This window comes from Bradyrhizobium sp. HKCCYLRH3059 (genome assembly GCF_051168035.1).
In the GTDB taxonomy this organism is placed as follows: domain Bacteria; phylum Pseudomonadota; class Alphaproteobacteria; order Rhizobiales; family Xanthobacteraceae; genus Bradyrhizobium.
In genome coordinates this window covers 1-113,537 of record NZ_JBNPUF010000002.1, presented here as the reverse complement: position 1 = coordinate 113,537, position 113,537 = coordinate 1, and the positions used below count along the sequence as shown (strand labels likewise).

The following is a 113,537-nucleotide window of genomic DNA, read 5'->3' as shown; positions in this document are numbered from 1 at the left end:
TCCTCGAGCCCGATCGGCGCGGTCAGCACGAGATGCGCGACGCGGTCGGGATAGGCGCGGGCGATGCGCACGGCCAGCATGCCGCCCATCGAATGCGCGACGATATCCGCCTTGGCGATGCCGAGGTGATCGAGCAGCGTCATGGTGTTGCGCGCCAGCGTGTCGAAATGCAGCTCGCCTGCAGGCTTGGATGATTTGCCGAAGCCGACCTGGTCGGGCACCACGACGCGGAAGCCGGCGTCGGTCAGTGTCTTGATCACGGGCGCCCAATAGCTCGAGGGGAAGTTGCGGCCGTGCAGCAGCAGGGCAACGCGGCCGTTCGGCTGCGCCGGCGCCACATCCATATAGGCCATGCGCAGCTGCTCGCCGTCATTGACCAGGGGCAGCAGGCTGACCGGATACGGATAGGGGAAACCTTCGAGATTGATGCCATAGGGCTCGCGCGGTGCCTCCGCCGCCGGGGCGACAGTCGGGGCGAGGGCGAGCAGGGCGGCACAGAAGGCGACAGCGAAACGCGACATGAACACTCCACGACGGACGTGACGAGATGGTCGTCAACCGTCACGCCGTGCCCCGCGTTCGCCTTGGCCGCAAGGCACGAGGGCCGCGCTGCGATAAAGAGCGCGTGATCGTCAGTCTTCGGCCGGACCGAACAGCGCCGCGAAATGCTTTTCGCCGGCGCGGCTGAAATTGACCACGCGACTGCCTGGGGTGGCATCGCGCGCCGCCCATTTCAGCTCGGTGAAGCGCTTCATCAACGCTGCGCCGAGCGTGCCGGCGAGATGATGCCGCCGCGCGCTCCAGTCGAGGCAGGCCTTGCACACGGGCCGGCGCGGATGCGCCAGCATTTCCGGCGAGATCCGCAAATGCTGCGACAGGAAATGTTTGCCGTCCTCGGTCAGCACGATCTCCTGCTTGCGCCGGCGGACCAGCTTCTGCCTCGTCATGCTGTCGAGCATCTGCACGCCGAGATCGCCGGCGAGATGGTCGTAGCAGATGCGTGCTCGCCGCAGCTCCGGCTCCTTCGGCCCGGTGCGCACCCGCATGTGGCCGGCGCGCGCGGCAAGGCCGGCGAGCTTCTCCAGCACGTCGGCGACATCGGGATCGGCGAGCCGGTAGTAGCGGTGGCGGCCCTGCTTCTCCGGCTCGACCAGGCCGCCGCCTTCGAGCTTGGCAAGATGCGAGCTCGCCGTCTGCGGCGTCACGCCCGCTTCCTGGGCGAGCTCGGTCGCGGTCAGCGCACGGCCCGAGAGCAGCGCAGTCAGCATGTTGGCGCGGGCGGGATCGCCGACCAGCGCCGCCACCATCGCAATGTCCGGACCTGATTTCATACTTCGATGCTAGCCGAAGCATTCTCGCCCGGCAAGCGGATAGTGTCGACGATACAGAACTCACCGGAGGTTGTCATGACCATCACCGTCTTCATCCGCTATCGCATCGATCCGTTCAAGCGCGACGTGTTCGAGGCCTATGCCAGGCGCTGGCTGTCGATCATCCCCCGTTGCGGCGGCGACCTGATCGGCTATTTCATGCCTCATGAAGGCACCAACGACATCGCCTACGGCCTGATTTCATTCGACAGTCTCGCAGCTTACGAGCGCTATCGTACAGCCTTGCGCGGCGATGCCGAGGGCCGGGCGAACTTTGCGCTGGCCGAGGAGCACAAGCTCATTCTGGGCGAAGAGCGAACATTCTTGCGCAACGTCGTGGCGGCGCAATGATCGCGGCTCTATGCTGCCGCAACGCGAGGATGCATGGGAGGATGACATGACGTTGATCAACACGGCGGACAAGCGTGCGGCCTTTCGCAAGCTGCACGAGGCCGGCTGCTTCGTGCTGCCGAACCCGTTCGATGCCGGCACGGCCAAAATGCTGCAACATCTCGGCTTCAACGCGGTCGCCTCGACCAGCGCCGGCTTCGCGTGGTCGATCGGCAAGGCCGACACCGGCACGACGCTCGACGAGATGCTCGCGCATCTGGCGGCGCTGTCCGCGGCGGTCGACATTCCCGTCAACGCCGATTTCGAGGGCGGCTTCGCCGATGCCCCCGAGGGCGTGGCCGCCAACGTCACGCGCGCGGTCGCCACCGGCGTCGCCGGTCTGTCGATCGAGGACTCCACGGGTGACAAGGATGATCCGCTCTACGCGCGCGAACTGGCGGTTACGCGCATCCGCGCCGCACGTCAGGCGATCGATGCAAGCGGTGGGGACGTGCTGCTGACCGGCCGCTGCGAGGCGTTTCTCTGGGGCAAGCCCGACCTCAAGCTCGTGACCGACCGCCTCGCGGCCTATGCCGAGGCCGGCGCGGATTGTCTGTACGCTCCGGGGATCAAGACGGTCGAGGAGATCACGGCTGTCGTCAAAGCGGTGGCGCCCAAGCCTGTGAACCTGCTGATCGGCGCGTCGGGTCTGTCATTGAGCCAGGCCGCCGAGCTCGGCGTGCGCCGCATCAGCGTCGGCGGTTCGCTGGCGCGGGTGGCCTGGGCCGGCTTCGTCCGGGCGGCCAAGGAGATGGCCGAGCAGGGCACCTTCACCGAACTGGCCAATGGCTATCCCGGGGGCGAGCTGAACAAGCTCTTCGGTTGAGATCAGGCTGCGCGCCCGTCCTCCCGCAGATTCTGATCTCATCCGCCTGTAGAAAAGCCGCGGACTCTGCCGCGGCTTTTCAGTCTGATTTGCTGAAATCGCTTAGTAGCGATCCGTTCCGATGCCGACGCTGACGCCCGGGGCGCGGAAGCCGATGCCGCCGCGGTCTTCGTAGCCGCGCCGTTCGATGTAGCGCTCACGCGGAGCGTACGCGTAGGAATCGCGATCTTCGCCTTGAATGATGACGCGGCGTTCACTGCGCTCGCGCCAACAGCGGCCTTCCTCGTTACAGACCATCCGGACGTTCTGGATGTCTCGTTGCGGGACCGCCGAGGCTACGGGAGAGATCGGTGCCGCCGAAGCGGCAGTCACGGCCAGCGTGCTTGCCGCGGCTGCGATAGCTATGGAGAGAGCTTTCATTACGTATCTCCTGGGTGAGAGTGTCAATGAGCCAACCGGTTCGCGCTGCTATGGTTCCATGGCGGCCCTCGCACGCGTCGCGTAATTTGTTGGAGGACTCGCCAAAAAACGGCGGCGGGCGATTGCTCACCCGCCGCCCAGGAGTGGGACCGCTGATTGCCGTCCGCGAGATTATTTGACGGCGTTGGGCTTGTCGCTCGGGGCCGCCGGCGGCGGTGTGGTGCGATCTCCCGCGGCGCCGGTCGTCACGCCGGGCGAGGTGTTATCTTTGGTGGTCGAGGCGGATTGCGCGGCCGGCGTGGTGCTCGCCTGATCGTTGCGCATCGACATGTTGTTCAGCCCGTAGAACACGGCGCCGAGCAGGATCGCGATGCCCAGGGCGTACGCTGCGATCCGGCCGGTCGAGGCGGAGCCTTCCCTCAACTCGGGATCGGGCTGCAGCTGGCTGTCCGTCCGCGCCGCGCGCTCGTAGTCGGCGCCGGTCATGTCGGCACCGGGCATGCCGGGCCGCGTCGTCATGTCCGGCCGGTTCATGCCGTCGGGATAGCGTTCGTTCGGGAGCCGTTCGTTGGCCATGATGTCCTCCTTGCGATTGTCACCCGACAACCAGTCGGGCCCCGGCTCTGTTCCGCGAAACCTTACGAAATCCCCAGTCGATCCGTTGCACCGCGCGCTAAGGTGCCTCGCGTGCACTGCGATTCTCCGTCCTTTTGTTGGAGCCTTCGATGTGGAACCTGCCGCCCGGTGACAGCGTGTTGCATCTGTTGACCTGGGTGGCGCTGGCGGCGCAGGCGATGACGGCCGCGCTGGCGGCGGGACGCCGCAGCATGGACTGGATGGGCGTCTGCTTGTTGGGGGCGATCACCGCGCTCGGCGGCGGCACCTTGCGCGACGTGCTGCTCGGCCACTATCCGCTTGCCTGGGTCGAGCAGCCGTCCTTGCTGCTGCTGACCGTGCTGGCGCCGTTCGTGACGATCGCCATGGCGCGCCTGGTTCACAGGCTGACCATGGCGTTCCTCGTTCTCGATGCGGTCGGCCTCGTCGTGTTCACGATGACGGGCTGCGACATCGCCTGGCAGATGAACGTGCCGATCGGCATCGTCATCGTCGCCGGGATGATCACGGGCTGCGCCGGCGGCGTGCTGCGCGACATCCTGTGCAATGACGTGCCATTGCTGTTTCGCGCCGAGCTCTACGCCAGCGTGTCCCTCGTCACGGGCCTGGTCTATGCGACCGGCTTGTCGCTCGGCATCGCCAGCGGATGGTGGACGGCGCTGACCTTCGCGCTCGGACTGTCGTTCCGGCTGCTCGCGATCCGCTACAAATGGAACATGCCGCGCTTCGTATTTGCGGGCGACGATCGGGGCTGAACGAAGGCGATCTTATCGCATCGCACAATTCGTTCGGGCCGGAATCGCGCCGGCCACAACGGTTCAGTCACCATCCGCCGAGCCGCCAAAGCCATGGTGCGCATCATCCCATTTCGCGGCAGTGGCCGTTTTCGACACAAACCGCAAAAGCCGCAGCCGGCTCCCGCCACGAAATTGCGATTTCGGCTGGCTGCCCTGCGCACACGAGATTTGTGATGCGCATTCTTCAAAAGCAGACATAAATGATTGGCAGAACGCGCGCTTCCGCCGGCCGGCGGCAGTCGCGCCCCCCGGTAAAGCACGGCAAGAGGGCGGAATGGGACTCAACGAGAGCGAGATCAATCTCGACCAGAAATACACCGCAAGCTCCGGCCATATCTTCCTGACCGGCATCCAGGCGCTGGTGCGGCTGCCGATGGCCCAGATCCGGCGCGACCGCGCCGCCGGGCTGAATACCGCCGGCTTCATTTCCGGCTATCGCGGCTCGCCGCTCGGCGGCTACGACCAGCAGCTGTTCTCCGCCCGCAAGCATCTCGAGCAGTACAACATCAAGTTCCAGCCCGGCGTGAACGAGGACCTCGCAGCGACCGCGATCTGGGGCTCGCAGCAACTCGCACTGTCGCCCGGCGGCAGGTATGACGGCGTCGTCGGCATCTGGTACGGCAAGGGCCCCGGCGTCGACCGCTGCGGCGACGTGTTTCGCCACGGCAATGCGGCCGGCTCCGCCAAGAACGGCGGCGTGCTCTGTCTCGCCGGCGACGACCACGGCGCCAAATCCTCGACCGTGCCGCATCAGTCCGACCATGCCTTCATCTCGGCGCTGATGCCCTATCTCTATCCGTCCTCGATCCACGAGATGATCGAGATGGGCCTGCTCGGCATCGCGATGTCGCGCTATTCCGGCTGCTGGGTCGGAATGAAGGTGATCACCGAGACGGTGGAGACGACCGCCGAGATCAACCTCAACGACGAGATGACGCCGTTCGTCATCCCCGCCGATTTCGAGATGCCGCCGGGCGGCCTCAATCTGCGCTGGCCGGATGACCGCTTCGAGCAGGACCGGCGGCTGCAGGACTACAAGGGCTTTGCCGCGATCGCCTTTGCCCGCGCCAACAAGGTCAACCGCATCACGATGGACTCACCGAACGCCCGCTACGGCATCATGGCGTCGGGCAAGAGCTATGAGGACATCCGCCAGGCGCTACGCGAACTCGGGATCACCGAGGAGGTCGCCGCCAGGATCGGGCTTCGCCTCTACAAGATCGGCATGCCCTGGCCACTGGAACCGGAAGGCGTGCGGCAGTTCGCGGTCGGCCTCGAGGAGATCTTCATCATCGAGGAGCGTCGCGAGATCGTCGAGAACCAGGTCAAGCAGGAGCTGTTCAACTGGCGCGACGACGTCCGCCCGCGCATCGTCGGCAAGATGGACGACCACGACAAGCGCTTCCTGCCGTTTGCCACCGAGCTCTCCGTCGCCTCGCTCGCGACATCGCTCACCGAGCGTCTTCTCCGCCTCGACCTCAACCCCGAGATCAAGGCGATGCTGCGCGCCAAGGCCGACTGGTTCAACGGCCGCGACGCCTCGCAGATGCAACTGGTCTCGCCGGTGGCGCGCACGCCGTATTTCTGCTCGGGCTGCCCGCACAACACCTCGACCAAGGTGCCCGAGGGCAGCCGCGCACTGGCCGGCATCGGCTGCCACTTCATGTCGTTGTGGATGAACCGCAACACCGAGACCTTCACCCATATGGGCGGCGAGGGCGTGCCGTGGGTCGGCATCGCGCCGTTCACCGACGAGAAGCACATCTTCGCCAATCTCGGCGACGGCACCTATTTCCATTCCGGCAGCCTCGCGATCCGCCAGTCGATCGCCTCCAAGGCCAACATCACCTACAAGATCCTCTACAACGACGCGGTCGCGATGACCGGCGGCCAGCGCCATGACGGCGATTTGTCGCCGCAGCAGATCACCTTCCAGCTCCATGCCGAGGGCATCCGCGAGATCTACCTGGTCTCGGAGAATCCAGACGCCTATCCGGCCGAAACGATCGCGCCCGGCGTCAAGCTCGCGCACCGCGACGAGCTCGAAAACGTCATGAAGACGCTGCGCGAGACCAAGGGCGCCTCGGCCATCGTGTTCGTGCAGACCTGCGCCGCCGAGAAGCGCCGCCGCCGCAAGCGCGGCACGATGGAGGATCCACAGCGCCGCGTCTTCATCAATCCGGCCGTCTGCGAAGGCTGCGGTGACTGCTCGGTGCAGTCGAACTGCATCTCGGTCGAGCCGCTGGAGACCGAGCTCGGCCGCAAGCGCGTCATCAACCAGTCGTCCTGCAACAAGGACTATTCCTGCGTGAAGGGCTTCTGCCCGTCCTTCGTCACCATCGATGGCGGCAAGCCGCGCAGCCGCGCGCCAGCTGAGCTCGGCGACATCGGCGAGATGCCGGAACCGCTGACCAAGCCGTCACTGGAGCGGCCCTACAACGTCGCCGTCGGCGGCGTCGGCGGCACCGGCGTGCTGACGATCGGCGCGCTGCTCGGCATGGCCGCGCACATCGAGGGCAAGGCCTCGATGATCCTCGACATGTCGGGCCTCGCGCAGAAAGGCGGCGCGGTGCTCAGCCATGTGCGCCTCTCCGAGAATACGGCTGACGTGACCTGCTCGCGCATCGTCACGGGGACCGCCGACCTCGTCATCGCCGCCGACGAGGTGGTGGCGGGTGCCAAGGAGACGATCACGCTGTGCGATGCCGAGCGCACCCATGGCGTCATCAACAGCCATCTGATTCCGACCGCCGATTTCGTGCTCAACCGCGACTTCAATTTCCAGAACCGCAAGGTGACGAGCCTGCTGGAAACGGCGCTGCACAAGGACTCGACCTTCCTCGATTTCACCAAGCCGGCCGAGGCGCTGCTTGGCGACAGCATCGCCACCAACATGATGATGATGGGCTACGCCTACCAGAAGGGCCTGCTGCCGCTGTCGGCCGAGGCGATCGAGAAGGCGATCGCGATCAACGGCGTCGCGGTCAAGATGAACACCGAGGCGTTCCGGCTCGGCCGCCTCGCGGTGGTCAACCCGGAGCGGCTCGCCGACATGATGACCGGCAAGGACGAGGCGGTGCCGCCGAAATCGCTTGAGGCGATGACGCTCGACGAGATCATCGCCCACCGCATGGCGTACCTTACCGGCTATCAGAATGCGCGGCTCGCCAAGCGCTACCGCAAGCTGGTCGATCAGGTGCGCGAAGCCGCCGACAAGGGCGGCTACGGCGAGGCGCTGCCGCGCGCAGTGGCGATCAACTATGCCAAGCTGCTCGCCTACAAGGATGAGTACGAGGTGGCGCGGTTGTTCTCCGACGGCAGCTTCGAGAAGCAGCTCCATGACGCGTTCGAGGGCGACTACAAGATCAGCTTCAACCTCGCACCGCCCATCCTCAATTCCGGCCTCGATCCGCAAGGGAGGCCGAAGAAGCGCAGCTTCGGGCCGGGCATGATGAAGATGTTCCGCCTGCTGGCAAAACTGAAGGGCCTGCGCGGCACACCACTGGACGTCTTCGGCTACGCGGCCGAACGCAAGATGGAGCGCGACCTGATCGCCGGCTATGAGAAAGACGTCGCCACCGTGCTGAACCTGCTGTCGCCTGCCAACGTCGACATCGCCGTCGAATTCCTGTCGCTGCCGGACAAGATCCGCGGCTACGGCCCGGTCAAGGAGAAGGCGGTGCAGGACGCCAAGGCGCGCTACGCCCAGCTCGCCGCCGACCTCGCCAATCCACCGCCCGCGCCAAGGCAGATGGCGGCGGAGTAAGGCTTGGCCTCTCCGTCATTGCGAGGAGCGGAGCGACGAAGCAATCCAGAGTCCGCGTGATGCCTTGGATTGCTTCGCTTCGCTCGCAATGCCGGCGCTCACGGACAGCTCGCAGGATGGAATCGTCTGGACGAACGTAAGAGGCACAACCGATGCACACTGCGCTCGATGCTGATCCGGAGAAGCTTGACGAGCATGAGCGGAAGTTCGTCGCCAATATTCGTGAGCACGGCTGGTTCGCGGTTCGTGTCGGAGCCGACGCTGAAGGGCCTGGCTTCGCCTACACAACCGGCTTCTGGTTGAAGTTTGGCCATCCCGAGTTGATTGTCTTCTCGCTGCGGGGACAAATCGCTCAGGATGTCTTCTGGCATCTGTATCATGAACTCGAAGCGGGACGGCGTATCCCCATCGGCAGTGAGTCCGGCGATGTGTTCAAGAACATCCCCGCCGTGTTGCTACCCGTCGCGCAACAGCACTATCGCAATCATCTCGGCTGGAGCCGCTGGTTCTACGGCGGTAACGGTTTCGAATGTCTGCAATTGGTCTATCCCGATCGCGACGGACACTTTCCATGGTCGTCGGACGCGCCGGTCGACATCCGGGCAGCCCAGCCCGATCTCACGGAAGGCAATTGGTCCGGCCTCTGCGCACGCTAGTCCGGCGGCCATCGTAAAGGCACGCAATCGCCGTGCCCACCATCATGCGATCGGTGCCAGCTTCCGCCTCCGCCGTGTCAATTCGCCATCCGCTCCCGGCTCATGCGCAGCGTCACGACCAGGCCTTCGGCGGACCAGTCGAAGGCGATGGTGCCGCCGAGCTGGGCGTTCATGCTGCGATGGATCAGTTTGCTGCCGAAGCCTTCGGTGGTGTCGGCCGACTTCGGCGGCCCGCCGCGCTCGGTCCACATGATCACCACTTCGTCATCATGCGCGCTGCACGACACGTCCAGCGTGCCGCTCGAAACCGACAGCGAGCCGTATTTCGCCGAGTTGGTCGCGAGCTCGTGGATGACCAGTGCCAATGTCGTGCTCGAGCGTTCTCCGACATTCATCTTGGGCACCGACACACGGATGCGGACGCTGGCGCCTTTCTCGTCATAGGGGGCAAGCAGCACCGAGACGAGATCGCCGAGCAGGGCTGCTTGGTTCGTCCCGCCCGGCCGCGGACGTATCAGATCCTGGGCACGGCCCAGCGCGATCAACCGGCTGGCGAGCTCGTGGGCCATGTCCTCCTTTGTCGCCGCTGTGCGCGACGTCATCTGCGTCAGCGCGGTGGCGATCGTCAGCAGGTTCTTGACCCGATGGCTCATCTCGCCCGCCAGCAGCTCGTTGGCTTCTTCGGCCTGCTTGCGCTGGGTCACGTCGAGGAAGATGCCGAACATCAGCCGCTCGGCGATGTCGGCATCGTCACCTTGGCCGCGGGCGGAGATCCAGCGGATTTCGCCATCCGCGAGAATGCGAAAATCGATCTCATAAGCGCCGACGATCGCCCGTGTCGCCGAAAACGCCGATCTCACCCGTTCGAGATCGGCGGGGTGAATGTTCTGGGAGAGCACCTCGAACGTGATCCTGCTCTTGGTCTTGGGCACCTCCCACAGCTCATAGGCGCGCTCGTCCATCGTGATCGCGTCGGTGTCGACGTTCCACGACCACAGGGCCACGCCGGCAGCTTTGGTGGCAGCGCGCAGATGCTTTTCGTGCCAGATCGGCATGCACGCGTCCTCGGCCGCCATGAGTTCGATCCCCGCTTTCTTCGCCGCTCTGCAGGCTACGGATCCCGCAATCCGGCAGCCGCAGCCATGTTCGCCCTCCGACTACGCCGCCGCTGCGACTTCGTCGATCGAGGACATGACGGCCTCGGTCGCCGTCTGATGCACCATGTGGCCGGCGCCGCGCACGCGGCGAAAGGTGCTCTGGCTGACGTCGTGATGAAGCCGTCTGGACTGCGCGTCGATGTCGATCAGGCGATCCTGATCACCGGCAACGATCACGACCGGCATCTTCAGCTCACCGTACGCTCTCCTGAAGCGGAAAGCATCGGGAATCATCAGCGCGGCCTCCGCGGCGGAGGCGCGGATCTGCGACGGGCGAACCGCCATTTCCTTGGGGAAGCCGGCAAACTTCGCCGGAACCGATCGCGGGCCGAACAGCTTGGCCATCAGCAGCGGCCACATCATCCGGCTGATCAGAGGGGAGATGGTGTAGCGCAGGATATCGCCCAGCAAGGGAATGGCCGGAGCCGATCCGGCCACCACGTCGGACCGGAAGGTCGGGTAGTAATAGCCGGAGGCGAGCACCATGCCCTTGACCATGGTCGGATGTTCGAGGGCGAGCGCGACGGCGACGGATGCGCCCCAGGAATGACCCAGGACGAAGGCCTCCGAGACGCCCAGGCGATCGAGCGCGCTCTTGATTAGCCCGGCCTGCGCCGTCGGCGTCCACACGACGTTGCGCGGCCGGTCGCTGTGGCCGAAGCCCGGCCGGTCGAACGCAATGACACGGTAGTTCTGCGCCGCCAGATCGATCAGGCCGCTGGAGGCGAAGTCCTGGATCATGCTGCCGTTGCCGTGCAGCAGCACCAGCGGCACGCCGGTGCCGCGCTCGACATAGTGCAGCCGGACGCCGTCGACGTCCATGAACTGGCCGGCGGGAGGATTGGCCCGCTCGGCAGACTTGGCGAGGCGGCGATTGATCAGTGCTGTGACGGCCAGAACGGTCGTGGCCGCCGCTGCCGCCAGAAGAAATGGATGAGTCTTCGCCAGCGACCGGCTGCGATGCGCCAGCGGCTGGAGGGATGGTGTCGAGTTGGTCAGGCGGCTGGGCGTCGACGCCGCGAGCGCGCGCGCTGTGGTCCGGGCTGCGGTCATCATCTGCCCTCATGGAAAGGCGTGCACGACATCCGGAGGATCCGAGAAATGATGCAGCGCAGGGGCAACGGCCGGTCACGCGGTTCGTTCCGTTGTGCCGTCCTGGCGCGCATGGTCGGGGTGTAGGTCGACCTCCGAGCGTTCCGGCCGAGCTCGACCAGCGCAATCGGTCCGGCTTCTGCACCCGGCGGATCGAGGCAGGACTCCCCACAGATGTGCCTTGCGCAAACGGCCCGTCGGGCAGAATCTACTTTACGAAATTCAGAAATTGTGCTTTGATGCGCGCATCCCGCCTCGGCCGGAGGGGCGTTGCGCGCGATCGTCACGACACGCGAGGCGGGGAGCGATGGCCGCACTTGTGCCGCAGCGTGTCTTCGGACGCGCCGACGAACGGCATGGTGCGGACGTGAAGTCGCAGCGTGCTGACACCCCGATGCTGGTGTCCCGCGCAATGCGCAAGCATTGTCGCGAATGGTGGCCAACAAGCCCGGCGCACCAGGCAGACTGCGTATAAGCGTTAAGACCGTCGCGCAGGGAAGGCCGGGCGTTCTCGGCTGCACCTGTGGTACCTGCCGCCTGCATTTTTTTCGCAGGCGGGCCGCAGGCGTCAGCCGACGCCTGGCCTTCCCTGCGCCCTCCGACTTGATGAGGGTGAACGACATCAGCACAGCTCGGGCAGCATCTGCCGCGGGAGCGCTCGCTCATGGGCTATGACGAACCGATCGCGTCAGCTTTCGAGCAGCCACTCCGTCGCGCTGCGCCACAGCGTGTCGCGATGCGCCGCGCGGAAGAAGCCCATATGGCCGATCGCGGACGCCCCGACGTCCTGCGGCGCGATGTCGAGCAGCTCCGGCGTCGTGCCCGTATAACCAGCGCACAGCAGCTCAACCGCGGGCCGCGTGGCCCAGGGATCGTCGGCGAGGCACAGCGCCCGGACGGGACTCTTGAAGTTGGCGTAGTTGGCAAGCGGCAGCGATGCGTCATCGAACAGATAGCGCGGGCTCATGATCCAGCGCACCCATTGCAGGAAGACACCCTTCGGCAGGTCCTCGCCGACGCCACTCCAGCCCGGCGTGTAACCCAGCGCATGAGTCAGCGGGACGCCAACGCCGTTGAGCATCGTCGCCACGCGCCAGCGTTCGCCCGGGGCCATCAGCTTCCAATAGCCGGCCTGCGAGGCGATGAAGAGGGCGCGCGACACCTCGGTGTTGTTGGCGAGCAGGCCGAGCGTCTGGCCGCCGAAGGAGTGGCCGACATAGCGCAGCGGCAGCGCACCGTAGCGCGCACGCATCCAACCGACCGCGCCGGTGATGTCGAGTGCGGCCCAGTCGGTCATCGAGGCCGCAAAGCCCTTCAGGGAGCGGGGACGGCTGCCGCCGATCCCGCGATAGTCGTAGGTCAGAACCGCGCAACCCTGCTGGGCAAGATGAGCAGCGAAGCCGCGATAGATCCGGCGCGGGATCGCCGCCCCGGAATTGATCAGCACGGCATGCGCCGGCGTGCCGCGCGGCATGAACAGGGTGCCCGCGAGCGCAAAGCCATCGACGGCCGGAAGGGTCAGATCCTCGCTCGAAACGCCGTCGGATCCCGTCTCAGCCACGCCTCGTCCTCCCATCACTTGCCCTTCCGCAGCAAAGTCAAATTCGGGTGGCGGTGCAAGCCCTTGTGTCCGCGCCCTAAATTCCAAGTGGCGGCACGGGAGCAGGCTGTGTATAAGGCGCGCGCCGCCGCGCGGGGAATTTGGCGTGCAGTTGCCGAGAGGGAGTAGAGAGCCATGACCGAGCGCTGGAGCCCGGAGAGCTGGCGGTCCAAGCCGGTGCAGCAGGTGCCTGACTATCCCGACCAGAAGGCGCTCGCCGAGGTCGAGGCGCAGCTTGCGACCTTCCCGCCGCTGGTGTTCGCCGGCGAGGCGCGCAACCTGAAGAAGGCGCTGGCGCGGGTGGCGGCGGGCGAGGCATTCCTGTTGCAGGGCGGCGACTGCGCCGAGAGCTTCGCCGAGCACGGCGCCAACAACATCCGCGACTTCTTCCGCGTGCTGCTGCAGATGGCCGTGGTCATGACCTATGCCGGCGCGGTGCCGGTGGTGAAGGTCGGCCGCATCGCCGGCCAGTTCGCCAAGCCACGCTCGTCGCCGACGGAGAAGATCAATGGCGTCGAGCTGCCGAGCTATCGCGGCGACATCGTCAACGACACCGCCTTCACGCCCGAGGCGCGCATCCCCAATCCGCAGCGCCAGCTCGACGCCTACCGGCAGTCGGCGGCGACCTTGAACCTGCTGCGCGCGTTCGCCACCGGCGGCTTCGCCAATCTCGGCAGCGTGCATCAGTGGATGCTCGGCTTCGTCAAGGATTCCCCGCAGTCGCGGCGCTACAAGGAGCTGGCCGACCGCATCTCGGACGCGCTCAACTTCATGCGCGCCTGCGGCCTCGACCTCGAGAGCCATCCGGAGCTGCGCGCCACCGACTTCTACACCAGCCACGAGGCGCTGCTGCTCGGCTATGAGCAGGCCTTCACCCGGGTCGATTCCACCACCGGCGACTGGTACGCGACCTCGGGCCATTTCATCTGGATCGGCGACCGCACCCGCCAGCTCGACCACGGCCATGTCGAATATTTCCGCGGCATCAAGAACCCGATCGGCCTGAAATGCGGCCCGTCGCTGAAGCCGGACGAGCTGCTGAAGCTGATCGACATCCTCAATCCCGACAACGAGCCGGGCCGGCTGACCCTGATCAACCGCTTCGGCGCCGACAAGGTCGGCGATCATCTGCCGGGACTGATCCGCGCGGTGCAGCGGGAAGGGCGCAAGGTGGTGTGGTCGTGCGATCCGATGCACGGCAACACCATCACCTCGACCTCGGGCTACAAGACACGGCCGTTCGATCGCATCGTATCCGAGGTGCGGGCGTTCTTCGCGGTGCATGCCGCGGAGGGCACCCATGCCGGCGGCATCCATCTCGAGATGACCGGCAAGGACGTCACCGAATGCATCGGCGGCGCGCGCGCGATCACCGACGAGGATCTCAACGACCGCTATCACACGGTGTGCGATCCCCGGCTGAACGCCGAGCAGTCGATCGACATGGCGTTCCTGATCGCCGAGCTGCTGAAGCAGCAGCGCGGCGGCAAGACCGCACCGATGCCGGCCGTCGCGGGCTTCTGATGCTGCGTTTGTGGCGCGCGACGGTCAACTCGCGCAACGGCCTGGCCTTCGCGCTCCGCTCCGAGCAGGCGGTGCGCGAGGAGGTGGTCGCGTTCCTGCTGGCGCTGCCGCTGGCCTATGTCGTCGGCGCGACGCCGATGCGCAGCGTCGAGCTGGTCTGCGCGGTGGTGCTGGTGCTGGTCGTCGAGCTGCTCAACACCGCGATCGAGAAGCTCGCCGACCGCCTCACCACCGAGCACGATCTGCAGATCGGCCGGGTCAAGGATCTCGGCTCGGCTGCCGTCGGCGTCGCGCTGCTGATGTCGGGCTGCTTCTGGCTGTTCGCGATCGCCGAGCGGCTCGGGCTGCTTTGAATGAGTTGAGCGATGGCCGCCGACATCTTCAGGATCACGCTGGCCCAGCTCAACCCGACGGTCGGCGACATCGCGGGAAATGCCGCGAAGGCGCGCGAGGCGCGGGCGAGGGCGGCGGCCGACGGCGCCGATCTCGTGGTGCTGCCGGAGCTGTTCCTGGCGGGGCATCCATGCCAGGACCTGGTGCTGAAGCCGGCATTTCAGGCCGCGTGCCGGGCCGCGATCGAGGCTCTCGCGCGCGAGACCGCCGATGGCGGGCCGGCGGTGCTGATCGGCACGCCCTGGATCGACGACGGCAAGCTCTACAATGCCTGCGTGCTGCTCGACACCGGCCGCATCGCCGCGACGCGCTTCAAGGCCAACCTGGCCGATGGTGATCAGAAGCGCGTGTTCATGTGCGGCCCGGCGGCCGGCCCGCTCAGCGTACGGGGCGTCCGCATCGGCGTCGCGATCGGCGAAGACATCTCGCCCGAAGAATCCTCGAACGACGAAAACGTCATCGAGACGCTGGCGGAAACCGGGGCCGAACTCATCGTCGTGCCGAGCCGCTCATGCTACCTGCGCAGCGGCGGCGACCGGCGCCTGTCGGCCGCCGTGGCGCGCGTCACCGAAAGCGATCTGCCGCTCGTCTGGCTCAACCAGGTCGGCGGTCAGGACGGCAAGGTGTTCGACGGCGCATCGTTCGCGCTGAACGCCGATCTCTCGGTGGCCGCGCAGCTTCCGGGCTTCGCCGCTGAGGTCACGACCTTGGCATGGAGCAGGGGAGACGACGGCTGGCAGTGTCGGGGACCGGTCACCACGCCGAGCGAGGGCGACGAGGCGGACTACGCGGCCCGCGTGCTCGGCCTGCGCGACCACGTCGAGAAGCATGGCTTCACCGGGATCGTGCTGGCTCTGACCGGAGGCATCGAATCCGCGCTGTCATTGGCGATGGCCGTCGATGCGCTCGGAGCTGCGAGGGTGCGCGGTGTGGTGCTGTCCGGGCCGGACATGCCGCAGGAATCGCCGGCTATTGCAGTCGCGGCGCGGTTCGGCGTCACCGCCGAGACGTTGCCGATCGCACCGGCAGTGGCAGGCTTCGAAACGGTTCTCCCCGGGCCGCTGGCGGGCGACGCCCGTCACGCTCTCCTGGCGCGCGTGCGCGGCTCGCTGCTGCTGGCCTTGGCGAGCCTCTCGGGTGCGCTCGCGGTCGTGCCTCGCAAGACGTCGGACCTGCATGGCTGCGAGATCGGTGACGCGACTGGCGGTGCCACTCTCGTCGACGGCGTGTCCCCGGCCGAGATCGTTCGTCTCGCAGCGCTGCGCAATCGTTGGAAGCCTGCGAACGCGCTAGGGCCGTCGGTCGAAGTCATGTCGCCCGATCTCGCTGGCCGCGCGTCCTCAGATGCGTTCGAAGGATGACCCGGCGATCTCGCTCAACGCGCGGGAATGAAGGTCGGTCCGACCGTGCGGATCTGCTTGTCGCCACCGGCGCCCGTCGTGGCGTCCGCGGTCGCGGGCGCTGCCGCATCGGCCGGTGCGGCGCCTTTGCGGGCGGCGTTCGCCGGCGGCTTGCCGGTCTGGCGCTGCTGCATCCGCTTGGCGCTCTCCTCGGTAACGATGATGTCGCCCTGCTCGGCGGCTGTGGCCCGGTCGTCGATCGATTTCAGCGCGTCGGCCCAGGTCTGGCCGGGCGCCTTGCAGGAACAGCTCGGGTTGAACTCGGTGCGATACTTGAAGGCGTTCGGCAGCGCGGTGTAGGGCTGGCCGTTGACCGAGACCGCCTGGTTCATGTCCTCGCCGGGATTGCGATAGGTGAACAGCGTCGCGTCGGCGGCGGGGCATTGCGCCTTGCAGGCGCGCTCGTCGTCGGCGAAGCGGCCGGGAACGGTGGCAAACGAGATCGGGAAATAGGCGCCGTCGCAGCTACGCACGCACACGGTCCGGTAGGTGCCCTGCGGCGCCGCGAGCTCGGCGCTCGGCGGCGGCAGCGATGCGGCGGGATTGCTGTCGGCACCGCCGCCGAACAGGCTGGTCAGGAAGTTGCCGCCGCCGCCGCGATTGGCGTTAGCGTACTGCTGATATTGCGGGCCGCAATTGTTCTGGCCGAGGGCTGCCAGCACCGAGCGGCGCTGGTTGTCGCGCTCGCCGCCGAACCCGCCGCCACGGAGCCGCTCCAGGCTGCTCATGATCTGGTCCAGGTTGGACCGCATCTGCTGGATCTGGTTGTTCACCGGGGCGCATTCGGCCGAGCGGCCGTTGAAGATCGAGAAGAAGCCCGGGCTGTCGCAGCCCATGCGCTTGGCCTGCATGCTGACGCGGTCGAGCTCGCCTTGCTGCTTGGCGGCAGCATCCTGATAGCGCCGGATCTGGTCCTCACGCGCGGGATCGCCGCCACCGCGATCGATCGAGGCGAGCTGCGCCTCCAGGCGCGGACAGATCGGATTGACGCCGGCCTGCGGTCCGGGCGGGCCCGGCGGCATCTGCGCATAGGAATCGGAGCTGGATTGCGCCAGGGCGTGCGAGCCGGTCAGGGTCAGTCCGAGCAGCGCAGACACGGCCAGCAGGCGCGGAGACAGGGATGCGATCAAGATGCGGTATTCCGGTCCATGGGTGCAGCCGCGGGACTAGCACAGAATTCGGAAAAATCGCGGCAGCGGCGGGCATCCCATAGCCGCTTTGTCGGGCATCGTCACGTCGTTTCCAGGGCGCCGGGGTGGCGGGAACCGCCGTTCCCGGCCGTCTCAGCGCTGGCAGGTGATCGCGACGAAGTCGCTGCAGCCGCCACGGGCGCAGTTTGCGCCGGCTTTCGGCACCGATCCGGTGATTTCATCGGGGTCGACGCGGCGATAGGAGGAGGCCTGTGCAAAATCCCGTGATTGGCAGTACGACCGCGCGGCCGAGGCGCCGCATCGGTCGCCCTTGGCGAGGCACTGGTCGACGCCGTAGCCGTCGGCTTCGTTGGCGATGATGAAGATGCGGCTCTCCGCCGTGGCGGTGGTCGCGGCGGCGAGGAGAACACAGCAGGCGAGCAGCGCCGGGGAGATTCGCATGGTGCACCGGTGGGTGTAGGAGACAACTCATGGTTAGGCCCAAAAGCTTAAAAATGATTAACCATGAGGCGGGGCGCGAGCATTTGGGCAGTGAAAACGGCCGTTTTGCGGCTCTTGACGGAGACAGTCTGCTGCAGCATGGTGAGTTTCATGAACGGTTTCCTCGCCATCTGCTGCATTTGCCGCGAGATTACGCGCTAGCGATTCGCTGGCTGAGGCCGTCTTTTCTCAACAGAGATGATCAGGACGCCCGGCCGGCAGGTCGGAAGTGTGATTCGTGCCGTGGCGGCCCGCTCGCGGGCGGTCGTGCGGCGTAGGACACCCGTTTCGCTTCGTCATGGACTGTCGGTCCGCCGGGGCGGTGAGCACAGGGCATTCGGGGACGGACCATGGACTTGCGTTTGTACGACACCGCGTCGCGGGAGAAGCGCCCCTTCGTGCCGCTCGATCCCAACAATGTCCGCATGTATGTCTGCGGACCGACGGTCTACGACTTCGCCCATATCGGCAATGCGCGGCCCGTGATCGTCTTCGACGTGCTGTTCCGGCTGCTGCGGCATCTCTATGGCAAGGATCACGTCACTTATGTCCGCAACATCACGGACGTCGACGACAAGATCAACGCCCGCGCCGCGCGCGACTTTCCCGGGCTGCCGCTGAACGAGGCGATCCGGAAGGTGACGGAGCTGACGGCCAATCAGTTCCGCAGCGACGCGGCTGCGCTCGGCAGCCTGCCGCCGACCTTCGAGCCACGCGCCACCGAGTTCGTGCTGCCGCGCCCTGATGGCAAGGCGGATATGGTGAGCCTGATCAAGCAACTGATCGCGCGTGGCCACGCCTATGAGGCGGGCGGCGAGGTGTTGTTCGACACCCGGTCGATGCCGGACTACGGCGCGCTGTCGGGCCGCAGGCTCGACGAGCAACTCGCCGGCGCGCGCGTGGCCGTCGATGCGCACAAGAAGAATCCTGCCGACTTCGTGCTGTGGAAGCAGTCGTCGGAGGACGAGCCGGGCTGGGACAGCCCGTGGGGCCGCGGCCGGCCGGGCTGGCACATCGAGTGCTCGGCGATGAGCGCAGCCTATCTCGGCGAGGTCTTCGACATCCATGGCGGCGGACTCGATCTGATCTTCCCGCATCATGAGAACGAGATCGCGCAGTCGCGCTGCGCGCACGGCACGTCGGTGATGGCGAACTACTGGCTGCACAATGAGTTCGTCCAGGTCGAGGGCGCGAAGATGTCGAAGAGCCTCGGCAATTTCGTCACCATCCGCGACCTGCTGGCGGACTGGCCTGGCGAGGTGCTGCGCCTCAACATGCTCAAGATGCATTATCGCTCGCCGGCCGATTGGACCGTCAAGGGCCTGGAGGAGAGCGCGAAGACGCTCGACGACTGGTATCGCGTCGTGGCCGATGCGCCGGGTGAGCAGCCGGGGCCCGAGATCATCGCCGCCCTCGTCGACGACCTCAACACGCCGCTGATGATCGCAGAGCTGCACGCGTTGCGGAGCCGTGCGGCGTCCGGCGGCGAGACGGACCGCGCGGCCTTTGCCGGCTCGCTCCGCTTTGCGGGCTTCCTGTCGGACACCGTCGCGCGATGGGAAGCGCGAAAGCAGCAGGCCAAAGGCGTCGACGCCGCCAAGGTCGAAACCCTGATCGCCGAGCGTACCGCGGCCCGGGCGCGCAAGGACTTCAAGGAGTCCGATCGCCTCCGCGACGCACTCGCCGCGATGGGTATCGTATTGAAGGACGGCAAGGGCGCCGACGGCAAGCCGGTCACGACCTGGGAGATTGCGCGATGAGCAAGCCCGACACCCCGTTTCCGCGGCACTGGCTGTACTACATCCTGCTCAAGCTGGTGCTGATCGCGGGCGCAGTGGCGCTGGTCACGAAACTCTATGGCATGTGGTGACGCATGGGACAGGCTCTCCCGAGGCCCGCGCTGCGGCCGTTTCTTCCCGCTGATGCGCCGGTGCTGGCCGCGATCTTCGTCGCCAGCATCCAGCAATTGACCGGTGATGACTACAGCGAGGAGCAGCAGGAGGCCTGGGCGTCCGCTGCTGAGGATGAGACGGGTTTTGGCAAGAGGCTGGCATCCGAGCTCACCTTGATTGCGACCCTGCAGGGCTCGCCGGTCGGCTTCGCCGCGCTGAAGGGCAACGATCACATCGACATGCTCTATGTCCATCCGAATGCGGCCGGGCAGGGCGTCGGGGCCCTGCTATGCGACGCGCTGGAAAAGCTGGCGGGCGCGCGCGGCACGACCGGTCTGTCGGTCGACGCTAGCGACACGGCGGTCGAATTCTTTCGCAAGCGCGGCTACGTCGCGCAGCAGCGCAATAGCGTCTCCATCAATGGCGAGTGGCTCGCCAACACGACGATGAAGAAGACGCTCGGCTCCGGGAGAGCGCAGGCATGAGCAGGGCAGGCACAAGCAGGGAACGGCTTTATCTGTTCGACACCACCCTGCGTGATGGCGCGCAGACCAACGGTGTCGATTTCACGCTGGCCGACAAGCAGGCCATCGCGCGCATGCTCGACGATCTCGGCATCGACTATGTCGAGGGCGGTTATCCCGGCGCCAACCCGCTCGACACCGAGTTCTTCGCCGCCAAGCCGAAGCTCGGCCACGCCCGCTTCACCGCCTTCGGGATGACGCGCCGGGCGGGACGCTCGGTGTCCAACGATCCGGGCGTGGCGGCGCTGCTGGAGGCCAAGGCGGACGCGATCTGCTTCGTCGCGAAGTCATCCGCCTACCAGGTGCGCGTCGCGCTGGAGACCACCAACGAGGAGAATCTCGCCTCGATCCGCGACAGCGTGACGGCCGCGAAGGCTGCGGGGCGCGAGGTGATGCTCGACTGCGAGCATTTCTTCGACGGCTACAAGGAGAATGCGGAGTTCGCGCTGGCCTGCACCCGCGCGGCCTATGAGGCCGGCGCGCGCTGGGTCGTGCTGTGCGACACCAATGGCGGCACCATGCCGCACGAGATCGAGCTGATCGTCGGCGAGGTCGTGAAGCACGTGCCGGGCGATCACCTCGGCATCCACGCCCATAACGACACCGAGCAGGCGGTGGCGAACTCGCTTGCCGCGGTCCGCGCTGGCGTGCGGCAGATCCAGGGCACCTTGAACGGACTCGGTGAGCGCTGCGGCAATGCCAATCTGTGCTCACTGATCCCGACCTTGAAGCTGAAGACGGAGTTCTCGGATCGGTTCGAGATCGCCGTATCGGACCGGCAGCTCGCCGGCCTGATGAAGGTCTCGCGCACGCTCGACGACATGCTGAACCGTGCGCCGAACCGGCACGCGCCTTATGTCGGCGAGAGCGCCTTCGTCACCAAGACCGGTATTCATGCGTCGGCCGTGCTGAAGGATCCGCAGACCTATGAGCACGTCCTGCCCGAGCGCGTCGGCAATCATCGCAAGGTGCTGGTCTCCGACCAGGCCGGACGATCCAACGTCATCGCGGCGCTGGAGCGCGGCGGCATTCCCTTCAGCAAGAGCGATCCGAAGTTGACGCGCCTCGTCGAGGAGCTGAAGGAGCGCGAGGCCGCGGGCTACGCCTACGAGTCCGCCGACGCCTCGTTCGAGCTGCTGGCGCGGCGTACGCTGGGCTCGGTGCCGGAGTATTTCCGGGTCGAGCAGTTCGACGTCAATGTCGAGCAGCGCTACAACGCGCTCGGTGAACGCGTCACGGTGGCGCTGGCCGTGGTCAAGGTGGACGTCGCTGGCGAGCGGCTGATCTCGGCGGCGGAAGGCAACGGCCCGGTCAATGCGCTCGACGTCGCCTTGCGCAAGGATCTCGGCAAGTACCAGGGCTTCATCGACGGCCTCAAGCTGATCGACTACCGCGTCCGTATCCTCAATGGCGGCACCGAGGCGGTCACGCGCGTGCTGATCGAGAGCGAGGACGAAAAGGGAGAGCGCTGGACCACGGTCGGCGTCTCGCCGAACATCATCGACGCCTCGTTCCAGGCGCTGATGGATTCGGTATTCTACAAGCTGGTGAAGTCCGGCGCGAAGGGATGAGATGATGCATCCGTCGTTGCGAGCGAAGCGAAGCAATCCAGGCCTGAATGCGCGATTCTGGATTGCTTCGTCGCTTCGCTCTTCGCAATGACCTGGAGAGGCCAGGAGCAAACGCATGATCGACCACGTCTCCGTCGGTGTCAGCGATCTCGTCCGCAGCGCGCGGTTCTATGAGCGTGCGCTGGCGCCGCTCGGGCTGACGCGGCTGATCGAGCGTCCCACGACCATCGGCTTCGGGAAGGCCTATCCGGAATTCTGGATCAATCTACGCCCCGCCATGGCGCGCGTGCCGGCCGACACCGGCTCTCATGTGTGCCTGCGAGCCAGGAGCACGGCGGAGGTCGATGCGCTTCACGCGGCGGCGTTGGAGGCGGGCGGAGTTTCCGACGGTGCGCCAGGACTGCGGCCGCATGATCGCGTGCGCTATTATGCGGCCTTTGTGCTTGATCCCGATGGCAACCGGATCGAGGCGGTCACATTCCCGAGCGAGTAGGCGCTCAGAGCCGTTTGGCGATCTCAGGCGCCATCTCGGTCTCTTCCTTGGCGACGCGGGCGGCGGCCTCGCGCAGGCGCGGCAGGATGTCCTCGACGCGTTCGGCCCTGAGCAGCTCGATCTGGAAGCCGGGGCGGATGAACTCGGTCTCGCGCATGTGCGCGAGCAGCCCGAACAGCGGTTCCCAGAAGCCGTCGATATTGGCCATCAGCACCGGCTTGGCGTGGCGTCCGAGCTGCTTCCAGGTCAGCTGCTCGACGAGCTCCTCGAGCGTGCCGATGCCGCCGGGCAGCGCCACGAACGCGTCGGAGTGCTCGAACATCAGCCGTTTGCGCTCGTGCATGTCGGGCGTGATGATGAGATCCTTGAGCGGCATCATGACTTCCTTCTTCACCAGGAAGTCCGGAATGATGCCGGTGACGTCGCCGCCATGGTCGAGCACGGCCTTGGCAACCGCGCCCATCATGCCGATGGAGCCGCCGCCATAGACGAGCCTGACGCCGTTCTCGGCAAGCGCCTTGCCGAGTGCTTTCGCCGATTCGATGAAGCTGGGATTCGTCCCCGGGCCGGAGCCGCAATAGACGCAAACGGTGCGGATTTCAGTCATTGGAGCGGTGTGACACTGCAGTTGAAAGGCGTCAAGACGAGGGCGGAGGACGTGGATTCGCGGGCTTTCACGGATTGATGCAGGCTGAATGGGTCCATTTGTCCGAAAACAAGTATGCAAATACTGCGCCGCGGCAACGGATTCCGTCGACGTACCGGTGCATCCGGCGCCCGGACACTCTATATGACGCAGGCAACGCCCGGCATCACAACATGCCAAAACACTCGCTGCTCCAGAACGTTTGATGCCGCCCGATTCCTCCTCCGAACCAGCCGCCAACCAGCCTTCGTCCCTCGAGCAGGGAACGCTGGCCGGCACGCTGCGCCACTTGTGGCCCTTCATCTGGCCGAGCGATCGCGCCGACCTGAAGATGCGCGTGCTATGGTCGGTGGTGCTGCTGATCGCGGCCAAGGTCGCGACGCTGGTCCTGCCCTTCACCTTCAAATGGGCGATCGACGCGTTGACCGGCGCCAATACCGCGCCGATCGCGCCCGATAACTGGGCGTTCTGGCTGGTGGCCTCGCCGATCGTCATGACGGCAAGCTACGGCGGGATTCGGGTGCTGATGGCGGTGCTGACGCAGTGGCGCGACGGTATTTTTGCCCGCGTCGCCATGCATGCCGTGCGCAAGCTCGCGACCATCACCTTCGTCCACATGCATGAATTATCGCTGCGCTTTCACCTCGAGCGCAAGACCGGCGGCCTGACCCGCGTGCTCGAGCGCGGCCGCAACGCGATCGAGACCATCGTGCGCATGGTGATCCTGCAGCTGATCCCGACCATCGTCGAGGTCTCGCTGCTGACGGCGGTGCTGCTGTGGCAGTTCGACTGGCGCTACGTTCTGGTCACGCTCACCATGGTCGCGGCCTATCTCTACTACACCTACATTGCGACCGAGTGGCGCATCGAGATCCGGCGCCGCATGAACGACTCGGATACGGATGCCAATACCAAGGCCATCGACTCGCTGCTCAACTACGAGACAGTGAAGTATTTCGGCGCCGAGGCGCGCGAGGCCGAGCGTTATGACCGTTCCATGGAGCGCTACGAGCGGGCCAGCGTGAAGACCTATACCTCGCTCGCGGTGCTCAACGCCGGGCAGGCCGTGATCTTCACGATCGGGCTGACGGTGGCCATGCTGATGTGCGCCCAGGGCGTGCGTCAGGGACGCAACACGGTCGGCGACTTCGTCATGATCAACAGCATGATGATCCAGCTCTACCAGCCGCTGAACTTCATGGGCATGGTCTATCGCGAGATCAAGCAGGCGATCATCGACATCGAGAAGATGTTCGGCGTGCTCACGCGCGATGCCGAGGTTAAGGACGCGGCCGGAGCGACGCCTTTGGTGGTCACCTCTGGCAATGTCCGCTTCGACGACGTCCGCTTCGCCTATGAGCCGGAGCGGCCGATCCTGCAGGGGCTGAGCTTCGAGGTGCCGGCGGGCAAGACGGTCGCGATCGTGGGGCCGTCCGGTGCTGGCAAGTCGACCATCTCGCGGCTGCTGTTTCGGCTCTACGACGTCTCCGGCGGACGCATCTTGATCGACGGCCAGGACATCCGCGACGTTACCCAGGTGTCGCTGCGCGCCCAGATCGGGATGGTCCCGCAGGATACCGTGCTGTTCAATGACACCATCCGCTACAACATCCGCTACGGACGCTGGGATGCGGACGACGCCGCCGTCGAGGAGGCAGCGAGGCTGGCCCAGATCGACGGTCTGATCCGGATGGCGCCGAAGGGCTACGAGACCCAGGTGGGCGAGCGCGGCCTCAAGCTCTCCGGTGGCGAGAAGCAGCGCGTTGCGATTGCCCGCACCATCCTGAAGGGGCCGCCCATCCTCGTGCTGGACGAGGCGACCTCGGCGCTGGACAGCCATACCGAACACGAGATCCAGGAGGCGCTCGATGGCGTGTCGCGCAATCGTACCTCGCTCGTGATCGCGCACCGGCTTTCGACCATCGTGGCGGCCGACGAGATCATCGTGCTCGACCGGGGGCGAATTGCCGAGCGCGGCACTCATGCCGAGCTGCTGGCCAAAGGCGGGCTGTATGCCGGCATGTGGAACCGACAGCGCGAGGCCGAGGAGGCGCGCGAAAAACTGGCGCAGATCGGCGACGATGCGGGGGCGCCGAACCGCAATCCGCCGGATCGGAGCGAGCCGGACGCGGCCGGGCCCGATCGGACCGGACAGGTGGCGAGTGCCGCCGAATGATGCCGCGAACCGCCCTGATCTGAACTCAAGAATGCATTAAGGATTCATTTTGACCTTCGCCGGCCATCGACCTAGTCAAGGCGGCGGTCCGCTCTGAGGTCAGAGCGACAACACTCAACGAAGCAGGCCATGTCGATCAGCAATTCCATCCGCGCTCAGATCCCGCCGATCCACCCGGAAGGTTATCCTTTCATCGGGGGATTTGCCCTCGTCAGCCTGATCCTGTTCTGGATATTCACCCCGCTCGGCTGGATCGGCACGCTGCTCACCGTCTGGTGCGCGCTGTTCTTCCGCGACCCGATCCGGGTCACGCCGCAGCGGGAAGGGCTGGTGGTGGCGCCGGCCGACGGGCGCATCTCCATGATCACGCGCGCCCTGCCGCCGGCCGAGCTTGGCCTCGGCGACCGGCCGCTGCTGCGGGTCTCGATCTTCATGAGCGTGTTCAACGTGCATGTGAACCGCAGCCCGGTGGCCGGCCGGATCGAGAAGATCGCCTACCGTCCGGGCGCCTTCATCAATGCCGAGCTCGACAAGGCGAGCGAGGACAACGAGCGCAACTCGCTCGCGATCTCGACGCCGCATGGCCGCATCGGCGTGGTCCAGATCGCAGGCCTCGTGGCGCGCCGGATCGTGTCGTTCGTGCGCGAGGGGCAGACCATTGGGGCTGGCGAGCGCTTCGGCCTGATCCGCTTCGGCTCGCGGCTCGACGTCTATCTCCCCGACGGCACGGAGGTTCTGGTCTCGGAGGGGCAGACGGCCATTGCCGGCGAGACGATCCTGGCCGATTTCGACGTCCCCGTGCCCGGCCTGACGTTCCGGAGCCAGTGAACCGTCGCTGCCCGCTGGTGACCCATTAAGGGGACCTTGAGCTGTGTTCAGGCACAAGGTTCCGGCCAAACCACACGTGGTGTGATCATGAGCTTCGACGTGAACTCTCCCGAACTGCGCCGCCGCCGTTTCCGCCCGATCCCGGTGCGGCTGCTGGTGCCGAACATGATCACCCTGCTGGCGATCTGCGCCGGCCTGACCGCGATCCGGCTGTCGACCGAGGGACGGATGGAGCTCGCGGTCGGCGCCATCGTCTTTGCCGCCTTCCTGGACGGCATCGATGGCCGCATCGCCCGCATGATCAAGGGCCAGTCGAAGTTCGGCGCCGAGCTCGACAGCCTGGCCGATTTCGTCAATTTCGGCGTGGCGCCGGGCCTGATCCTGTATTTCTGGCAGCTCCATGAGCTGCGCGACGGCGGCTGGATCGCCGCCATGATGTACGCCATCAGCGGCGGCCTGCGGCTGGCGCGCTTCAATGCCAGCATCGACGATCCCAACAAGCCGCCCTTCGCCGCCAATTTCTTCACCGGCGTGCCGGCACCGCTCGGCGCCATCACCGTGCTGCTGCCCGTCTATCTGGCGTTCCTGGACCTGCCGAGGCCGCCGGCGCTGGTGACGGCGTTCTACACCCTGCTGATCGCCTTCCTGATGGTGTCGCGGCTGCCGGTGTTCTCCGGCAAGACCACGCGGATGCGTGTCTCGCCCGAACTCGTGCTGCCGGTGTTCGCCTCGGTGGTGTTCTTCGTGGCGCTGCTGGTGGTCTATCCCTGGCACATCCTGTCGGCCGGATCGATCCTCTACATCCTGAGCCTTCCGTTCGGCTGGCGGCTGTATCGGCACCAGGCGGCGCGGCACGCCGCGGTCCTTGGTGCCGCGGCTGCGGCGTCGCACGCCTCGTCTTCATCCACGACGGCTTTTGCGCCGACCGGCGCGCCAGCGGTGGAGCAGGGGCAGCGGCCGCCGGAACGGCTGCACTGAGCGCAGGGCCCAAGACCCGGCGCGCGCTTTGCCGGCTTGGGCGCCTCAGTTATACCGGATGGCCAAGGACGGCCGCGAATGCCGTCCGCATCATCCGGAGAAAACGCCCGTGACAAGCACTGCCGCCGCGCCCCTCGCTGCTTTCGTCCTCGAGGCGCTCGCGCGCTACGATACGCCGACCATCTGCAACGCGATGGAGATCGTGGCGCCCGAGCGGCGCCTGATCGGCTACACGACCAAGCCGCTGGTGTGTCCGTTCCCCGATCTGCCGCCCATGGTCGGCTACGCGCGGACGGCGACGATCCGGTCCGTCGTCAAATCGGGATTGCCGGCGGAGGAGCAGGCGAGGCGACGCACCGACTACTACGAATATGTCGGCACCGGTCATGGTCCCCGCATCGTCGTGATCCAGGATATCGATGGCCCCGACATCGGTTACGGCGCATTCTGGGGCGAGGTACAGAGCAACGTCCACAAGGCGCTCGGCTGCCTCGGCGTGATCACCGATGGATCGATCCGCGACATCCCGCAATGGGCTGCCGGCTTCCAGGCACTGGCGGGCTCGATCGGTCCGTCGCATGCGTGGGTGCATGCCGAGAGCTTCGGCGGCGAGGTCCGCGTCGCCGGGATGACCGTGCGCTCGGACGACCTGATCCACTCCGATCGCCATGGTGCGATCGTCATCCCCGCCGACATCGCGGCGAAGCTTCCCGAGGCGGCCGAGTTGTGCGCGCGCCGTGAAACGCCGATCCTGGAGATCGCGCGGTCTGCGGATTTCTCGCTCGAGAAGCTCAAGGCCGCTTTGAAGCGGTCGGCGGAGATTCATTGAGCGTCGCTTCACTCCGGTCCCAATGGGCGAGCCGTACCGCGCGGCGGTGCGGCCCGCCGGCCTTGCGCTGGGCGCTCGCCGAACTGCGACGCTGCAACCGCATCCGGATGACTACGGGGTGGCGGCTGACCCTCCGCCGAAAATATCGCGCACGGTGACGAATTACCCGCAAACAGGCCGGAATTCGCCGAAGGTTAAGCGGCCGTCGCTCGTTGAGAAGATTTTATCCATCAAGCTTTACCTGATGGCTAGCCTGTCCCGATAGGCATGTCGCCCGAGGGCGAAGGACATGCGCAGGCTGATATCGAAATCCGGGCCGTTGTTCGGGCGGCTCGACCGGACCGTCGACAAGATGGTTCGGCTGATCGGACATTTCGGCAGCGCCGCGATCGGCCTCTCGGCGATCGCCCTGGTGTGGGCCGGCATCTTCTACACCATCTCTGAAGAGTATACGCGCACCGAGCAGTCGGCGCTTAAGAACGGCGCCAATCTGGCCCGCGCGTTCGAGGAGCAGATCATCCGCTCGATCCGCGCGGCAGATCAGACCTTGCTCTACGTCCGCGACTCCTATGCCAGGGACCCGCACAACTTCGACATGTCGCTATGGTCGAAGAACAGCCAGTTCCTGTCCGACTTCTCGTTTCAGGTCGTCGTGATCGGCAAGGACGGCATCATGCTGTCCAGCAACATCGATCCGAAGATGCGGGGCCTCGACCTGCGCGACCGCGAGCACTTCCGCGTTCATGCCGACGGCAAGGATGATTTTCTCTTCATCAGCAAGCCGATCTTCGGCCGTGTCTCCAACAAATGGTCGATCCAGTTGACCCGCCGCATCATCATGCCGGACGGTTCGTTCGGCGGCGTCGTGGTGGTCTCGCTCGACCCTGAATATCTGTCGAGCTTCTACAATTCGGTCGATCTCGGCAAGAAGGGCAATGTCACACTGCTCGGTCTCGACGGCATCGTGCGCGCACGGGCCTCGGCCGGTCCGGGGGGCGTCGGATCCTCGCTCGCCGGCAGCCCGGTGATGAGCGCCATTCAGCACGGAAGCAGCGGCTTCTACACCTTCAAAAGTCTGATCGACGGCGTCACGCGCATCTACTCGTTCCAGCGCATCAAGGATCTGCCGCTGGTGGTCATCGTCGGTCAGGCCTCCGAGGAGATCTTCAGCGCCTTCAAGCTCAACCGCGATCGTGATCTGCTGGTCGGAGCGTTGCTGACGGTGGTCATCGGCATCATCACGATCCTGATTGCGCGCTATCAGGCGGGGCTTGCCGCCTCGCGTGATGCCGCCGAGGCAGGTACGCGGGCGCGCTCCGAATTCCTGGCGATGATGAGCCATGAGATACGCACGCCGATGAACGGCGTCATCGGCCTTGCCGATCTCTTGCTGTCGGCGGACCTCGCGCCGGAGCAGCGCAAGATCGCGACCACCTTGCGCGAGTCGGCCGACTATCTGTTGCAGCTGCTCAACGACGTCCTCGATTTCTCCAAGCTCGATGCCGATCGTCTGGAGATCGAGCACATCGAGTTCGACCTGCACCGGTCGGTGACGGCGACCGCCGAGCTGCTGGTGTCCCGCGCCAAGGAAAAGGGTCTGCAGCTGACGACCTCGATTGCGCCGGAAGTGCCGAACTACGTGGTCGGCGATCCCGCGCGATTGCGCCAGGTGCTGTTCAACCTGGTCGGCAATGCGCTCAAATTCACCGAATCGGGCGGCGTCCATATCGATGTCCGTGCCGAGAACCTTGCCGGGCCGCACCTGACGCTGGTGTTCTCGATCGCCGATACCGGCGTCGGCATTCCCGCAGACGCCGTCAGCCGGCTGTTCAAGCAGTTCTCGCAGGTCGACAATTCCATCTCGCGCCGCTTTGGCGGCACCGGTCTGGGGCTCGCAATCTGCAAGCGCCTCGTCACCTGCATGGGCGGCGACATCACGGTGCAGAGCAAGGTGGGGGAGGGCAGCACCTTCACCTTCTCGATCCAGGTCCAGACGCAGCCGGACGTCGAGCAGGTGAGCGCGCCCGAGGCGACCATCGTGCCGGTCGGTGAGACGATCGCCGAGGAACGTCCGGGCAGCCTCGAGCCGCTGAAGATCCTCGTTGCCGAGGACAATCTGACCAATCAGTTCGTCATCAAGAAGCTCCTGGACAAGCTCGGTCACCGCTACGACATCGTCGAGAACGGAACCCAGGCGATCGCGGCCGTGCAGAGGCAGGCCTACGATCTCGTGCTGATGGACATGATGATGCCCGAGATGGACGGGCTGACGGCGACGCGGATGATCCGCTCGCTGCCGCCGCCCGCCCAGGACATCTACATTGTTGCCCTGACGGCCAACGCCACCAGCCAGGATCATCTGGCTTGCACGGACGCCGGCATGAACGACTTCGTGACCAAGCCGGTCACGCGCGATCGACTGAATGCCGCTCTGCTTCGCGCGGCCGCTGCTACACACAAGGAAAGGCTTGTCGCATGACCGACTGGGTGCAATTCGACGAATCCGTCTATCAGATCCTGGTCTCCGAGCTCGGCGAAGAGGATGCGCTGGAGGTCCTGCGCACGTTCCTCGACGATACGTCCGGAAAGTTCGGCACGCTTGCGGCCAAGTTCGAGGATCGCCTCGAACTGAGGCGTGAGGCGCATTCGATCAAGAGCTCGTCGGCGACGTTCGGTTTCTCGGCGCTGTCGCGCCTGTCGCGTGAACTCGAGGTGGGATCGGCGACGATGGAGCCGGCGCAGATGCTGGAGATGGTCCACAAGATGCAGCGATCATTCGATCAGTCGGCCGTCTTCGCCGCGGCGAACCTGCTGAAGTCCGGATCCTCAGCCGCTTGAGCGAGTCGGCGTGGTCTGCGGCGCTGCTGTTTACCTTTCATTATGCCTACCGAATTCAGTAACTCGTCCTTAATGGCGGACATCTAGTCTCGTGACATGCGGTCCAGAAGCACCGCGTCGGTCCGGCAGGGTCGTGGTTTGCGTACGCGGGTGGAGTTGACTCATGGATATTATGACGAGTGCGGGGCTCGTGGCTGGCGTGATCGTCATCGCGACGATGATGCTGCTGGGCGGCGATCTCGAGATGTTCGTCAGCGAGCACGCCGCAATCATCATCTTCGGCGGTTCGATCGCAGCCACCATGATTCGCTTCCCGCTGGGCGTCATGCTGCACGGCGTTCCGCTTGGAATGAAGTACGCTTTCACCATGAGCCGCCTGTCGGCCCGCGAACTCGTCGACGAGCTCGCCCGCATTGCCGAGATCGCGCGCAAGCAGGGCCCGGTCGGCCTGGAAAAGGTCGAGACCGACGAGCCGTTCCTCGCCAAGGGAATCCGCTACGTGGCCGACGGCTACGACCTCGAATTCATCCGCGACAATCTCGAGCGTGACCGCGACAATTTCCTGATGCACCTGGACGAAGGCAGCAAGATCTATCGCGCCATCGGCGACTGCGCCCCGGCGTTCGGCATGGTCGGCACGCTGATCGGCATGGTGCAGATGTTCGCCAACATGACCGATCCCTCGAAGCTCGGCCCGTTCATGGCGACCGCGCTGCTCGCGACCCTGTACGGCGCGTTGGTGTCGAACCTGATCTGTCTGCCGATCGCCGACAAGCTGCATGGCAAGCTGCTGGACGAGGAAACCAACCGGACGCTGATCATCGACGGAATTCTGATGATCCGCGACTCCAAGAGCCCCGCCCTGGTCCGCGAAATGCTCCTGGCCTATCTGCCCGAGAAGCATCGCCATGCCGAAGGCGAGCCCGTGCCGGCCTGATCGGCTGCGGCGGGGCGATCCGGGGTGGGGTAGGCAATGGCCAAGAAGAAGAGGGGCGATGCGCATGGCGGCGGTCACGGCTGGTTCGTGACCTTTGCCGACCTGATGGGACTTCTGGTCAGCTTCTTCGTGATGCTGGTCGCGTTCTCGACCATGGACAACAACAAGCTGAAAGTCGTCGCAGGCTCGATGCGCGACGCCTTCGGCGTGCAGTCCGAGTCGCGCTATTCGGGCATCGTGGAATCCGACGGCCTGCCGACCCGGCCGAAGCTCAAGAACGCCGCCCACATCTCGCCGGAGGAGACCGCGCGCGAGCCCAGCCCCGAGCAGGAGGAGCGCCAGCATACCAATGGCGCCAAGCTGAAGATCGATCGCCAGTTCGCGCTGGCGTCCGCCTCGCTGCGTCAGGCGCTGCAGGACATGCCGGAGATGACCGAGATCTCCAAGCACATCATGTTCGAAGAGACCAAGCAGGGGCTCAACCTGGAGATCGTCGACCAGGACGGGCGGTCGATGTTCGCGGATGGCTCGAAGGTGCCCTTCGACCGCACGCGACGCCTGATCGAGAAGCTGGCCGCACCGCTCAAGGCGACACCGCTTCGGGTCCAGATCACCGGGCACACGGCCGCCGGCTTCGTTCCCGCCCGGAGCGATTATGATGGTTTCGACCTGTCGGCGGACCGCGCCAACGCAGTACGCCAGATCCTGGAGCGGGAAGGGTTGCCGGCGAGCCACATCTACGCGGTCTCCGGCAAGGCGGATAGCCAGCCACTGTTCCCGGACGATCCCTCGCTGGCCGCCAACCGCCGCGTGACGATCACCTTGATGCGGGAAGACCCGCCATTGCCGCCCGATCTGAAGCCGTAGCCGGGACGCTTCGCTTCCCGCATCATATTGCCGCACGGGCGACTGCGAACGGCAACGAGGAGCATCAGCAGGCACTTGATTCGCCTGAGGCAGATCCGACATCTGCCTCAGGGTGCTTGGGCTAAAGGCACTTGCCGCGATGCGGCATGCGACATCTGTGTCAGCCGTGCTGTTTGGTTGCGGGCTGGGAACATAGGTCTGCTTACGGTAGAGACTTGACCTGCGAACGGTCTACGTTCACACGCGCCGGGCCAAACAGGGAAGATGCGTTCCGAGCACATGACGGCCAGCGCGACATCGACCGAAGGACAGGACACCGCGAGCACGTCGGGGTTTTGGGGGCTGACGCTAGGCAGCATCGGCGTGGTGTTCGGAGACATCGGCACCTCGCCCCTCTACGCCTTTCGCGAGGCCGCGCACGGCGCTGCTCAGGGGCACCCGGTGTCGCGGATCATCGTGCTCGGCGTGCTCTCGCTGATCCTCTGGTCGCTGTTCATCGTGGTGACAGCCAAATACGTCCTGCTGCTGCTCCGCGCCGACAATAACGGCGAGGGCGGAACGCTGTCGCTGATGGCGCTCGGACAGCGGGCTTTGGGTCGGCGCAGCCTGTTCCTGATGTCGCTGGGCGTGATCGGCGCTTCGATGTTCATCGGAGACTCGATGATCACGCCGGCGATCTCGGTGTTGTCGGCGGTCGAAGGCCTCAAGCTCGCCGCGCCTGCGCTCGAGCATTATGTCGTGCCGCTGACCGTGTTCATCCTGGTCGTGCTGTTCGCGGTCCAGAGCAAGGGGACGGCGCGCGTCGCCTCCGCCTTCGGCCCGGTCATGGTCACGTGGTTCACCGCCCTCGCCGTGATGGGACTGGTCCACATCCGCGACGACCCCTCGGTGCTCGCGGCCATCAATCCCTATTATGCGGTGCAGTTCCTGCTCTCGCACGGCACGATCGGCCTGGTCACCCTGGGCGCGGTGTTCCTCGCGGTCACCGGCGGCGAGGCGCTCTACGCAGATCTCGGTCATTTCGGCCGCAAGCCGATCCAGTCGGCCTGGCTGTTCTTCGTGCTTCCGGCGCTGCTGATCAACTATTTCGGGCAGGGCGCCCTGGTGCTGTCCGATCCCGCCGCGATCGAGAATTCGTTCTACCGGATGGTGCCTGAACTGTTGCTGCTGCCGCTGGTGGTGCTGGCCACCGCCGCGACTGTCATCGCGAGCCAGGCCGTGATCACGGGCGCCTATTCGCTGGTCAGCCAGGCGGTCCAGCTCGGCCTGCTGCCGCGTTTCGAGGTGCGCTATACGTCGGAGAGCCATGCCGGCCAGATCTATCTGCCGCGGGTCAACCGGCTGTTGCTGATCGGCGTGCTGCTGCTGGTCCTGCTGTTCCGGACCTCGAGCAATCTCGCCTCCGCCTACGGCATCGCAGTGTCCACCACCATGGTCGCCGACGGCATCATGGGCTTCGTGGTGATCTGGAAGCTGTGGAACTTGCGTGCGGCCGTGGCGGCTGCCGTGATCGCTCCCTTCGTCATCGTCGATATGACCTTCTTCAGCGCCAACCTGCTGAAGCTCCTCGAAGGAGCCTGGGTTCCGCTGCTGTTCGGTGCCGCGATGGTCGTGACGATCTGGACCTGGCGTCGTGGTTCGGCGATCTTGGTGCTCAAGACGCGCAAGATCGAGGTTCCGCTGGATGACCTGATCACCAGCCTGGAGAAGAGGCCTCCTCACATCGTCAAGGGCACGGCGGTGTTTCTCACGAGCGATCCGACCTCGGTGCCGACCGCATTGCTGCACAATCTCAAGCACAACAAGGTGCTGCACGAGCACAACGTGATCCTGACCATCGAGACCGCGCAGACGCCGCGGGTCGATGTCTCGGAGCGCGTGCGCATGGAGAAGATCAGCGAGAAGTTTTCCAAGGTGCGGCTGCGCTTCGGATTCATGGAATCCCCGAACGTGCCGCGCGCGCTCGCGGTGGCGCGCAAGCTCGGCTGGCAGTTCGACATCATGTCCACGTCGTTCTTCGTCTCGCGCCGCTCGTTGAAGCCATCGTCCCAGTCGGGCATGCCGGCCTGGCAGGACCATCTCTTCATTGGTCTGAGCCGGTCGGCCAACGACGCCACGGATTATTTCCAGATTCCCACGGGCCGGGTCGTCGAGGTGGGTACCCAGGTAACGATTTGATCGGTTGGTCTTCCCTGATGTCTCGTGTATGCCTAAATGCATGGCTGAGGCGCATTCCCGACAGGTCCGTCGCAACGCGCTGCCGCTATAAGCCGCGCGCTCTGCCGCGTTGTGCAGTGAAGCATTAACGAGTCCTCGAGGGGGCTACCCCATGACAGTCGACGTCGCAGCTACGCCCGCGGAAGCGCCGGCGACCAACGGGCATGGCAACGCCCATTCCACGGCGAGCTTCGCGGCGCTGACACTGGGAAGCATCGGTGTCGTCTATGGCGACATCGGCACCAGCCCGCTGTACGCGTTGCGTGAAGCGGTCATGGCTGCGAGCAGCAGCGGCGAAGCTGCGCCTCACGCCGTGATGGGGGTGATCTCGCTCATCCTGTGGGCTCTCATCGTCGTCGTGACCCTCAAATACGTCGTGATCCTGCTGCGCGCCGACAACCACGGCGAGGGCGGCACCCTGGCGCTGATGGCGCTCGCCCAGCGTGCGGTCACGCGCGGCGCCAGCGTCATCGTTCTGCTCGGTATCGTCAGCGGCGCGCTGTTCTATGGCGACGCGGTGATCACGCCGGCCCTGTCCGTCCTGTCGGCGATCGAGGGCATCAAGCTGGTGACGGCGGCGTTCGATCCCTACGTCGTGCCGCTCACGGTCATCATCCTGGTCATGCTGTTCGCGGTCCAGGTGCGCGGCACGGCCAAGGTGGCGGCGTTCTTCGGCCCGATCATGCTGATCTGGTTCCTGGTGATCGGGATCGCGGCGTTGCCGCCGATCCTGCACCATCCGGAGGTGCTGTGGGCGATCAACCCGCTGCATGCCGTGACCTTCATGCTGCATCACGGGATCATCGGCTTCATCACGCTCGGCGCGGTGTTCCTGGCCGTCACCGGCGCCGAGGCGCTGTATGCCGACCTCGGCCATTTCGGCAAGCGGCCGATCCAGACCGCCTGGCTGTTCATCGTGCTGCCGTCGCTGGCGCTCAACTATCTGGGGCAGGGGGCGCTGGTGATCGCCGACGCGAAGGCGATCGAGAACCCGTTCTTCCTGATGTTCCCGGATTGGGCGCTGATCCCGATGGTCGCGCTCGCCACCATGGCGACCGTCATCGCGAGCCAGGCCGTCATCACCGGTGCCTATTCGCTGACCCGGCAGGCGATCCAGCTTGGCCTGCTGCCGCGCTTCGAGATCCGTCACACCTCCGAAGCGCATTCGGGCCAGATCTACATTCCGCGCATCAACAAGCTGCTGCTGATCTCCGTCATGCTGCTCGTGCTGATGTTCAAGTCGTCCAGCGCGCTGGCCTCGGCCTACGGCATCTCGGTCACCGGCACCATGGTCGTGACGGCCATGATGGGCTTCGTCGTGATCTGGAAGGTCTGGCGGTGGTCGCCGTTCGCGGCCGCCGCGCTGATTGCGCCGTTCCTGTTCCTGGACCTGACCTTCCTGGCGGCGAACCTCCTGAAGGTGTTCGAAGGCGGCTGGGTGCCGCTGGCGCTGGGCGGCTTCGTGATGACGCTGATGTACACGTGGCGGCGCGGCAGCCGGCTCTTGTTCGACAAGTCGCGGAAGCTCGAATTCCCGCTCGCCGATCTCGTGACCATGCTTGAGAAGCGTCCGCCGCAGCGGGTGGCCGGTACGGCCGTGTTCCTGACCAGCGATCCCTTGAGCGCGCCGACCGCGCTGATGCACAGCCTCAAGCACTACAAGGTGCTGCACGAAAAGAACGTGATCCTGACGATCGAGACCGCGCCGACGCCGCGCATCGAGCCGTCCGAACGCGTTCGCCTCGAGCAGATCAGTCCGACGTTTTCCAAGGTGACGTTGCGCTTCGGCTTCATGGAATCGCCCAACGTGCCGCGCGCCCTGGCGATCGCGCGCAAGCTCGGCTGGCAGTTCGACATCATGTCGACCTCGTTCTTCCTGTCGCGCCGTGCGCTGAAGCCGGCTGCGCATTCAGGCATGCCGCGCTGGCAGGATCACCTGTTCATCTCGATGAGCCGCTCCGCCAACGATGCGACCGACTATTTCCAGATCCCGAGCGGGCGGGTGGTGGAGGTCGGCACCCAGGTTACGATCTGAGCTCGAGACCCATCCCGTCAGCGTGCCGAAGCGCTTGATTTTCGCAGCGTCTGGGGTGAGTTTGGCGGCCGGATCAGGGCCGATACGGCCCCGCTGAAGGCTTGGAGGATGGGCGTGGCTGTTGTGCACGATTTGACCCCGCAGGACGTGGCCCAGGGGATCGCGGAAGGGCGAATTCTTCTGGTTGACGTGCGCGAGCCGAATGAAGTTTCCGCGGAAGCCTATCCCGACGGCGTCGTCGTTCCGCTGTCGGGCTTCGACCCGAAGCTGATCCCGGATCCCCAAGGCAAGGACGTCGTGTTCGCCTGCCGCTCCGGCAAGCGCTCGGTGACGGCATCGCTCGCCGCGCAGGCCGCCGGGCTGCCCTACGACAAGCATCTCCAGGGCGGTATGCTCGGCTGGAAGGCGGCCGGCCTGCCGACCAGGACCGGCGGCTGACAGGCGATCATGATCTCGCAGAACAAGGTCTTCGCCGACCTGCCCGTCACCATTTTCGAGCAGATGTCGCAGCTCGCGCGCGACAACGACGCCATCAATCTGGGGCAGGGCTTTCCCGACGATCCGGGCCCGGAGGATATCCGCCGCGCCGCAGCCGACGCGGTCCTCAACGGCTATAATCAGTATCCGTCGATGATGGGCCTGCCGGAGCTGCGCCAGGCCATCGCCGCGCACTACAAGCACTGGCACAAGCTCGATCTCGATCCGATGAGCGAGGTCATGGTCTCCTCCGGCGGCACCGAAGCGCTGACGTCGGCGATCCTGTCGGTGGTCGAGCCGGGCGACGAGGTGATCTGCTTTCAGCCGGTCTATGATTCCTATCTGCCGATCATCCGCCAGGCCGGCGGCATTCCGCGCCTCGTCCGCCTCGAGCCGCCGCATTGGCGGCTCTCGGAGGAGATGCTGCGGCAGGCGTTCTCACCAAAGACCAAGGCGGTGCTGTTCAACAACCCGCTCAACCCAGCCGCGGTGGTCTACCCGCGCGAGGACCTCGAGCTGTTGGCACGCTTCTGCCAGGAGTTCGACGCGGTCGCGATCTGCGACGAGGTCTGGGAGCACGTCGTGTTCGACGGCCGCGCGCACATTCCGCTGATCGCGATTCCCGGGATGCGCGACCGCACCATCAAGGTCGGCTCGGCAGGCAAGATCTTCTCGTTGACGGGCTGGAAAATCGGCTTCGTCTGCGCCGCGCCGCATCTGTTGCGCGTGGCCGCCAAGGTGCATCAATTCCTGACCTTCACGACCGCGCCGAACCTGCAGGTCGCGGTCGCCTACGGCCTCGGCAAGTCGGACGACTATTTCGTCAACATGCGCAGCGAGCTTGCGCGCAGCCGCGACCGGCTCACGGCCGGTCTCGAAAGCCTGGGCTTTCCCGTGCTGAAGGCGCAGGGAACCTACTTCCTGACCGTCGACCTTTCGCCGCTCGGCCTCAACGAGACCGACGAGCAGTTCTGCCGCCGCATCGTCCACGACTACAAGGTGGCCGCCATCCCGGTGTCGGCGTTCTACGAGACGGATGCCGTGACCTCCGTGGTGCGGTTCTGCTTTGCCAAGAAGGACGCAACCCTGGATACGGCGCTGGAGCGCCTGTCGGACGCCATCCACCGGCGCTAGGAGACAAGTGATGACGCGCGGCTGCATGGGTTCGGCTCTGGCGCTGGCCGTCGCGGCGTTGACGCTTTCCGTACCGGCGGGGCGCGCCGAGGAGCGCGTCGTCAACTTCTACAACTGGTCGAACTACATGGCGCCCGGTGTCCTTGACGACTTCACCAAGGAGACCGGCATCAAGGTGGTCTACGACACGTTCGACGCCAACGAGACCCTGGAGACGCGGCTGCTCGCCGGCAAATCCGGCTACGACGTCGTGGTGCCGACCGCGTACTTCCTACAGCGCCAGATCAAGGCAAAAATCTTCCAGCCGCTCGACAAGTCGAAGCTGCCGAATCTCGCCAATGCCTGGCCTGTCGTGACCGAGCGTCTCGCCACCTACGATCCCGGCAATCAGTTCGCCGTCAACTACATGTGGGGCACGACCGGGATCGGCTACAACGTCAAGGCGGTCGAGAAGATCCTGGGTCCCGGCGCGCGGATCGACAGCTGGGACATGGTGTTCAAGCCGGAGAATCTCGCCAAGTTCAAGGATTGCGGAGTCCACATGCTGGATTCCGCCGACGACATCTTTCCGGCCGCGCTGAACTATCTCGGCATCGACCCGAACTCGACCAAGCAGGCCGACCTGGAGAAGGCGGCAGAGGTGGTCGGCAAGGTCGCACCATCGGTGCGCAAGTTTCATTCGTCGGAATATCTCAGCGCGCTCGCCACCGGCGAGATCTGCCTCGTCGTCGGTTGGTCCGGCGATATCATGCAGGCGAGGAGCCGTGCCCAGGAAGCGAAGAACGGCATCGAGATCGGCTATGCGATCCCGAAAGAGGGCGCGCAGATGTTCTTCGACAATTTTGCGATTCCCGCCGACGCCCAGCACGTCGCCGAAGCCTATGCGCTGATCAACTACCTCTACCGCCCGGAGGTCGCCGCCAAGAACTCGGACTTCCTGTCCTATGCCAACGGCAACCTGGCCAGCCAGAAGCTGATCGACCCGAAGATCCTTGGCGACAAGAACATCTATCCGGACGACGCGACCTTGAAGAAGCTGTTCGTCATCACCGCACGTGAGCCGGCGACGCAGCGGATCATCAACCGGCTCTGGACCAAGGTGAAGACGGGCAGGTGATGACTCCCGTCATTCCGGGATGGTGCGCAAGCACCAGACCCGGAATCTCGAGATTCCGGGTTCGATGCTGCGCATCGCCCCGGAATGACGAGACTTGATCGCTTGGTTTGATCTGACAAATCGGTTGAGATCGATCACGTCATCCGGTGCATCGCGCAGAGCTTGTTGCCGTCGAGGTCGCGCAGGTAGGCGAGATACAGCTTGCCGGCCGAACCTTCACGAACACCAGGCGGGTTTTCGCAGGTGGTGCCGCCGGCTTCGAGCCCCGCCGCATGCCAGGCGTCGGCCTGTTCGGGCGAGCTGCAGGCAAAGCCGATGGTGCCGCCATTGGCAGGGGTCGCGGGCTGGCCGTTGATCGGCTTCGACACCGAGAAGATGCCGGTCGGTGTGATGTAGAAAATGCGGTGGCCGTCGACCCTGGCGGGGCGCACGCCCAGCGTCCCCAGCAGCTTGTCGTAGAAGGCCTTGGCCTTGTCGAGGTCGTTGGTGCCGATCATCACGTGCGAAAACATTCGCGCTTGTCCTCCCTGGAGCTTCCGAACAGCCGTCGGATACGCGGCAAAGGTAGCGAGCGGCGATGGAAGAGGTAAGAGTTTTCTTCGAATGGCCCGTCAGCGGTAGAAGATGCTGCAGTCCCACTTCCTCGTGGTGGAATTTGCCCGGGCGCCGACTACCGCCAGCGCCGGTGCAGCCAGAGCCATTGCTCGGGATATTCGCGGACCCAACTCTCGACGACGTCGGTGACCGCCTGCGTCGTGCCCTGGATGTCGATCTGACCGTCGGCCGTCCGGACCGGCGTCACTTCCTCCGATACTTCGGCGCGGAAGCGATTGCCGGGAAGGCGGATGATGCGGACGCCGTGCACGGGGCATTCGACCTGGCGTAACAGACGGGCCAGCATCGGATTGGCGCGGGTCTTGCGGCCGAAGAAGGTGACCTCCACGCCGCCGGTCAGGTACTGATCGACCAGCATCGCGACGTGCTGGCCGTTCTTGAGCGCCTGTGCCAGCCGCAGCGGCGCATCGCGGCCGGCCGGGACGAGTGTGCCCATCTTGACCTGCCGTATCTCCTGGATGATGCGGTCGGCGGCGGCGATGTTGGGTCGACGATAAAGGATCGCCGTATCGAGCTTATGGGCGACCGCCGCCAGCGCCGGCATCTCCCAATTGGCGAGATGGCTGGCAAAGATCAGGGCTGGCTTGCCGTCGAGACGGAGCTGATGAAACAGCTCATGGGTGCGCGGCGACAGCTCGATCCGGCTGCGCTCGGGATGCGCCTCGTCGTAATCCCAGATCTTGTCGAGATGGGCGAACTCGGCGCCGACGCGGCCGAGATTGTCCCACACGCCGGCGAGGATTCTCTCGATCTCCTCGGGCGATTTCTCCGGGAAGGCCGCGGTGAGATTGTCGCGACCAATGCGCTGCTCGCGCAGGCGTGGCCCGATCATCTGCGCAATGCGCGCGAAGCGGTCGGCCGTCTTCTGCGGGTCGAAATAGCGCGTGGTCCTGAGCATGCCGACCGTCAGCGCGCCGACGGCGGAAGCCCCGGCCGACTTCACGGCTCGGCGGATCACGAGCTTGGTCCGGAGGGGCAGGAGACTCATCGATGGCAGCGGCGGATCAGGCCGGTTCGCGCGTCAGGATCAGCGAGGCGTTCTGGCCGCCGAAGCCGAACGAATTCGACATCACGGTGGTGACGCGCGCATCGCGGGCCTTGTTGCCGACGACGTCGAACAGGATCGCGGGATCCGGAATGTCGTAGTTGATGGTCGGCGGAATGCGCTGATGCTCGAGCGTCTGCAGCGAGAAGATCGCCTCGACCGCGCCGGCTGCCGAGATCGTGTGGCCGACCATCGACTTGTTCGACGACACTGGAATCTTGCTGGTGTGCTCGCCGAACACGGCGGAGACGCCGACATATTCCATCTTGTCGTTCTCGGGCGTGGCGGTGCCGTGGGCATTGATATGGTCGATCTGCTCAGGGGCCATGCCGGCATCGGCGAGCGCCTTGCGGATGCAGCCGATGATCGGCTTGCCGTCCGGCGAGGAACGGGTGCGGTGGAAGGAGTCGGTCAGCTCGCCGCAGCCAGCGACGACGCCGAGGATCTTGGCGCCGCGCGCCACGGCCGCGTCGTAGCTTTCCAGCACCAGCGCGCCGGCGCCCTCGGCCATCACGAAGCCATCGCGGTTCTTGGAAAACGGCTTGGAGGCGGCCTGCGGCGGGTCGTTCTGGGTCGACAGCGCCGACAGCAGCGAGAAGCGCACGAGCCCTTCCGGATTGACCGAGCCTTCGGTGGCGGCGCATAGCGCGACGTCAGTCTCACCGCGTCGGATGGCTTCGACGCCGAGCTGGATCGCGGTCGCGCCGGAGGCGCAGGCGGTCGACAGCGAGATCGGCGAGCCCTTGGTGCCGAAGGTGTCGGACAGCGAATCGGCGACCGAGCCGAACAGGAAGCGGTGGTGATAGTTGACGAACTTGCCGCCGCCGCAGACCTTCAGCAGGTCGTCATAGGTGAACTGAGTGCCGCCAACCTCATGCGCGAGCTCCAGACGCTGGGGCCACTCGATCTCGACGGGCGCCACGGCGAGAAACAGCGGGCCCGGAAAATCGCCCTTGCTGCCGATTCCAGCCTGCGCGATGGCTTCCTCGACAGCCATGTGACCGAGCCGCTCGGACAGTCCCGTCGACGTGAACGGCGCCACGGGGACGAAATCGACCGTGCCGGCCATGGTCGTCTTCAAGCCGTCGATCGGAAACCGCGTGATGGTGCGGATTCCGGACTCGCCGGCCACGAGCTTGTTCCAGTTATCGGACTTGCCGGCCCCAAGGGAGGTCACGATGCCCATCCCGGTCACGACCACGATGGGGCGTCCAAACTTGTCGCGTACACTCATGATGTCCCCCGTCGTGTCTTCTTAAGGCCGTGCCGCGTTCACTTGACTGCTTCGACCAAGGCCATGCCTTCGCCGCGGTAGTGGCCGGCGCCGACCACCACGATCTGGGCCGGAGCATCCTTCATGTCGGTCTCCACGCCCGAGGCGTCACCCGGCGCGAACAGCGCGCCGCGCGAGATCGAGAGCGCAGCGAGCGCGAGACCGAGCGCGAACTGCGCCTCCATCGAATGGCCGAAGCGGGTCCCGCTCGAGCGCACCGCGAACGCCTTGTGATGGTCGAGGAATGCGCGCTCCTCCGACGTCACCGGCTCGGCGCCGGTCGCGCCGGTGATGATGGCGCCGGGGGCCCCGTGGACATCGAGCGCCGACCACAGACGGTCCAGCGTTCCCGTCACCGCGCCTGCCTCCTTGCGGCGGGCGCGGTCGGCGACGACCTTGCTGAGCCGGGCCAGCGGCTTGGCGCCGCGGGCCTCGGCATGCGGCCTGGATTCCAGCACCAGGAACGCGCCGGCCGATCCGAGCGCGAAGCCCGGATGGTCCTTGCGGGACCAGACCGGCTTGAATTCGTTCTTCAGATTGTAGTCGCCGAACTCGTACAGCACGAGCAGATCCTTGCGCTCGCCATTGTGCGAGCCGCCGACCAGCGCGATGTCGCTCTGGCCGCCGGCGATGCGGGCCAAAGCGATCTTGAACGCGTCGACGCCCGCAACCTCCTCGCCCATGAAGGTGCGCGAGGTGCCGCAGACGCCGTGCGAGATCGCGATGTTGCCGGCGAGCAGGTTGGACAACTGCGCCAGGAACAGGGTCGGGCGCAGGTCGCTCATCAGCCGATCGTTCAGGAAGCCGGGCGTGCAATTGCCCTGGGCTTCCGCGTTGAGGATCGCGGTGTCGACGGAGATGTCGCGCTCACCGCCGCCCGCGGCGACGATCATGTCCATCCGCGACAGGATGTCCTTGTTGCCCTTGAGGCCGGCGGAATCCAGCGCAAGCCCGGCGGCATAGGTGCCGATGCGCTGCCACGCCTCCATCTGGCGCTGCTCCTTCTTCGGGATCTGCGCTTCCAGATTCACCTTGGCCCAGGGATGCACGATGTAGGGCGCGAAACCCTGCTCATCGACGTTGATCCGGCCGGAGTTGAGGGCGTCCCAGTTCGCATCGAGTCCCTCGCCAAGCGAGGTCGCAAGACCGATACCGGTGATCCAGACTTCGACGGGTTCGGAGGTCACGGCTGTCGTCTCACTCATCGCTGCAGGACCTGTTGCGGAAAGCCGACGCGCTCGGCGACGGCGTCCATGTGCCCGCGCAGCTCCGGATTGGGGAAGGGGACGTGACTGAAAGTGATGGTCGCATTCGAACGCAGTTTGCCACCGACCTTCACGCGCGCTTCGGTCATGGCGTAACCGGAGCCCTCGTGCAGCACGTTGGCCTCGACGGTCAGCACCTCGCCCGGCGACACGAAGCCGCGCATCTTGGCCTCCTTGACTGCGGCAAGGAACGGCATCCGCTCGAACTTCATCAGCGCGAGCAGCAGCCAGCCCGATGTCTGCGCCATCGATTCGATCAGGAGAACGCCGGGCATGATCGGATAGCCCGGGAAATGTCCTTCGAAGATCGTGCTTTCGGTGGGGACCTTGGCTTCGACGGTGATGGTCTTCTCGTCCAGCCGAAGATCGAGAATGCGGTCGATGAGCAGGAAGTATTCGATCTGCATGGCGGGCGCTCACGCGCCCTTGGCGGCGACCAGCTCGTCGATGCGGGCGCACAGGTTCTTCAGCACGAAATACTGCTCGGTGCTGGCTTTGCCGTCGTTGACTTCCTGCGTCCACTTCTCGAGCGGCAGCTTGATCCCGAAGGCCTTGTCGATCGCAAATGCGATGTCGAGGAAATCGAGGCTGTCGATGCCCAGATCGTCGATGGCATGGCTATCCGGCGTGATCGTGTCGCGCGGGATGTCGCAGGTTTCAGCGATGATCGTGGCGACCTGATCGAATGTTGAGGACATCACTAAGCCTTTGATATTTTGGAGCTAATCCGGTAGGTGGCGACGGGAGGACACCGCGCCCCCGGGGCCGTCTGATGCGAGCCCTTCTACCCCCGTCGCCCGGGAGTCGTGTGCCCGTATATCGGAGCGACGCGGTGAGTTCAATGGAGCCGGACACGGCGGTTGTGGCGGGATTGTGATGCCCCGTCGGCCGCGGCAGCCGCGTCCAGCAGGGGGATCAGGGCGTGTAGGTCTCGGTGATGATGCGGGCGCAGTCGCGCCGTCCGGTCAGCAGGCAGTCCTGGGTCTTGCGCAGGTCGGCAATGCTCATCGCCAGCCAGATGCCGATCGCGGTCAACGCGACCGTGAAGGCGATGGCGGCGATGTTGGCCAGGATGCGGTGACGGAAGTCATCGGGCTCCTCGCGGGGCTGCTCATACCGGGAGAGATCGAGTGTCGGCCGCTCGCCCCGATGCAGCTGAATCGGCGGACTGCCGCCCTCGGTGACGCGCCGCACCGGACTGCTGCGCGGCCGGAACGGCACCACGCGATGCTCCTCCTCCGCTGCAATGGGGCGCTGGGACTTCATGCCTCGACTCCGATGGTCCTTTCTAGCACGCGGGCCCAACCTCTCACAAAGAAACTTTGCCATAATTGAGCTGCATCAGCAAAGCATCTCGCTCCTCGGATGCATCCAATCGGCGCCCGCTCCGCGGGTGATTGGAACCTGCCGCGGCCCGGTCCGAACGGCGTCGCAGCTACGGGCAGATGCGCTGGAACGGCTCGGCAGGCGTGGCATAATGCTGATCATCCCCCGGAGCCCAGCCATGGCCAATACCCGCGATCCGCTGCTTCATCCCGTGCCGATCCTGTCCCTGCGCCCGACGCAGATGACCGTGGGCATGCGCGAGGTGAAGGAGAAACGCGAGCGCTGGCGCGAGCACAAGTCGAAGAAGAAGCAGGCCGAGCTGCTCGGCAAGCACATGATCCCGGTGGTGCTTGGTCCCGATGAGCGGCACTACGTCGTCGACCACCATCACCTCGCCCGCGCGCTCCATGACGAGGGCGTCAAGGACGTGCTGGTCACGGTGATCGGCGACCTCTCGATGGTTGATCGCGAGGCGTTCTGGGGCGTGATGGACAACAAGCGCTGGGTCTATCCTTACGACGCCAAGGGCGAGCGGCGGCATTTCAAGGATCTGCCGAAGTCCGTCGCGAATCTGAAGGACGATCCGTTCCGCAGCCTGGCCGGCGAGCTGCGCCGCGCCGGCGGCTTCGCCAAGGACACGACGCCGTTCAGCGAGTTCCTATGGGCCGACTTCCTGCGCCGCAAGGTCAAGCGCAAGACGGTCGAGACCCATTTTGCCGCCGCCATGGAGCACGCGCTGGCGGCCGCAAAGAGCCACGACGCGGTCTATCTGCCGGGCTGGTGCGGGCCGGCGTCGGACGACTGATCGTCTCACTTGGTCTTCGGCAGCCGCCCCATCAGGTAGAACTCGTCGTTGGGCCGCATGCCCGTGACATTCGCGATCCGGTTCGACAGCGCGAAGAACGCCGCGATCGCGGCGATGTCCCAGATATCGTCGTCGCCGAAGCCGTGGCCGGCCAGCGCCTTGAAATCGGCATCCCCGACCGTTTGCGCCTCGAGCGCCACCTTCATCGCGAAATCGAGCATCGCCCGCTGCCGTGGCGTGATGTCGGCCTTGCGGTAGTTGATCGCGATCTGGTCGGCGATCAGGGGATTCTTGGCGCGGATGCGCAGGATCGCGCCGTGCGCGATCACGCAATATTGGCACTGGTTGGCGCTCGAGGTCGCGACCACGATCATCTCGCGCTCGGCCTTGGTCAGCCCGCCGTCCTTCTCCATCAGCGCGTCGTGATACGCAAAGAACGCGCGGAACTCGTCCGGCCGGTGCGCAAGTGTCAGGAACACGTTGGGCACGAAGCCGCTCTTCTCCTGCACGCCGAGCAGGCGGGTGCGGATGTCGTCCGGCAGCGCATCGATTGCGGGGACGGGGAAGCGGCTGATGGCGGGCTGGGTCATGGCAACGGGTCCGGCATGCGTGGCAGGGGGCGAACCTTAGTCGATCGCGGCGCAGGCGCAACGGGCCAGCTCGGTCCATCACCCGCCAGTGGTGGAGCGCCCGCAACGCCTCCTCGGCAGCCGTCGTCGGTCGGGATTAAAGAGGGGCCGCCGCCGGCTTTAGCGCAGCGGCTTCTTCAGCAGGGAGAAGCGGTCCGGGTCGAGACCCATCGACGGCTGCAGCATTGGCGCGTCCAGCGAGGCGGACAGGCTGCCGCGATCTCCGAGGTTGCCGGCGCCGCTGTCGCCGCTCGACGCGTCCCGGCTCGAGGTCGCTCCGCGCCAGCGCTCCAGCACGGCACTGACGAAATGCATGTCGTGTCCGGCATTGACCGAGCGGACGGTGGCGATCGTCGCCTCGCTGCGCGGCAATTGATGCAGCGGCACCTCCTTGAAGCGCAGCCGGGTCGGCAGCGCGACGCCTTCGCCGAACGCCAGCACCTCGCGGGTGCCGAGCGAGGGAACGAAGGAGAGCAGGTTGGCGGCGGCATCCGACACCGCCGAACGCAGCAGCGACTGGTCGCGCTCGTTGGCGAGCCGCATCGTGAACAGCGTGTTGCACTGGGAGATGATGGTGGCGTCGAGCTCGGCCGGCCGCTGGGTGATCAGGCCGAGATAGACGCCGTATTTCCGGCCTTCCTTGGCGATGCGCGAGATCGCCTTGCGGGTCGGGCCGAAGCCGATCGAGCGGTCGGCCGAGGCGTAACGGTGCGCTTCCTCGCAGACGAACAGCAGCGGCGAGACGCCGTCGCTCCACAGGCCGAAATCGAACGCCATGCGGCACACGACCGAGACCACGGAATCGACCACCTCGGCCGGGAAGCCGGCGAGCTGCATGACCGTCATCGGCCGGCCGTTGGCCGGCAGGCGGAACAGGTGGCTGATGACCTCGGCCATGGTGTCGCCGCCGACATTGGCGTTGTCGAACATGAAGGCGTAGCGCGGGTCGTTGCGTACCGTCTCGATCCGCGAGATCAGCTTGTGATAGATGATGCGCGAGGAGCGGTTCTCGAGCTTGCCCATGCGCTCGTCGATCAGGTTGATCAGGTCGACGAGGCGGTAGGGCACCGGCGTATCGACGGTGTAGCCGACGGTCTTCGGGTCGATGCGCTTGAGCCCGATGCGGTCCGTGTTCTGGTATTGGGTGTAGATGCCCTTCGCCAGCGGGATCACTTCGGCCAGGATGTCGAGCTCTTCCGGCACGCCCGGTCGGCCGCCGAACAGGACGTCGACGATCTCCTCGAAATTGAACAGCCAAAACGGCAGCTTCAGGTTGCGCGGGTTCAGCACCAGCGCCTTTTCACCAAAGCAGCGGCCATATTCGTTGTGGACGTCGAGCAGGAAGATGCGCAGGTTCGGCCGCGCCTTCAGGATCTCGTTGAGCAGCAGCGACACGCCGGTCGATTTGCCGACGCCGGTCGAACCGAGCACGGCGAAGTGCTTCGACAGCATTTCCTCGACATTGACACAGGCGCGCACGGAGGTGTCCTGCTGCAGCGCGCCGATGTCGATGTGGTCGCCGGCGGTCGGCGTGTAGATCGTGCGCAGCTCCTCGCTCGTGATCATGTCGACGGCGTCGCCGATGGTCGGGTAGTGGGTGACGCCGCGCTGGAACTTGGGCCGTTCGGCCGGCCCGAGAATCTCGCCGAGCAGGTCTACCGAAGCCGTCGCGACGTATTCGTTGGCACGCGAGAGGTCCTCGCTGGTCACCTCGGTGATGATCGCAATGATCGTGGCGCTCGGGCAGCGAATGCTGATGAAACGGCCGACTGTCGCGCGGATATCGGAGACGTTCATCTGCTGTGTCGACAGAATGCCGACGCGGGCCTGGGAGCCCCGCACCGAGATCACGCGTCCGAAGGATGTCACGGTCATGAAACCTGTGGTGAATTGTTGAATTGACACCTTCTCTGCTGGGACTGGAAAATTTGTTAAGCGGGCAACGTTTGTGACTGCGCCGCCCGCCCAGCCCGATGGTCGGAGGGTCGCGCGGGGCGTTGCGATCGCACCTCCTCAATGGGACCTAAGGCCTTGCACTGTAAGGCTTTCTCCATCCTTTCCTCAAGCGTCGCGCGAACCGTTCGGGTTAACGTCCGGTTCACCATCTCCAAGGCTCTTCCTGAACGGCTCTTCGGCTGTGGAGGCCCCGGCGCCGAAAGAAACCTGGAGGGGCTGCCGCGCCAATCCGAACCTCCCGCCGCTCAGCGATTTGATCGCAATCAATCTGGAACCCGGGCGTGCCGGCTATATTTTTCCCGTCAAGCGCGAGGGAGCGGATGCCGGCCGATCAACGAAATCGGTCGCGCCCATGCCGTTGCGGACCCGATCCTCGCGTGAAGCAGGAGGATGATGTTATGGCTGAACCTACCAAGCTGCCCGTCAACACCGAGAAGGCAGGTGCGCCATCCATGCAGGGGTGGCGGCCGTTCGAGAACCTGCGCCGCGAGATCGATCGCGTGTTCGAGGACTTCCATGGCGGGATCTGGCGCACGCCGTCGTTGTTCGACCAACTGCCGGGCCTGGCCCGCGCACGGTCCTTTGCCGTGGCGCCGGCGGTCGACGTCGCCGAGCACGACAATGCCTATGAGGTCACCGCTGAGCTGCCCGGCCTCGACGAGAAGAACGTCGAGGTGAAGGTTGCGAGCGGCGTGCTCTCGATCAAGGGCGAGAAGCAGGAGGACAAGGAGGAGAAGAAGAAGGACTATTACGTCCGTGAGCGCAGCTTCGGCTCGTTCGAACGCTCCTTCCAGATCCCCGACGGCGTCGACACCGACAAGATCGAGGCTGTGTTCAAGCAGGGCGTGCTCAAGGTCACCCTGCCGAAGAAGCCCGAGGTACAGAAGGCCGCCAAGACCATCGACATCAAGGCGGCGTGACCGCATCTCGTGGCTGTCCGTCCCATGATCATGGGACAGACGATGGATCGGACACCAAGGAAGGGCCGCGCGTGCGGCCCTTTTTTTCGCGGAGCTGCAGGGGTAATCTGCCTTCCAAGCAAACGGTCGGCGATGCCGGCTGGGGGAACGACCGGAAGGGAGACGAGAGGATGGGCAAGCTCGCACTGGCGGCCAAGATCACGCACGTGCCGTCGATGTATCTCAGCGAGCTGGATGGTCCGGCCAAGGGCAAGCGACAGTCGGCGATCGACGGTCATATCGAGATCGGCCGGCGCTGCCGCGAGGCCGGCGTCGACACCATCGTCGTGTTCGACACCCATTGGCTGGTCAATGCCGGCTACCACATCAATTGCGCGCCGCATTTCGAGGGGCTCTACACCTCGAACGAGCTGCCGCACTTCATCGCCAACATGACCTATGAATACGACGGCAACCCGGAGCTGGGCCACATCCTCGCCGAGGGCGCCAACGCCCATGGCGTCGCCACCATGGCCCACGATGCGACGTCGCTGGCGCTGGAATACGGCACCTTGGTGCCGATGCGCTACATGAACCCCGACCGCCACTTCAAGGTCGTCTCCGTCTCGGCGCTGTGCACCTCGCATTATCTCGCCGACAGCGCCAGGCTCGGCTGGGCGTTCCGCCGCGCGGTCGAGGATCATTACGACGGCACGGTGGCCTTCTTCGCCTCGGGCTCGCTGAGCCATCGCTTTGCCCAGAACGGCACCGCCGACGAGTATCGCGACCGGATGTTCAGCCCGTTCCTGGAGCGGCTCGACCACGAGGTGATCCAGATGTGGGAGCACGGCGAGTGGCCGGATTTCTGCGACATGCTGCCGGAATATGCCAGCAAGGGCCATGGTGAGGGCTTCATGCACGATACGGCCATGCTGCTGGGCGCGCTCGGCTGGAACCACTACGATCGCGGCGTCGAGGTGGTGACGCCGTTCTTCCCATCATCGGGGACGGGCCAGATCAACGCGGTGTTTCCGGTCTCGCCGATGCCGCAGGCGCTGGACGACGTCGGCCGGCCGCGCGCCGCCGCACTCGCGGGCGGTCGGCTGTAGCGCCTCTCACCAGACCCGCATGCCCGAGCATCTCGATGATGTCCTCGGGATAGACCTGATCGGCGGTCGCCGTGAGCTCGGCTGTTCGCCGCCGTTTGCTCGGTGTTGAATGCTCGGTGTTGAACCGCGGCGTCGGCCGCGCGACCAATGCGGGACGGATCGGAGGCCGGTGACCGTTCAATGCTGACGAGAATTCTGCTGCTGACCGCGATGCTCATCGCGCCGGGCATTGCCACTGCGCAGGCGCCGCATCGCGAAGCCTGCAACGTCGAGGCCGACGTCACCGACCGCGATCCGAATGGTGCCAATGTCCGTGCCGAGCCTGGCGGCAGCATCGTCAAGGTCCTGAAAAATCCGACCGGCGATGGCTGGATCGTCGTGCATCTCGTCGCGCAGCAGGGCGACTGGTTCGAGATCGACCGGGCCATGCTGAACGACGTCGATCAGGGCAAGGAGACCGTGATCTTTCAGGGCAGGGGCTTCCTGCATCGGAGCATCGTCGGCGCCGGTGGCCTGCAGAACGGCGCGGCGATCTACCGCGATCACGCCACATCGAGCGCGAAGCTCGACCCGCATGCGAGCGGTGACCAGGCGGTCGAGCTGCTCGGCTGCTTCGGCGACTTCGCCAAGATCCGCGTCAAGAAGGGCATCGGCTGGACCCGGCAGCTCTGCACCAACATGGTGACGACCTGCTCGTGACAGCGTGCGCTCGCCGAGCTCCGTAGCGGGCAGCCCGTTGACCATGGCTGCGTTGCAGGTCGTCGCGCCTGCTCAGGCCGCGCGCTGCTGGTGCTGCGACAGCCGCTCGCGCTCGCGCCGGCACCCGGCCGCGAATTGGCGCAGCCGCTCGATCGTCAGCGCGTCGGTGATGCTCCGCTCGAGCCGCTCGGCCCGCTCGATCTGATCGTCGAGGTCCATCAGCTTGGTCATGTCCCGTCTCCCTGGCCAGACAATTTGAAGCAAATTGCATCGTTCCGACCGGATGAGGATCGTGGTGAATGACGGGTTAATTCCGTGATCGGGCGCACGCTGGAAGGATCGTCCCGGCGAGCCGACGATGGATCGGCCGGACTGCGTCGTCGATGCATCGCAAGCGTCGGCATGGGTCGAATGGCGCACGGGCGCGACGCTGTGCCGGCCGGACGCTGATTCAAGCGCTAGCCGGTCGTCGCTCGTGCGCAATAGTCACGCCAGAACGTCCGGTATCCCTGTTCCACATGCTGCGTGTAGAGCGCGCCGTTTCCGGCGGCTGAATTCAACACCCTGGCGGGCAGCTCGGCACGGAGCGCGGCAAGCTCGCCGGGCCGCGAGCAGAATTTCAGCGCTGTCGCGAGATAGCCTTCGTCGTCATCGGCGACCCACGCGTCGAGGCCGACTGCCTTGACGATCGCGCCGCCCGCCCGTGCCGAGGGGGTGCTGCCGAGCTTGGTGACGACAGGCACGCCCATCTGCAGTGCCTCCCACGTCGAGATGCCGCCGTTTTGCGGGAACGGATCGAGTGCGATGTCGATATCGGCGAACGTCGCAAGATGCTCCTCGCGCGACGTCTTTCCGACGCAACGGACGCGTTCCGCGGCGATGCCGTGGGCGACGAAGCGGGCGATCAAGCCGTCGCGCAGCAGGGGATCGTTCATCGCATGGTTCTTGACGACGATCATCGAGCCCGGCGTCGCAGCCATCAGCTTCGACCATAGAGCCAGAGTCGGCTCCGAAAACTTGTCGGCGCGATTGAACGAGCCGAAGGTGACGTGGCCGTTGCGAAGCATCGGCAGCGGCGACGGCGGAATTGGAGGCGGCGGTTCGATCGTGATCAGCGACGGCAGATCGTAGATCTTTTCGGCAAACAGATGCCGGACCGCGGCCGGAATCGTCACCGCATCGGCCAGCAGATAATCCATCACGGGCAATCCGGTGCCAGTGACGCTGCCGACGGCCGAGACCTGGATCGGGGCAGGCTTGCGCGCAAACAGCGTGAGCCGGTGGCCGGCGGAATGTCCCGAGAGGTCGACGAGGATGTCGATCTTGTCGGCCCGGATCTGCTCGGCGAGCTTGTCGTCGATCAACTGCCAGGCCTCGACCCAGCGATCGACCAGCGAACGGCACAGCTCGGTCTTGGCGTCCCTCGTCGGTGAACAGGAATAGCCGACGATTTCGAACCTGGCCCGATCGTGATGGCGAAGGATCGGCAGGAAGCCGAGCGCCGCCGAATGCTCGCGGAAATCGGACGACACGTAGCCGACGACAAGGCGCCGGTCCGGGTCCAGATTCCGCTCGCCGAGCGGCAGACGTGGCAACCGCGCGCCGATCGCCTCCCACCAGTGTCTCCGTTCTGCCTGGAGACGTTCGACCCCGACGTCGGGCAGGAAATCCAGCGCGAAGATCTTCTTGGTGATCGCGTCCTCGTAGTCCGGGTTGATCGCGAGCGCGCGGTCGTAGTCCGCAATCGCCGTGGCGATGTCGCCTTGCATCGCGGAGCAGACCCCGAGCAGGGTCCAGGCGCTCTCCTGCTTCGGGTTCTGCGCCAGCATCTTGTCGATGAGCGAGGTCGCCAGGGCGATGTTGCCGCGGACGAGCGAAACCGTGGCCTTGCCGCGCAGGGCGTCTTCCAGCAGCGGTTCGAGGGCCAATGCCGCGTCAAAATCGGCTTCCGCCTCGTCGAACTTGCCCTGCTCCTGATAGGCTCGCCCGCGCTGGGCGAGGGCAGGGGCCGCAGTCGGATTGATCGCCAGCGCCGACGTCAGCGCGGCCACTGCAGTATCGAAGTTCCGCAGGTTCATGCTGACCAGGCCCTTGCCGAACAGGGCCGTCAGCAGCCGCGGCTGCAGCGCGAGCGCGCGATCGAAGCTCTGACCGGCGTCTTCGTACCGGCCCGTGAGCAGCAGCGCCATCCCGCGATTGGCGTGGGCGTCGGCATAGCCGGGCTTCAGCGCGATGGCGCGGTCGTGCGCTGATATCGCCTCGTCGAAACGCGACAGGCTCATCAGCGCATTGCCGAGATTGGTGAGCGCAGTCGGGAAGTTCGGCTGGAGTCCGATGGCGCGTTCGTAACGGGTGCGAGCCTCGTCGTAGCGGCCGAGCCGGAACAGCGACAGGCCGAGATCGGACTGGGCTTCGGCCGAGCGCGGGTCGACCTCGATCGCGCGTGCCAGGACGAGCACGGCTTGGTCGAAACGGCCGCAGTCCCGTTCGGAGACGCCGAGCAGATGCAGGGCGCCGAAATGCTGCGGCAGGTCCTGCAGGATCTGCTGGCACAGGGCCTGAGCCTCCGGATGCCGGCCTTCGCGATAGGCCTTGACCGCCGCCGGCAACAGCACGTCCGCCTGTTTCTTGGCCCGCTTTTGCAGCCTTGCGTTCTGGAAGGCACGGGAGCCGACGCTGCTTTGCAAGTGTTTCCTCCACAGAACCGGTCCATTGCTCGCAATGGTTGTTCCGTTCTCGCCGATTCGCAATGAGCAGACGTTAACGCGCGGGACGCGTGGCGAAGGGGTGGCGGACGCCGCAGCGTGTCCGCACCTTGGGGATGGATCTCGTGCCCGAGGCAAAAACGACCCCGATGCCTCTCAGATCACGAGGATGAGGCTGTCGTGCTTTCAGGCCGTCGCGGCAGTGGTCAAGCTGGCTGGGGAACCTGGATTCGAACCAAGACAAACAGAGTCAGAGTCTGTTGTGCTACCGTTACACCATTCCCCAACGGAATGCCCTGCAGTTTCAAGCAATTGCCGGACTGTCTGGCACCGTTTTGCGCGCCGGCCGGCAAAGCAGGGCGGCGACGACGGGTCCTTCTACCCGCATGTCTCAGGCTTTGGCAAGCCGCTGGATGACGGATTTCCAACGTGCTCTGCCGCCCGCCGCGCCACGGGCCGGCAGGGTCTAGCGCTCGCCTCTTGCGGCCTGCGGCTTTCGCGGCGCGCCGTCCGGGCCGGCGCGCAGCAGCAGGACCAGGCAGGCGCCGAGCCGTTCCGCGATCTCGTCATCGTCGATCGACAGCGGGCCGGGATCGTTGAGAATGGCGTTCACCAGGGTGCCGAGCACGACCTGGACGCCGAACGCGACCGTCTTTCGCGCCTCCGCTGTTCGCGACCGCGTGCGCGAGGCCGGGCCGGCGCGCCGGCCCGCAGGCAGCAGGAGCAGCGCCGCGCGCTCCGACAGTGCCTGTGCCAGCTCCTTGAAGCCGCTCCAGTGGTTCGGTCCGGGCTCGCTGCGCACGAGCGCTGCGCGTAGCACGCCCTTGTGACGGCGCATCCACAGCACGGTGCCGCGCACCAGCAGGTGGCATTGCGGGTCGCCCGCGCGGACGGGATCGGGCGGCGGGAGTCTCAAGAGCTGTTTCCGCCCGTCCGCCAAAGTGAGCGCGAGCAGGGCGTTGAAGTAGGCCTCCTTGCTGTCGAACCGGCTGTAGAAGGCGCCGACCGTTGCCCCGATATGCGCACAGAGGTCGCTGATCGACAGCTCCGCGAGGCTGCGCGTGCGCAGCAGCTCCTCGCCGGCCATCAGCAGGGCAAGCGTCGTCTCGCGGCTGCGCTGCTGCCGCGACGGGGTCACGCCGGGCAGGTGGTCCGGCGCGATCCGCTGCGGCATGTCGCTGGCTCCATCTGGAATAATAATAATTATGATTATGATCCGAGGCAAGCCTGGCCGTGCCACCCAGCCCCGGGGCGTCGCGGATCCCAGAGCAATCACAACGATAAACTCGTACGGGCTGCGAGGCGCAGCCGGGACGCGAGCGAGAGGGAGGACGAGGCATGAGCGAGCCCGCATTCGGCGGTAGGATCGGCAGGACCATCGCAGGCTCCAGACCCTGGTGGCCGGCGCCGCAGCAGCCGCCGAAGGGCGCGCCCAACATCCTGGTGGTGCTGTTCGACGATGTCGGCTTCTCCGATTTCGGCTGCTACGGCTCGCGGATCCGCACCCCCGCGATCGACGGGCTGGCCGCGCAGGGCCTGCGCTATTCGGGCTTCCACACCACAGCGATGTGCTCGACCACACGGGCGGCACTCCTGACCGGTCGCAACCATCATTCAGTCGGCGTCGGCTGCCTTGCCAATTTCGACTCGGGCTATCCCGGCTATCGCGGCAAGATCGCGCGCGAGGCGGGGACGCTGGCCGAGATGCTGCGCGCCCATGCCTATCGCAACTACATGGTCGGCAAATGGCACGTCACGCCCTTGACCGAGAGCGGCGCGACCGGGCCGTTCGACGGCTGGCCGCTGGGGCGCGGCTTCGACCGCTTCTATGGCTTCCTCGACGCCGAGACCGATCAATATGCGCCGGAGCTGGTGCTCGACAACACCCATGTCAGCCCGCCCGGCAGCTACGCCGACGGCTATCACCTGACTGCCGACCTGGTCGATCAGGCGATCTGCTTCATCGCCGACCACACGGCCGACCGGCCCGAGCTGCCATGGTTGACCTGGCTCGCGCTCGGCGCCTGCCACGCGCCGCATCAGGCGCCGCACGACATCATCGAGAGCTACGACGCGGTCTTCGCCCATGGCTGGGACGCCGAGCGCGCGCAGCGGCTGGCGCGGCAGAAGGCGATGGGGCTGGTGCCGGAGAGCACGGACCTGCCGCCGCGCAATGATGGCGTGAAGCCCTGGGAGGCCCATTCCGAGGATGAGCGGCGCGTCTTCACCCGGCTGCAATCGGCCTTCGCCGGTATGCTCGATCATGCCGACCTGCATCTGGCCCGGCTGCTCGCTTTTCTCGACAAGGCCGGCCAGCGCGACAATACGCTCGTGATCGTCATGTCCGACAATGGCGCCAGCCAGGAGGGCGGGCCGCTCGGCTTCGTCAACGCGATGGGACCGTTCAACTTCAAACCGGAGCCGATCGCCGAGAAGCTCGCGCGGATCGACGACATCGGCGGGCCGGATACGCACTCGAACTTCCCGCATGGCTGGGCGATGGCGTCGAACACGCCGCTGCGCCGCTACAAGCAGAACACCCATGGCGGCGGCATCCGCGATCCCTTCATCGTCTCCTGGCCGCAGCGCATCGCGGCGCGCGGCGAAATCCGCCACCAGTTCGTCCATGCCTGCGACCTCGTGCCGACCCTGCTCGACCTGATCGGCATCGATGCGCCGGCCATGATCGCGGGTGTGCCGCAGATGCCGCTCGAGGGCGTGAGCTTCGCCGCCTCGATCACCGATCCGGCGGCACCGTCGAAGCAGGTCGCGCAATATTTCGAGATGTTCGGCCATCGTGGCCTCTGGCACGACGGCTGGAAGGCGGTGGCCTTTCACCCGTCGGGCACGCCGTTCGACAACGATAGATGGGAGCTGTTTCATCTCACGCAGGATTTCTCCGAGACGCATGATCTCGCCGCCGCCGAGCCGGAGCGGCTCGCGGCACTGGTGAAGCGGTGGTGGGAGCAGGCGGAGGCGCACCAGGTGCTGCCGCTCGATGATCGCTTCGGCCCGCGCTTTGCCGAGAACGCGGCGCGTTTCCACGGCGCGCGCACGCGCTTTACGTTCCACGCCGGCATGGGCCATGTGCCGACCGACGTCGCGCCCGACGTGCGCAGTCGCGACTATCTGATCGAGGCCCACGTCGAGATCGATGCAGAGGGCGCATCCGGCGTGCTCATCGCCCATGGCGATGCGACGTCGGGCTACAGCCTCTACGTCAAGGATGGTCATCTCGTGCACGATCTCAACATCGGCGGCCGGCACGAGATCATCAGCTCGACCCGCCCGGTGCCGGCGGGATCGCATCGCCTGGGTGTCCGCGTCGAACGTCTCAGGCGGCAGACCGAGCCCGCCAAGGGCGCGCGCACCGGCATGAGCCGGTACACGTTGCTGATCGACGGCGAGGAGGCCGGCGCGCTGACGACGCAGCTCGCCTTCCACACGCTGATCTCCTGGTCTGGGCTCGACATCGGCCATGACCGCGGCAGCCCGGTGTCGGACTATGCGGCGCCGTTTGCGTTCACCGGACGGCTCTCCCACGTGACCGTGACAATGCAGGACGAACAGAGTCTGGACGGCGAGGGCGTCGCCACCGCCGAGATGGCGCGGCAGTAGGCGACAACAAGCGGCGGACTATTCCGCCGCTTCCTTGACCGGACCTGCGGCCGCGGTCTCGGGCTCGTGGTCGATATGCGTGCGGCCCCAGCGCGCGAAGGCGTTGTTGACCTTGTCGAGATAGAGATAGACGACCGGCGTGGTGAACAGCGTCAGCATCTGGCTGACGATCAGGCCGCCGACCATCGCATAGCCGAGCGGCTGGCGGATCTCCGAGCCGGTGCCGTTGCCGAGCATCAGGGGCACGCCGCCGAGCAGGGCGGCCATCGTCGTCATCATGATCGGACGGAACCGCAGCAGGGCGGCCTGGCGGATCGACTGCTCGGGCGGCAGATGCTGGTCACGTTCGGCGGCGATGGCGAAGTCGACCATCATGATGCCGTTCTTCTTCACGATGCCGATCAGCAGGATGACGCCGATCAGCGCAATCAGGCTGAAATCGTAGCCGAACGCCATCAGGATCGCGAGCGCGCCGACGCCGGCCGAGGGCAGCGTCGAGAGAATCGTGATCGGGTGAATGTAGCTCTCGTAGAGGATGCCGAGGATCAGATAGACCACGACGAGGGCGGCGAGGATCAAGAGCGGCACGGTCGACAGCGACTGCTGGAACGCCTGCGCAGTGCCCTGAAAGCTCGAGTTCAAGGTTGCCGGCGCGCCGAGCTCGACCATCGCGCGCTGCACCGCATCGGTGGCCTGGCCGAGCGCAACGCCCTGGGCGAGGTTGAAGCTGATCGTGATCGACGGAAACTGACCCTGGTGGCTGATCGACAGCGGCCGCACCGGCACGTTGGTCCAACTGGCGAAGGTCGAGAGCGGCACCTGGTCGCCGGTGGTCGGCGATTTCACGTAGAGCTTGTTGAGCGTGTCGATGTTGCCCTGCAGCTCAGGCAGGATCTCCAGGATCACGCGGTAGGAGTTGAGCTGGGTGAAGTACTGCGCGACCTGGCGCTGGCCGAACGCGTCATACAGCGTGTCGTCGATCAGCTGGGGCGAGATGCCGTACCGCGAGGCGGTGTCGCGGTTGATCGTGAGCTGCACGGTGGTGCCGTCGGCCTGCTGGTCGGTGGCGACGTCGCGCAGCTGCGGCAGCGAGCGCATCTTCTCCAGGATCTTCGGCGCCCACTCGTTGAGCTCGGCGAGATTGGAGTCCTGCAGCGTGAACTCGAACTGGGTTCGGGACGGCCGGCCGCCGAGGCGGACGTCCTGCGCGGCCTGCATGTAGAGCCGGGCTCCCTCGACCTTCTCAAGCTGCGGCCTCAGGCGTGCGATGATCTGCTGCGCCGATGCATCACGCTCGTCACGCGGCTTCAAAGTGATGAACAGATTGCCAGTATTGCCGGCGCGGCCGGAACCGCCGATCGCCATTGCGACGCTGGCTACGCCCGGATCATCCTGCACGATCTTGGCCAGCGCCTCCTGGCGCGACTGCATCGCCTTGAAGGAGATGTCCTGCGACGCCTCCGACGCGGCGGTGATCAGGCCGTTGTCCTGCTGCGGGAAGAAACCCTTGGGGATCAGCACGAACAGGTAGATCGACAGGCCGAGCGAGGCGAAGAACACCATCAGCGTGGCGAAGCGCCAGCGCAGTGCGATGTCCAATCCCTTCTCGTAGGCCCTGAGCAGCGCCTCGAAGCCGCGCTCGCTCCATTGGTAGAATTTGCCATGAGCCTGGTGGCCGCCGCGCAGGAAACGCGAGGCCATCATCGGCGTCAACGTCAGCGAGACGAACATCGAGACGAAGATCGTCATCGCCAGCACGACCGCGAATTCGCGGAACAGGCGCCCGATGATGCCGCCCATCAGCAGGAGCGGGATCAGCACGGCGACCAGCGAGATCGAGATCGAGACAATGGTGAAGCCGATCTCCTTGGCCCCCTTGTAGGCGGCAGCCATCGGGGACTCGCCTTCCTCGACATAGCGAGAGATGTTCTCGAGCATGACGATGGCGTCGTCGACGACGAAGCCGACCGCGATCGTCAGCGCCATCAGCGAGAGGTTGTCCAGCGAATAGCCGACCCCCCACATCATCGCGCAGGCGCCGAGCAGCGCGAGCGGCACGGTGATCGTCGGGATCACCGTGGCCCAGAAGCTGCGCAGGAAGATGAAGATGACCATGACCACGAGAAGGATGGTCAGGAGCAGCGTGAACTGGACGTCCTCGACCGCGGCACGGATGGTCGTCGTGCGATCCGACATCAGCTCGACCTTGATGGCCGGCGGGATCGCCGCGACCAGGCGCGGCAGCGTCGCCTTGATCTTGTCGACGGTTTCGATGACGTTGGCGCCAGGCTGCTTGAAGACCACCAGGAACACGCCGCGCTTGCCGTTGGCCCAGGCGGCCTGCTTGGCATCCTCCGGCCCGGTCACCGCCCGGCCAATGTCACGGACGCGCAACGGACCGCCATTGCGGTAGGCGATGATGACGTCGTTCCAGTCCTTCGACTCGGTGAGCTGGTCATTGGCGTAGATGGTGTAGGCCCGACGCTCGCCGTCGATGTTGCCCTTCGGGCTGTCGACCGTGGTGATCGCGATCTGGCTGCGCACGTCCTCCATCGAGAGGCCCTTGGCGACCAGCTTGGCCGGGTCGATCTGGATACGGATCGACGGCTTCTGCTGGCCGCCGATGATCACCTGGGCAACACCCGAGATCTGGCTGATCTGCTGCGCGAGCTGCGCATCGACGGAGTCGGAGACCGTCGTCAGCGGCAGCGTCTCGGACGTGGCGGACAAGATCAGGATCGGCGCGTCCGCCGGGTTGACCTTGCGGTAGGTCGGCGGCGACGGCAGGGTCTTGGGCAACTGGCCCGAGGCAGCGTTGATGGCGCCCTGGACGTCGTTGGCGGCGCCGTCGATGTTGCGGTTCAGGTCGAACTGGATCGTGACCGATGCGGTGCCCAGGTAACTGGTCGATGTCATCTGGGCGATGCCGGGGATCTGTGCGAATTGCCGCTCCAGCGGCTGGGCGACCGAGGTCGCCATGGTCTCAGGGCTGGCGCCCGGCAGATTGGCGGTCACCTGGATGGTCGGGAAGTCGACCTGCGGCAGCGGTGCGACCGGCAGCAGGGGGTAGGCGACCAGGCCGATGAACAGGATACCTGCCATCAGCAGCGAGGTGCCGATGGGGTATTTGATGAAGGGTGCCGAGATGCCGCCGTTCATTCCTGCCGGACCTTAGCTGGCGCCGGCTCCGAGCTGGCCACCGCGGTGGTCACGACCGAGCCTGGCTGAACTTTGAATTGACCGCCGGTGATCACCTGCTGGCCGGGGGTCAACCCCTCTTCGACGACGGTACGGCCATCGAGCGAAACGCCGACCTTCACCTTGCGCAGCTCGGCCTTGCTGTCCGGGCTCACCGTGTAGGAATACAGCCCGTTGGTCGAATGCTGGACGGCGTCGTCGGGAACCACCGTGGCATCCTTCAGCGTCCGCACCAGCAGCCGCGTCGAGACCGACTGTCCGGGCCACAGCACGTGGTCCTTGTTGTCGAACACCGCCTTCAGCCGGATCGTTCCACTCGACGTGTCGACCTGGTTGTTCACGACCATCAGCTTGCCCTCGGCGAGCTGCTTCCTGCCGTCGGTGGTGAACGCGATCACCTTCAAGGGAGCGGTCTTCTGCGCCTCGTTGATGTAGGGCAACTGCTCCTCCGGCGCGGTGAAGATCACCGCGATCGGCTCGATCTGCGCGATCGAGACCATGCCGGTCTGGCTCGAGGCGTTGACGATATTGCCGATGTCGACCTGGCGGAGGCCGGCGACTCCGGAGATCGGCGCCTTGACCTGGGTGTAGCTGAGCTGGGTCTGGGCATTGGCGATCGCGGCGTCGTCGGCGGCGATCTGTGCCGTGAGCTGTGCGACGGTGGCGCGCTGGGTGTCCTGCTGCTGCCGGGTCGCGAACTCGCCGAGCTTGGTGGTGCGCTGCAAATCGAGATTGGCGTTGTTGAGATTGGCCTCGTCCTGCGCCCGCTTGGCCTTGGCCTGGTCGAGCGCGGCCTGGAACGGCCTCGGGTCGATCTCGACCAGCAGGTCGCCCTCTTTCACAAGCTGGCCTTCGGTGAAGGCGATCTTGTCGATCTGGCCGTCGACGCGGGTGCGGACCTGGACGGTGTTGAAGCCTTGCACGGTCCCCAGGCCGGTGAGGAAGACCGGGAAGTCCGTCTTCTCGACCGGCACGGTCGAGACCCGAACCGCCTGCGGTCGGGCCGATGTCTGCTCAGCGGTCTTCTTCGCTGCCTCGGCGCCCTGATGACGCTGCCAGCCGTAATAGCCGGCGCCGCCGAGAGCCGCGACAAGCAGGATCCAACCGAGGGTTCGTGATGTCTTCATGCTGGCCCATATGCTGAGACGAACAGGATAACCGGTCTTTAAAACCATTCCCAGCATGCCAGATATAGTACGCACGCAATTAATGTGTAAACACACGAGCGCGTGGACAAACCTAAACAATCGGCAAGCTTCGAGGAAGCGCAAGGGAGTTCACAGCCATGTCGCTGGATATGAGACGTCAGCTCGTTGCGCAGCTTGTCGAAAGCTCGCGCATCCTGCGCAACTATATTGATCATCGTGCCAAACAGCGCGGCACCACCCGCGCCCAATGGGTGGTGCTGTTTCGGCTGCGCGCGCATGAGGGGATGTCACAGGTCGATCTCGCAGAAGTGCTGGAACTGCAGCCGATTTCGCTGGTGCGTCTGCTCGACAGGCTGGTCGAGCAGGGGCTGCTGGAGCGCCGGCACGATCCGAGGGATCGCCGCGCGAACCGTCTCCATCTCACCGCCGCGGGACGAGAGCTCGTCGATGATCTCGACGAGCTGCGCGATGCGATCGCCGGCGACGTTCTGCACGACATTCCGGACGAGGCCGTCGCCACCAGCCTGTCCACGCTCAGGGACCTGAAGGATCGGATCAAGACGCTGTCCGATCCGAAAGCCGAGGTGGCGCTCAAATAGCCGAGCCGCGGCGCAGACCGTTCTGATCCCATTTTGAGTTGCGTCGTATAATAAAACATCTTGAGTGCGAAAAATGGCGGGGAAGCTTGCCGTTGCCGCGGCGTGGCCTGCGCGAGAGCAGGGCGGTCTGCGGCGATCCTCTGCCGCCATCGTCGGCTGGCGCGCCGCGCCGGACCATTCGCCGGCCGCGCGGGTCTCTCGTGCGAATGCCGCACTCCGACCTATTCTCGCCGTCTTGTCGCGCCCGATGGGAGCTGATTAGAAGCCGATGAGTCCGGCCGCCGTCATGGCGCCGTCGGGCCGCGGCAGGATTCAACCGGAGCGAGGCTGCGTCGCCGACGATGCGCCGTGCGACGATAGCGAATGGGGAGCTCACGATGGAAGAACTGAATGGAAAGATGCTCGCGTGCCAGATCCTGGTCACCGGCCTGATCGCGCGCGTCGCCAACGAGCAGCGCGATCCGTTGCGCTTCCTGACCGATTTTCGCGATGAGATCAGGGCCGTCGTCAAGGGCGTGCGGATCGCGGGGATCGATGATTCCGATCGCGTGCGCCAGATCGCGGTGCAGACCGTGGACGAGCTGTTCTCGCTGATGAAGCCGCCGAGCCCCGACGAGCCGGCTGGCTCGTCGAACTGACCTGCGCCGGGGTTACGCCCGACGCGGTGCTGATTCGACGGCAGCGCGAGTCAAATCGCGCTGTTTAGAACGATTTCAAGTTCCGCATGTTGTTAGTTGAGCGTTTTTAGAATTGTTTTGATCTGGAACTATTCAAGGCCAAATTAGGGCTCCTCAAATTGACCCCCTGAAACGCGCCCGATACCAACGACACATCGTCGCACTGCGAATGATCCGCGTAAGCGATGTGGAATGAAGATCTGGGGCGCGTGAAAATAAAATGGGACAGGTGATAGCACCGCGTTCGCTGCGTGGGGTCGCAGCGATGAGGTTCAATGACGGACGCGGAGAGGGGCCCTCCGTCACCAAGGTGTCGGCGGTGGCCGGGCTGATGGCGGTGGCATCGATGTCGTCGGCCGAGGCGCAACCGGCGTCCGACCTGCCGCCCGTCAACGTCGATGCGCCGATCGCGCGGGCCAAGCCGACGTCCTCCAAGCCGACCGCCGAGCAGGTCCGCGCGCGCAATGCCCTGCGCCGCGCGGCGGCCCGTCAGCAGGCGGCGCAGCAGGCCGCGGTGGCGTTCCCGAACGCAGGCGGACTGTCCGCGCCGGACGCCAACCCCTACGCGGACGCAGCCGAGCCCTACAAGGTCAACCGCGTGCAGGCGTCGGGCAAGTTTCCCGAGCCGCTCCTGAACACGCCGAAGACGATCACCGTGATGAGCAAGGAAGTGCTTGCCGACAAGCACGTCACCGCGCTCAAGGAGATCGGCCGTTCGACCGCCGGCGTCACGCTCGGCTCGGGCGAGGGCGGCAATGCGTTCGGCGACCGCTTCTTCATTCGCGGCTTCGATGCCCGCAACGACGTCTTCATCGACGGCATCCGCGATCCCGCGGTGTCGATCCGCGAGAACTTCTTCACCGAGCAGATCGAGATCCTGCGCGGTCCGGCCTCGTCCTATGCCGGCCGCGGCACCGCCGGCGGTGCCATCAACATCGTCACCAAGCAGGCTGGCGATACGAACTTCAAGCGGATGGATACCGAGTTCGGCACCGACCAGCAGAAGCGCGTCACGCTCGACGTGAACCAGGTGATCTCGCCGACCTTCTCGGTGCGCACCGGCGGCCTGTTCCAGGACTCCAATGTGGCGGGGCGCAACTTCGTCACCGATGACCGCTGGGGCGCCTTCCTCTCGACCAAGTGGACGCCGATCGACGATCTCAAGATCACGACGAACTATGTCCATACCGATCTGTCGGGTTATCCGGATTTCGGCGTGCCCTACTACAAGCAGGGCAACGTCCCCGTGACCTCGGCAGGCATTCCGCGCGGCACTTGGTATGGCTTCCTCAATCGCGACTTCCAGACCGCGCGGCAGGATTTCGGCACTGCCGCAGCCGAGTACAAGGTCAACGAGGCGATCACCCTCAGCAGCAAGTTCCGCGGCGAGCACTCGCTTCTCAACTATATCGGCACGCTGCCGCAAGGCCCCAACACGACCAGCCCGAATCCGCTGCTCTGGACCACGACGGCGAGCGCACAGAGCCGCTACCAGACGGTGGACGTGTGGGCCAACCAGAACGATGCGACGTTCAAGCTCGATACCGGCGGCGTCAAGCACACCGCGGTGCTCGGCACCGAGTTCTCGAACGAGAACATCTCGATCGATCGCTACACCGGACTCTCGTCCGAATTGTTCGGCGGCGGCTCGACCAGCTCGGGCGCGGTTACCGGCGTCAACGTGTACTCGCCGCAATACACCTACATCCCATTCAGCAATACGCCGTCGCTGATCGGCAACCCGACGCGCTACGGCGTCAACACCAACAGCGTCTACGTCATGGACACGGCCAACTGGCAGGACACGGTCATCCTGAACGGTGGGGTGCGCTATGACGGCTACAACATGAGCTCGTCGACCAATTCGCCGAAATACCTCAAGATGAACGCCGACCTGGTCAACTACAATGTCGGCCTGGTCTACAAGCCGATGCCGATCGGCAGCATCTACGCGGCCTATGCGACCTCGGCCAATCCGTTCGGCTCCGAACTCGACGCCACCGGCACCGATTACGGCGGCGTGCCCGCCAACACCGCGGTCCTGCTCGGACCCGAGCGCAACAAGGCGGCCGAGCTCGGCACCAAATGGGAGCTGGTCGACCGCCATCTGCTGGTCTCGGCCGCGCTGTTCCAGACCACCAAGGACAATGCCCGCGAGACCGTCGGCGGCCTGCTCACCTCGGGCGCGGCCTACCGCATCCAGGGCATCGACATCGAGGCCGAAGGCAGGCTCACCGATCGCTGGAGCATCTTCGGCGGCCTGGTGCTGATGCAGTCGAAGGTCACGCAGAGCGGCGTCGCCTCCAACATCGGCCTGCAGCTCGCCAACATCGCGCATCAGTCGTTCAGCATGCTGTCGAAGTACAAGCTCGATAATGGCTGGGAGATCGGCGGGCAGGCGGTCTACCGCTCCAAGGTCTATGGCGGCACCTTCGCGGCCAACACCGGCAACGAGCTGCCGAGCTACTGGCGCTTCGACGCCTTCGTCGAGAAGAAGCTCGACGCGAACTGGACCATGAAGCTCTATGCCCAGAACCTGACCAACAAGCTGTACTACGACACGCTGTATCGGAGCGCGGTGCCGTTCGTCGCCGTGGCCCCGGGGCGCGCCTTCTACATCGTCACCACTGCGAAGTTCTGATCATGCTGATCTGCATCCCGGACGTTCTGTCGAAAGACGAGGTCGCCGACTTCCGCCGCGTCATGGATGAGGCGGATTGGGAGGACGGCCGCTCGACGGCCGGGGCGCAGTCGGCCATGGTCAAGCGCAACGAGCAGTTGCCGCCCGACGGCGAGGCGGCGCGGGTGCTGGGCAAGCGCATCATCACGGCACTGACGAAGAATCCGCGCTTCCTGTCGGCGGCGATCCCGCTGCAGATCTTTCCGCCTCTGTTCAACCGCTACACCGCCTCGCGCGGCGACCATTTCGGCATCCATGTCGACAATGCCGTGCGCGGCGATCCGCTGACCGGCCTGCGCATCCGCACCGATCTGTCGATGACCTTGTTCCTGGCCGAGCCCGACAGCTATGACGGTGGCGAGCTTGTGATCGAGGACACCTACGGCTCGCACGAAGTCAAGTTGCCCGCGGGGCACGCGGTGCTGTATCCGTCATCGAGCCTTCACATGGTCACGCCGGTCACGCGCGGCGCCCGGGTCGCCTCTTTTTTCTGGATGCAGAGCATGATACGGGATGCCCACGTCCGGAGCATGATCTTCGATCTGGACGCGGCGATCCAGAGCTTGGCTGACCGCCTCGGGAGGGACGATCCCGATGCTGTCAAGCTGACCGGCATCTATCACAATCTGATCCGGCAATGGGCCGAGGTCTAATGGGCCGAGATATGATGACATCGTTCCTCGTTAGGTTTGCAATCGTCCTGTCATGTCTGTCTGTTGCTGCGGGGCTACCTGCACATGCGCAGCAGGAGCCGGCCAGGTCCGCCCCGGCGGTCTCGACCGATCTGTCCGCGCCGGCGCCGGGCACAGCCCTGACGATGGCCCCTCCCGCGTCGGGACAGGTCGCCCCAACGGCTGCCGCCCCGGTGGGCATCGAGACCGGCGCCCGCAATGGCAAGTCGGTGACCACCGGGCTGGACGAGCTGTCGCCGTTCGGCATGTTTCTCAAGGCCGACATCGTCGTCAAAGCGGTCATGATCATGCTGGCGCTGGCCTCCATCGCAAGCTGGACGATCCTGATCGCCAAGAGCCTCGAATTCTCCGTCCTGCGCCGCCGGCTGGTCGGCGCGCTGCGCAAGCTGACCGGGGCGAAGTCGCTGGCCGAGGCCCATCTTGCGCTTGGTCAAGGCAAGACCGTCGCGGCATTGCTGCTGCAGGCTGCGATATCAGAGGCACGGCTGTCGGCCGGGCTCGGCAGTGACGAGGGCATCAAGGAGCGCGCAGCCTCGAGCTTCACCGAGATCGTTCGCGCCGAAGCGCGCCGGGTCCGCACCGGCATGGGCCTGCTTGCCACCGTCGGTGCGATCTCGCCCTTCGTCGGACTGTTCGGCACCGTCTGGGGCATCATGAACAGCTTCATCGGCATTTCCAAATCGCAGACCACCAACCTCGCGGTGGTCGCGCCGGGCATCGCGGAAGCGCTGCTGGCGACCGCGATCGGTCTGGCCGCGGCGATTCCGGCCGTGATCATCTACAATCACTTCTCGCGGGTCACGAAGGGCTATCTCGAGCTCGTCAACCGCGCCTCCGGCACCACCGGACGATTGCTGTCGCGCGATCTCGATCGCAGCCATACCGGCCTTCACGTCCGGGCGGCGGAGTAGCCGAGGATGGCCGTCTCGCTCTCCGAAGGCGATCTCGACGACGATTTCGACGAGACCCACGACATCAACGTGACGCCGTTCATCGACGTCATCCTGGTGCTGCTGATCATCTTCATGGTGGCCGCGCCGCTCTCGACCGTCGACCTGCCGATCGACCTGCCGTCCTCGAGCGCCACGCCGCAGAAGAAGCCGGACAAGCCGACCTATGTCTCGATCAAGCCGGACCTGTCGCTGGCGATCGGGGAAAATCTGGTCAAGCGCGTCGATCTCGTGCGCGAGCTCGATGCCATGACCGATCAGCCGAAGGACCGGCCGATCTTCCTGCGCGCTGACAAGCTGGTGCCCTATGGCGAGCTGATGGGCGTCCTGGAACTGCTGCGCGCCGGCGGTTACACCAAGATCAAGCTGGTGGCGCTGGAAGCGCCGCCTGCCGCGGCCGTGCAGGTGCCGCCGGCCCAGCCCGCGCAGCCGTGAGGAGCGCCGGCTTGTGATGAGCGACCTCGACATCGGGCACTCCCCCTCGCGCCGTCTCTGGTTTCTGGCGATCATGGGCGCGCTGATCCTGCATGTCGGCGGGGCCGCGCTGGCGCTGACGCATCTGAACGACGACGAGGACGCCGGCGGCCTCGGCGCGGCGGGCGCCGAGGTCATCGACATCGATATGGGCTCGCCGAAGGTCGAGGACGACGAGGTTCCGGTCGGACAGGACTCGGTAGCGCAGACCGCCGCTCCGCAGATGCAGGAGCAGAAGGCCGAGGTCGAGCAGACCGATCTGCAGAAGGATGTGCCGACCACGACCGAGGAGGCCGACCGCGAGGTCACGACCTCTGACGTGAAGAAGCCGACCGAGGAGCAGAAGGTCGCGACGGTCCAGACACAGGCGTCGGAGGCGCAGGAAGCCTCCGAAGACAGCGCGCGCAAGGCCCTGGACGAGAAGGTTCCTGAAGCCGAGAAGACCAAAGCGCCAAATGCCGGTATCGGCAAGGACGTGCAAAGGCTGACGGCCAATTGGGGCCGCAAGATCAGCGCCTATTTCGAACTGCACAAGAAGTATCCATCCGGAAAGAAGGCCGCTGCCCAGCTCAAGCTGGCGCTCGTGCTCAATCGGCTCGGCCGTGTCGTCTCGGTGGACGTCAAGGAAACGTCCGGCGATCCGGAGTTCGATCAGGCCGCCCTCAGCATGGTCCGCCGTTCGGATCCCGTGCCAAAGCCTCCCGCGGGCCTCACCGACGACGAGTTCTCCTTCATCCTGCCGGTCAAGTTCAACCCGCCGAAATGAGCGGGTGGGGTTCGGCTGACCTCACTGCCAATACAGCCTGACTCCGACGTAGACCACGCAGAGCGCGGCGAAGATCAGCGCAACCGGCAGCTTGCGCGGAGCGGTCGTCCCGCTTTGCGCCGCCTTCTTCGGCGGCAGCTTGCGGAAGGCGGTGACATTGCCGGTCACCGGCTCGGCGGCGACCGGCTTGACCTCGGGCGGGGCGCCGCCGCCGCCCATCTCGGCATAATAGGCCTTGTACATCTCGCGGATGGTGGCCTCGGTCGCCTCGTCCTCCGGCATGTCGCCGAGGCGGGCCTTGTAGCTTGCCAGGAAGTCCTGCGCCGCCGGCGGCAGGCCGGAGGCGCCGTTCAGCTTGGCGATCATCTTCCAGGTCGCGAAATCGGCACGGGCGCGGGTGTCGGCGCGGCGTGCGATCATCATGTCAGCGGCTTTGACCAAGAGTGCCTCGGGGCTCGTTCGTTACCATCCCTGACGGGTAGATCTAGACATTACCCGTCAATAGCAGAAGCAGCTGCTTCAGAGAATCGGTCGTGGCGCGGAGCAGCCCCGACACGAGATCAAGATTGAGACCAAATTGGGAACCCGCCAGCGGCAGGAGGATCAGACATCCGATCAGAATCAGCATGCCATACGGCTCGAGCCGGGCAAGCGGCCGCGCCAGCGCCGCCGGCAGCACGCCCACCGCGACCCGGCCGCCATCGAGCGGCGGTATCGGGAGCATGTTGAACACGGCGAGCAGGATGTTGAACGAGAAAATATTCCACAGATTGCTGGCCACCCACCGCGCCGCCTCCGGTGGAACCAGCGGCAGGGCGTGGAACGCCAGTCCGGCCGCCAGCGCCAGCGCGATGTTGGTGGCCGGTCCGGCCAGCGCCACCATCACCATGCCGGCGCGCAGCGGCTTCAGATTGCGAAAATCGACCGGCACCGGCTTGGCGTAGCCGAACAGGAACGGCGAGCCGGACAGCAGCAGCATGCCCGGCAGCAGGACGGTGCCGAACGGATCGATGTGCTTGAGCGGGTTGAAGCTGACGCGACCGAGTCGCAACGCGGTGTCGTCGCCGAACCGCCAGGCGACGAAGGCGTGAGCAGCCTCATGAAAGGTGATGGCGATGATGATCGGCAGGATCCAGACGGAGATGCCGTAGAGCGAGATGTTCAAGGATCGGGGTTCCGGACGCGTTACCGCCTTACATAGGCACGATGGTTCCCCGATGCTACGCGGGATTCTCCGGAAATTGCGGCAGGCCGTCGCTGAGCTGCACCCAATCCATCTTTTCCGAGACCCAGATGTGCTCGGTCGGGGCAAAGGCGTTGCGGTCGTCGAAGCAGGCCAGGGCCACGCCGACAACCGGGCGCGTCCTGCGCCATGAGAACAGCCTGACGCCGCAGCGCGGGCAGAACATGCGATCGAGCGCGTCGGAGGAGGGGAAGCGCGCGGTTTCGCCGGTGATCGTCAGCGCGTCGTGCGCGAACAGCGCGCGGGCGAAGAACGGCGCGCCCGTCGCCCGCTGGCAGTTGCGGCAGTGGCAGACGCGTACGTTGATCGGCTCGCCGGTGCATTGGAAGCGCACCGCGCCGCAGAAGCAGCCGCCGTGGTGGGTCATGGTGGGACCTCCAACTGGTCATGATCTCTCGCGATCGTCAGCAGTACCGGAACGGTTCTGCCTATCGCCGTCATTGCGAGCGCAGCGGCGCCGCGGAGCAATCCAGGGCCGCGCGAGGAGCTCTGGAGTGCTTCGTCGGCTTTCGCCTCCTCGCAATGACGATTTCTCGGTGAGGACGGGCTCTATCGATCGGCACGCCGACTAATAAGTTGCGCGGCCACCGGAAATGTCGAATACGGCGCCGGTCGAGAACGAGCACTCTTCCGAGGCGAGCCACGACGCCAGCGCGGCGAGCTCTTCCACCAGCACGAAGCGGCCTTTCGGGATCTTCGACAGCATGAAGTTGATGTGCGCTTCCGTCATCTGGTCGAAGATGGCAGTCTTCGCCGCGGCGGGCGTCACCGCATTGACCGTGATGTTGTGCTGCGCCAGCTCCTTGCCGAGCGACTTTGTCAGCGCGATCAGGCCGGCTTTGGACGCGGAGTAGTGCGCAGCGTTCGGGTTGCCCTCCTTGCCGGCGATCGAGGCGATGTTGACGATGCGGCCATAGCCCTGCTTCAGCATCACCGGCACGATCGCCTTGGCGCAGATGAAGGGACCGTCGAGATTGATGCGCAGCACCTTGCGCCACTCCTCGAGATCGGTCTCCCACACCGTCTTGTTGATGCCGGCGATGCCGGCATTGTTGACCAGGATGTCGATGCTGCCGAACGCGGCCAGCGTCGCGTCACGGGCGCCTTCGACCGCTTTGGTGTCGGTGACGTCGACCTGCAGCGCCAGCACCTCCGGACCGATCGCCTGCGCGGTCTTCTCCGCCAGCGCGATGTCGTGATCCCAGATCGCAACCTTCGCGCCCGACGACTTGAAGCGCTCGGTGATGGCGCGGCCAAAACCTTGCGCGCCGCCGGTGACCACGGCGCAGCGGTTGGTAAGGTCGATGTGGTTCATGATGTTTCCCCGGTCGATCTTTGTTGTCGTCATTCCGGAGCGCGCGCAGCGCGAACCCGGAATCTCGAGATTCCGGGTTCAGCCCTGCGGGCTGCCCCGGAATGACGGAGCAGAACTACAGCGTCCAGCCGCCGTCGATGGTATGCGCGACGCCGGTCGTGAACGCGCTCTCGTCGCTGGCAAGATAGACCGCGAGATGGGCGATCTCCTCCGCCGTGCCGAGCCGGCCCATCGGCTGGCGCGAGATGAACATCTCCAGCCCGTTCGGGCCGGCCGAGGCCGCGCGTCCCAGCATCGAGGGCGTTTCGATCGTGCCCGGGCAGATGCAGTTGCAGCGGATCTTCTTGCCGACGAAATCGGCTGCGACCGAGCGCGTCAGCGCCGCCACGGCCGCCTTGGTCGCACCGTAGACGTAGCGGTTCGGTGCCGCCTTGAACACGCCCGCGGCGGAGGCGATGTTGACGATGGCGCCGCCGCCCTGATCGAGCATCTTCGGCAGGAAGGCGCGGATCGTGCGATGCATCGACTTGACGTTCAGATCGAACGAGAAATCCCAGTCGTCGTCGGAGCAGTCGAGGATTTTGCCGTTATGCACGAAGCCGGCGGCATTGAGCAGGATCTCGACCTTGCCGACCCGCTCGGCCATCGCGTTCACGGCCGTGGTGTTGCGCACGTCGAGCGTCGCGACCTCGGCAATGCCTTCGCTCTTCAGCGTGCTCAGGCCGTTCTCATCGATGTCGGTGGCGAATACGGTGGCGCCTTGACGCGCGAACGCAATGGCACAGGCGCGGCCGATGCCGGCAGCGGCGGCAGTGACGAAGGCGCGCTTGCCCTTGAGACGGTCGGACATGGGGTCTCCCTTGGGAATTGGCTTCTTAGTTATCGTCATTCCGGGACATCGCGAAGCGATGGGCCCGGAATCCATAACCACGATCGGGAGTATGGATTCCGGGCTCGCGCTTCGCGCGCCCCGGAATGACGGCAGTTGGGTCTAGTGATTATGCCTTGCCACACCCACGGTGCCGGCGATGTTGTGATAGCGCGTGGCAAGCTCCATGCAGGCGCCGGTGGCCTGCTGGCCGACGGTGTTGCGATAGAGCTCCTGCCATGGCGTCTGGTTGGCGGGGTGCGGGAAGCCGCCCTTGGCCTTCAGCTCGGCGCGCCGCTTCGCAAGCTCCTCGTCCGAGATCAGGATATTGGCCGAGCCCTTGTTGAGGTCGATGCGCACGCGATCGCCGGTCTTGAGGATTGCGAGCCCGCCATCGGCGGCGGCCTCCGGCGACGCATTGAGAATCGACGGTGAGCCCGAGGTGCCGGACTGCCGGCCGTCGCCGATGCAGGGCAGGGACAGGATGCCGCGCTTGATCAGCGCCGCCGGCGGCTGCATGTTCACGACCTCGGCGCCGCCGGGATAGCCGATCGGACCGGCGCCGCGGATGAACAGCACGCAGTGCTCGTCGATCGCAAGCTGCTCATCATCGATGCGGTCGTGATAGTCCTCAGGCCCCTCGAACACGATGGCGCGGCCCTCGAAGGCGTTCGGGTCCTTCGGATTGCTGAGATAGCGGTTGCGGAACTCCTTGGAGATCACGCTGGTCTTCATGATCGCGGAATCGAACAGGTTGCCGCGCAGCACCAGGAAGCCGGCATCCTTCACCAGCGGCTTGTCGTAGGACCAGATCACGTCGCCGTCGGGCTTCGCTGCCTCGCGGCAATTCTCACCCATGCTGCGGCCGTTGACGGTGATGACGTCCTCGTGGATGCGCTTGTGCCGCATCAACTCGCCGATCACGGCCGGCACGCCGCCGGCGCGATGGAATTCCTCGCCGAGATAGAAGCCGGCCGGCTGCATGTTGACGAGCAGCGGCACGTCGTGGCCGAACTTCTGCCAGTCGTCGATATCGAGCTCGACGCCGACATGGCGCGCCAGCGCGTTGATGTGGATCGGCGCGTTGGTCGAGCCGCCGATCGCGGAGTTGGCGACGATGCAGTTCTCGAACGCCTTGCGTGTCAGGATGTCGGATGGCTTCAGGTCTTCCCACACCATGTCGACGATGCGCGTTCCGGTCTCGTAGGCGATCTGGCCGCGCTCGCGATAGGGCGCGGGGATCGCGGCGCAGCCGGGCAGGGACATGCCGAGCGCCTCGGCCAGCGCATTCATCGTCGACGCCGTGCCCATGGTGTTGCAATGGCCAACCGACGGCGCCGAGGAGGCGACGATCTCCATGAACTCCTCATAGCCGATCTCGCCGGCGGCGAGCCGCTCGCGCGACTTCCACACCACGGTGCCGGAGCCGGTGCGCTGCCCCTCGTGCCAGCCGTTCAGCATCGGGCCGCCCGACAGCACGATGGCGGGGATGTTCACGGTTGCCGCGGCCATCAGGCAGGCCGGCGTCGTCTTGTCGCAGCCGGTCGTCAGCACCACGCCGTCGAGCGGATAGCCGAACAGGATTTCGACCAGGCCGAGATAAGCGAGGTTGCGGTCGAGCGCGGCCGTCGGGCGCTTGCCGGTCTCCTGGATCGGATGGGTCGGAAATTCCATCGCGATGCCGCCGGCGGCGCGGATGCCCTCGCGGACGCGGTGCGCCAGCTCGATGTGGTGGCGGTTGCAGGGCGAGAGATCGTTGCCGGTCTGGGCAATGCCGATGATCGGCTTGCCCGACTGCAGCTCAGCCCGGGTCAGGCCGTAATTCAGATAGCGCTCGAGATAGAGCGCGGTCATGCCCGGATTGTGCGGATCGTTGAACCACGCCTGCGAGCGCAGCTTGCGGCTTTTGTCAGCGCCGTTGCCGGCATGCCCGTTCGAGTTCGTCATGTGTTTTCTCCCGCAGTGCAAACGTGGCGAGGCCGGTCCGTCGTCTGCGCGCTATCGGCCCGCTGTCGAAGATCGCCTACGTCTTTCGTTCAAGTCGTCGTTGGTTCGAGTGGTTCTAGTTCATGGCTTTTGGTTGCGCTACCATTTTGTTCCGGAAGCGCGCCCCGACGCGGGCTGCGGACTTGCGGCGGCGCGCTGCAAGGTCGAGCTCTGCCGTTCGATCACCTCGAAGCCGAGATCGACGACGCGCTGCGCCACGGGACGGCCTTCGACGGCGTCCATGATCATCGTCGCCGCACGCCGACCCATCTCGTAGCGATTGGTACGCACGCTGGTGAGCGTCGGAACCGCCGCGGCCATGAATTCCATGTCGTTGAAGCCGACGATCGCGATCTGCTCGGGTACCGCAATGTGCCGGCGCTGGCATTCGAACAGCACGCCGAGCGCGAGATCGTCGTTGGCGCAGAACACGGCGTCGAGATCCGGCGCCTTCATCAGCAGATCGGAGAACAGGCTGCCGCCCATTGTGGTCGAGGTCGGAACAGGCGCCGTGACGATGAGACGCGGGTCGAACAAGCCGGCCTCCTTCATCGCGTTCTGATAGCCCTGCAGCCTGCGCTGCACCCTTGGGTCCATGCGGGCGCCGATGAAGCCGATGCGACGGCAGCCCTGCGCGAGAAGGTGTGAAATGGCTGCAAAACAGGCATCGACGTGCGAAAATCCGATCATCATGTCGATCGGGTTGGCGCCGAGCTCCATGATCTGCACGACGGGACAGTCCGCTGCCTGGATGATCGACCGGCTCTCCGCCGTCTGGTCGAGACCGGTCACGATCAGGCCGGCCGGCTTCTGCATCAGGAACAACCGCAGCAGGCGCTCCTCCTGCAACACGCTGTAGCGGGTGTTGGCGAGCTGGATGCTGTAGCGGCTGCCTTCGAACGCATCATAGATGCCCCGCAGCACGTCGGAGAACACGTTGTTGGTGAGGGACGGTATCAGCACGCCGATCACTTCGGTGCGCTGCGATGCGAGCGCGCGCGCGGCGAGGTTCGGCACATAGCCGAGCTCCTTGGCGGCACTCTCGATCCTCGTGCGGCGGCCGGCCGAGACCGTGTCGGGATTACGGAAGAAGCGTGACACCGTGATCGGGCTGACGCCCGCCAGTGCCGCAACTTCGGTCAGCCGGACTTTGCCCGGCTCGATGCGTTTCCGTCCCATGCCTCGCTCATAGCATAGGCGGTCTGGTACACAAGCGATATTGACAGCGCTATCACGCGGTTGCTAAGCGAGGCATTGCGGAAGCGAACTGAACTGCGGACAATGTCGGCCGCACTGGCCCTGTTTCGGAGCCGGTCGGAACGACCAGAGCCAACAAGACCATCAAAAACAAGACCACCAAGAACAAGACTGCACGACCAGGACTACAAAACGACAAGCGGCCTGATCAAACGGCCGAGAACAACGGTCAGAATGCCGCCGGCAAGCAGCCAATGCTGTCGGTCTTTGAGGAGGAAATTGATGTCGTCGGTGCAAATTCGCGACGTGCGCAAATCATTCGGCGGATTCGAAGTGCTGCACGGCGTGACGATTCCGATCGAGGATGGCGAGTTCGTCGTGCTGGTCGGGCCGTCCGGCTGCGGCAAGTCGACGCTGCTGCGCATGCTCGCAGGGCTCGAGAACATCACCGCCGGAACCATCTCGATCGGCGAGCGCGTCGTCAACAACGTGCAGCCGAAAGAGCGCGACATCGCGATGGTGTTCCAGAACTACGCGCTCTATCCGCATATGACGGTCGCCGACAACATGGGCTTCTCGCTGAAGCTGCGCGGCGCACGGCCGGAGGACATCAAGAAGGGCGTCGCGCGCGCCGCCGAGATCCTGGCGCTGACGCCGCTGCTCGACCGCTATCCGCGCCAGCTCTCCGGTGGCCAGCGCCAGCGCGTCGCAATGGGCCGCGCCATCGTGCGCGATCCGCAGGTGTTCCTGTTCGACGAGCCGTTGTCGAACCTCGACGCCAAGCTGCGCGTCGCGATGCGCACCGAGATCAAGGAGCTGCATCAGCGTCTCAAGACCACCACCGTCTACGTCACCCACGACCAGATCGAGGCCATGACGATGGCCGACAAGATCGTCGTGATGCATGACGGCATCGTCGAGCAGATGGGCTCGCCGCTCGATCTGTACGACAAGCCGGACAACCAGTTCGTGGCCGGATTCATCGGCTCGCCGGCGATGAACTTCCTCAACGGCCACCTGAAGTCCAATGGGTCGGTCTATGTCGAGACCGAGAACGGCGCCAGGCTGCCGATCCTCGCCGCGCCGGCGGCCTCCGACGGTCGTCCTGTGGTGTACGGCGTGCGGCCCGAGCATCTCGAGCTCGCCAGCGACGGCATCGAAGCCGAGGTCGTCGTGGTCGAGCCGACCGGTTCGGAGACGCAGATCGTCGCCCGGATCGGCACCCAGGACATCATCGCGGTGTTCCGCGATCGCCACGAGGTCAATCCCGGCGAGAAGATCCATTTGCGCCCGCGGGCGTCGGCGGCGCATCTGTTCGACAAGGATAGCGGCCGGAGGATTTGAGCCGGCCGCTCGACGCAACGACAGAACAAACAAAACAAGCAAAATACTCAACGGGAGAAAACTTCAGATGGCTTATTTCCCCACCGATCGACGGTCTCTGCTCAAGGGCGGCGCGACCTTGCTGGCGGCTGCCGCGACCATGTCGGCCGAGGACCTGCTCGGCTACGCCAAGGCCTGGGCGCAGACCTCGCCCTTCAAGCCCGAGCCCGGCGCCAAGATCAACATGATGCGCTGGAAGCGCTTCGTCGAGGCCGAGGACGTGGCCTTCATGAAGATCGTCGACGCCTTCCAGAAGGCCAACAACGTCACCATCAACGTCTCCAACGAATCCTATGACGACGTCCAGCCCAAGGCCTCGGTCGCGGCCAATACGGGGCAGGGGCTCGACATGGTGTGGGGCCTCTACACGCTGCCCTTCCTGTTCTCCAACAAGTGCGTCGACATGACCGACGTCGCCGATTACCTCGGCAAGAAGTGCGGCGGCTGGACCGACTCGGGCAAGGCCTATGGCATGCTCGACGGCAAGTGGATCGGCATTCCCGTGGCGGCCACCGGCGGTCTCATCAACTACCGCGTCTCGGCGGCTGAAAAGGCCGGCTTCAAGGAGTTCCCGAAGGATCTCGCGGGAATGTCCGAGTTCTTCAAGGCCATGAACAAGAACGGCACCCCGGGCGGCATGGCGCTCGGCCATGCCTCGGGCGACGCCAATGGCTGGGTGCACTGGGCGCTGTGGGCGCACGGCGGCAATTTGATCGACAAGGACAACAAGGTCGTCATCAACTCGCCGGAGACCGCCAAGGCGCTCGAATACGTCAAGGGCCTGTACGACAATTTCGTGCCGGGCACCGCGTCGTGGAACGACTCGTCCAACAACAAGGCGTTCCTCGCCGGCCAGCTCTACGCCACCGTCAACGGCATCTCGATCTACGTGACCGCCAAGAAGGAGGCGCCGCAGATTGCCGAGGACATGAACCACGCGCATCTGCCGCCCGGCCTCGACGGCAAGACCCGCGAGATGCATCTTGGCTTCCCGATCCTGGTGTTCAACTTCTCGAAGTATCCGCAGACCTGCAAGGCGTTCACCGCCTTCATGCTGGAGCCGGAGCAGTTCAATCCGTGGATCGAGGCGGCGCAGGGCTACCTGTCGCACTTCCTCAAGGCCTATGACGCCAACCCGATCTGGACCGTCGATCCGAAGAACACGCCGTATCGCGACGTCGCGGCGACCGCGACCACGCCGGCCGGCGTCGGCAAGCTCGGCGAGGCCGCTGCGGCCGCGATCGCCGACTTCGTCCTGGTCGACATGTTCGCGAACTACTGCACGGGCCGCGAGGACGTGAAGACGGCGATGGCGAGCGCCGAGCGCTCCGCCAAGCGCATCTTCCGCTGAGGCGAGGCCGACCGGCGCGCGAGAGCGCCGGTCGCCATCGTCGGAGGGTGGGCAAGGCGCAACGCGCCGTGCCCACCGTCATTGCGAGCGCAGCGACGTGTCCGCCATAGCCCGACGGGCGACGGCGGAAGCAATCCAGGGCCGAACGTTGGACTCTGGATTGCTTCGTCGCTTCGCTCCTCGCAATGACGGAGTAACTCTATCCGTCCCGAACGCCGGTGGGCGCGCGTCGCTCACCCCACGGTTCGAAGGGAGCTGCTGGATAAATGAGTACCATTCAGACCTCGTTGCCACGAGGCGCCGCCGTCGGCGAGCCCTCGGCATGGGTGCGCATCAAGACCAACCGCAACGTGATCGCGCTGTGGTTCATGCTGCCCGCGGCGGCTTTCCTGATCCTGTTCCTGGCCTATCCGCTGGGGCTCGGCGTCTGGATGAGCTTCACCGACGAGAAGATCGGCCGCAGCGGCGTCTTCGTCGGTCTGGAGAACTACGAATGGCTGTGGGACGACTCGATCTTCTGGCTGTCGGTGTTCAACACGCTGCTCTACACGATCGTGGCGAGCGCCATCAAATTCGCCATCGGGCTCTATCTCGCGCTGCTGTTGAACCGGCACATGCCGTTCAAGGCGATGATCCGCGCCATCGTGCTGATCCCCTTCATCGTGCCCACCGTGCTGTCGGCGATCGCGTTCTGGTGGATCTACGATTCCCAATTCTCGATCATCTCCTGGTCGCTGATCAAGCTCGGAATCATCACCCAGAACATCAACTTCCTCGGCGACACCTCCTGGGCGCGCGCCTCCGTCATCATCGCCAACATCTGGCGCGGTGTGCCGTTCGTCGCGATCACCTTGCTCGCCGGCCTGCAGACCGTGTCGCCCTCGCTGTACGAGGCGGCCACGCTCGACGGCGCCACCAGCTGGCAGCGCTTCCGCTTCATCACCTATCCCTTGCTGACGCCGATCATCGCGGTCGTCATGACCTTCTCGGTGCTGTTCACCTTCACCGACTTCCAGCTGATCTGGGCGCTGACCCGCGGCGGCCCGGTCAATGCCACGCATCTGATGGCGACCTTGAGCTATCAGCGCGGCATCATCTCCGGACGGCTCGGCGAGGGCGCCGCGATCGCCACCGCGATGATCCCGTTCCTGATGGCGGCGATCGCGATCTCCTGGTTTGGCATGCAACGGCGCAAATGGCAGCAAGGATCCGACCAATGACCGACACCACGCTGCACGCCAAGGCGCCCACCACGGCCGGCACCGACGAATCCGAGGGCATGAGCTACCTCGAGTCGCTGCCGCGCCGGCTGATCACGCTGTATCTGCCGCTCGGCATCATCCTCGTGGTGCTGCTGTTCCCGTTCTACTGGATGGGGCTGACGTCGATCAAACCGGACGAGCAGCTGATCGACATGGAGAAGTACAATCCGTTCTGGGTGGTGCATCCGACCTTCAAGCACATCTCCAAGCTGCTGTTCGAGACGCAGTATCCGCGCTGGCTGTGGAACACGATGTATGTCGCGGTCGGCGCCACCACGCTGTCGATCTTCGCCTCGGTGCTCGCGGCGTATGCGATCGTGCGGTTGCGCTTCAAGGGCGCCGATACCGTCGGCGTGCTGATCTTCTTCGCCTATCTGGTGCCGCCGTCGATCCTGTTCATCCCGCTGGCCTCGGTGATCCAGGCCTATGGGCTGTTCGACTCGCCGTTGTCCTTGATCCTGGTCTATCCGACGCTGCTCATCCCGTTCTCGACCTGGCTGCTGATGGGCTACTTCAAGACCATCCCGTTCGAGCTCGAGGAATGCGCTCTGATCGACGGCGCCAGCCGCTGGCAGATCCTGGTGAAGATCGTGGTGCCGCTCGCCGTGCCCGGCCTGATCTCGGCCTTCATCTTCTCATTCACCCTGTGCTGGAACGAGTTCATCTACGCGCTGACCTTCCTGCAGTCGACGCCGAACAAGACCGTGCCGGTCGCCATCGTCAACGAGTTCGTCGACGGCGACATCTACAAATGGGGATCGCTGATGGCCGGCGCCCTGGTCGGCTCGCTGCCGCTGGTCATTCTTTACGCCTTCTTCGTCGAGCATTATGTGTCGGCCATGACCGGCGCGGTGAAGGAGTAGGCGGCTTTGTCCGTGAGCCGGGTCAAGGCGTCGCTTGCTGCTCACGCGGATCTCAACTCCCGTCATTGCGAGGAGCGAAGCGACGAAGCAATCCAGAGCCATTCCGATGACTCTGGATTGCTTCCGCCGTCGCCTTTCGGGCTATGGCGGACAAGTCGCTTCGCTCGCAATGACGAACGTTGAGACCATGCCCAATCGTTGCATTTGAAGGAGCATACCCTTGCATATTCTCGTTCTCGGCGCCGCCGGCATGGTCGGGCGCAAGCTGGTCGAGCGTCTCGTCCGCGACGGCCGCCTCGGCGACAAGGCCATCACTCGCATGACGCTGCAGGACATCGTCGCGCCGGCCAAGCCCGACACGTCCATCGCCGTCGACACCATCGCCGGGGACTTCGCCGTCACAGGCTTTGCGGAGAAGCTCGTCGCCGGCCGTCCCGACGTGATCTTCCACCTCGCCGCGATCGTCTCCGGCGAGGCCGAGCTCGATTTCGACAAGGGCTACCGCATCAATCTCGACGGCACGCGGATGCTGTTCGACGCCGTCAGGCTGATCGGCGACGGCTACAAGCCGCGGCTGGTCTTTACCTCCTCGATCGCGGTGTTCGGCGCGCCGTTCCCCGAGGCCATCGGCGACGAGTTCGTCAATGCGCCGCTGCTCAGCTACGGCACCCAGAAGGCGATCGGTGAGCTCCTGCTGGCCGATTACAGCCGCCGCGGCTTCTTCGACGGCGTCGGCATCCGCCTGCCGACCATCTGCATCCGCCCCGGCGCGCCCAACAAGGCCGCCTCCGGCTTCTTCTCCAACATCCTGCGCGAGCCCTTGGCCGGCAAGGAGGCCGTGCTGCCGGTGTCCGAGGACGTCCGCCACTGGCACGCCACGCCGCGCTCGGCGGTCGGCTTCCTCCTGCATGCCGCAACCATGGACACGGCCAAGATCGGCCCACGCCGGAACCTGACCATGCCCGGCCTGTCGGCGACGGTTGGCGAGCAGATCGCAGCCCTGCGTCGCGTGGCAGGCGACAAGGTGGCGGATCGCATCAAGCGGGAGCCGGATCCCTTCATTGTGGGCATCGTCGCCGGCTGGCCGCGGAATTTCGAGGCCAAGCGGGCTCGCGAACTCGGCTTCACCACCGAGGAAAAGACCTTCGACGACATCATCCGGATTCACATTGAGGATGAGCTCGGTGGCAAGTTCGTGGCCTGAGACGGCCGCCAGCCTCTGGACTCACATGGCGCAAAGCGCCATTTGAGGGGCAGGGAGACATTCGGGAGAGAGAGCATGACCGCCAGCATCGTCGGATGGGCGCATACGCCGTTCGGGAAGTTCGACGCCGAGACCGTCGAGAGCCTTGTCGTCAAGGTCGCCAATGAGGCGATCGCCGACGCCGGCATCTCGGCCGGTGACGTCGACGAGATCGTGCTCGGCCATTTCAACGCCGGCTTCTCGCCCCAGGATTTCACCGCCTCGCTGGTGCTGCAGGCCGATCCGGCGCTGCGCTTCAAGCCGGCGACCCGGGTCGAGAACGCCTGCGCGACGGGCTCGGCCGCCGTGCACCAGGGCATCCGCGCCATCGCCGCCGGCGCCGCGAAAATCGTGCTGGTCGTGGGCGTCGAGCAGATGACGCGCACACCGGGCCCGGAGATCGGCAAGAACCTGCTCAAGGCGTCCTACCTGCCGGAGGACGGCGACACCGTCGGCGGCTTCGCCGGCGTGTTCGGCAAGATCGCGCAGGGCTATTTCCAGAAATACGGCGACCAGTCCGACGCGCTGGCGCTGATCGCCGCCAAGAACCACAGGAACGGCGTCGCCAATCCCTATGCTCAGATGCGCAAGGATTTCGGCTTCGAGTTCTGCCGCTCCGAGAGCGAGAAGAACCCTTACGTCGCCGGCCCCCTGAAGCGCACCGACTGCTCGCTGGTGTCCGACGGCGCCGCCGCTCTGGTGCTGACCGACAGCGAGACCGCGAAGTCCTTCGCCAAGGCAGTGAACGTGCGCGCCACCGCGCACGCGCAGGATTTCCTGCCGATGTCCAAGCGCGACATCCTCGCCTTCGAGGGCTGCACCGTGGCCTGGCAGCGCGCGCTGGAGAAAGCCGGCGTCACGCTGTCCGATCTCTCCTTCGTCGAGACCCATGACTGCTTCACGGTCGCCGAGCTGATCGAGTACGAGGCGATGGGCCTGACGCCGCGCGGGCAGGGTGCCCGCGCCATCAAGGAGGGCTGGACGCTCAAGGACGGCAAGCTGCCGGTCAATCCGTCCGGCGGCCTGAAGGCCAAGGGCCACCCGATCGGCGCCACCGGCGTCTCCATGCACGTGATGACCGCCATGCAGCTCACCGGCTCCGCGCCGGAAGGCATGCAGCTCCCCAACGCCAAGCTCGGCGGCATCTTCAACATGGGCGGTGCGGCCGTGGCCAACTACGTGTCGATCCTGGAGCCAGCGAAGTAAGGCTCAACGACCGTCTATCGTTCGTCATCGCGAGCGAAGCGACTTGTCCGCCATAGCCCGAAAGGCGACCGCGGAAGCAATCCAGGGCCGCGCGTGCCGCTCTGGATTGCTTCGTCGCTGCGTTCCTCGCAATGACGGTGATACAGGAGAGCTTCCGCGATGCGGAAGCTCTTTGTCATTGACTGGTCCGATTGCCCATCATGATCATCTCCACCGAACGCCTGACCTTGCGCGAGTGGCGCGACGACGATCGCGCGCCGTTCGCGGCGATGTCCGCCGATCCGGCCGTGATGCAATTCCTCCGCGCGCTGCCAACGCGGCAGGACTCGGACCGGTGGATCGATTTCCAGATCGTCCATCAGGCCGCGCACGGCTTCGGCTTCTGGGTGGTCGAAGACCGCGCCACCGGCACTTTCCTCGGCGCCACCGGCCTGTTCCGCGTCGCCTTCGATGCGCCGTTCACGCCGGCGGTCGAGATCGGCTGGCGGCTGGCGCGCGCGGCCTGGGGGCAGGGGATTGCGACCGAGGCGGCGCGGGCGTCGCTCACGTTCGGCTTCGATGAGCTCGGCCTCCACGAGATCAGCGCCTATGCCGCGCCGGCCAATCAGGCGTCACAGAACGTCATGCGCAAGCTCGGCATGATCAGGAACGAGGCGTCGGATTTCGATCATCCGCGAGTCGAGGCGGACAGCCCGTTGCGCCGGCAGGTGATGTACCGGCTTCCGCGCGAGGTGTGGGCCAATGCCTCGCGCTGATCTCTCCTCCCAGTCATTCCGGGGCATTCGCGCGCAAAATGGCGAAGCCATTTTGAAGCAGCGCGAATGAGCCCGGAATCCATAACCACAGGACGAGGTGTGTCGAAGGCAGGCGCCAAGAGCATCTCGCGCCCCACGGCCGGTTGTGGCTATGGATTCCGGGCTCGCGCTGCGCGCGCCCCGGAATGACGGAGGGAGGGAAGCCACGCGTGCATCAGCTCCGCCACACCTTTTCCTCGCTGAACCCCAGCTCGGCGAAATCCTTCGCCCGCAAGCTTGAATCATCCGCAGGGAAAAACTCGTCGAGCTGCGGCGGCTTGACGCTGGTGCTCGACAGCATGGCATGCGCCTGGCCGCGGTGATGGATGTCGTGCTGGAACAGGTGCAGCAGCAGCCGGTCGCAGCGCTCGTTCTGCACCCGGCTCTCGCGGTTGATGCGGACGGTGTCGTCGAGCCGCGCCGGCGTCAGCGCCTCGCAGAAAGCAATCAGCCGGCGGTCCATCGCGCCCTGCGCCTTCGCAAGATCTGCGAGGCGCGGGAACGGCACCTCGTTCTGCCACGCCATCGGGCCGAGCCAGCCGCCTTCCAGCGCGTCGATGTAGAACAGGTCGATGATGTAGATGTGGTTCAGGGTCCGCTGCAGGCTGGGGAAAAAGCCGGTGCGCTCGGCAGCGAAATCCTCGGCGCTGAGCTGGCCGCAGGCGGTCAGCAGCCGGTGATTGGCCCAGGCATTGTTGTAGGCGAACGCGCGGAAGGTCTGGACGAGATCGGCGGGCATTGATCAGGGCACCCCGTGATGGCTCGCCGCAGATCATACGGAACTCCGTGCTCCCTTCACCATCCATTTCGGCGGGCCGGAGCGCATCATCCCCATGCGCTTTTGCGGAACTCTGCCGGGATCGGCCAAGCGGCGATTTTCTCCAGGGCCTTCAAGCTGATTTGGCCTGTCCAGTCCCCTGGTCAAAAAGATTCATGTTTCGCTTTTCCAGAAAATATGCTTCACTCTCCCCATCCTGCTTCGCCAAGAGGGGCGCTTCGCGATCGTCACGAACGTTGAGGCAGGGAGGCGGTGGCCGCGACGTGTCGCAGCGTAGCTTGTCTGCGCGGACGAACGGCATGGCGCGGACGTGAAGTCGCGTGGTCCCGGCATCCCGATGCTGATGCCAAGCCTAAGGGGCACGATGATCCCAACGGCGACGGTGGCCAAAAGCCGGTGCACCGAGGAGAGCGCGAAGTAAGCGTGAAAACCATCGCGCAGGGAAGGCCGGGTCGGTCCGGCTGAACCTGTGGTTCTCTCCCCGTGCTTTCTTTCGCACGGGGGCCACGGGTGCCAGTCGGCACCCGGCCTTCCCTGCGCCCTCTGTTTCAAGGAGGGCGGCGACGATCAGCAAAGCTCGGACAGATCCTGTCGCGAGGCCATCGATGCTTGGGTGCTTGCGAAAAGCAGACCTTGCCTCACTCCGGCATCATCTCGCCGGAGCCGCCGAACTCCGCCGGGAAATCCTTCAGCTTCGGCAGGCCGTCCCTGATGGGCAGCACCGTCTCCGCGTAGTTGACGTGCACACCGGGCGTGAACTTCAGCGTCGGAATCGTCGCGGCATAGACGTCGATCATGCCGAGCGGCGGGTGGTCGGTCATCAGATGCCCGCCACACTTGGTGCAGTATTTGCGGTGGCTCATGTCGGTCTTGTGATAGCTGCCGATCGCGTCAGCCCCCTTGGTCACCCGCACGTTCGCAGGCTTCCACAGGGTGAAGGCGTTAACCGGACCGGCCGACCAGGAGCGGCACGACGAACAGTGGCAATAGCCCATCGCTTCCGGCTCGCCATCGGCCTCGATTTCGACCGTGCCGCAGAAGCATTTGCCCTGATAGAGCGTCATGAGCGTTCTCCCTCGTGTTTGTTTCGGATGTTGGACCGGCATGCTGACACACCTGAACGCTGAAATGGAATCCTAGAATGCAGCTCGCGGCGGGGAACATCTGGTGCAGCGCGGCGGTCGTCGTCCGTGATCCGCGACACGGAATGTTGCGGCGGGGGATCTGACGCATGGCCCCATACCCGCGCGGCGGCTTGCTAGGGAACATCAGGTGCCGTTAGCTCTGGCGACAACAAGGATCGAGGGAGCCGACGCCACGATGGGACCGCTTGCGGGCATCAAGGTCATCGACATGACCACCGTGCTGATGGGGCCGTATGCCGCCCAGACGCTCGGCGACTACGGCGCCGATGTCATCAAGGTGGAATCGCCGGAAGGAGACGTCACCCGCAAGATCGGCCCGTGGCATCATCCGGGCATGGGGCCGGTCTATCTCAATACCAACCGCAGCAAGCGCGTGATCTGCCTCGACCTCAAGAAGCCCAGGGGACGCGAGGCCGCGCTGCGGCTCATCAAGGACGCCGACGTCCTGCTCTACAACATCCGGCCGCAGGCGATGGCGCGGCTGAACCTCGGCTATGACGTGGTCTCCGCGCTCAATCCGCGGCTGGTCTATGCCGGTGTGTTCGGCTTCGGCCAGGATGGTCCCTATGCGGCCAAGCCCGCCTATGACGACCTGATCCAGGGCGGGGCGGCGCTGTCGCATCTGATGGCGGTCGCCGGCGACGGCACGCCGCGCTACGTGCCCAATGCGCTGGTCGACCGCATCGTCGGCCTGACGGCGGTCGGTGCCATCTGCGCCAGCCTCGTACACCGTGACCGCACCGGGCGCGGCCAGCGCCTGGACGTGCCGATGTTCGAGACCATGTCGGCCTTCATCATGGGTGACCACATGGGCGGGCTGACCTACCAGCCCCCGCTCGACAAGGGCGGCTATGCGCGGCATTTGTCGCCCGACCGCAGGCCCTACAAGACCGCCGACGGCCATATCTGCGTGATCGTCTACAACGACAAGCAATGGGACGCGTTCTTCACCGCGTCCGGCCGCACCGACCTGCGCGCGGATGACAGGTTCAACAGCTTTGCCCGGCGTGCCGCCAACATCGATTTCGTCTATGCCGAGCTCGCGCGCATCTTTCAGACGCGCACCACGGCCGAATGGACCGATCTGCTGGATGCCGCCGATGTGCCGGTCATGCCGATGCACGACCTCGAAAGCCTGCTGAACGATCCGCACCTCGTGGCGACCGATTTCTTTCCCGTCGTCCAGCATCCGACCGAAGGTCCGATCCGCAGCACCCGCGTGTCCGCGACCTGGTCCGAGACCAAGGCCGAGCCGCTGCGTCTGGCGGCACGGCCGAACGAGCATGGCGCGGTTATCCTGCACGAGCTTGGTTTCTCGGACGAGGAGATCGCCGCGATGATCCGCGACGGCGTGACGACGCCGGCGCCTGCCAGGGAGTGAGACGATGGATTTCGCGCTCTCCGCCAACCAGGAATCGATCCGCGATGCGGTGGCCAAAATCTGTGCTCGCTTCGACGATGCCTACTGGCTGAAGAAGGACAAGGAGGGCGGTTTTCCCGCCGACTTCCACAGGGCCTTGGCCGAGGCTGGCTGGCTCGGCATCTGCATCCCGGAGGCGTATGGCGGCTCCGGGCTCGGCATTCTCGATGCTGCGATCATGATGCGCACCATCGCCGAATCCGGCGCCGGCATGTCCGGTGCCTCGGCGATCCACATGAACGTGTTCGGGCTCAATCCGGTCGTCGTGTTCGGGACCAAAGAGCAGTGTGCGCGGATGCTGCCGGGCATCGTCGATGGCAGCGAGAAGGCCTGCTTCGCCGTGACCGAGCCGAACACCGGCCTCAACACCACCCAGCTCAAGACGCGTGCCGTGCGCAAGGGCGACCGCTACATCGTCAACGGCCAGAAGGTGTGGATCTCGACCGCGCAGGTCGCCGAGAAGATTCTGCTGCTGGCGCGCACGACGCCGCTGGAGGAGGTGAAGCGCCCGACCCATGGGCTCAGCCTGTTCTACACCGATTTCGACCGCAGCCGGATCAAGGTGCACGAGATCGAGAAGATGGGCCGCAAGCCGGTCGACTCCAATGAGCTGTTCTTCGAGGATGTCGAGATTCCGGTCGAGGATCGCCTGGGCGAGGAGGGGCGCGGCTTCGACTACATCCTGCACGGCATGAATCCGGAGCGTATCCTGATTGCCGCCGAAGCCGTCGGGCTCGGTCATCTCGCACTGTCGCGCGCGTCGGCCTATGCGAAGGTGCGCAACGTGTTCAATCGCCCAATCGGCCAGAACCAGGGCATCCAGCATCCCCTGGCGAAGAACTGGATGGAGCTGGAGGCCGCGTGGCTGATGGTGCTGCAGGCCGGCTGGCAGTACGACCAGGGCCGGCCTTGCGGCCCGGCGGCGAACGCCGCGAAATATCTCGCCGCCGAAGCCGGCTTCCACGCCTGCGAGCAGGCGGTGATGACCCATGGCGGCTTCGGCTATGCGCGCGAGTATCACGTCGAGCGCTATTTGCGGGAATCCCTGATCCCCCGCATCGCCCCGATCAGCCCGCAACTGATCCTCAGCTTCATCGCTGAGAAGGTCCTCGGTTTGCCGAAGTCGTATTGAGATGGGTTCTGACTGAGATGATGAACGCAATCGTGATGGACGCACAATGCCTGCATTCCCGCCCCCCTTGTGGGGGAGGGGCAGGGAGGGGGGTACCCCACGAAGGCTCGTCGTGCGGCCATCCCCACCCCCGACCCCGCCCCACAAGGGGGAGGGGGGCGCAGCGGCGCTCGTGGTGGGGACCATGACCTACATCACCGGCACCGGGCTTACCTCGTTCGGCAGGCATGACGGCCGCTCGTCGCTCGACCTGATGAGCATGGCGGCGCAGCTTGCGCTGGATGATGCCGGGCTGACGCGGCGCGACATCGACGGCATCCTGTGCGGCTATTCCACGGTGTCGCCGCACATCATGCTCGCAACCGTGTTCGCCGAGCACTTCGGCATCACACCCTCTTACGCCCATGCGGTGCAGGTCGGCGGCGCCACCGGGCTCGCGATGGTGATGCTCGCGCATCACCTGGTCGAAGCCGGCGTCGTCAGGCACATGCTCGTGGTCGCCGGAGAGAACCGGCTGACCGGGCAGAGCCGCGATGCGTCGATCCAGGCGCTGGCCCAGGTCGGCCATCCCGATTATGAGCTGCCGCTCGGGCCGACCATCCCTGCCTATTACGGCCTCGTCGCCTCGCGCTACATGCACGAATACGGCGTCACCGAGCATGACCTCGCCGAGTTCGCCGTGCTGATGCGGGCGCATGCGCTCGATCATCCCGGCGCGCAATTCCATGAGCCGATCACCATCGCGGACGTCATGGCATCGAAGCCGGTGGCGCGGCCGCTCAAGCTGCTCGACTGCTGTCCGGTGTCCGACGGCGGCGCCGCCATCGTCGTCAGCCGCGAGCCGACCGGAGCGATTGCGGTGCACGTGCGCGGCTGTGCCCAGGCGCATACGCATCAGCACGTCACGGCGGCGCCGGCCTTGAGCGAGCTTGGTGCCGAAATCGCGATCGCGAAGGCGAAGGCAGCAGCGGGTGTAGACATCAAAGACGTCGACTACGCCGCCGTCTATGACAGTTTCACCATCACGCTCTGCATGCTGCTCGAGGATCTCGGCCTCGCCGGCCGCGGCGAGGCGGCGGCGCGGGTCAGGGCCGGTCATTTCAGCCGCGACGGCGCCGTGCCGCTCAACACCCATGGCGGGCTGCTCAGCTACGGTCATTGCGGCGTCGGCGGCGCCATGGCGCATCTGAGCGAAGCGCATCTGCAGATGACGGGGCGCGCCGGACCTCGCCAAGTCCGCGAAGCAGCGCTGGCGCTGCTGCACGGCGATGGCGGCGTGCTGTCGTCGCATGTCAGCATGTTCTGGGAGCGTGTGCGATGAGCGAATCGTCCGACTGGACCAGGGGGGGTGCAGCGATTCGCTTTCAGCGCTGTGCGTGCTGTGCCCACCTGCAGTATTTCCGCCGCGGCTTCTGCGCGGCCTGCGGCTCGCTTGCGCTCACCGATCACGCGGCGACGGGCGAAGGTACCATCTATGCGGCATCATTGGTCTGTCGTGCCGCGACGCCGGAGACGCGCGCGCATGTGCCCTACAACATCGTGCTGGTGGATATGCGTGAGGGCTTTCGCATCATGGCCCATGGCGACCACGAACTTGCGATCGGCGATCTCGTCATGGCCTGCTTCGTCACCTTCGCAGGCGGCATCGTGCCGTACTTCGGGAAAGTCAAATGAAGATGGGGAACAGAACGACGTCTGAAAAGGTCGACCGCGGGCGGCCGAGGCGGGACGATACGCATGAAAAATTCGTCCCGACCCGGATCGTCGCGCGATTGACACAATACTGTTACGCTACGCCTACTAACTCAAACGCAACTCAACTCGGTCGTTCGCGTGAGCAATCAAGCTCACATTCCTACCTACGGGCGATGAAGAAACTGCGACGCAGAACCTCCAGACAGCCCTTCATCGCCCGTAGAACAGGACGCTGGCGATGACGATCATGGATGTCACCGCCAGCATATGCGCGAGTGCCTCCGACGTTGCCCTCTTAGTGGCTTCCTTCATGCCGTTTCCTCCCTGGACACTGGACACGACTCTCCGTGGCGCAAATACACACGCTACGTCGGCTGGAATTTTACTCGGAACACCCCACTTCGACGTTCGCTTCGCGAGTCCCCACTCGGCGTTCATCGACGGTTCAGAACATCGTCGGGTAATGCGGCGTGAATTGGGCTCGCTTATGGTTGTCCTGCGACCGAGTCCCGGTAACGTTTAGGCGAGCCCGTACAAATACGAGTGATGCGAATTATCGACCGGAAGCTGTTAGTTACTGTGAATTGCAACCTTGAGTATTTGTTTGCTTCGACCGCGTGCGACACGTCGATGACGGACTTCGACGCACTGAAATCAGTCTGCCGCGAGCAGGTTGAGCCGCGCATTGGCGACCGTCAGGCGCTCCGCCAACAGTTGCGCCAGATTGCGCATGATGCGCTCGCCGGCTTTCGGATGGCGCACGCGGAAACGCTCGAAATCCACCAGCGAGATCTCGAAAGCGGTGGCGGAGAAATCCGCGACGACGTCGGCGGAGCGCACGGGCTCCAGCAGTGCCATCTCGCCGAAGCATTGCCCTGCCGTCAGCGTCGCGAGCCGGATGCCGTCGGGCAGGGTGACGTGGACGACGCCGGAGCGCAGGAAGAACAGCGAGGCCGCAGCATCGCCGGCCGCAAGGATGCGTTCGCCCTGCCGATAGTGCCGGATGATCGCCAGTGCCGCGAGCTCATGGCGCTCGTCCGCGGAGAGCCCCGCGAGCAGCGGCTGCTCGGCGAGCTCGGTGGTTTCGAGGAAATCGATGGCGCCGCCATAGCGATAGACGATCTGGTCCTCGGCCCATTCGATCGCGGCGTCGAGCAGGTAGAAGTCGCGGACGTTCCTGATGTCGCCGGTGCGGGCCGCGATTTCCTGCCATTCCGGCGAGCTGCGGCGGATGCCCGACAGCACGACGGTCACGTCGAAGTCGGCGAGCTCGTGAAACAGCTCGGAAAGCAGGCGCACGCCTGCTTGTGTCATCGCGGTGACGCGATGGAGGTCGACGATGACGAATTGCGGTCGCGTGCTCGCCGCAAGCTGGCGCGAGACGTAGTCGACGTTGGAGAGCGACAGCGTACCGACCAGCTCGAGCACGCGCACCGCGTCCGGATGTGCGGCGAGGATGTTGCGCTCCTGCGCGCGGCGGCTGCGCCGCGACGGGCTGGCGCCGATGTCGTAGTCGGCGATGATCGTGGTGCGCGCATCGTCGGAACGGTTGAGCATGTGCAGGCCGTAATGCGCCGACAGCGCCTCGCAGACCTTGATGCCGCGCACGCTGTTGCCGTGACCGTCGAGCCTGGGCGAATAGCTGCCGAGCCCGAGCCGCGCGGGCAGGCTCGCCAGGATGCCGCCGCCGACGCCGCTCTTGGCAGGAATGCCGACACGGTAGATCCACTCGCCGGCGAAGTCATACATGCCCGACGAGGTCATCACCGACAGCGTGCGCGACACCGCATAGGGCGTCACCACCTGCTCGCCGGTGACGGGATTGATGCCGCGATTGGCGAGCGTGGCCGCCATGATCGCGCAGTCGCGCGCGGTGACGAGCACGGCGCATTGCCGGAAGTAGACCGCGAGCACGTCATCGACAGGCTCCCTGATGACCTCCGACGTCCGCAGCAGATAGGCGATCGCGCGGTTGCGATCGCCGGTGGCGGCTTCCGACGCGAACACCGCGTCGTCGACATCGAGCTTGCGGCCGGCGAAGCGGCCGAGCGCGTCGCGGATGGTCTCGAAGGCGTCATTCTGACGTGCCTTGCGGATCAGACCGCTGCACGCGATCGCGCCGGCATTGACCATCGGATTGAACGGGTGGTTCTCCGCATTGAGCCGGATGGAATTGAAGGGATCGCCGGACGGCTCGACGCCGATCACGCGCTCGACCTCGTCGGAGCCGAGCGTATCGAGCGCGAGCGCGAACACGAACGGCTTCGACATCGATTGGATCGTGAACGGCACGCGGCTGTCGCCGACCTCGTAGACGTGGCCGTCCAATGTGGCGAGGCCGATGCCGAAATGCGCCGGGTCGGCCTTGCCGAGCTCGGGGATGTAGTTCGCAACGGTGCCGTCATGATCGGGCCAGAAGTCGGCATGGCAGGCCGACAGGAAGCGCTGCAGCGGCGGCATCGCGGCCGTCGCCCAATGCTGCGGATGTCGGATCGGCCTCGGGTGGGTGGTCATGGCAAGCTCGGCGGGAACAAGGTCTCGCGCCGGTTATGTCGCAGCCGCGACGGCGCAGCCAGCCCACACTTGTCGCAACGCTGGTCAAATGTTGCCGCTGCTCACCGATTGAGCGGGTTTGCGGGCGCGATGACCGTCCCGTGTTGCCATGCGCGAGAGGCGATGCCCATCGAAAGCCGCCGCTGCGGTACCGCGCGTTGGAACCGGCGACGATCGTCCCTCCCGCATCCTGCAGCCGATTGCCTGAGGATGCCGAGTCTTGTGCCAACACGCTGAAGAATGGCGGGTTTTGGAGACGGTCTGCTGTTGTGACGGCAAAACGGCTGGGCTAGCTTGTTCAACAAGCGGAATATCATTCCGCATGACGGAATTGGTGGGAAACGCATGGGACGACGGTCTGAGCGATTGAGCAGGGGCAGCATGCTGCCCGGAGATCTCGCCGGCGAGGGCGAGGTCATTCAGGTGGTGTCGCGGGCGTTCGACGTGCTTCGCTGTTTCGAGGGGCACGAGGCGCGGCTCGGCAATCTCGAAATCTCCAACCGCTGCGGCCTGCCGCGGTCGACGGTGTCGCGGCTGACGCACACGCTGACGCGCATGGGCCAGCTGGTCTACCTGCCGCGCGATCAGAAATACCGCATCGGCCCGAGTGCCGTGGCGATGAGCACGTCGATGACCAGAGGCTTGCAGCTGCGCAATCTGATCCGGCAGCGGCTGCAGGACGTCGCGGAGCAGTTGCCCGGCACCGTCGGCTTCGTGATTCCCGATCGCTTCCACCTCGTCTATCTGGAGTTCGGCCGCGCCGCGAATGCGCTCGGACTGCATGAGACCACCGGCAGCCGCATCTCGATGGCCTCGACCGCGGCCGGTCATGCCTATGTCGCCGCGCTCGAGCCGGAGGTCGGCGACGCCTTGCTGGCCGAGATGGAGCGCGAGATGCCTGACGCGGCCAAGCTGCTGCGGCCACGCCTCGAGCACAACAGACAGTTTCTCAAGGAGCATGGCTACGTCGTGGCCTGCGGCCTGTGGAGTCCGCACATCAATGGCGTCGCGCTGCCGCTGTGGTCGCCGCAATACCAGACCTATGTCGTGCTCACGATCGGGCTGTTGTCGGCGATGTACGACGAGCAGCGGCTGCATGACGAGGTCGCCCAGCCGATGCGCGAGCTCGGCCGCAGCATCGCCGCGCTGCTGCAGGGCGCGGAAGCCGACGTCTTCAACAACCGGATGGACAGAAAACCGCTCCAGGTGAACGCGAAGACTAACCACAAGAACAAGACCATCACCGGGGCAGGGGGAACGAATGAGTTGGCAGCCGGAGCTCGAGGAACTGGCCCGGCGCGAGGCCTTCGCGCGGGAGATGGGCGGGCCTGACAAGGTCAAGCGTCAGCACGACCAGGGCCGTCTCACCGTTCGCGAGCGCATCGACGGCGTCGTCGATCCCGGCAGCTTTCACGAGATCGGCGCGGTCGCCGGCCTCGGCGAGTATGACGAGCAGGGCGAGCTCAAGCACGTCACGCCCGCCAATTGCGTGTTCGGGCGCGCCCGCGTCGACGGCCGCACCGTGGTCGTGGTCGGCGACGATTTCACCGTGCGTGGCGGCTCGGCCGATGCCTCAATCGCCGCCAAGCCGTTGATGGCGGAGGAGATGGCGCACGACTTCCGTCTGCCCATCATCCGTATCATCGAGGGCTCCGGCGGCGGCGGTTCGGTCAAGACGATCGAGACCAAAGGCGCGGCCAATCTGCCCGGCGGCATCGGCGGCAATCGCTGGTACCGCTACACGACCGAGAACATGTCGCTGGTCCCGGTGGTCGCGCTCGGCCTCGGCTCGGTCGCGGGGCTTGGCGCAGCGCGGCTCGCGGCGAGCCACTACTCGGTGATGACCAAGCAGTCGGCGATGTTCGTCGCCGGGCCGCCGGTCGTGAAGCGCCTGGGCCAGGACCTCGGCAAGATGGAGCTCGGTGGCGCCGACATCCAGACCAAGGCCGGCGGCGTCGATCATGCTGTGGACACCGAGGCGGAGGCGTTCGCCTGCGCGCGGCGCTTCCTGTCCTATCTGCCGTCGTCGGTCTACGAGCTGCCGCCGACCTTGCCTTGCACCGACGATCCGCAGCGCGTCGACGAGCAGCTCATCAGCGCGGTGCCGCGGGATCGCCGGCGCGTCTACAAGATGCGGCCGATCATCGAGTCCGTCGTCGACAACGGCTCGTTCTTCGAGGTGGCGCAGAACTATGGCCGTCCGATCATCATCGGCCTCGCGCGGCTCGAGGGCCGCGCGGTGATGGTTCTGGCGAGCGATCCCTATCACTTCGGAGGCTCATGGACGGCGGACGCCTGCCAGAAGGTGATCCGCTGGGTCGACTTCGCCGAGACCTTCCATCTGCCGATCGTCTACCTGATGGATTGCCCCGGCTTCATGGTCGGCCTCGAGGCGGAGAAGGCCGCGACCATCCGCCACGGCGTGCGCGCGATGGCCGCCGTCAACCAGTCGACGGTGCCGTGGTGCACGGTGATCGTGCGCAATAATTTCGGCGTCGCTGGCGTCGTTCATCAGCCGGCCGATCGATTCTCCATCCGCTATGCCTGGCCGTCGGCCCATTGGGGCTCGCTGCCGCTCGAGGGCGGCATCGAGGCGGCGTATCGCGCCGAGATCGACGCCGCGCCGGATCCGAAGGCCAAGCTCAAGGAGATCGAGGAGCGGCTGACCAAGCTGCGCTCGCCGTTCCGCTCGGCCGAGAAGTTCTGGGTCGAGGAGATTATCGATCCCCGCAAGACGCGCGCGCTGCTGTGCGAGTTCGCCCGCCTCGCCGAGCCGCTGCGCACGCCCGGGCCGCCCACGGCGATGACGACGCGGCCGTGAGCTTACGCCGCGGCGGGCTTCGCCTGCCGCGCGATCGCCAGCGCCAGAAGCGCCGCGACGATGCAGAGCGCGCCGGCGGTGAAGAACGCCGGCAGGTAGCTCTGGAGCAGCGTGCGCGACAGGCCGGCGCCGAACGCGGCGGTGCCGGCGCCGAGCTGATGTCCGGCGAACACCCAGCCAAACACCAGGTTGGCCCGCTCGGGCCCAAACCGCTGCGCCGTCAGCCGCACCGTCGGCGGCACGGTGGCGATCCAGTCGAGGCCATAGAACATCGCGAACAGCGACAGGCCATAGAACGAGAAGTCGGTGAACGGAAGGAACAGCAGCGAGAGACCACGCAGGCCGTAGTACCAGAACAACAGCCAGCGATTGTCGTACCGGTCCGACAGCCAGCCCGAGACGATCGTGCCGACGAAATCGAACATGCCCATCGCGGCGAGCAGGCTCGCCGCCTCCACCTGAGGAATTCCGAAGTCGAGGCACATCGGGATGAGATGCACCTGGACAAGGCCGTTGGTCGAGGCGCCGCAAATGAAGAACGTCGCAAACAGCATCCAGAACACCGGCGCCCGCGAGGCGTCGCGGAGGGTGCCGAGGGCGGCGGCGAGGATCGGCGTGGTGACGGGCGAGGGGGCGGCGATCGGGTCGGTGTCGTTGTCGCCATAGGGTCGGAGGCCGAGATCACTCGGGCGATCGCGCATCAGCAGCAGCACGGCGGTGGCGGAAACGCCGAGCATGATGCAGATCAGCCCGAGCGCGACGCGCCAGCCGAGCCGCTCGGTGAGGCTGGCGAGCAGCGGCAGGAACACCAGCTGTCCGGTGGCGACGCTGGCCGTGAGAATGCCGACGACGAGGCCGCGCCGCGCGACGAACCAGCGCGTGGCGATGGTCGCGCCCAGCACCAAGGCGGTCATGCCGGTGCCGATGCCGATCACGACGCCCCACAGCAGCACGAGGTGCCACACCTGTGTCATCGCGAGCGACGCCAGCAGCGCCGACACCACGATCAACTGGGCCAGCAGCGTGATGTTGCGCAGGCCGTAGCGGTTGAGCAGGGCGGCGGCGAACGGCGCCATCAGCCCGAACAGCACGAAGCGGATGGAGAGCGCCGAGGAGATCTCCGCGGTGCTCCAGCCGAATTCCTGCTGGAGTGGCACGATGAACACGCCGGGTGCGCCCACCGTGCCGGCGGACACCAGGGCCGTGAAGAACGTCACGGCGACCATCACCCAGCCGTAATGGATGTTGCGCCGTCCAAGGATCGCTGCAAGTTGGTTCGAGATCATGAGGCTCTCAGTACAATGGGGTTGCGCGCCCATTCTGCCAGGGCGCCCAAATGACATAAATGGCTAAGTTCCCTCGTTTCAGGACATCAGGGTCGCTCCACGGCGATCGCAGTCGCCTCGCCGCCGCCGATGCACAGTGCGGCCACGCCGCGCTTCAGCCCGCGCGCGTCCATCGCATGCAGCAGCGTCACGATCAGCCGCGCGCCGGTGGCGCCGATCGGGTGGCCGAGCGCACAGGCGCCGCCGTTGACGTTCAGCCGGTCACGCGGGATGCCAAGGTCGCGCTGCGCGGCCATGGCAACGACGGCGAAGGCCTCGTTGATCTCGAACAGGTCGACATCCTCGACGCGCCAGCCGACCTTGTCGAGCAGTTTCCTGATCGCCGGAATCGGCGCCGTCGTGAACCATTGCGGCTCCTGGCTGTGGGTGGCGTGGCCCTTGATCTCCGCGATGACAGGCAGCCCGTCGCAATCGGCACGCGACCGCGCGGCGAGCACGAGCGCCGCGGCACCATCCGCGTTCGCGGAGGACGCTGCGGGCGTGATCGTGCCGTCCTTGCGGAACGCCGGCTTCAGCGCCGGGATCTTCACCGGATCGACCTTGAGCGGATGCTCGTCGTTGGCGACCAGGCGCGGGCCGGATTTCTCGACGATCGTGATCGGGGCGATCTCGGCCTTGAACGCCCCGCCTTCGACCGCCTTGCGCGCACGCGTCAGCGTCTCGATGGCGTAGGCATCCTGGTCGGCGCGGGTGAACTGATAGGCCTCGGCCGTGGCCTCGCCGAAATCGCCCATCGAGCGTCCGGTCTCATAAGCGTCCTCCAGGCCATCCAGCATCATGTGATCGAGGATCCGATCGTGGCCAGCACGATAGCCGCCGCGCGCCTTGGTCAGCAGATATGGCGCATTGCTCATGCTCTCCATGCCGCCCGACACGACGATCTCGGCGGAGCCCGCCCGAATGATGTCGTGCGCCAGCATCGTGGCCTTCATTCCGGAGCCGCAGACCTTGTTGATGGTGGTGGCGCCGGTGGCGTCCGGCAGGCCGGAACCGCGCGCGGCCTGCCGTGCCGGAGCCTGGCCCTGGCCGGCCGACAGCACGTTGCCCATGAACACCCCCTGGACCGCATCGGGCGAAACGGTGGCGCGTTCGAGCGCGGATCCGATCACGTGCGCGCCGAGCTTGTTCGCACTCAGCGGCGACAATTCGCCCATGAAACGGCCCAACGGCGTGCGGGCGGCGGACAGGATCACGACGGAATCGGACGAGGCCATGACAAGGCTTTCTGATGAAATATGATAATCATCATATAATAATCTCTCGCAAGAGGAAACCCCGACGGTCCCTGCTGAACCGTCGTGAAGCTGGCGCGAGGCTGCCGGGATCTGCGAGGCGAGACTTGGAGAAACTTGCTATCGCTTGCGGTCGATGAAATGTTGCATCAGCCGTTTCGGCTCGTCGGTGAGGAACGACCGTCCGAAGGCGCCGATCGATATCTCGATGGACTCCTTCAGCGGCAGCTCCTCCCATTGCCGCAGCAGAGCCTTCTGCGTCCGCAGCGCTTCGGGACCGCAGGCGAGCAGGGATGCCACGGCCTTCTCGACCGCGATGTCGAGTTCTCCCTCGGCGGCGACGGCATCGACGAGGCCCCAGGCGAGAGCGGTCGGCGCGTCGATCGTCTCGGCGGTCATCAGCAGCCAGCGCGTGCGGCCCCAGCCGATGAGACGTGGCAGCAGCGCGGCATGAATGACCGAGGGAATGCCGACACGCACCTCGGGCATGCCGAACTTGGCGTCGTGTCCCGCGACACGGATATCGCAGGCCGCTGCGACCTCCAATCCGCCACCCAGACACCACCCCGGCATCCGCGCAATCACGGGGGCAGGAAAATGTCGCACCGCTTCGCAGAGCCCGGCAAGTCGCGAGATGAAGGTTTCCGCTGAAGCCTGGTCCAGCGTTGCCATCTCCTTGATGTCGGCGCCGCCGATCATGCTCTTCCCGCTTTCGCCGGCCAAAACGAGAACGCGAATGGCGGCGTCGGAGGCGAGCGATCGCAGCCCGGCTTCCACGTCGAGAATCGCCGCCGAACCGAGAATGTTGAGCGCGCCTGCATTGCAGATCGTCAGCCGGACGACGCCTTGGCCGTCACGACTCACGCCGCAGTGGGAATTGAGCATGTCCATGGTCGTCCTCGTCGGGTTCCTGGGCAACAGGGGTGTGCCGGGAATAAATCAGGCCAGCGAAGTTGATTTAGATCAACTCGAATTCATCAAATAGCTGCAGCGAGCAGGACGCAGAGCTGTTATAGTATGACCGCAGACATTCAATGGGACGGCAATGCGTTACTCTCCGGAACACAAGGCGGAAACCCACGCGCGGATCGTGCGCAAGGCATCGGTGCGGCTGCGCGAGCGTGGCGCTCATGGTGTCGGGGTTGCAGACCTGATGAAGGAGGCCGGACTGACTCACGGCGGCTTCTACGCGCATTTCGATTCGCGCGAGGCGTTGGTCGTGGAGGCGTTCGGTTATGCGATCGATCGTTCGATGGAGCATTGGCGCAAGCTGCTGGACCAGTTGCCGCCGCAGAAGCGGCTCTCGGCCATCGTCGACGGCTATCTGTCCGCCGGCCATCGCGACGATGTCGGTCACGGCTGCGCGGTTCCTGCGCTCGGAGCGGAAATCGCCCGCGAGAGCGCCAAGACCCGCAAGGCCTTTGCTGCGAAGCTGGAAGAGTTGATCGACCTGTTCGCCGAGTACATCGTCGACGTACCGGCCAAGACTGCGCGAAAGCGGGCTTCGGCGATGCTCGCGACTCTGGCGGGGACGCTCGTGATGGCGCGACTCATGGGCAGCGGCGAATTGTCAGACGATATCCTGAACTCCGGGCGCGAGGTGGCGCTGGCCGTCGCCAGCGGAGGTGGGCCGGCGGGCAGGGCACCTGTGCGGGCACCCGCAAAAAGGCCCGTGAAGAAGGCGGTAGCCGCGAAGCGCTAATCCGTCGCGCGGCTCGGATGCGGGACGCGGCACGCTGCACGCCGCGGGGTCTGCAGTGATCGTGCCGACCGAGCGAAGGGGCGGCATTTTCGCAGCGCCGATCAGCGCTTAGACCCTTCCCAAACGTCGCAAAGACTGCAAGATGCCGGCCAATTCGGCACTGCTTACCCCTGCGGAGGATACCCCATGCGTTCGATCGGTCATTTTATTGGCGGCAAAGAGGTCAAGGGCACGTCTGGACGGACGGCCGATGTCTTCGAGCCCATGACCGGCGACGTTCAGGCCAAGGTCGCGCTGGCGTCCCGCGCCGAGCTCCGGGCCGCGGTCGAGAACGCCAAGGCGGCGCAGCCGGCCTGGGCCGCCACCAATCCGCAGCGCCGCGCGCGCGTCATGATGAAGTTTCTGGAGCTCGCGCAGCGCGATTACGACCAGCTCGCCGAGCTGCTGGCCCGCGAGCACGGCAAGACCGTTCCAGATGCCAGGGGCGACATCCAGCGCGGCCTCGAGGTGGTTGAGTTCGCCTGCGGCATTCCGCATTTGATGAAGGGCGAGTACACCGAAGGTGCCGGTCCGGGCATCGACATCTATTCGATGCGCCAGCCGCTCGGTGTCGTTGCCGGCATCACGCCGTTCAATTTCCCGGCGATGATTCCGATGTGGAAGTTCGCTCCCGCCATCGCCTGCGGCAATGCCTTCATCCTGAAGCCGTCGGAGCGCGATCCGGGCGTGCCGATGAAGCTCGCCGAGCTGATGATCGAGGCCGGTCTGCCGCCGGGCATCCTCAACGTCGTCAACGGCGACAAGGAGGCGGTCGACGCCATCCTCGAGGATCCGGACATCATGGCGATCGGCTTCGTCGGCTCGTCGCCGATCGCGCAGTACATTTATGAGCGCGCCGCCGCCCACGGCAAGCGCTGCCAGTGTTTCGGCGGCGCCAAGAACCACGCCATCGTGATGCCCGACGCCGATCTCGACCAGGCCGTCGATGCGCTGATCGGCGCCGGCTACGGCTCGGCCGGCGAGCGCTGCATGGCGGTGTCGGTTGCGGTGCCCGTCGGCAAGACCACGGCCGACCGGCTGATGGAGAAGCTGATCCCGCGCGTGGAAAGCCTCAAGATCGGCACGTCAGTCGACCCATCGGCCGATTTCGGCCCGCTGGTCACCCGCGAGGCGGTCGAGCGCGTGAAGAACTACGTCGACATCGGCATCAAGGAGGGGGCGACGCTCGCCGTCGACGGTCGCGGCTTCAAGATGCAGGGCTATGAGAACGGCTTCTACATGGGAGGCTGTCTGTTCGACAACGTCACCAGGGACATGCGGATCTACAAGGAGGAGATCTTCGGGCCGGTGCTGTCGGTCGTTCGTGCCAAGGACTATGCCGAGGCGCTGGCGCTGCCGTCGGAGCATGATTACGGCAACGGTGTCGCGATCTTCACCCGCGACGGCGACGCCGCGCGCGACTTCGCGGCCAAGGTCAATGTCGGCATGGTCGGCATCAACGTGCCGATCCCGGTGCCGATCGCCTACTACACCTTCGGCGGCTGGAAGAAGTCCGGCTTCGGCGATCTCAACCAGCACGGCCCGGATTCGATCCGCTTCTACACCAAGACCAAGACGGTCACCTCGCGCTGGCCGTCCGGCGTCAAGGAAGGCGCGGAATTCTCGATCCCGTTGATGAAGTGATGAGATGAACTGACAACAGTGGGAGCCCGCTAGGGCTCCCACTCCGTCATTGCGAGGAGCGAAGCGGCGAAGCAACCCAGGCTGCCTCCGCGGAAAGACTCTGGATTGCTTCGCTTCGCTCGCAATGACGGAGTGTCAAGAGGCGCCACGGCCAACAAACAAGACCAGGAAACGCGGAGAACGGATGCAGTTCGCTCTCGACGAGGATCAGATCGCGGTGCGCGACATGGCGCGCGCCTTCGCGGCGGAGAAGATCGCGCCGCATGCGCTGCGCTGGGACGAGGAGAAGCATTTTCCCGTCGATGTGATGCGGGAGGCCGCAAGCCTCGGCATGGGCGGCATCTACATCCGCGACGATGTCGGCGGCTCGGGTCTCAGCCGGCTCGATGCGACGCTGATCTTCGAGGCGCTGGCGACGGGCTGCCCCACGGTGTCGGCCTTCATCTCGATCCACAACATGGCCTCGTGGATGATCGACACCTTCGGTACCGAGGCCCAACGCCAGGCTTACCTGCCGAAGCTCTGCGCCATGGACCTGATCGCGAGCTATTGCCTCACCGAGCCGGGCGCGGGCTCCGATGCGGCGGCGCTGCGCACGCGCGCGGCGCGCGAGGGCGACGACTACGTGCTCAACGGCCAGAAGCAGTTCATCTCCGGCGCGGGCGCCACGGATATCCTCGTTGCGATGGTTCGCACGGGAGCCGACGGTCCCGGCGGCATCTCGACCCTGGTGATCGATGCCAATACCCCCGGCGTGTCGTTCGGCGCCAATGAGCGCAAGATGGGCTGGAACGCGCAGCCGACGCGCGCGGTGATCTTCGAGAATGCGCGCGTTCCGGTGGCCAACCGGCTCGGCGAGGAGGGCATCGGCTTCAAGATCGCCATGGCCGGGCTCGACGGCGGCCGCCTCAACATTGCCGCGTGCTCGCTCGGCGGCGCGCAGGCCGCGCTCGACAAGACGCTGGCCTATACGAAAGAGCGCAAGGCGTTCGGCAAGCGGCTCGACGAATTCCAGGCGCTGCAGTTTCGCATCGCCGACATGGCGATCGAGCTGGAGGCGGCACGCACCTTCGTCTGGCGCGCGGCGGCTGCGCTCGACCGCAAGGATGCTGACGCGACCATGCTGTGCGCTATGGCCAAGCGCTTCGGGACCGATGTCGGCTTCGAGGTCGCCAACCAGGCGCTGCAGCTGCATGGCGGCTACGGCTATTTGAGCGAATACGGCATCGAGAAGATCGTGCGTGACCTGCGCGTGCACCAGATCCTCGAAGGCACCAACGAGATCATGCGCCTGATCGTGTCGCGCAAGCTGATCGAGGCGGCGCGATGATCGAGGCTATCGAAGGCGACCTGATCGTCCGCCGCGAAGGCTCGGCCGGCATCATCCGGCTGAACCGGCCGAAGGCGATCAACGCGATGACGCTGGAGATGTCGATGGGCATCGACGCCGCGCTGGATCGGTTCGAGGGCGATCCGGCCGTCGCAATTGTCGTGCTCGAAGGTGCGGGCGAGCGTGGACTTTGTGCGGGCGGCGATATCCGCGGGCTCTATGAGAGCTCGAAGACGAATGGCGATCTCGGCAAGGTGTTCTGGCGCCAGGAATACATCATGAACGCGCGCATCGCGGCGTTTCCAAAACCCTATGTCGCCTATATGGACGGGCTGGTGATGGGCGGCGGCGTCGGGCTGTCGGCGCATGGCCGCCACCGCATCGTGACCGAGAAGACCAAGCTCGCAATGCCCGAAGTCGGGCTCGGCTTCTTTCCCGACGTCGGCGGCACCTGGCTCTTGTCGCGCGCGCCCGGCGAACTCGGCGCCTATTTCGGCCTGACGGGGCAGACCATGAACGGGCCCGATGCGATCCATGCGCGCTTTGCCGATGCCGTGGTGCCGACCGAGAAATGGCCGGCGCTGCGCGAGGTCCTGACCAAAGTCAGGCCGGGGACGCTGTCGATCGAGATCGACCGGCTGATCGCAGGCTTCGCGACGTCGGAGACGTCCGGCCCGGTGGCGGCGCAGCAGGCCAAGATCGACGCCTGGTTCGCCCATGACAGCATGCACGACATCTTTGCCGCCTTGAAAGCGGACGGCTCGGAGCTCGCGTTGGCGACGCTGAAGACGCTGCAGGAGAAGTCGCCGCGCGGCATGGTCGTGACGCTCGAGCTGCTGCGATTGGCACGCGGTGCGGCGTCCCTGGAGGAATGCCTGGTGCGCGAGTATCGTGCGGCGCTCGAAGTGTTCCGCAGCGACGATTTCCGCGAGGGCGTGCGTGCGGCGATCATCGACAAGGACCGCAATCCCAGATGGTCGCCGCCTGATGTCGATCAGGTGACACCGGACATGCTGGCGCCATATCTTGCCGAGATTGGCGCCGACGAGCTGACCTTTCCGCAGAGCAGATAACAATCAGGTCGAGGGGAGAGAACGAACCATGGCAACGATCGCATTCATCGGCCTCGGCAACATGGGTGGACCAATGGCCGCCAACCTGGTCAAGGCCGGCCACAAGGTGGTCGCGTTCGATCTGGTCGAGACCTCGCGCGCCCAGGCCAAGGCCGATGGCGCCGAAATCGCCGACAGCGCCGTCGCCGCGGCCAAAAGCGCCGATGCCGTCGTCACCATGCTGCCGGCCGGCAAGCATGTGCAGGCGGTCTGGAACGAGGTCGTGCCGGCGATGTCCAAGGGCGCGCTGATCATCGATTCCTCGACCATCGACGTCGAGAGCGCGCGCGCCGCGCATGCGCTGGCCACAAGGCACGGCATCGCCGCCGTGGACGCGCCGGTGTCCGGGGGCACCGGCGGCGCCAAGGCCGCAACGCTTACCTTCATGTGCGGCGGCGAGGAGAGCGCGTTCGCTGCGGCCAAGCCGATCCTTGAGAAGATGGGCAAGAAGATCGTCCATTGCGGCGGCGCCGGCGCGGGGCAGGCGGCCAAGATCTGCAACAACATGATCCTCGGCATTTCGATGATCGCGGTCAGCGAGGCGTTTGCGCTGGGTGAAAAGCTCGGCCTGTCGCATCAGGCGCTGTTCGACGTCGCCTCGACCTCGTCGGGGCAGTGCTGGTCGCTGACATCCTATTGCCCGGTGCCGGGCCCAGTGCCGGCTTCGCCCGCCAACAACGACTACAAGCCCGGCTTTGCGACCGCGCTGATGCTGAAGGACCTCACGCTGTCGCAGGACGCCGCCAAGGCCGCCGGCGCGGCGACCCCGCTTGGCCAGCACGCGCAGGAGATCTACAAGGCGTTCGAGGCCGGCGGCCATGGCGGCGTCGATTTTTCCGGGATCATTCAGCACGTTCGCAAGCTCGCCGGGACCACCTGATGACGACATTCAAGGACGCACGCGCGTTTCTGCTGGCGCATCGTACCGACTACGATGCGGCCGTGAAGGGTTTCCGCTGGCCCGATGCCGTCCCGTTCAACTGGGCGCTCGACTGGTTCGATGCCGAACTCGCGTCCGATCCGGAGAGCCGCGACCGCACCGCGCTTTGGATCTTCGACGCCGCGCAGGACCGCCAGACCAAGCTGTCGTTTGCGGCGTTGTCGCGCCGCTCCAACCAGGTCGCGAATTTCCTGCGCGCGCAGGGCTTGAAGCGCGGCGACCATCTGCTGCTGCTGCTCGGCAACGTCGTGCCGCTGTGGGAGACGATGTTGGCGGCGATGAAGCTCGGCGTCGTCGTGATCCCCGCGACGACGCTGCTGACCACCGACGAGTTGCGCGATCGTCTGGAGCGCGGCCGCGCAAAGGCCGTGGTCGCGGCGCAGGATCAGGTTGCGAAGTTCGCCGATCTGGGCGTCGATGATCTCGTCCGCATCGTCGTCGGCGCGCCGGCGGCACCTGCCGGCTGGCTGCCGTTCGAGCAGGCGGCCGACGCGGCCGAGGCGTTCACGCCGGATGGGCCGACGCAGCCGGATGATCCGATGCTGCTGTATTTCACCTCCGGCACCACGGCCAAGCCGAAGCTGGTGCGGCACAGCCATCGCAGTTATCCGGTCGGCCATCTCTCGACCATGTACTGGCTCGGCCTGCAGCCGGGCGACGTGCACCTCAACATCTCCTCGCCGGGCTGGGCCAAGCATGCCTGGAGCTGCTTCTTCTCGCCCTGGAATGCCGGCGCCACGGTATTCGTGGTCAATCAGCCGCGCTTCGACGCCAAGGGGCTGCTCGCGATCATCAAGCGCTGCGGCGTCACGACGCTGTGCGCGCCACCCACGGTGTGGCGGCTGTTCATCCAAGAGCATCTCGCCGACTTCAAGGTCTCGCTGCGCGAGGCCTGCGGCGCCGGCGAACCGCTCAATCCGGAGGTGATCGATCAGGTGCGTGCCGCCTGGGGGCTGACGATTCGCGACGGCTATGGCCAGACCGAAACCGCGGCGATCGTTGGCAACTCGCCGGGCCAGAAACTGAAGATCGGCTCGATGGGGCGGCCGCTGCCGGGCTATCGCGTCGAGGTCGCCGACATCGACGGCAATCTCTCCGGCGAAGGCGAGATCACGCTGGCGCTCACCGGCGAGCGTCCGGCCGGCCTGATGCAGGGCTATCAGGGCGACGACGGTCAGCTGTCCGGCGCCGATGGCATGCGCTACCGTACCGGCGACGTCGTGTTCCAGGACGATGACGGCTATCTCACCTTCGTCGGCCGCTCCGACGACGTGTTCAAATCGTCCGACTACCGCATCTCGCCGTTCGAGCTGGAAAGCGTGCTGCTGGAGCATGAGGCCGTCGCCGAGGCTGCCGTTGTGCCGTCTCCGGATCCCATCCGTCTTGCTATACCGAAAGCCTATGTGTTGCTGACGGCGGGCGCGGAGCGCTCGCGCGCCACGGCGCTGTCGATCTTCACCCATCTGCAGGCGCGCCTGGCGCCATTCAAGCGCATCCGCCGGCTCGAGCTCGTGAGCGAGCTGCCGAAAACGATCTCCGGAAAAATCCGCCGGGTGCAGCTGCGCAGGCTGGAGCACGAGGACAACCGCACGGACCATCTGCGCGGCACGGAATTCAAGGAAGAGGATTTCCCGGAGTTGAAAACGAGGCCATCCGGGCACGAGGTGTAGGAACGCATGAACAAGATCTGGAAGAAGCCGCCGATTTCGCTCGAAGCCTATCAGGCCATGGTCGGCCAGGAGATCGGCGTGTCGTCATGGCACGTGCTCGATCAGAAGCGCATCGATACCTATGCCGATGTGATCGAGGATCATCAGTTCATTCACGTCGACCCCGAGCAGGCCAAAGCGACGCCGTTCGGCACCACGATCGCGCACGGCTTCCTGACGATGTCGCTGCTGTCGGTCATGTCCTATGAGGTCATGCCGGCGATCGAGGGTACGGCGATGGGCGTGAACTACGGCTTCGACAAGCTGCGCTTCATCTCGCCGGTGAGATCGGGAAAACGCGTGCGCGGCCGCTTCGTCCTTGCCGAAGCCACTCTGCGCAAGCCGAAGGAGCTGCAGTCGCGCACCAACGTCACGGTCGAGATCGAGGGCGAGGACAAGCCCGCGCTCGTCGCCGACTGGATCGGACTGATCTATCTCAGCTAACTCACCTCGTCACAACCCACCCTTCGTCATCGCCGGGCTTGACCCGGCGATCCATCAAGTCCGAGAGTCTTTCGAGGTGGATGGATGCCCGGGTCGAGCCCGGGCATGACGAGCGACAAATAGGAACGACACATGGCAATCAGATTCGACGGGCGCGTCGCCATCGTCACCGGCGCAGGCAATGGTTTGGGGCGCGCGCATGCGCTGGGGCTGGCGAGCCGCGGCGCCAAGGTCGTGGTCAATGATTTCGGCGGCGCGCGCGACGGCACCGGCGGCTCGATGACCGCGGCGGAGACGGTGGTCGAGGAGATCCGCAAGGCCGGCGGCACCGCGATGGCCGACGGTGCCGACGTCTCGAATTTCGAGCAGGTCACCGCGATGGTCGAGCGCGCAACCAAAGAGTGGGGCAGCGTCGACATCATGTGCGCCAATGCCGGCATCTTGCGCGACAAGTCGTTCGGCAAGATGGAGGTTGCCGATTTCGCCAAGGTGCTCGACGTGCATCTGGTCGGCACCTTCTACTGCTGCAAGGCGGTGTGGAACGGCATGCGCGAGCGCAACTACGGCCGCATCGTCATGACGACCTCATCCTCCGGCCTGTTCGGTAATTTCGGCCAGGCCAACTACGGCGCGGCCAAGACCGGCATGGTCGGCCTGATGAACGTGCTGGCGGAGGAGGGCCGCAAGACCAACATCCGCGTCAACATCATCTCGCCGACGGCTGCGACCCGCATGACCGAGGAGCTGCTGCCGCCGCAGGCGCTGCAGCTGATGAAGCCGGAATCGATCACGCCCGCGGTGGAATATCTGCTCAGCGAGGACGCGCCCACGCGCACCATCATGGGCGCGGGTGCGGGCTCGTTCGCGGTCATCAGGATCCTGGAGAGCGAGGGCATCAACCTGCCGCCGGAGGAGTGGACGCCGGACGCGATCGCCGCGCATTTTGCCGAGATCAGCGACATGTCGAAGGCGCGGGCGCTGCAGGGTGCGTTCGAGCAGACACAGAAATACGTCGGTCAGGCCGCCGCGCGGCTGGGGCTCAAGCTGTAAGGCACCATACGCATCGCACCCTCCGCCGTCATGGCCGGGTCAAGCCCGGGCATGACGACCTGTTGTGTGGTGACGCCATGGCCTAAACTCCAGTCATGACCTTATCCAAGCAAGTTGCCGTCATCGGAGCCGGGCCGGCCGGGCTGATGGCGGCCGAGGTGTTGGCTGAGGGCGGTGCCGCCGTCACCGTCTACGATGCGATGCCGTCGGTCGCGCGCAAATTCCTGATGGCAGGGCGCGGCGGCCTCAACCTCACCCATAGCGAAGAGCTGTCCGCCTTCCTGTCGCGCTATCGCGAGGCGGCGGCGTGGCTGGAGCCGGCCATCCGCGCTTTCCCGCCGCAGCGGCTGCGCGACTGGTGCGAGGCGCTCGGCGAGCCCACGTTCATCGGCTCCTCGGGCCGCGTGTTTCCGACCGCGATGAAGGCCTCGCCGCTGCTGCGCGCGTGGCTGCGCCGGCTGGCCACGCAGGGTGTGCGCTTCGAGCTGCGGCATCGCTGGACCGGCTGGGACGAGGCAGGGCGGCTGATATTCGAGACACCGGCAGGACTGCGCGCGATCACGGCCGATGCGACCGTGCTCGCGCTCGGCGGCGCCAGCTGGCCGCGGCTCGGCTCCGACGGGGGCTGGGCATCGCTTCTCGCCGCGAAGGGTGTCGCGATTGCGCCGCTGCGGCCGGCCAATTGCGGCTTCACTGTCGCCTGGTCGGACATCTTCCGCGGCCGCTTCGAAGGCCAGCCGCTCAAAGGCATCGCGCTGTCGTTTGCTGATCGCAGCGTCCGCGGCGAGGCTATCGTCACGCGCGACGGCATTGAAGGCGGCGCGGTCTATGCGCTGTCCGCCGAGTTGCGCGAGGCAATCGCTCTGGAAGGCGCGGCCATTCTTGACGTCGCGCTGCGACCCGATCTTGCGACCGCCGATCTGGTCAAGCGGCTGTCAGCGCCCCGCGGCAAGCAGTCGTTCTCGAATGTCCTGCGCAAGGCGCTGCAACTGTCCCCCGTCGCGATCGGCCTGCTGCAGGAGGCGGCAAAAGCGCAAGGCCTGTCGCTGTCATCGCTGTTGCCGGACCGTCTCGCTGCACTGATCAACGCCGTGCCGATCAAGCTGACGGGCACCGCCGGACTGGCGCGCGCGATCTCCAGCGCCGGCGGCATCGCGCGTGACGAACTCGACGCCGACTTCATGCTCAAACGCCTGCCCGGCGTGTTCGCCGCCGGCGAAATGCTCGACTGGGAAGCCCCGACGGGCGGCTACCTGCTGCAGGCGTCGTTTGCGACCGGGGTCGCCGCGGGGAAGGGCGTGTTGAAGTGGCGTGCGGGGGAAATGGCAGGCAATGTCTGACCAGCTTCCCGAGCCCTGGTCTTGGATGACGGACGATCAGCTCCGCGCCGCGTTCGAAGAAGAACTTGCGCGCGAAGTAGGTCCCAATCATGCGCTGGCTAATCGGTCCCTCAGGATCGTCGCCCGACGCGAGGACTGCGACGACGTTCTTGTAGCGCTCGGGGGAGGCTGCGTGGCTCAAGTCCATTTGACGTGGACACGGCGCCGCGAGCTTGATCCTCGCTGGCCCGAGGCCGTCATCTACGATTCCATGGAAGATTGGCGGAACAGTTGCAGCGAATAGCCGAGCGGGCGGCCACAAACACCGTCGTCATTCCGGGGCGCCCGGAGGGCGAGCCCGGAATCCATAACCACGATCGGGCGTATGGATTCCGGGCTCAGCCGCTAGTGCGGCTGCCCCGGAATGACGCTGCGAGAGAGTTTCGCCCTATCGCAGCTTGCCGCGGGCGGCGACCGGCAGCGTGCCCAGGATCTCCTCGCCGCGGACCATGACGACCTCGTCCATCATGTTGACGACGACGCAGACGTGGTTGGGGACGATGCGGACGACGTCGCCGACATTGGGGCGGGTATTGCTGCGCGACAGATCGAGGAAGCCGTGCTCCTCGGCGAAGCGCGCGATCTTCGCTTCCGGGTGCTCCAGGATCAGGCCGTGGCCCTCGAGGCCGCCGGTGTCAGTGGTCAGCGTCTTCGAGCCGGCATCGAGGATGCCACGCTCGGGCGCGGCGCGGCTGACGACGGTGGAATAGATGTGCAGCGCGCAGTCGTCCCAGGTTGCGACGCCGGCCGCGACCTGCATGCGGTCGTTGTAGATGTAGGTGCCGGGCCGATGTTCGGTGGCGCCCTTGAGCTTGCCGAGATTCTTCAGGTTCGGCGAGCCGCCGGTCGAGACGATGGCCGCATCCAACCCGTCGGCGCGGACACCGGCCAGCGCCTCGTCATAGAACCGCTGCGCCTCGTCCCAGCCGGTCTCGGTCGGATACAGCATGAAGCCGGCGAAGCGCAGGCCGTCTGACGCTGCGATCTGGCGCGCAAGCTGGATCGCTTCCGTCGGCGTCTCGACGCCGGCGCGCTTGCGCCCAGTGTCGCATTCGACCACGACCGAGAGCGTGCGGCCGGATTGTTTTGCCGCCTGCGGCAGGCCGGCGATCACGGTCGCGTTGTCGGCGGCGACCGTCATGTCGGCCTTGGCTTGCAGCGCGGCGAGGCGTGCCATCTTCTCCTCGCCGATCAGGTTGTAGCTGATCAGGATATTGTCGATGCCGGCACCCGCCATGATCTCAGCCTCGCCGATCTTCTGGCAGGTGATGCCTTGCGCGCCCGCCTCGATCTGCAGCTTCGCGAGCACCGGGCTCTTGTGCGTCTTGATGTGCGGCCGGTTGGCGACGCCCGCGGCCTCGCACTGGGCCTGAATGCGCGCGATGTTGCGCTCGACCCTGTCCATGTCGATGACGGCACAGGGCGTGCCGTACTCCCGGGCGATCCTGGCGGCGAGCGGGGTGGTCATGTCATTTACTCCATGTTGCCGTCATTGCGAGGAGCTAAGCGACGAAGCAGTCCAGAGTCCGGCTGCAGCCCCGGATTGTTTCACGTCGCTCGCAATGACGAAGTGATTTCGATGAACGTTACGCGCCCTCGATCTCCTCGCGCAGCACTTCGAGCTCGAGCCAGCGGTCCTCGGCGGCGGTGAGCTCGGCTTGCGCAGTGGCGATCGCGAGGGAGGCGGCGTCGAATTTCTTGCGGTCTTTCGCATACAGCGCGGGGTCGGCGAGCACGGCCTGCTGCTTGGCGATCTCGGCTTGCAGCTTGGCGATCGTCTTCGGCAAGGTCTCCAGCGCGTGCTTCTCGTTGAAGGAGAGCTTGCGCTTCGGCGCGCTCGCAGGCGCCGTGGCCGCGTGCTTGGTTTCCTTCTTCTCCTCAGCCGCCTTGGCATGCTGGCGCTTCAGGTCGGCGCCGCGTTGCGCCAGCATGTCGCTGTAGCCGCCGGCGTATTCCTGCCATTTGCCGTTGCCCTCGGGGACGATCACCGAGGTGACCACGCGATCGAGGAAGTCGCGGTCGTGGCTGATCAGGATCACCGTGCCCTCGTAGTCGCCGAGCATGTCCTCGAGCACATCGAGTGTCTCCAGGTCGAGATCGTTGGTCGGCTCGTCCAGCACCAGCAGGTTCGATGGCTTGGCCAGCGCGCGCGCCAGCATCAGCCGGCCGCGCTCGCCGCCGGAGAGCACTTCGAGCGGCGTGCGCATCTGCTCGCGCGAGAACAGGAAGTCCTCCATGTAGCCGACGACGTGCTTCGGCTTGCCGGCCACCATGACGTGATCGCCGCGGCCGCCGGTCAGCGCTTCGGCGAGCGTCGTCCGGGGATCGAGGCTCTCGCGGTGCTGGTCGAGCGTCGCCGTCTCCAGATTGACGCCGAGCCGGATGCTGCCGCTGTCCGGCTCGCTGCCGCCGGTGAGCAGGTTGACCAGCGTGGTCTTGCCGGCGCCGTTCGGGCCGACGATGCCGATGCGGTCGCCGCGCTGGATGCGGATGGAGAAGTTGTCGACGATCTTGCGATCACCAAAGCTCTTCGACGCGCCCTTCGCTTCGATCACCAGCTTGCCGGACTTGTCGGCCTCGGCCGCGGCGAGGTTGGCGGCGCCCGCCGTGCCGCGATAGTCGCGGCGCTGCTGGCGCAGCGCATGCAGGTTGGCGAGCCGCTTGACGTTGCGCTTGCGGCGGCCGGAGACGCCGTAACGCAGCCAGTGCTCTTCGTTGACGATCTTGCGGTCGAGCTTGTGCTGCTCGCGCTCTTCTTCCGCCAGCACCTCGTCGCGCCACGCCTCGAACGCCGCAAAGCCGCGGTCGATCTGCCTGATCTGGCCGCGGTCGAGCCAGGCGGTCGCGCGCGACAGATTGGTGAGGAAACGGCGATCGTGACTGATCAGCACCAGCGCCGAGCTTCGGCCGTCGAGCTCGTTCTCCAGCCATTCGATGGTCGTCAGGTCGAGATGGTTGGTCGGCTCGTCCAGGAGCAGGATGTCGGGGTTGGGCGCGAGCACGCGCGCCAACGCCGCGCGGCGCGCCTCGCCGCCGGAAACATGCGCCGGATCTTCCTCGCCGGTGAGGCCGAGCTGCTCGACGAGATAGCGCGCCTGATAATGATCGTCGCCGGGCCCGAGCCCGGCCTCCACGTAGGACAGCGTGGTGGCATGGCCGGAGAAGTCCGGCTCCTGCGGCAGGTAGCGCACGGTGGCGCCCGGCTGCACGAAGCGCGTGCCGCTGTCGCATTCGACGAGGCCCGCAGCGATCTTGAGCAGCGTCGACTTGCCGGAGCCGTTGCGGCCGATCAGGCAGACGCGTTCGCCCGGCGAGACCGACAGCTCGACGCCCTGCAGCAGGGCGGTGCCGCCGAAGGTCAGTCGGATGTCCTTGAGTTGGATGAGAGGCGGCGCCATGGGTCTAGCCTTGCTGCTGCATCCGCGCGGCGCGCTGGCGCTGCATGCGGCGGATGGTCTGATCGAGGGTGGAGAGGAAGGTGGAGCGGTCGCGCGGCGTGAACGAGCGCGGCCCGCCGGTGACCTCGCCGGACGAGCGCAGATCGGTCATGAGGTTGCGCACGGCGAGTGTCATGCCGATCGACTCCTCGGTGAACGCCTTGCCGTTCGGCGCAATCACGGCGCTGCCGGCCTTGACGCAGCGGCTCGCCAGCGGAATGTCTGCTGTGATGACGACGTCGTCGGCGCCGGCGCGCTCTGCGATCCAGTCGTCCGCGGCATCCATGCCGCTGCCCGCCGCCACGCGCGTGATCAGGGGATCCTCGGGCACGCGGATGAAGCCGCCCGCGACCACGATCACTGGCAGGCCGTGGCGGATCGCGACGCGATAGATCTCGTCCTTCACCGGACAGGCGTCGGCGTCGACATAGATCGTGACAGGGGCGAACTCGGCGGTTTCGGTCGTCATCTGGCGTTCTGCTGGGGGTGGCCGGTTGGTACCCCATCGCCAGCCAAATTGCGAGCCAAACGCTGGCCTTGCCAGGACCTTTCCGGCCGTTACCATCGTCTGAAAAGGGTCAAAGGGAGGCAAGGATGGCAGACCGAATCGCGACCTATGCGGTCGAGGCGTTCAACACGGCCAAGCAGTCCGAGAACAAGATGCACGATGACAGCGTGGCGCGCCGGTTCGGCTTCGCCGGCGGCCTCGTGCCCGGCGTCGAGGTGCTGGCCTATATGCTGCATCAACCGGTTGCGCACTGGGGCCGGGCATTCCTGGAGCGCGGGCTGATCGAGGCGCGGTTCACCAAGCCGGTCTATGACGGCGAGATCGCCGAGGTCAGGGCGGAGGAGGTCGGCGACGGGCTCAGCCTGGAGGTCGCGAGTAAAGGTGAGATCTGCGCCACCGGTTCCGCGTCGCTGCCCGCGTCAGCGCCCGACATCGCTCTGGCCGAATATCGAGAGGTTCCAGCCGCGGCGGTGCGACCGCTCGTCAGTGCGGAGTCATTCGCTGTCGGCAGCTGGCTCGGCACGGCGCCACGCGCGTGGCCAGGGCAGGCGGCCACCGCCTATCTCTCTGAGATTCGCGAGCGCGATCCGATCTATGCAAACGAGCGGTTTGGTCACCCGGGCATGTTGCAGAGGGTGATGAACCGGCTGCTGGTCGACAATGTCGTCCTCGGCCCCTGGATTCACGTCGGCAGCCGAATGCAATTGCTGTCGGCGATTGCAGAAGCCGACGAGATCACGGCGCGTGGCCGGGTGGTCGCGAACTACGAGAAGAAGGGCCACCGCTTCGTCGAGATCGATGCGCTGGTGGTCGCCAATGGCGACCGCCCACTTGCGCATTGCCATCACGTGGCGATCTATCAGCCGCGCGCGCAGGCGGCCGCCTAGCGGACGGACTTGGCAAGAGGCACGCGGCATCCAAAAGACAGCTGTCATGCTCCGCCTGCGCGGACGATGACGGCGAAGTTCTGGGTACGCTGCTTGCCCCACACTCCCGTCATTGCGAGCGCAGTGTTCAGCCCGGAGACATAGCTTACACCTGTTCGGGGACATAGTTGACAGTTTTGGGGTCGCGCAGATCAATCGC

General features: G+C 65.6%; 99 protein-coding genes, 1 tRNA gene and 1 pseudogene (1 of these 101 running past the window's edge). 60 read left to right on the top strand and 41 right to left on the bottom strand.

The window, feature by feature from the left end:
* Positions 1 to 521, bottom strand: the 5' portion of a protein-coding gene (locus tag ACQR13_RS07475) for an alpha/beta fold hydrolase (protein ID WP_315749662.1). 484 nt of this gene lie to the left of the window's left edge; only the first 521 of its 1,005 coding nucleotides appear in the window; the start codon lies at positions 519 to 521; the stop codon falls past the left edge of the window.
* A gap of 111 nt (positions 522 to 632) precedes the next feature.
* Positions 633 to 1,331: an ArsR/SmtB family transcription factor gene (locus ACQR13_RS07470; protein WP_315749664.1), complete on the bottom strand. Its 699-nt coding sequence runs from the start codon at positions 1,329 to 1,331 to the stop codon at positions 633 to 635.
* A gap of 75 nt (positions 1,332 to 1,406) precedes the next feature.
* Between ACQR13_RS07470 and ACQR13_RS07465 the strand changes: the two genes are divergently transcribed.
* Both ACQR13_RS07465 and ACQR13_RS07460 read left to right on the top strand, forming a co-directional pair.
* The gene (locus ACQR13_RS07465; protein ID WP_315749665.1) at positions 1,407 to 1,721 is read left to right on the top strand and encodes an NIPSNAP family protein; all 315 of its coding nucleotides are present in this window, start codon (positions 1,407 to 1,409) and stop codon (positions 1,719 to 1,721) included.
* A 46-nt stretch (positions 1,722 to 1,767) separates the two neighbouring features.
* Positions 1,768 to 2,586, top strand: a complete 819-nt coding sequence (locus ACQR13_RS07460; protein WP_315749666.1) for an isocitrate lyase/PEP mutase family protein — start codon at positions 1,768 to 1,770, stop codon at positions 2,584 to 2,586.
* 102 nt (positions 2,587 to 2,688) lie between these two features.
* On the opposite strand, the gene ACQR13_RS07455 is transcribed toward ACQR13_RS07460, so the two are convergent.
* Positions 2,689 to 3,006 (bottom strand): hypothetical protein, encoded by a 318-nt coding sequence (locus ACQR13_RS07455; RefSeq protein WP_315749667.1) that lies wholly within the window; start codon positions 3,004 to 3,006, stop codon positions 2,689 to 2,691.
* Positions 3,007 to 3,177: 171 nt separating this feature from the next.
* A complete protein-coding gene (locus ACQR13_RS07450; RefSeq protein WP_315749668.1) occupies positions 3,178 to 3,582 on the bottom strand; it encodes a hypothetical protein in 405 nt (134 codons plus the stop codon).
* A 149-nt stretch (positions 3,583 to 3,731) separates the two neighbouring features.
* Between ACQR13_RS07450 and ACQR13_RS07445 the strand changes: the two genes are divergently transcribed.
* The 3 genes from ACQR13_RS07445 to ACQR13_RS07435 all read left to right on the top strand — a co-directional run bounded on the left by ACQR13_RS07445 (position 3,732) and on the right by ACQR13_RS07435 (position 8,840).
* Positions 3,732 to 4,376 (top strand): trimeric intracellular cation channel family protein, encoded by a 645-nt coding sequence (locus tag ACQR13_RS07445; RefSeq protein WP_315749670.1) that lies wholly within the window; start codon positions 3,732 to 3,734, stop codon positions 4,374 to 4,376.
* Positions 4,377 to 4,692: 316 nt separating this feature from the next.
* Complete coding sequence (locus ACQR13_RS07440) at positions 4,693 to 8,184, top strand: indolepyruvate ferredoxin oxidoreductase family protein (protein ID WP_315749672.1); 3,492 nt, start codon at positions 4,693 to 4,695, stop codon at positions 8,182 to 8,184.
* Between the two features lie 152 nt (positions 8,185 to 8,336).
* Positions 8,337 to 8,840 (top strand): DUF4262 domain-containing protein, encoded by a 504-nt coding sequence (locus tag ACQR13_RS07435; protein ID WP_315749674.1) that lies wholly within the window; start codon positions 8,337 to 8,339, stop codon positions 8,838 to 8,840.
* Positions 8,841 to 8,917: 77 nt separating this feature from the next.
* On the opposite strand, the gene ACQR13_RS07430 is transcribed toward ACQR13_RS07435, so the two are convergent.
* The 3 genes from ACQR13_RS07430 to ACQR13_RS07420 all read right to left on the bottom strand — a co-directional run bounded on the left by ACQR13_RS07430 (position 8,918) and on the right by ACQR13_RS07420 (position 12,650).
* Positions 8,918 to 9,895 carry a sensor histidine kinase gene (locus tag ACQR13_RS07430; protein WP_315749676.1) on the bottom strand — a complete coding sequence of 326 codons (978 nt, stop codon included), beginning with the start codon at positions 9,893 to 9,895 and terminating at the stop codon, positions 8,918 to 8,920.
* Positions 9,896 to 9,997: 102 nt separating this feature from the next.
* Positions 9,998 to 11,050: an alpha/beta fold hydrolase gene (locus ACQR13_RS07425; RefSeq protein ID WP_315714966.1), complete on the bottom strand. Its 1,053-nt coding sequence runs from the start codon at positions 11,048 to 11,050 to the stop codon at positions 9,998 to 10,000.
* Between the two features lie 727 nt (positions 11,051 to 11,777).
* Complete coding sequence (locus tag ACQR13_RS07420; protein ID WP_315714516.1) at positions 11,778 to 12,650, bottom strand: alpha/beta hydrolase family protein; 873 nt, start codon at positions 12,648 to 12,650, stop codon at positions 11,778 to 11,780.
* Positions 12,651 to 12,824: 174 nt separating this feature from the next.
* Here ACQR13_RS07420 and ACQR13_RS07415 point away from each other — a divergent pair, with 174 nt between their 5' ends.
* The 3 genes from ACQR13_RS07415 to ACQR13_RS07405 are packed head-to-tail and all read left to right on the top strand — an operon-like array spanning position 12,825 to position 15,967.
* Entirely contained in the window at positions 12,825 to 14,213 is a 1,389-nt protein-coding gene (locus tag ACQR13_RS07415; RefSeq protein WP_315714515.1) for a class II 3-deoxy-7-phosphoheptulonate synthase, read from the top strand.
* The gene (locus ACQR13_RS07410; protein WP_315749679.1) at positions 14,213 to 14,566 is read left to right on the top strand and encodes a diacylglycerol kinase; all 354 of its coding nucleotides are present in this window, start codon (positions 14,213 to 14,215) and stop codon (positions 14,564 to 14,566) included. The genes ACQR13_RS07415 and ACQR13_RS07410 overlap by 1 nt, the downstream gene beginning before the upstream one ends.
* A gap of 12 nt (positions 14,567 to 14,578) precedes the next feature.
* Positions 14,579 to 15,967: a nitrilase-related carbon-nitrogen hydrolase gene (locus tag ACQR13_RS07405; protein WP_316164584.1), complete on the top strand. Its 1,389-nt coding sequence runs from the start codon at positions 14,579 to 14,581 to the stop codon at positions 15,965 to 15,967.
* Positions 15,968 to 15,981: 14 nt separating this feature from the next.
* Here ACQR13_RS07405 and ACQR13_RS07400 read toward each other — a convergent pair whose 3' ends face one another.
* Together ACQR13_RS07400 and ACQR13_RS07395 are read right to left on the bottom strand one after the other, a co-directional pair.
* Entirely contained in the window at positions 15,982 to 17,136 is a 1,155-nt protein-coding gene (locus ACQR13_RS07400; protein WP_434862711.1) for a DUF2865 domain-containing protein, read from the bottom strand.
* A 153-nt stretch (positions 17,137 to 17,289) separates the two neighbouring features.
* Entirely contained in the window at positions 17,290 to 17,598 is a 309-nt protein-coding gene (locus ACQR13_RS07395) for a hypothetical protein (RefSeq protein WP_315714511.1), read from the bottom strand.
* Between the two features lie 389 nt (positions 17,599 to 17,987).
* On the opposite strand from ACQR13_RS07395, the gene cysS reads away from it, so the two are divergent.
* From cysS to ACQR13_RS07375, 4 genes are all read left to right on the top strand, one after another.
* A complete protein-coding gene (gene cysS, locus ACQR13_RS07390) occupies positions 17,988 to 19,397 on the top strand; it encodes a cysteine--tRNA ligase (RefSeq protein WP_315827366.1) in 1,410 nt (469 codons plus the stop codon).
* Positions 19,398 to 19,510: 113 nt separating this feature from the next.
* Positions 19,511 to 20,014: a GNAT family N-acetyltransferase gene (locus ACQR13_RS07385; RefSeq protein WP_434862710.1), complete on the top strand. Its 504-nt coding sequence runs from the start codon at positions 19,511 to 19,513 to the stop codon at positions 20,012 to 20,014.
* Positions 20,011 to 21,624, top strand: a complete 1,614-nt coding sequence (gene cimA, locus ACQR13_RS07380; protein WP_315827367.1) for a citramalate synthase — start codon at positions 20,011 to 20,013, stop codon at positions 21,622 to 21,624. The genes ACQR13_RS07385 and cimA overlap by 4 nt, the downstream gene beginning before the upstream one ends.
* A 115-nt stretch (positions 21,625 to 21,739) precedes the next feature.
* Positions 21,740 to 22,117 (top strand): VOC family protein, encoded by a 378-nt coding sequence (locus ACQR13_RS07375; protein ID WP_315749685.1) that lies wholly within the window; start codon positions 21,740 to 21,742, stop codon positions 22,115 to 22,117.
* Positions 22,118 to 22,121: 4 nt separating this feature from the next.
* Here ACQR13_RS07375 and ACQR13_RS07370 read toward each other — a convergent pair whose 3' ends face one another.
* Positions 22,122 to 22,724 carry a TIGR00730 family Rossman fold protein gene (locus tag ACQR13_RS07370; RefSeq protein ID WP_315749687.1) on the bottom strand — a complete coding sequence of 201 codons (603 nt, stop codon included), beginning with the start codon at positions 22,722 to 22,724 and terminating at the stop codon, positions 22,122 to 22,124.
* Between the two features lie 244 nt (positions 22,725 to 22,968).
* Here ACQR13_RS07370 and ACQR13_RS07365 point away from each other — a divergent pair, with 244 nt between their 5' ends.
* The 13 genes from ACQR13_RS07365 to ACQR13_RS07305 all read left to right on the top strand — a co-directional run bounded on the left by ACQR13_RS07365 (position 22,969) and on the right by ACQR13_RS07305 (position 39,196).
* Positions 22,969 to 24,939, top strand: coding sequence for an ABCB family ABC transporter ATP-binding protein/permease (locus tag ACQR13_RS07365; RefSeq protein ID WP_315749689.1), 1,971 nt, complete (start codon positions 22,969 to 22,971; stop codon positions 24,937 to 24,939).
* A gap of 93 nt (positions 24,940 to 25,032) precedes the next feature.
* Complete coding sequence (locus ACQR13_RS07360; RefSeq protein WP_315714965.1) at positions 25,033 to 25,767, top strand: phosphatidylserine decarboxylase; 735 nt, start codon at positions 25,033 to 25,035, stop codon at positions 25,765 to 25,767.
* 87 nt (positions 25,768 to 25,854) lie between these two features.
* Positions 25,855 to 26,745, top strand: coding sequence for a CDP-alcohol phosphatidyltransferase family protein (locus tag ACQR13_RS07355; protein ID WP_315714503.1), 891 nt, complete (start codon positions 25,855 to 25,857; stop codon positions 26,743 to 26,745).
* Positions 26,746 to 26,854: 109 nt separating this feature from the next.
* Complete coding sequence (locus ACQR13_RS07350) at positions 26,855 to 27,574, top strand: RraA family protein (RefSeq protein ID WP_316171230.1); 720 nt, start codon at positions 26,855 to 26,857, stop codon at positions 27,572 to 27,574.
* Between the two features lie 289 nt (positions 27,575 to 27,863).
* On the top strand, positions 27,864 to 30,053 hold the full coding sequence (locus ACQR13_RS07345; protein WP_316173965.1) for a hybrid sensor histidine kinase/response regulator: 2,190 nt from the start codon (positions 27,864 to 27,866) through the stop codon (positions 30,051 to 30,053).
* Positions 30,050 to 30,412, top strand: coding sequence for an Hpt domain-containing protein (locus tag ACQR13_RS07340; protein ID WP_315749694.1), 363 nt, complete (start codon positions 30,050 to 30,052; stop codon positions 30,410 to 30,412). Before ACQR13_RS07345 ends, ACQR13_RS07340 begins: the two co-directional genes overlap by 4 nt.
* Positions 30,413 to 30,575: 163 nt before the next feature.
* Positions 30,576 to 31,349: a motility protein A gene (locus ACQR13_RS07335; protein WP_315714499.1), complete on the top strand. Its 774-nt coding sequence runs from the start codon at positions 30,576 to 30,578 to the stop codon at positions 31,347 to 31,349.
* Positions 31,350 to 31,385: 36 nt separating this feature from the next.
* A complete protein-coding gene (locus tag ACQR13_RS07330; protein WP_315714498.1) occupies positions 31,386 to 32,216 on the top strand; it encodes a flagellar motor protein MotB in 831 nt (276 codons plus the stop codon).
* Between the two features lie 279 nt (positions 32,217 to 32,495).
* Positions 32,496 to 34,394, top strand: a complete 1,899-nt coding sequence (locus ACQR13_RS07325; RefSeq protein WP_316171287.1) for a potassium transporter Kup — start codon at positions 32,496 to 32,498, stop codon at positions 34,392 to 34,394.
* A 151-nt stretch (positions 34,395 to 34,545) separates the two neighbouring features.
* Positions 34,546 to 36,468, top strand: coding sequence for a potassium transporter Kup (locus tag ACQR13_RS07320; RefSeq protein ID WP_315714497.1), 1,923 nt, complete (start codon positions 34,546 to 34,548; stop codon positions 36,466 to 36,468).
* A gap of 108 nt (positions 36,469 to 36,576) precedes the next feature.
* Positions 36,577 to 36,906, top strand: coding sequence for a rhodanese-like domain-containing protein (locus ACQR13_RS07315; protein WP_315714496.1), 330 nt, complete (start codon positions 36,577 to 36,579; stop codon positions 36,904 to 36,906).
* A gap of 9 nt (positions 36,907 to 36,915) precedes the next feature.
* Entirely contained in the window at positions 36,916 to 38,079 is a 1,164-nt protein-coding gene (locus tag ACQR13_RS07310; RefSeq protein WP_316202160.1) for an aminotransferase, read from the top strand.
* A 10-nt stretch (positions 38,080 to 38,089) separates the two neighbouring features.
* Complete coding sequence (locus ACQR13_RS07305; protein WP_316202159.1) at positions 38,090 to 39,196, top strand: polyamine ABC transporter substrate-binding protein; 1,107 nt, start codon at positions 38,090 to 38,092, stop codon at positions 39,194 to 39,196.
* A gap of 134 nt (positions 39,197 to 39,330) precedes the next feature.
* On the opposite strand, the gene ACQR13_RS07300 is transcribed toward ACQR13_RS07305, so the two are convergent.
* The 7 genes from ACQR13_RS07300 to ACQR13_RS07270 all read right to left on the bottom strand — a co-directional run bounded on the left by ACQR13_RS07300 (position 39,331) and on the right by ACQR13_RS07270 (position 44,660).
* Positions 39,331 to 39,708, bottom strand: coding sequence for a VOC family protein (locus ACQR13_RS07300; RefSeq protein ID WP_315714493.1), 378 nt, complete (start codon positions 39,706 to 39,708; stop codon positions 39,331 to 39,333).
* 158 nt (positions 39,709 to 39,866) lie between these two features.
* A complete protein-coding gene (locus tag ACQR13_RS07295; RefSeq protein ID WP_315827374.1) occupies positions 39,867 to 40,799 on the bottom strand; it encodes a lipid A biosynthesis lauroyl acyltransferase in 933 nt (310 codons plus the stop codon).
* A 16-nt stretch (positions 40,800 to 40,815) separates the two neighbouring features.
* Positions 40,816 to 42,090, bottom strand: a complete 1,275-nt coding sequence (locus ACQR13_RS07290; protein ID WP_409977896.1) for a beta-ketoacyl-ACP synthase — start codon at positions 42,088 to 42,090, stop codon at positions 40,816 to 40,818.
* A 38-nt stretch (positions 42,091 to 42,128) separates the two neighbouring features.
* A complete protein-coding gene (locus ACQR13_RS07285; protein WP_315827375.1) occupies positions 42,129 to 43,334 on the bottom strand; it encodes a beta-ketoacyl-ACP synthase in 1,206 nt (401 codons plus the stop codon).
* On the bottom strand, positions 43,331 to 43,801 hold the full coding sequence (locus ACQR13_RS07280) for a 3-hydroxyacyl-ACP dehydratase FabZ family protein (RefSeq protein WP_315714490.1): 471 nt from the start codon (positions 43,799 to 43,801) through the stop codon (positions 43,331 to 43,333). The genes ACQR13_RS07285 and ACQR13_RS07280 overlap by 4 nt, the downstream gene beginning before the upstream one ends.
* Positions 43,802 to 43,810: 9 nt before the next feature.
* Positions 43,811 to 44,092: an acyl carrier protein gene (locus tag ACQR13_RS07275; RefSeq protein WP_006609130.1), complete on the bottom strand. Its 282-nt coding sequence runs from the start codon at positions 44,090 to 44,092 to the stop codon at positions 43,811 to 43,813.
* A 217-nt stretch (positions 44,093 to 44,309) separates the two neighbouring features.
* Positions 44,310 to 44,660, bottom strand: a complete 351-nt coding sequence (locus ACQR13_RS07270; protein ID WP_315714489.1) for a hypothetical protein — start codon at positions 44,658 to 44,660, stop codon at positions 44,310 to 44,312.
* Positions 44,661 to 44,898: 238 nt separating this feature from the next.
* On the opposite strand from ACQR13_RS07270, the gene ACQR13_RS07265 reads away from it, so the two are divergent.
* On the top strand, positions 44,899 to 45,525 hold the full coding sequence (locus ACQR13_RS07265; RefSeq protein WP_316171235.1) for a ParB-like protein: 627 nt from the start codon (positions 44,899 to 44,901) through the stop codon (positions 45,523 to 45,525).
* A gap of 5 nt (positions 45,526 to 45,530) precedes the next feature.
* Here ACQR13_RS07265 and ACQR13_RS07260 read toward each other — a convergent pair whose 3' ends face one another.
* Together ACQR13_RS07260 and ACQR13_RS07255 are read right to left on the bottom strand one after the other, a co-directional pair.
* Entirely contained in the window at positions 45,531 to 46,115 is a 585-nt protein-coding gene (locus ACQR13_RS07260; RefSeq protein ID WP_315714487.1) for a peroxidase-related enzyme, read from the bottom strand.
* Between the two features lie 159 nt (positions 46,116 to 46,274).
* Positions 46,275 to 48,029: an ATP-binding protein gene (locus ACQR13_RS07255; RefSeq protein WP_315827377.1), complete on the bottom strand. Its 1,755-nt coding sequence runs from the start codon at positions 48,027 to 48,029 to the stop codon at positions 46,275 to 46,277.
* A 479-nt stretch (positions 48,030 to 48,508) separates the two neighbouring features.
* Here ACQR13_RS07255 and ACQR13_RS07250 point away from each other — a divergent pair, with 479 nt between their 5' ends.
* The 3 genes from ACQR13_RS07250 to ACQR13_RS07240 all read left to right on the top strand — a co-directional run bounded on the left by ACQR13_RS07250 (position 48,509) and on the right by ACQR13_RS07240 (position 50,817).
* The gene (locus ACQR13_RS07250; RefSeq protein WP_315714485.1) at positions 48,509 to 49,030 is read left to right on the top strand and encodes an Hsp20/alpha crystallin family protein; all 522 of its coding nucleotides are present in this window, start codon (positions 48,509 to 48,511) and stop codon (positions 49,028 to 49,030) included.
* Between the two features lie 170 nt (positions 49,031 to 49,200).
* Positions 49,201 to 50,118, top strand: coding sequence for a 3,4-dihydroxyphenylacetate 2,3-dioxygenase (gene hpaD, locus ACQR13_RS07245; RefSeq protein ID WP_316203787.1), 918 nt, complete (start codon positions 49,201 to 49,203; stop codon positions 50,116 to 50,118).
* Positions 50,119 to 50,298: 180 nt separating this feature from the next.
* Entirely contained in the window at positions 50,299 to 50,817 is a 519-nt protein-coding gene (locus ACQR13_RS07240) for a hypothetical protein (RefSeq protein WP_434862709.1), read from the top strand.
* Between the two features lie 72 nt (positions 50,818 to 50,889).
* On the opposite strand, the gene ACQR13_RS07235 is transcribed toward ACQR13_RS07240, so the two are convergent.
* From ACQR13_RS07235 to ACQR13_RS07220, 4 genes are all read right to left on the bottom strand, one after another.
* Entirely contained in the window at positions 50,890 to 51,048 is a 159-nt protein-coding gene (locus ACQR13_RS07235; protein ID WP_315714481.1) for a hypothetical protein, read from the bottom strand.
* 227 nt (positions 51,049 to 51,275) lie between these two features.
* The gene (locus tag ACQR13_RS07230) at positions 51,276 to 53,504 is read right to left on the bottom strand and encodes a tetratricopeptide repeat protein (RefSeq protein WP_434862708.1); all 2,229 of its coding nucleotides are present in this window, start codon (positions 53,502 to 53,504) and stop codon (positions 51,276 to 51,278) included.
* Between the two features lie 230 nt (positions 53,505 to 53,734).
* A tRNA-Gln gene (locus ACQR13_RS07225) sits at positions 53,735 to 53,808 on the bottom strand.
* Between the two features lie 180 nt (positions 53,809 to 53,988).
* A complete protein-coding gene (locus tag ACQR13_RS07220) occupies positions 53,989 to 54,696 on the bottom strand; it encodes a TetR/AcrR family transcriptional regulator (protein WP_434862707.1) in 708 nt (235 codons plus the stop codon).
* A 164-nt stretch (positions 54,697 to 54,860) separates the two neighbouring features.
* On the opposite strand from ACQR13_RS07220, the gene ACQR13_RS07215 reads away from it, so the two are divergent.
* Complete coding sequence (locus ACQR13_RS07215; RefSeq protein ID WP_316202153.1) at positions 54,861 to 57,140, top strand: arylsulfatase; 2,280 nt, start codon at positions 54,861 to 54,863, stop codon at positions 57,138 to 57,140.
* 18 nt (positions 57,141 to 57,158) lie between these two features.
* On the opposite strand, the gene ACQR13_RS07210 is transcribed toward ACQR13_RS07215, so the two are convergent.
* Together ACQR13_RS07210 and ACQR13_RS07205 are read right to left on the bottom strand one after the other, a co-directional pair.
* Positions 57,159 to 60,299, bottom strand: coding sequence for a multidrug efflux RND transporter permease subunit (locus ACQR13_RS07210; protein WP_316191186.1), 3,141 nt, complete (start codon positions 60,297 to 60,299; stop codon positions 57,159 to 57,161).
* Entirely contained in the window at positions 60,296 to 61,465 is a 1,170-nt protein-coding gene (locus ACQR13_RS07205; RefSeq protein ID WP_315714473.1) for an efflux RND transporter periplasmic adaptor subunit, read from the bottom strand. The genes ACQR13_RS07210 and ACQR13_RS07205 overlap by 4 nt, the downstream gene beginning before the upstream one ends.
* A gap of 158 nt (positions 61,466 to 61,623) precedes the next feature.
* On the opposite strand from ACQR13_RS07205, the gene ACQR13_RS07200 reads away from it, so the two are divergent.
* The 7 genes from ACQR13_RS07200 to ACQR13_RS07170 all read left to right on the top strand — a co-directional run bounded on the left by ACQR13_RS07200 (position 61,624) and on the right by ACQR13_RS07170 (position 68,324).
* Positions 61,624 to 62,085 (top strand): MarR family winged helix-turn-helix transcriptional regulator, encoded by a 462-nt coding sequence (locus tag ACQR13_RS07200; protein WP_315749714.1) that lies wholly within the window; start codon positions 61,624 to 61,626, stop codon positions 62,083 to 62,085.
* A 377-nt stretch (positions 62,086 to 62,462) separates the two neighbouring features.
* Positions 62,463 to 62,723: a hypothetical protein gene (locus ACQR13_RS07195; RefSeq protein ID WP_315749715.1), complete on the top strand. Its 261-nt coding sequence runs from the start codon at positions 62,463 to 62,465 to the stop codon at positions 62,721 to 62,723.
* Between the two features lie 259 nt (positions 62,724 to 62,982).
* Positions 62,983 to 65,403: a TonB-dependent receptor gene (locus ACQR13_RS07190; RefSeq protein ID WP_315714470.1), complete on the top strand. Its 2,421-nt coding sequence runs from the start codon at positions 62,983 to 62,985 to the stop codon at positions 65,401 to 65,403.
* A gap of 2 nt (positions 65,404 to 65,405) precedes the next feature.
* Positions 65,406 to 66,095, top strand: a complete 690-nt coding sequence (locus ACQR13_RS07185; protein WP_316172022.1) for a Fe2+-dependent dioxygenase — start codon at positions 65,406 to 65,408, stop codon at positions 66,093 to 66,095.
* A gap of 11 nt (positions 66,096 to 66,106) precedes the next feature.
* Positions 66,107 to 67,045 (top strand): tonB-system energizer ExbB, encoded by a 939-nt coding sequence (exbB, locus tag ACQR13_RS07180; protein WP_434862706.1) that lies wholly within the window; start codon positions 66,107 to 66,109, stop codon positions 67,043 to 67,045.
* A gap of 6 nt (positions 67,046 to 67,051) precedes the next feature.
* On the top strand, positions 67,052 to 67,519 hold the full coding sequence (gene exbD / locus ACQR13_RS07175) for a TonB system transport protein ExbD (protein WP_315714467.1): 468 nt from the start codon (positions 67,052 to 67,054) through the stop codon (positions 67,517 to 67,519).
* Between the two features lie 16 nt (positions 67,520 to 67,535).
* Positions 67,536 to 68,324: a cell envelope integrity protein TolA gene (locus tag ACQR13_RS07170; RefSeq protein ID WP_315714466.1), complete on the top strand. Its 789-nt coding sequence runs from the start codon at positions 67,536 to 67,538 to the stop codon at positions 68,322 to 68,324.
* A gap of 21 nt (positions 68,325 to 68,345) precedes the next feature.
* Here ACQR13_RS07170 and ACQR13_RS07165 read toward each other — a convergent pair whose 3' ends face one another.
* From ACQR13_RS07165 to ACQR13_RS07135, 7 genes are all read right to left on the bottom strand, one after another.
* A complete protein-coding gene (locus ACQR13_RS07165; protein ID WP_315714962.1) occupies positions 68,346 to 68,747 on the bottom strand; it encodes a hypothetical protein in 402 nt (133 codons plus the stop codon).
* 61 nt (positions 68,748 to 68,808) lie between these two features.
* Positions 68,809 to 69,489 (bottom strand): site-2 protease family protein, encoded by a 681-nt coding sequence (locus ACQR13_RS07160; RefSeq protein WP_315714465.1) that lies wholly within the window; start codon positions 69,487 to 69,489, stop codon positions 68,809 to 68,811.
* A 55-nt stretch (positions 69,490 to 69,544) separates the two neighbouring features.
* On the bottom strand, positions 69,545 to 69,934 hold the full coding sequence (locus ACQR13_RS07155; protein ID WP_315714464.1) for a GFA family protein: 390 nt from the start codon (positions 69,932 to 69,934) through the stop codon (positions 69,545 to 69,547).
* Between the two features lie 201 nt (positions 69,935 to 70,135).
* Positions 70,136 to 70,882 carry an SDR family NAD(P)-dependent oxidoreductase gene (locus ACQR13_RS07150; protein WP_315749726.1) on the bottom strand — a complete coding sequence of 249 codons (747 nt, stop codon included), beginning with the start codon at positions 70,880 to 70,882 and terminating at the stop codon, positions 70,136 to 70,138.
* Between the two features lie 115 nt (positions 70,883 to 70,997).
* Entirely contained in the window at positions 70,998 to 71,732 is a 735-nt protein-coding gene (locus tag ACQR13_RS07145; RefSeq protein ID WP_434862705.1) for an SDR family oxidoreductase, read from the bottom strand.
* A gap of 141 nt (positions 71,733 to 71,873) precedes the next feature.
* Positions 71,874 to 73,697: an IlvD/Edd family dehydratase gene (locus ACQR13_RS07140; protein ID WP_316235090.1), complete on the bottom strand. Its 1,824-nt coding sequence runs from the start codon at positions 73,695 to 73,697 to the stop codon at positions 71,874 to 71,876.
* Positions 73,698 to 73,835: 138 nt separating this feature from the next.
* Positions 73,836 to 74,915: a LacI family DNA-binding transcriptional regulator gene (locus tag ACQR13_RS07135; RefSeq protein ID WP_315827387.1), complete on the bottom strand. Its 1,080-nt coding sequence runs from the start codon at positions 74,913 to 74,915 to the stop codon at positions 73,836 to 73,838.
* A gap of 300 nt (positions 74,916 to 75,215) precedes the next feature.
* On the opposite strand from ACQR13_RS07135, the gene ACQR13_RS07130 reads away from it, so the two are divergent.
* The 7 genes from ACQR13_RS07130 to ACQR13_RS07100 all read left to right on the top strand — a co-directional run bounded on the left by ACQR13_RS07130 (position 75,216) and on the right by ACQR13_RS07100 (position 82,996).
* Entirely contained in the window at positions 75,216 to 76,277 is a 1,062-nt protein-coding gene (locus ACQR13_RS07130; RefSeq protein WP_315827388.1) for an ABC transporter ATP-binding protein, read from the top strand.
* 67 nt (positions 76,278 to 76,344) lie between these two features.
* Positions 76,345 to 77,667 (top strand): ABC transporter substrate-binding protein, encoded by a 1,323-nt coding sequence (locus tag ACQR13_RS07125; RefSeq protein WP_315749733.1) that lies wholly within the window; start codon positions 76,345 to 76,347, stop codon positions 77,665 to 77,667.
* 266 nt (positions 77,668 to 77,933) lie between these two features.
* Positions 77,934 to 78,887 carry a carbohydrate ABC transporter permease gene (locus ACQR13_RS07120; RefSeq protein ID WP_315749734.1) on the top strand — a complete coding sequence of 318 codons (954 nt, stop codon included), beginning with the start codon at positions 77,934 to 77,936 and terminating at the stop codon, positions 78,885 to 78,887.
* Positions 78,884 to 79,792: a carbohydrate ABC transporter permease gene (locus tag ACQR13_RS07115; protein WP_315714455.1), complete on the top strand. Its 909-nt coding sequence runs from the start codon at positions 78,884 to 78,886 to the stop codon at positions 79,790 to 79,792. The genes ACQR13_RS07120 and ACQR13_RS07115 overlap by 4 nt, the downstream gene beginning before the upstream one ends.
* A gap of 220 nt (positions 79,793 to 80,012) precedes the next feature.
* Positions 80,013 to 80,996 (top strand): D-erythronate dehydrogenase, encoded by a 984-nt coding sequence (gene denD / locus ACQR13_RS07110; protein ID WP_434862704.1) that lies wholly within the window; start codon positions 80,013 to 80,015, stop codon positions 80,994 to 80,996.
* Positions 80,997 to 81,071: 75 nt separating this feature from the next.
* Complete coding sequence (locus tag ACQR13_RS07105; RefSeq protein ID WP_315749736.1) at positions 81,072 to 82,241, top strand: acetyl-CoA acetyltransferase; 1,170 nt, start codon at positions 81,072 to 81,074, stop codon at positions 82,239 to 82,241.
* A 200-nt stretch (positions 82,242 to 82,441) separates the two neighbouring features.
* Entirely contained in the window at positions 82,442 to 82,996 is a 555-nt protein-coding gene (locus ACQR13_RS07100) for a GNAT family N-acetyltransferase (protein WP_434862703.1), read from the top strand.
* Between the two features lie 214 nt (positions 82,997 to 83,210).
* On the opposite strand, the gene ACQR13_RS07095 is transcribed toward ACQR13_RS07100, so the two are convergent.
* Together ACQR13_RS07095 and ACQR13_RS07090 are read right to left on the bottom strand one after the other, a co-directional pair.
* Positions 83,211 to 83,774, bottom strand: a complete 564-nt coding sequence (locus ACQR13_RS07095) for a DinB family protein (RefSeq protein WP_315827391.1) — start codon at positions 83,772 to 83,774, stop codon at positions 83,211 to 83,213.
* Positions 83,775 to 84,451: 677 nt separating this feature from the next.
* Entirely contained in the window at positions 84,452 to 84,877 is a 426-nt protein-coding gene (locus tag ACQR13_RS07090; RefSeq protein ID WP_316173936.1) for a GFA family protein, read from the bottom strand.
* Between the two features lie 256 nt (positions 84,878 to 85,133).
* Between ACQR13_RS07090 and ACQR13_RS07085 the strand changes: the two genes are divergently transcribed.
* The 4 genes from ACQR13_RS07085 to ACQR13_RS07070 all read left to right on the top strand — a co-directional run bounded on the left by ACQR13_RS07085 (position 85,134) and on the right by ACQR13_RS07070 (position 89,184).
* On the top strand, positions 85,134 to 86,339 hold the full coding sequence (locus ACQR13_RS07085; protein ID WP_316173934.1) for a CaiB/BaiF CoA transferase family protein: 1,206 nt from the start codon (positions 85,134 to 85,136) through the stop codon (positions 86,337 to 86,339).
* Positions 86,340 to 86,343: 4 nt separating this feature from the next.
* Complete coding sequence (locus ACQR13_RS07080) at positions 86,344 to 87,510, top strand: acyl-CoA dehydrogenase family protein (RefSeq protein WP_315749745.1); 1,167 nt, start codon at positions 86,344 to 86,346, stop codon at positions 87,508 to 87,510.
* 184 nt (positions 87,511 to 87,694) lie between these two features.
* Complete coding sequence (locus tag ACQR13_RS07075) at positions 87,695 to 88,831, top strand: thiolase family protein (protein WP_315749747.1); 1,137 nt, start codon at positions 87,695 to 87,697, stop codon at positions 88,829 to 88,831.
* Positions 88,828 to 89,184: a Zn-ribbon domain-containing OB-fold protein gene (locus tag ACQR13_RS07070; protein WP_316172012.1), complete on the top strand. Its 357-nt coding sequence runs from the start codon at positions 88,828 to 88,830 to the stop codon at positions 89,182 to 89,184. Before ACQR13_RS07075 ends, ACQR13_RS07070 begins: the two co-directional genes overlap by 4 nt.
* 675 nt (positions 89,185 to 89,859) lie before the next feature.
* Here ACQR13_RS07070 and glsA read toward each other — a convergent pair.
* A complete protein-coding gene (glsA, locus tag ACQR13_RS07065) occupies positions 89,860 to 91,719 on the bottom strand; it encodes a glutaminase A (protein WP_316185944.1) in 1,860 nt (619 codons plus the stop codon).
* 384 nt (positions 91,720 to 92,103) lie between these two features.
* On the opposite strand from glsA, the gene ACQR13_RS07060 reads away from it, so the two are divergent.
* Together ACQR13_RS07060 and ACQR13_RS07055 are read left to right on the top strand one after the other, a co-directional pair.
* Complete coding sequence (locus ACQR13_RS07060) at positions 92,104 to 93,090, top strand: IclR family transcriptional regulator (protein WP_316164610.1); 987 nt, start codon at positions 92,104 to 92,106, stop codon at positions 93,088 to 93,090.
* Positions 93,020 to 94,579 (top strand): acyl-CoA carboxylase subunit beta, encoded by a 1,560-nt coding sequence (locus ACQR13_RS07055; RefSeq protein ID WP_315749753.1) that lies wholly within the window; start codon positions 93,020 to 93,022, stop codon positions 94,577 to 94,579. The genes ACQR13_RS07060 and ACQR13_RS07055 overlap by 71 nt, the downstream gene beginning before the upstream one ends.
* A 2-nt stretch (positions 94,580 to 94,581) precedes the next feature.
* Here ACQR13_RS07055 and ACQR13_RS07050 read toward each other — a convergent pair whose 3' ends face one another.
* The 3 genes from ACQR13_RS07050 to ACQR13_RS07040 form a co-directional block, all read right to left on the bottom strand.
* On the bottom strand, positions 94,582 to 95,865 hold the full coding sequence (locus tag ACQR13_RS07050; protein ID WP_316192706.1) for an MFS transporter: 1,284 nt from the start codon (positions 95,863 to 95,865) through the stop codon (positions 94,582 to 94,584).
* A gap of 86 nt (positions 95,866 to 95,951) precedes the next feature.
* A complete protein-coding gene (locus ACQR13_RS07045; protein ID WP_316192705.1) occupies positions 95,952 to 97,139 on the bottom strand; it encodes a thiolase family protein in 1,188 nt (395 codons plus the stop codon).
* 138 nt (positions 97,140 to 97,277) lie between these two features.
* The gene (locus ACQR13_RS07040; RefSeq protein ID WP_315714441.1) at positions 97,278 to 98,048 is read right to left on the bottom strand and encodes an enoyl-CoA hydratase; all 771 of its coding nucleotides are present in this window, start codon (positions 98,046 to 98,048) and stop codon (positions 97,278 to 97,280) included.
* A 154-nt stretch (positions 98,049 to 98,202) separates the two neighbouring features.
* Here ACQR13_RS07040 and ACQR13_RS07035 point away from each other — a divergent pair, with 154 nt between their 5' ends.
* The 9 genes and pseudogenes from ACQR13_RS07035 (at position 98,203) to ACQR13_RS06995 (ending at position 108,467) form a co-directional block, all read left to right on the top strand.
* On the top strand, positions 98,203 to 98,859 hold the full coding sequence (locus ACQR13_RS07035) for a TetR/AcrR family transcriptional regulator (RefSeq protein ID WP_316192704.1): 657 nt from the start codon (positions 98,203 to 98,205) through the stop codon (positions 98,857 to 98,859).
* Positions 98,860 to 99,045: 186 nt separating this feature from the next.
* Positions 99,046 to 100,542, top strand: coding sequence for a CoA-acylating methylmalonate-semialdehyde dehydrogenase (locus tag ACQR13_RS07030; protein ID WP_434862702.1), 1,497 nt, complete (start codon positions 99,046 to 99,048; stop codon positions 100,540 to 100,542).
* Between the two features lie 184 nt (positions 100,543 to 100,726).
* Positions 100,727 to 101,872, top strand: coding sequence for an acyl-CoA dehydrogenase family protein (locus tag ACQR13_RS07025; RefSeq protein WP_434862701.1), 1,146 nt, complete (start codon positions 100,727 to 100,729; stop codon positions 101,870 to 101,872).
* Positions 101,869 to 102,945 carry an enoyl-CoA hydratase/isomerase family protein gene (locus ACQR13_RS07020; protein ID WP_434862700.1) on the top strand — a complete coding sequence of 359 codons (1,077 nt, stop codon included), beginning with the start codon at positions 101,869 to 101,871 and terminating at the stop codon, positions 102,943 to 102,945. The genes ACQR13_RS07025 and ACQR13_RS07020 overlap by 4 nt, the downstream gene beginning before the upstream one ends.
* 10 nt (positions 102,946 to 102,955) lie before the next feature.
* A pseudogene (gene mmsB / locus ACQR13_RS07015) lies at positions 102,956 to 103,864 on the top strand (3-hydroxyisobutyrate dehydrogenase); the annotation flags it as partial.
* Positions 103,864 to 105,594 (top strand): AMP-binding protein, encoded by a 1,731-nt coding sequence (locus tag ACQR13_RS07010; protein ID WP_434862699.1) that lies wholly within the window; start codon positions 103,864 to 103,866, stop codon positions 105,592 to 105,594. The pseudogene mmsB and the gene ACQR13_RS07010, both read left to right, overlap by 1 nt.
* A 6-nt stretch (positions 105,595 to 105,600) precedes the next feature.
* Positions 105,601 to 106,077 carry a MaoC family dehydratase gene (locus tag ACQR13_RS07005; RefSeq protein ID WP_315827400.1) on the top strand — a complete coding sequence of 159 codons (477 nt, stop codon included), beginning with the start codon at positions 105,601 to 105,603 and terminating at the stop codon, positions 106,075 to 106,077.
* Between the two features lie 132 nt (positions 106,078 to 106,209).
* On the top strand, positions 106,210 to 107,127 hold the full coding sequence (locus ACQR13_RS07000; RefSeq protein ID WP_434862698.1) for an SDR family NAD(P)-dependent oxidoreductase: 918 nt from the start codon (positions 106,210 to 106,212) through the stop codon (positions 107,125 to 107,127).
* Positions 107,128 to 107,222: 95 nt separating this feature from the next.
* On the top strand, positions 107,223 to 108,467 hold the full coding sequence (locus tag ACQR13_RS06995) for an NAD(P)/FAD-dependent oxidoreductase (RefSeq protein ID WP_434862697.1): 1,245 nt from the start codon (positions 107,223 to 107,225) through the stop codon (positions 108,465 to 108,467).
* A gap of 427 nt (positions 108,468 to 108,894) precedes the next feature.
* Here ACQR13_RS06995 and ACQR13_RS06990 read toward each other — a convergent pair whose 3' ends face one another.
* From ACQR13_RS06990 to ACQR13_RS06980, 3 genes are all read right to left on the bottom strand, one after another.
* Positions 108,895 to 109,974 (bottom strand): D-TA family PLP-dependent enzyme, encoded by a 1,080-nt coding sequence (locus ACQR13_RS06990; protein WP_315749772.1) that lies wholly within the window; start codon positions 109,972 to 109,974, stop codon positions 108,895 to 108,897.
* Between the two features lie 118 nt (positions 109,975 to 110,092).
* Entirely contained in the window at positions 110,093 to 111,904 is a 1,812-nt protein-coding gene (locus ACQR13_RS06985) for an ABC-F family ATP-binding cassette domain-containing protein (protein ID WP_316172000.1), read from the bottom strand.
* 4 nt (positions 111,905 to 111,908) lie between these two features.
* The gene (locus tag ACQR13_RS06980; protein ID WP_434862696.1) at positions 111,909 to 112,412 is read right to left on the bottom strand and encodes a YaiI/YqxD family protein; all 504 of its coding nucleotides are present in this window, start codon (positions 112,410 to 112,412) and stop codon (positions 111,909 to 111,911) included.
* A 125-nt stretch (positions 112,413 to 112,537) separates the two neighbouring features.
* Between ACQR13_RS06980 and ACQR13_RS06975 the strand changes: the two genes are divergently transcribed.
* Positions 112,538 to 113,338, top strand: coding sequence for a hypothetical protein (locus tag ACQR13_RS06975; RefSeq protein ID WP_434862695.1), 801 nt, complete (start codon positions 112,538 to 112,540; stop codon positions 113,336 to 113,338).
* Positions 113,339 to 113,537 lie beyond the last annotated feature (199 nt).

Excerpts from the sequence above, each read along its gene's own strand:
- ACQR13_RS07285 (WP_315827375.1), bottom strand. The coding sequence starts at position 43,334 with ATGAGTGAGACGACAGCCGTGACCTCCGAACCCGTCGAAGTCTGGATC.
- ACQR13_RS07140 (WP_316235090.1), bottom strand. The coding sequence starts at position 73,697 with ATGACGAACTCGAACGGGCATGCCGGCAACGGCGCTGACAAAAGCCGC.
- ACQR13_RS07315 (WP_315714496.1), top strand. The coding sequence starts at position 36,577 with ATGGGCGTGGCTGTTGTGCACGATTTGACCCCGCAGGACGTGGCCCAG.
- ACQR13_RS07195 (WP_315749715.1), top strand. The coding sequence starts at position 62,463 with ATGGAAGAACTGAATGGAAAGATGCTCGCGTGCCAGATCCTGGTCACC.
- hpaD (WP_316203787.1), top strand. The coding sequence starts at position 49,201 with ATGGGCAAGCTCGCACTGGCGGCCAAGATCACGCACGTGCCGTCGATG.
- exbB (WP_434862706.1), top strand. The coding sequence starts at position 66,107 with ATGATGACATCGTTCCTCGTTAGGTTTGCAATCGTCCTGTCATGTCTG.
- ACQR13_RS07155 (WP_315714464.1), bottom strand. The coding sequence starts at position 69,934 with ATGACCCACCACGGCGGCTGCTTCTGCGGCGCGGTGCGCTTCCAATGC.
- ACQR13_RS07465 (WP_315749665.1), top strand. The coding sequence starts at position 1,407 with ATGACCATCACCGTCTTCATCCGCTATCGCATCGATCCGTTCAAGCGC.
- ACQR13_RS07450 (WP_315749668.1), bottom strand. The coding sequence starts at position 3,582 with ATGGCCAACGAACGGCTCCCGAACGAACGCTATCCCGACGGCATGAAC.
- ACQR13_RS07220 (WP_434862707.1), bottom strand. The coding sequence starts at position 54,696 with ATGCCGCAGCGGATCGCGCCGGACCACCTGCCCGGCGTGACCCCGTCG.
- ACQR13_RS07365 (WP_315749689.1), top strand. The coding sequence starts at position 22,969 with ATGCCGCCCGATTCCTCCTCCGAACCAGCCGCCAACCAGCCTTCGTCC.
- ACQR13_RS07345 (WP_316173965.1), top strand. The coding sequence starts at position 27,864 with ATGCGCAGGCTGATATCGAAATCCGGGCCGTTGTTCGGGCGGCTCGAC.
- ACQR13_RS06980 (WP_434862696.1), bottom strand. The coding sequence starts at position 112,412 with ATGACGACCGAAACCGCCGAGTTCGCCCCTGTCACGATCTATGTCGAC.
- cysS (WP_315827366.1), top strand. The coding sequence starts at position 17,988 with ATGGACTTGCGTTTGTACGACACCGCGTCGCGGGAGAAGCGCCCCTTC.
- ACQR13_RS07405 (WP_316164584.1), top strand. The coding sequence starts at position 14,579 with ATGGCCGCCGACATCTTCAGGATCACGCTGGCCCAGCTCAACCCGACG.
- ACQR13_RS07425 (WP_315714966.1), bottom strand. The coding sequence starts at position 11,050 with ATGACCGCAGCCCGGACCACAGCGCGCGCGCTCGCGGCGTCGACGCCC.
- ACQR13_RS07415 (WP_315714515.1), top strand. The coding sequence starts at position 12,825 with ATGACCGAGCGCTGGAGCCCGGAGAGCTGGCGGTCCAAGCCGGTGCAG.
- ACQR13_RS07455 (WP_315749667.1), bottom strand. The coding sequence starts at position 3,006 with ATGAAAGCTCTCTCCATAGCTATCGCAGCCGCGGCAAGCACGCTGGCC.
- ACQR13_RS06995 (WP_434862697.1), top strand. The coding sequence starts at position 107,223 with ATGACCTTATCCAAGCAAGTTGCCGTCATCGGAGCCGGGCCGGCCGGG.
- ACQR13_RS07250 (WP_315714485.1), top strand. The coding sequence starts at position 48,509 with ATGGCTGAACCTACCAAGCTGCCCGTCAACACCGAGAAGGCAGGTGCG.
- ACQR13_RS07320 (WP_315714497.1), top strand. The coding sequence starts at position 34,546 with ATGACAGTCGACGTCGCAGCTACGCCCGCGGAAGCGCCGGCGACCAAC.
- ACQR13_RS07000 (WP_434862698.1), top strand. The coding sequence starts at position 106,210 with ATGGCAATCAGATTCGACGGGCGCGTCGCCATCGTCACCGGCGCAGGC.
- ACQR13_RS07470 (WP_315749664.1), bottom strand. The coding sequence starts at position 1,331 with ATGAAATCAGGTCCGGACATTGCGATGGTGGCGGCGCTGGTCGGCGAT.
- ACQR13_RS07100 (WP_434862703.1), top strand. The coding sequence starts at position 82,442 with ATGATCATCTCCACCGAACGCCTGACCTTGCGCGAGTGGCGCGACGAC.
- ACQR13_RS07330 (WP_315714498.1), top strand. The coding sequence starts at position 31,386 with ATGGCCAAGAAGAAGAGGGGCGATGCGCATGGCGGCGGTCACGGCTGG.
- ACQR13_RS07430 (WP_315749676.1), bottom strand. The coding sequence starts at position 9,895 with ATGCCGATCTGGCACGAAAAGCATCTGCGCGCTGCCACCAAAGCTGCC.
- ACQR13_RS07260 (WP_315714487.1), bottom strand. The coding sequence starts at position 46,115 with ATGACCCAGCCCGCCATCAGCCGCTTCCCCGTCCCCGCAATCGATGCG.
- ACQR13_RS07055 (WP_315749753.1), top strand. The coding sequence starts at position 93,020 with ATGAGTTGGCAGCCGGAGCTCGAGGAACTGGCCCGGCGCGAGGCCTTC.
- ACQR13_RS07235 (WP_315714481.1), bottom strand. The coding sequence starts at position 51,048 with ATGACCAAGCTGATGGACCTCGACGATCAGATCGAGCGGGCCGAGCGG.
- ACQR13_RS07120 (WP_315749734.1), top strand. The coding sequence starts at position 77,934 with ATGAGTACCATTCAGACCTCGTTGCCACGAGGCGCCGCCGTCGGCGAG.
- ACQR13_RS07080 (WP_315749745.1), top strand. The coding sequence starts at position 86,344 with ATGGATTTCGCGCTCTCCGCCAACCAGGAATCGATCCGCGATGCGGTG.
- ACQR13_RS07375 (WP_315749685.1), top strand. The coding sequence starts at position 21,740 with ATGATCGACCACGTCTCCGTCGGTGTCAGCGATCTCGTCCGCAGCGCG.
- ACQR13_RS07200 (WP_315749714.1), top strand. The coding sequence starts at position 61,624 with ATGTCGCTGGATATGAGACGTCAGCTCGTTGCGCAGCTTGTCGAAAGC.
- ACQR13_RS07280 (WP_315714490.1), bottom strand. The coding sequence starts at position 43,801 with ATGCAGATCGAATACTTCCTGCTCATCGACCGCATTCTCGATCTTCGG.
- ACQR13_RS07025 (WP_434862701.1), top strand. The coding sequence starts at position 100,727 with ATGCAGTTCGCTCTCGACGAGGATCAGATCGCGGTGCGCGACATGGCG.
- glsA (WP_316185944.1), bottom strand. The coding sequence starts at position 91,719 with ATGACCACCCACCCGAGGCCGATCCGACATCCGCAGCATTGGGCGACG.
- ACQR13_RS07145 (WP_434862705.1), bottom strand. The coding sequence starts at position 71,732 with ATGTCCGACCGTCTCAAGGGCAAGCGCGCCTTCGTCACTGCCGCCGCT.
- ACQR13_RS07125 (WP_315749733.1), top strand. The coding sequence starts at position 76,345 with ATGGCTTATTTCCCCACCGATCGACGGTCTCTGCTCAAGGGCGGCGCG.
- ACQR13_RS07085 (WP_316173934.1), top strand. The coding sequence starts at position 85,134 with ATGGGACCGCTTGCGGGCATCAAGGTCATCGACATGACCACCGTGCTG.
- ACQR13_RS07310 (WP_316202160.1), top strand. The coding sequence starts at position 36,916 with ATGATCTCGCAGAACAAGGTCTTCGCCGACCTGCCCGTCACCATTTTC.
- ACQR13_RS07190 (WP_315714470.1), top strand. The coding sequence starts at position 62,983 with ATGGGACAGGTGATAGCACCGCGTTCGCTGCGTGGGGTCGCAGCGATG.
- ACQR13_RS07030 (WP_434862702.1), top strand. The coding sequence starts at position 99,046 with ATGCGTTCGATCGGTCATTTTATTGGCGGCAAAGAGGTCAAGGGCACG.
- ACQR13_RS07075 (WP_315749747.1), top strand. The coding sequence starts at position 87,695 with ATGACCTACATCACCGGCACCGGGCTTACCTCGTTCGGCAGGCATGAC.
- ACQR13_RS07170 (WP_315714466.1), top strand. The coding sequence starts at position 67,536 with ATGAGCGACCTCGACATCGGGCACTCCCCCTCGCGCCGTCTCTGGTTT.
- ACQR13_RS07335 (WP_315714499.1), top strand. The coding sequence starts at position 30,576 with ATGGATATTATGACGAGTGCGGGGCTCGTGGCTGGCGTGATCGTCATC.
- ACQR13_RS07165 (WP_315714962.1), bottom strand. The coding sequence starts at position 68,747 with ATGATGATCGCACGCCGCGCCGACACCCGCGCCCGTGCCGATTTCGCG.
- exbD (WP_315714467.1), top strand. The coding sequence starts at position 67,052 with ATGGCCGTCTCGCTCTCCGAAGGCGATCTCGACGACGATTTCGACGAG.
- ACQR13_RS07205 (WP_315714473.1), bottom strand. The coding sequence starts at position 61,465 with ATGAAGACATCACGAACCCTCGGTTGGATCCTGCTTGTCGCGGCTCTC.
- ACQR13_RS07440 (WP_315749672.1), top strand. The coding sequence starts at position 4,693 with ATGGGACTCAACGAGAGCGAGATCAATCTCGACCAGAAATACACCGCA.
- ACQR13_RS07370 (WP_315749687.1), bottom strand. The coding sequence starts at position 22,724 with ATGACTGAAATCCGCACCGTTTGCGTCTATTGCGGCTCCGGCCCGGGG.
- ACQR13_RS07150 (WP_315749726.1), bottom strand. The coding sequence starts at position 70,882 with ATGAACCACATCGACCTTACCAACCGCTGCGCCGTGGTCACCGGCGGC.
- ACQR13_RS06975 (WP_434862695.1), top strand. The coding sequence starts at position 112,538 with ATGGCAGACCGAATCGCGACCTATGCGGTCGAGGCGTTCAACACGGCC.
- ACQR13_RS07130 (WP_315827388.1), top strand. The coding sequence starts at position 75,216 with ATGTCGTCGGTGCAAATTCGCGACGTGCGCAAATCATTCGGCGGATTC.
- ACQR13_RS07395 (WP_315714511.1), bottom strand. The coding sequence starts at position 17,598 with ATGCGAATCTCCCCGGCGCTGCTCGCCTGCTGTGTTCTCCTCGCCGCC.
- ACQR13_RS07135 (WP_315827387.1), bottom strand. The coding sequence starts at position 74,915 with ATGGGACGGAAACGCATCGAGCCGGGCAAAGTCCGGCTGACCGAAGTT.
- ACQR13_RS07045 (WP_316192705.1), bottom strand. The coding sequence starts at position 97,139 with ATGGCCTCGTCCGATTCCGTCGTGATCCTGTCCGCCGCCCGCACGCCG.
- ACQR13_RS07305 (WP_316202159.1), top strand. The coding sequence starts at position 38,090 with ATGACGCGCGGCTGCATGGGTTCGGCTCTGGCGCTGGCCGTCGCGGCG.
- ACQR13_RS07290 (WP_409977896.1), bottom strand. The coding sequence starts at position 42,090 with ATGAGTGTACGCGACAAGTTTGGACGCCCCATCGTGGTCGTGACCGGG.
- ACQR13_RS07460 (WP_315749666.1), top strand. The coding sequence starts at position 1,768 with ATGACGTTGATCAACACGGCGGACAAGCGTGCGGCCTTTCGCAAGCTG.
- ACQR13_RS07060 (WP_316164610.1), top strand. The coding sequence starts at position 92,104 with ATGGGACGACGGTCTGAGCGATTGAGCAGGGGCAGCATGCTGCCCGGA.
- ACQR13_RS07090 (WP_316173936.1), bottom strand. The coding sequence starts at position 84,877 with ATGACGCTCTATCAGGGCAAATGCTTCTGCGGCACGGTCGAAATCGAG.
- ACQR13_RS06985 (WP_316172000.1), bottom strand. The coding sequence starts at position 111,904 with ATGGCGCCGCCTCTCATCCAACTCAAGGACATCCGACTGACCTTCGGC.
- ACQR13_RS07240 (WP_434862709.1), top strand. The coding sequence starts at position 50,299 with ATGCTGACGAGAATTCTGCTGCTGACCGCGATGCTCATCGCGCCGGGC.
- ACQR13_RS07300 (WP_315714493.1), bottom strand. The coding sequence starts at position 39,708 with ATGTTTTCGCACGTGATGATCGGCACCAACGACCTCGACAAGGCCAAG.
- ACQR13_RS07255 (WP_315827377.1), bottom strand. The coding sequence starts at position 48,029 with ATGACCGTGACATCCTTCGGACGCGTGATCTCGGTGCGGGGCTCCCAG.
- ACQR13_RS07265 (WP_316171235.1), top strand. The coding sequence starts at position 44,899 with ATGGCCAATACCCGCGATCCGCTGCTTCATCCCGTGCCGATCCTGTCC.
- ACQR13_RS07215 (WP_316202153.1), top strand. The coding sequence starts at position 54,861 with ATGAGCGAGCCCGCATTCGGCGGTAGGATCGGCAGGACCATCGCAGGC.
- ACQR13_RS07070 (WP_316172012.1), top strand. The coding sequence starts at position 88,828 with ATGAGCGAATCGTCCGACTGGACCAGGGGGGGTGCAGCGATTCGCTTT.
- ACQR13_RS07005 (WP_315827400.1), top strand. The coding sequence starts at position 105,601 with ATGAACAAGATCTGGAAGAAGCCGCCGATTTCGCTCGAAGCCTATCAG.
- ACQR13_RS07210 (WP_316191186.1), bottom strand. The coding sequence starts at position 60,299 with ATGAACGGCGGCATCTCGGCACCCTTCATCAAATACCCCATCGGCACC.
- ACQR13_RS07410 (WP_315749679.1), top strand. The coding sequence starts at position 14,213 with ATGCTGCGTTTGTGGCGCGCGACGGTCAACTCGCGCAACGGCCTGGCC.
- ACQR13_RS06990 (WP_315749772.1), bottom strand. The coding sequence starts at position 109,974 with ATGACCACCCCGCTCGCCGCCAGGATCGCCCGGGAGTACGGCACGCCC.
- ACQR13_RS07435 (WP_315749674.1), top strand. The coding sequence starts at position 8,337 with ATGCACACTGCGCTCGATGCTGATCCGGAGAAGCTTGACGAGCATGAG.
- ACQR13_RS07275 (WP_006609130.1), bottom strand. The coding sequence starts at position 44,092 with ATGTCCTCAACATTCGATCAGGTCGCCACGATCATCGCTGAAACCTGC.
- ACQR13_RS07040 (WP_315714441.1), bottom strand. The coding sequence starts at position 98,048 with ATGGACATGCTCAATTCCCACTGCGGCGTGAGTCGTGACGGCCAAGGC.
- ACQR13_RS07010 (WP_434862699.1), top strand. The coding sequence starts at position 103,864 with ATGACGACATTCAAGGACGCACGCGCGTTTCTGCTGGCGCATCGTACC.
- ACQR13_RS07445 (WP_315749670.1), top strand. The coding sequence starts at position 3,732 with ATGTGGAACCTGCCGCCCGGTGACAGCGTGTTGCATCTGTTGACCTGG.
- ACQR13_RS07385 (WP_434862710.1), top strand. The coding sequence starts at position 19,511 with ATGGGACAGGCTCTCCCGAGGCCCGCGCTGCGGCCGTTTCTTCCCGCT.
- ACQR13_RS07340 (WP_315749694.1), top strand. The coding sequence starts at position 30,050 with ATGACCGACTGGGTGCAATTCGACGAATCCGTCTATCAGATCCTGGTC.
- ACQR13_RS07020 (WP_434862700.1), top strand. The coding sequence starts at position 101,869 with ATGATCGAGGCTATCGAAGGCGACCTGATCGTCCGCCGCGAAGGCTCG.
- ACQR13_RS07325 (WP_316171287.1), top strand. The coding sequence starts at position 32,496 with ATGACGGCCAGCGCGACATCGACCGAAGGACAGGACACCGCGAGCACG.
- cimA (WP_315827367.1), top strand. The coding sequence starts at position 20,011 with ATGAGCAGGGCAGGCACAAGCAGGGAACGGCTTTATCTGTTCGACACC.
- ACQR13_RS07095 (WP_315827391.1), bottom strand. The coding sequence starts at position 83,774 with ATGCCCGCCGATCTCGTCCAGACCTTCCGCGCGTTCGCCTACAACAAT.
- ACQR13_RS07105 (WP_315749736.1), top strand. The coding sequence starts at position 81,072 with ATGACCGCCAGCATCGTCGGATGGGCGCATACGCCGTTCGGGAAGTTC.
- ACQR13_RS07035 (WP_316192704.1), top strand. The coding sequence starts at position 98,203 with ATGCGTTACTCTCCGGAACACAAGGCGGAAACCCACGCGCGGATCGTG.
- ACQR13_RS07185 (WP_316172022.1), top strand. The coding sequence starts at position 65,406 with ATGCTGATCTGCATCCCGGACGTTCTGTCGAAAGACGAGGTCGCCGAC.
- ACQR13_RS07050 (WP_316192706.1), bottom strand. The coding sequence starts at position 95,865 with ATGATCTCGAACCAACTTGCAGCGATCCTTGGACGGCGCAACATCCAT.
- ACQR13_RS07355 (WP_315714503.1), top strand. The coding sequence starts at position 25,855 with ATGAGCTTCGACGTGAACTCTCCCGAACTGCGCCGCCGCCGTTTCCGC.
- ACQR13_RS07270 (WP_315714489.1), bottom strand. The coding sequence starts at position 44,660 with ATGAAGTCCCAGCGCCCCATTGCAGCGGAGGAGGAGCATCGCGTGGTG.
- ACQR13_RS07115 (WP_315714455.1), top strand. The coding sequence starts at position 78,884 with ATGACCGACACCACGCTGCACGCCAAGGCGCCCACCACGGCCGGCACC.
- ACQR13_RS07295 (WP_315827374.1), bottom strand. The coding sequence starts at position 40,799 with ATGAGTCTCCTGCCCCTCCGGACCAAGCTCGTGATCCGCCGAGCCGTG.